115 protein-coding genes (2 of these 115 running past the window's edge) are annotated in these 115,343 nt (G+C 41.9%); 81 read left to right on the top strand and 34 right to left on the bottom strand.

Going from position 1 to position 115,343, the window contains the following annotated elements; genetic code table 11:
• The 4 genes from POV27_RS06165 to POV27_RS06150 all read left to right on the top strand — a co-directional run.
• On the top strand, nt 1–368 hold the final stretch of the coding sequence (locus POV27_RS06165) for an ABC transporter permease (protein WP_272861869.1). 1,459 nt of this gene lie to the left of the window's left edge; only the last 368 of its 1,827 coding nucleotides appear in the window; its start codon lies beyond the left edge, outside the window; its stop codon occupies nt 366–368.
• An 8-nt stretch (nt 369–376) separates the two neighbouring features.
• The gene (locus POV27_RS06160; protein ID WP_272862651.1) at nt 377–2,002 is read left to right on the top strand and encodes an ABC transporter substrate-binding protein; all 1,626 of its coding nucleotides are present in this window, start codon (nt 377–379) and stop codon (nt 2,000–2,002) included.
• 108 nt (nt 2,003–2,110) lie between these two features.
• Nucleotides 2,111–2,419 (top strand): hypothetical protein, encoded by a 309-nt coding sequence (locus tag POV27_RS06155; protein ID WP_272861868.1) that lies wholly within the window; start codon nt 2,111–2,113, stop codon nt 2,417–2,419.
• Nucleotides 2,420–2,442: 23 nt separating this feature from the next.
• Nucleotides 2,443–2,724, top strand: coding sequence for a hypothetical protein (locus POV27_RS06150; protein WP_272861867.1), 282 nt, complete (start codon nt 2,443–2,445; stop codon nt 2,722–2,724).
• Nucleotides 2,725–2,772: 48 nt separating this feature from the next.
• On the opposite strand, the gene POV27_RS06145 is transcribed toward POV27_RS06150, so the two are convergent.
• The 3 genes from POV27_RS06145 to POV27_RS06135 form a co-directional block, all read right to left on the bottom strand.
• The gene (locus POV27_RS06145) at nt 2,773–3,456 is read right to left on the bottom strand and encodes a LipL32 family surface lipoprotein (protein WP_272861866.1); all 684 of its coding nucleotides are present in this window, start codon (nt 3,454–3,456) and stop codon (nt 2,773–2,775) included.
• Nucleotides 3,457–3,542: 86 nt separating this feature from the next.
• Nucleotides 3,543–4,718 carry a GlmU family protein gene (locus tag POV27_RS06140; protein WP_272861865.1) on the bottom strand — a complete coding sequence of 392 codons (1,176 nt, stop codon included), beginning with the start codon at nt 4,716–4,718 and terminating at the stop codon, nt 3,543–3,545.
• Nucleotides 4,719–4,811: 93 nt separating this feature from the next.
• On the bottom strand, nt 4,812–5,063 hold the full coding sequence (locus POV27_RS06135) for a type B 50S ribosomal protein L31 (protein ID WP_272861864.1): 252 nt from the start codon (nt 5,061–5,063) through the stop codon (nt 4,812–4,814).
• Between the two features lie 159 nt (nt 5,064–5,222).
• On the opposite strand from POV27_RS06135, the gene POV27_RS06130 reads away from it, so the two are divergent.
• The 7 genes from POV27_RS06130 (at nt 5,223) to POV27_RS06100 (ending at nt 12,338) form a co-directional block, all read left to right on the top strand.
• A complete protein-coding gene (locus POV27_RS06130) occupies nt 5,223–5,744 on the top strand; it encodes a DUF4199 domain-containing protein (protein WP_272861863.1) in 522 nt (173 codons plus the stop codon).
• 5 nt (nt 5,745–5,749) lie between these two features.
• Nucleotides 5,750–6,703 carry a glycosyltransferase family 2 protein gene (locus POV27_RS06125; protein WP_272861862.1) on the top strand — a complete coding sequence of 318 codons (954 nt, stop codon included), beginning with the start codon at nt 5,750–5,752 and terminating at the stop codon, nt 6,701–6,703.
• A 53-nt stretch (nt 6,704–6,756) separates the two neighbouring features.
• Entirely contained in the window at nt 6,757–8,460 is a 1,704-nt protein-coding gene (locus POV27_RS06120) for a phospho-sugar mutase (RefSeq protein ID WP_272861861.1), read from the top strand.
• Nucleotides 8,460–10,286 (top strand): ABC transporter ATP-binding protein, encoded by a 1,827-nt coding sequence (locus POV27_RS06115; protein ID WP_272861860.1) that lies wholly within the window; start codon nt 8,460–8,462, stop codon nt 10,284–10,286. The genes POV27_RS06120 and POV27_RS06115 overlap by 1 nt, the downstream gene beginning before the upstream one ends.
• 488 nt (nt 10,287–10,774) lie before the next feature.
• A complete protein-coding gene (locus tag POV27_RS06110; RefSeq protein ID WP_272861859.1) occupies nt 10,775–11,329 on the top strand; it encodes an RNA polymerase sigma factor in 555 nt (184 codons plus the stop codon).
• A gap of 48 nt (nt 11,330–11,377) precedes the next feature.
• Nucleotides 11,378–11,887: a hypothetical protein gene (locus POV27_RS06105; protein ID WP_272861858.1), complete on the top strand. Its 510-nt coding sequence runs from the start codon at nt 11,378–11,380 to the stop codon at nt 11,885–11,887.
• 10 nt (nt 11,888–11,897) lie between these two features.
• Nucleotides 11,898–12,338, top strand: a complete 441-nt coding sequence (locus POV27_RS06100) for a hypothetical protein (RefSeq protein WP_272861857.1) — start codon at nt 11,898–11,900, stop codon at nt 12,336–12,338.
• A 41-nt stretch (nt 12,339–12,379) separates the two neighbouring features.
• Here the strand turns inward: POV27_RS06100 and POV27_RS06095 are convergent, their stop codons facing one another.
• Nucleotides 12,380–13,417: a WD40/YVTN/BNR-like repeat-containing protein gene (locus POV27_RS06095; RefSeq protein ID WP_272861856.1), complete on the bottom strand. Its 1,038-nt coding sequence runs from the start codon at nt 13,415–13,417 to the stop codon at nt 12,380–12,382.
• 69 nt (nt 13,418–13,486) lie between these two features.
• On the opposite strand from POV27_RS06095, the gene POV27_RS06090 reads away from it, so the two are divergent.
• The 8 genes from POV27_RS06090 to POV27_RS06055 all read left to right on the top strand — a co-directional run bounded on the left by POV27_RS06090 (nt 13,487) and on the right by POV27_RS06055 (nt 25,113).
• The gene (locus tag POV27_RS06090; RefSeq protein WP_272861855.1) at nt 13,487–14,698 is read left to right on the top strand and encodes an RsmB/NOP family class I SAM-dependent RNA methyltransferase; all 1,212 of its coding nucleotides are present in this window, start codon (nt 13,487–13,489) and stop codon (nt 14,696–14,698) included.
• 2 nt (nt 14,699–14,700) lie between these two features.
• Nucleotides 14,701–15,741 (top strand): endonuclease, encoded by a 1,041-nt coding sequence (locus POV27_RS06085; RefSeq protein ID WP_272861854.1) that lies wholly within the window; start codon nt 14,701–14,703, stop codon nt 15,739–15,741.
• A gap of 417 nt (nt 15,742–16,158) precedes the next feature.
• Nucleotides 16,159–16,617, top strand: a complete 459-nt coding sequence (locus tag POV27_RS06080; RefSeq protein ID WP_272861853.1) for a hypothetical protein — start codon at nt 16,159–16,161, stop codon at nt 16,615–16,617.
• Between the two features lie 47 nt (nt 16,618–16,664).
• Entirely contained in the window at nt 16,665–17,345 is a 681-nt protein-coding gene (locus POV27_RS06075; RefSeq protein ID WP_272861852.1) for a hypothetical protein, read from the top strand.
• Nucleotides 17,297–18,130, top strand: a complete 834-nt coding sequence (locus POV27_RS06070; RefSeq protein ID WP_272861851.1) for a sensor histidine kinase — start codon at nt 17,297–17,299, stop codon at nt 18,128–18,130. The genes POV27_RS06075 and POV27_RS06070 overlap by 49 nt, the downstream gene beginning before the upstream one ends.
• Nucleotide 18,131: 1 nt before the next feature.
• Nucleotides 18,132–18,797 carry a response regulator transcription factor gene (locus tag POV27_RS06065; RefSeq protein ID WP_272861850.1) on the top strand — a complete coding sequence of 222 codons (666 nt, stop codon included), beginning with the start codon at nt 18,132–18,134 and terminating at the stop codon, nt 18,795–18,797.
• A 122-nt stretch (nt 18,798–18,919) separates the two neighbouring features.
• Nucleotides 18,920–22,594 carry a phosphoribosylformylglycinamidine synthase gene (purL, locus tag POV27_RS06060; RefSeq protein ID WP_272861849.1) on the top strand — a complete coding sequence of 1,225 codons (3,675 nt, stop codon included), beginning with the start codon at nt 18,920–18,922 and terminating at the stop codon, nt 22,592–22,594.
• A 116-nt stretch (nt 22,595–22,710) separates the two neighbouring features.
• Nucleotides 22,711–25,113: a M14 family metallopeptidase gene (locus POV27_RS06055; RefSeq protein WP_272861848.1), complete on the top strand. Its 2,403-nt coding sequence runs from the start codon at nt 22,711–22,713 to the stop codon at nt 25,111–25,113.
• Between the two features lie 60 nt (nt 25,114–25,173).
• Here the strand turns inward: POV27_RS06055 and POV27_RS06050 are convergent, their stop codons facing one another.
• Together POV27_RS06050 and POV27_RS06045 are read right to left on the bottom strand one after the other, a co-directional pair.
• A complete protein-coding gene (locus tag POV27_RS06050; protein ID WP_272861847.1) occupies nt 25,174–25,875 on the bottom strand; it encodes a suppressor of fused domain protein in 702 nt (233 codons plus the stop codon).
• Between the two features lie 17 nt (nt 25,876–25,892).
• Nucleotides 25,893–26,435, bottom strand: a complete 543-nt coding sequence (locus POV27_RS06045) for a 2OG-Fe(II) oxygenase (RefSeq protein WP_272862650.1) — start codon at nt 26,433–26,435, stop codon at nt 25,893–25,895.
• Nucleotides 26,436–26,567: 132 nt separating this feature from the next.
• Here POV27_RS06045 and POV27_RS06040 point away from each other — a divergent pair, with 132 nt between their 5' ends.
• The 22 genes from POV27_RS06040 (at nt 26,568) to speB (ending at nt 52,947) form a co-directional block, all read left to right on the top strand.
• On the top strand, nt 26,568–28,946 hold the full coding sequence (locus tag POV27_RS06040) for a M14 family metallopeptidase (RefSeq protein ID WP_272861846.1): 2,379 nt from the start codon (nt 26,568–26,570) through the stop codon (nt 28,944–28,946).
• A 117-nt stretch (nt 28,947–29,063) separates the two neighbouring features.
• On the top strand, nt 29,064–30,842 hold the full coding sequence (locus tag POV27_RS06035) for an AMP-dependent synthetase/ligase (protein WP_272861845.1): 1,779 nt from the start codon (nt 29,064–29,066) through the stop codon (nt 30,840–30,842).
• Nucleotides 30,843–31,043: 201 nt separating this feature from the next.
• The gene (locus tag POV27_RS06030; protein ID WP_272861844.1) at nt 31,044–31,529 is read left to right on the top strand and encodes a hypothetical protein; all 486 of its coding nucleotides are present in this window, start codon (nt 31,044–31,046) and stop codon (nt 31,527–31,529) included.
• 14 nt (nt 31,530–31,543) lie between these two features.
• Nucleotides 31,544–32,563 carry a LuxR C-terminal-related transcriptional regulator gene (locus POV27_RS06025; protein ID WP_272861843.1) on the top strand — a complete coding sequence of 340 codons (1,020 nt, stop codon included), beginning with the start codon at nt 31,544–31,546 and terminating at the stop codon, nt 32,561–32,563.
• A gap of 72 nt (nt 32,564–32,635) precedes the next feature.
• Complete coding sequence (locus tag POV27_RS06020; protein ID WP_272861842.1) at nt 32,636–33,604, top strand: VPGUxxT family thioredoxin-like (seleno)protein, type 2; 969 nt, start codon at nt 32,636–32,638, stop codon at nt 33,602–33,604.
• Between the two features lie 114 nt (nt 33,605–33,718).
• Nucleotides 33,719–34,171, top strand: a complete 453-nt coding sequence (locus POV27_RS06015; RefSeq protein WP_272861841.1) for a MarR family winged helix-turn-helix transcriptional regulator — start codon at nt 33,719–33,721, stop codon at nt 34,169–34,171.
• The gene (locus tag POV27_RS06010; RefSeq protein ID WP_272861840.1) at nt 34,171–36,579 is read left to right on the top strand and encodes a 3-hydroxyacyl-CoA dehydrogenase/enoyl-CoA hydratase family protein; all 2,409 of its coding nucleotides are present in this window, start codon (nt 34,171–34,173) and stop codon (nt 36,577–36,579) included. The genes POV27_RS06015 and POV27_RS06010 overlap by 1 nt, the downstream gene beginning before the upstream one ends.
• Nucleotides 36,580–36,670: 91 nt before the next feature.
• Nucleotides 36,671–37,861 carry an acetyl-CoA C-acyltransferase gene (locus tag POV27_RS06005; protein WP_272861839.1) on the top strand — a complete coding sequence of 397 codons (1,191 nt, stop codon included), beginning with the start codon at nt 36,671–36,673 and terminating at the stop codon, nt 37,859–37,861.
• A 39-nt stretch (nt 37,862–37,900) separates the two neighbouring features.
• Complete coding sequence (locus POV27_RS06000) at nt 37,901–39,712, top strand: acyl-CoA dehydrogenase family protein (RefSeq protein WP_272861838.1); 1,812 nt, start codon at nt 37,901–37,903, stop codon at nt 39,710–39,712.
• A 259-nt stretch (nt 39,713–39,971) separates the two neighbouring features.
• Nucleotides 39,972–41,702, top strand: coding sequence for an FG-GAP-like repeat-containing protein (locus POV27_RS05995; RefSeq protein ID WP_272861837.1), 1,731 nt, complete (start codon nt 39,972–39,974; stop codon nt 41,700–41,702).
• An 18-nt stretch (nt 41,703–41,720) separates the two neighbouring features.
• Nucleotides 41,721–43,247: a nuclear transport factor 2 family protein gene (locus POV27_RS05990; protein ID WP_272861836.1), complete on the top strand. Its 1,527-nt coding sequence runs from the start codon at nt 41,721–41,723 to the stop codon at nt 43,245–43,247.
• A gap of 1 nt (nt 43,248) precedes the next feature.
• Complete coding sequence (locus POV27_RS05985) at nt 43,249–43,695, top strand: hypothetical protein (RefSeq protein WP_272861835.1); 447 nt, start codon at nt 43,249–43,251, stop codon at nt 43,693–43,695.
• 44 nt (nt 43,696–43,739) lie between these two features.
• Nucleotides 43,740–45,074: a M28 family metallopeptidase gene (locus tag POV27_RS05980; protein ID WP_272861834.1), complete on the top strand. Its 1,335-nt coding sequence runs from the start codon at nt 43,740–43,742 to the stop codon at nt 45,072–45,074.
• 13 nt (nt 45,075–45,087) lie between these two features.
• Nucleotides 45,088–46,707, top strand: a complete 1,620-nt coding sequence (locus POV27_RS05975) for a M1 family metallopeptidase (protein ID WP_272861833.1) — start codon at nt 45,088–45,090, stop codon at nt 46,705–46,707.
• Entirely contained in the window at nt 46,707–47,279 is a 573-nt protein-coding gene (locus tag POV27_RS05970) for a YdeI/OmpD-associated family protein (RefSeq protein ID WP_272861832.1), read from the top strand. The genes POV27_RS05975 and POV27_RS05970 overlap by 1 nt, the downstream gene beginning before the upstream one ends.
• 252 nt (nt 47,280–47,531) lie before the next feature.
• Nucleotides 47,532–47,963 carry a DUF3291 domain-containing protein gene (locus tag POV27_RS05965; protein WP_272861831.1) on the top strand — a complete coding sequence of 144 codons (432 nt, stop codon included), beginning with the start codon at nt 47,532–47,534 and terminating at the stop codon, nt 47,961–47,963.
• A 2-nt stretch (nt 47,964–47,965) separates the two neighbouring features.
• Nucleotides 47,966–48,736 (top strand): HEAT repeat domain-containing protein, encoded by a 771-nt coding sequence (locus tag POV27_RS05960; RefSeq protein WP_272861830.1) that lies wholly within the window; start codon nt 47,966–47,968, stop codon nt 48,734–48,736.
• Between the two features lie 3 nt (nt 48,737–48,739).
• A complete protein-coding gene (locus tag POV27_RS05955) occupies nt 48,740–49,807 on the top strand; it encodes a proline iminopeptidase-family hydrolase (RefSeq protein WP_272861829.1) in 1,068 nt (355 codons plus the stop codon).
• A gap of 120 nt (nt 49,808–49,927) precedes the next feature.
• A complete protein-coding gene (locus POV27_RS05950) occupies nt 49,928–50,305 on the top strand; it encodes a LysM peptidoglycan-binding domain-containing protein (protein WP_272861828.1) in 378 nt (125 codons plus the stop codon).
• Nucleotides 50,306–50,701: 396 nt separating this feature from the next.
• Nucleotides 50,702–51,631: a sulfite exporter TauE/SafE family protein gene (locus tag POV27_RS05945; RefSeq protein WP_272861827.1), complete on the top strand. Its 930-nt coding sequence runs from the start codon at nt 50,702–50,704 to the stop codon at nt 51,629–51,631.
• A 45-nt stretch (nt 51,632–51,676) separates the two neighbouring features.
• The gene (locus POV27_RS05940; protein WP_272861826.1) at nt 51,677–52,171 is read left to right on the top strand and encodes an OmpH/Skp family outer membrane protein; all 495 of its coding nucleotides are present in this window, start codon (nt 51,677–51,679) and stop codon (nt 52,169–52,171) included.
• On the top strand, nt 52,171–52,947 hold the full coding sequence (gene speB, locus POV27_RS05935; RefSeq protein WP_272861825.1) for an agmatinase: 777 nt from the start codon (nt 52,171–52,173) through the stop codon (nt 52,945–52,947). The genes POV27_RS05940 and speB overlap by 1 nt, the downstream gene beginning before the upstream one ends.
• Before the next feature lie 10 nt (nt 52,948–52,957).
• On the opposite strand, the gene POV27_RS05930 is transcribed toward speB, so the two are convergent.
• Both POV27_RS05930 and POV27_RS05925 read right to left on the bottom strand, forming a co-directional pair.
• A complete protein-coding gene (locus POV27_RS05930) occupies nt 52,958–53,686 on the bottom strand; it encodes a LytR/AlgR family response regulator transcription factor (RefSeq protein ID WP_272861824.1) in 729 nt (242 codons plus the stop codon).
• Nucleotides 53,686–54,756, bottom strand: a complete 1,071-nt coding sequence (locus tag POV27_RS05925; protein WP_272861823.1) for a sensor histidine kinase — start codon at nt 54,754–54,756, stop codon at nt 53,686–53,688. The genes POV27_RS05930 and POV27_RS05925 overlap by 1 nt, the downstream gene beginning before the upstream one ends.
• Before the next feature lie 248 nt (nt 54,757–55,004).
• Between POV27_RS05925 and POV27_RS05920 the strand changes: the two genes are divergently transcribed.
• Nucleotides 55,005–57,419, top strand: a complete 2,415-nt coding sequence (locus POV27_RS05920; protein WP_272861822.1) for an outer membrane beta-barrel family protein — start codon at nt 55,005–55,007, stop codon at nt 57,417–57,419.
• 10 nt (nt 57,420–57,429) lie between these two features.
• Nucleotides 57,430–58,008, top strand: coding sequence for a hypothetical protein (locus POV27_RS05915; RefSeq protein WP_272861821.1), 579 nt, complete (start codon nt 57,430–57,432; stop codon nt 58,006–58,008).
• 3 nt (nt 58,009–58,011) lie between these two features.
• On the opposite strand, the gene POV27_RS05910 is transcribed toward POV27_RS05915, so the two are convergent.
• The gene (locus tag POV27_RS05910; protein WP_272861820.1) at nt 58,012–59,475 is read right to left on the bottom strand and encodes a magnesium chelatase; all 1,464 of its coding nucleotides are present in this window, start codon (nt 59,473–59,475) and stop codon (nt 58,012–58,014) included.
• 45 nt (nt 59,476–59,520) lie between these two features.
• Complete coding sequence (locus POV27_RS05905) at nt 59,521–60,681, bottom strand: vWA domain-containing protein (RefSeq protein ID WP_272861819.1); 1,161 nt, start codon at nt 60,679–60,681, stop codon at nt 59,521–59,523.
• 133 nt (nt 60,682–60,814) lie between these two features.
• Here POV27_RS05905 and POV27_RS05900 point away from each other — a divergent pair, with 133 nt between their 5' ends.
• The 6 genes from POV27_RS05900 to POV27_RS05875 all read left to right on the top strand — a co-directional run bounded on the left by POV27_RS05900 (nt 60,815) and on the right by POV27_RS05875 (nt 67,553).
• Entirely contained in the window at nt 60,815–64,024 is a 3,210-nt protein-coding gene (locus POV27_RS05900) for a VPS10 domain-containing protein (protein WP_272861818.1), read from the top strand.
• Between the two features lie 4 nt (nt 64,025–64,028).
• Complete coding sequence (locus POV27_RS05895; RefSeq protein WP_272861817.1) at nt 64,029–64,727, top strand: DUF2490 domain-containing protein; 699 nt, start codon at nt 64,029–64,031, stop codon at nt 64,725–64,727.
• A 12-nt stretch (nt 64,728–64,739) separates the two neighbouring features.
• Nucleotides 64,740–65,957 carry a bifunctional alpha/beta hydrolase/OsmC family protein gene (locus POV27_RS05890; RefSeq protein ID WP_272861816.1) on the top strand — a complete coding sequence of 406 codons (1,218 nt, stop codon included), beginning with the start codon at nt 64,740–64,742 and terminating at the stop codon, nt 65,955–65,957.
• A complete protein-coding gene (locus POV27_RS05885; RefSeq protein WP_272861815.1) occupies nt 65,957–66,445 on the top strand; it encodes a YdeI/OmpD-associated family protein in 489 nt (162 codons plus the stop codon). The genes POV27_RS05890 and POV27_RS05885 overlap by 1 nt, the downstream gene beginning before the upstream one ends.
• 68 nt (nt 66,446–66,513) lie before the next feature.
• On the top strand, nt 66,514–67,098 hold the full coding sequence (locus tag POV27_RS05880; protein ID WP_272861814.1) for a superoxide dismutase family protein: 585 nt from the start codon (nt 66,514–66,516) through the stop codon (nt 67,096–67,098).
• 89 nt (nt 67,099–67,187) lie between these two features.
• Nucleotides 67,188–67,553 (top strand): VOC family protein, encoded by a 366-nt coding sequence (locus POV27_RS05875; protein WP_272861813.1) that lies wholly within the window; start codon nt 67,188–67,190, stop codon nt 67,551–67,553.
• A gap of 190 nt (nt 67,554–67,743) precedes the next feature.
• Here POV27_RS05875 and POV27_RS05870 read toward each other — a convergent pair whose 3' ends face one another.
• Nucleotides 67,744–71,004, bottom strand: a complete 3,261-nt coding sequence (locus POV27_RS05870) for a M36 family metallopeptidase (protein WP_272861812.1) — start codon at nt 71,002–71,004, stop codon at nt 67,744–67,746.
• A 373-nt stretch (nt 71,005–71,377) separates the two neighbouring features.
• On the opposite strand from POV27_RS05870, the gene POV27_RS05865 reads away from it, so the two are divergent.
• On the top strand, nt 71,378–71,920 hold the full coding sequence (locus POV27_RS05865) for an RNA polymerase sigma factor (protein ID WP_272861811.1): 543 nt from the start codon (nt 71,378–71,380) through the stop codon (nt 71,918–71,920).
• On the top strand, nt 71,917–72,708 hold the full coding sequence (locus tag POV27_RS05860) for an anti-sigma factor (protein ID WP_272861810.1): 792 nt from the start codon (nt 71,917–71,919) through the stop codon (nt 72,706–72,708). Before POV27_RS05865 ends, POV27_RS05860 begins: the two co-directional genes overlap by 4 nt.
• On the opposite strand, the gene POV27_RS05855 is transcribed toward POV27_RS05860, so the two are convergent.
• The 4 genes from POV27_RS05855 to POV27_RS05840 all read right to left on the bottom strand — a co-directional run bounded on the left by POV27_RS05855 (nt 72,705) and on the right by POV27_RS05840 (nt 78,252).
• Nucleotides 72,705–75,341, bottom strand: a complete 2,637-nt coding sequence (locus POV27_RS05855) for a M36 family metallopeptidase (RefSeq protein ID WP_272861809.1) — start codon at nt 75,339–75,341, stop codon at nt 72,705–72,707. The two genes, POV27_RS05860 and POV27_RS05855, sit on opposite strands and share 4 nt — an antisense overlap.
• An 89-nt stretch (nt 75,342–75,430) precedes the next feature.
• A complete protein-coding gene (locus POV27_RS05850; protein WP_272861808.1) occupies nt 75,431–76,720 on the bottom strand; it encodes a tetratricopeptide repeat protein in 1,290 nt (429 codons plus the stop codon).
• Between the two features lie 92 nt (nt 76,721–76,812).
• Complete coding sequence (locus POV27_RS05845; protein WP_272861807.1) at nt 76,813–77,517, bottom strand: DUF4331 family protein; 705 nt, start codon at nt 77,515–77,517, stop codon at nt 76,813–76,815.
• Nucleotides 77,518–77,535: 18 nt separating this feature from the next.
• Nucleotides 77,536–78,252 (bottom strand): DUF4331 family protein, encoded by a 717-nt coding sequence (locus tag POV27_RS05840; protein WP_272861806.1) that lies wholly within the window; start codon nt 78,250–78,252, stop codon nt 77,536–77,538.
• Between the two features lie 128 nt (nt 78,253–78,380).
• On the opposite strand from POV27_RS05840, the gene POV27_RS05835 reads away from it, so the two are divergent.
• From POV27_RS05835 to POV27_RS05800, 8 genes are all read left to right on the top strand, one after another.
• Nucleotides 78,381–79,568 carry an LETM1-related biofilm-associated protein gene (locus POV27_RS05835; RefSeq protein ID WP_272861805.1) on the top strand — a complete coding sequence of 396 codons (1,188 nt, stop codon included), beginning with the start codon at nt 78,381–78,383 and terminating at the stop codon, nt 79,566–79,568.
• Nucleotides 79,569–79,631: 63 nt separating this feature from the next.
• On the top strand, nt 79,632–80,198 hold the full coding sequence (locus tag POV27_RS05830) for an HXXEE domain-containing protein (protein ID WP_272861804.1): 567 nt from the start codon (nt 79,632–79,634) through the stop codon (nt 80,196–80,198).
• 114 nt (nt 80,199–80,312) lie between these two features.
• Nucleotides 80,313–80,786 carry a VOC family protein gene (locus POV27_RS05825; RefSeq protein ID WP_272861803.1) on the top strand — a complete coding sequence of 158 codons (474 nt, stop codon included), beginning with the start codon at nt 80,313–80,315 and terminating at the stop codon, nt 80,784–80,786.
• Nucleotides 80,787–81,557, top strand: a complete 771-nt coding sequence (locus POV27_RS05820; RefSeq protein WP_272861802.1) for a hypothetical protein — start codon at nt 80,787–80,789, stop codon at nt 81,555–81,557.
• 49 nt (nt 81,558–81,606) lie between these two features.
• Nucleotides 81,607–81,999 (top strand): lipocalin-like domain-containing protein, encoded by a 393-nt coding sequence (locus POV27_RS05815; protein ID WP_272861801.1) that lies wholly within the window; start codon nt 81,607–81,609, stop codon nt 81,997–81,999.
• A 51-nt stretch (nt 82,000–82,050) separates the two neighbouring features.
• Entirely contained in the window at nt 82,051–82,593 is a 543-nt protein-coding gene (locus POV27_RS05810) for a DUF6934 family protein (RefSeq protein ID WP_272861800.1), read from the top strand.
• A gap of 14 nt (nt 82,594–82,607) precedes the next feature.
• A complete protein-coding gene (locus POV27_RS05805; protein WP_272861799.1) occupies nt 82,608–82,778 on the top strand; it encodes a hypothetical protein in 171 nt (56 codons plus the stop codon).
• A gap of 139 nt (nt 82,779–82,917) precedes the next feature.
• Nucleotides 82,918–83,796, top strand: coding sequence for a hypothetical protein (locus POV27_RS05800; protein WP_272861798.1), 879 nt, complete (start codon nt 82,918–82,920; stop codon nt 83,794–83,796).
• Nucleotides 83,797–83,814: 18 nt separating this feature from the next.
• Here the strand turns inward: POV27_RS05800 and POV27_RS05795 are convergent, their stop codons facing one another.
• The 9 genes from POV27_RS05795 to POV27_RS05755 form a co-directional block, all read right to left on the bottom strand.
• A complete protein-coding gene (locus POV27_RS05795) occupies nt 83,815–84,570 on the bottom strand; it encodes a LytR/AlgR family response regulator transcription factor (RefSeq protein ID WP_272861797.1) in 756 nt (251 codons plus the stop codon).
• Nucleotides 84,571–84,600: 30 nt separating this feature from the next.
• Nucleotides 84,601–84,933, bottom strand: a complete 333-nt coding sequence (locus POV27_RS05790; RefSeq protein WP_272861796.1) for a 2TM domain-containing protein — start codon at nt 84,931–84,933, stop codon at nt 84,601–84,603.
• Nucleotides 84,934–84,944: 11 nt separating this feature from the next.
• Complete coding sequence (locus POV27_RS05785) at nt 84,945–85,286, bottom strand: 2TM domain-containing protein (protein ID WP_272861795.1); 342 nt, start codon at nt 85,284–85,286, stop codon at nt 84,945–84,947.
• An 11-nt stretch (nt 85,287–85,297) separates the two neighbouring features.
• A complete protein-coding gene (locus POV27_RS05780) occupies nt 85,298–85,648 on the bottom strand; it encodes a 2TM domain-containing protein (RefSeq protein ID WP_272861794.1) in 351 nt (116 codons plus the stop codon).
• A complete protein-coding gene (locus POV27_RS05775) occupies nt 85,642–85,941 on the bottom strand; it encodes a 2TM domain-containing protein (protein ID WP_272861793.1) in 300 nt (99 codons plus the stop codon). The genes POV27_RS05780 and POV27_RS05775 overlap by 7 nt, the downstream gene beginning before the upstream one ends.
• 107 nt (nt 85,942–86,048) lie before the next feature.
• Nucleotides 86,049–87,374, bottom strand: coding sequence for a 2TM domain-containing protein (locus tag POV27_RS05770; RefSeq protein WP_272861792.1), 1,326 nt, complete (start codon nt 87,372–87,374; stop codon nt 86,049–86,051).
• 9 nt (nt 87,375–87,383) lie between these two features.
• Nucleotides 87,384–88,013 carry a hypothetical protein gene (locus POV27_RS05765; RefSeq protein WP_272861791.1) on the bottom strand — a complete coding sequence of 210 codons (630 nt, stop codon included), beginning with the start codon at nt 88,011–88,013 and terminating at the stop codon, nt 87,384–87,386.
• Between the two features lie 168 nt (nt 88,014–88,181).
• Nucleotides 88,182–88,595, bottom strand: coding sequence for a DUF2141 domain-containing protein (locus POV27_RS05760; protein WP_272861790.1), 414 nt, complete (start codon nt 88,593–88,595; stop codon nt 88,182–88,184).
• A 101-nt stretch (nt 88,596–88,696) separates the two neighbouring features.
• A complete protein-coding gene (locus tag POV27_RS05755) occupies nt 88,697–90,871 on the bottom strand; it encodes a TonB-dependent receptor (RefSeq protein ID WP_272861789.1) in 2,175 nt (724 codons plus the stop codon).
• A gap of 271 nt (nt 90,872–91,142) precedes the next feature.
• Here POV27_RS05755 and POV27_RS05750 point away from each other — a divergent pair, with 271 nt between their 5' ends.
• The 5 genes from POV27_RS05750 to POV27_RS05730 all read left to right on the top strand — a co-directional run bounded on the left by POV27_RS05750 (nt 91,143) and on the right by POV27_RS05730 (nt 94,385).
• Complete coding sequence (locus POV27_RS05750; RefSeq protein ID WP_272861788.1) at nt 91,143–91,640, top strand: hypothetical protein; 498 nt, start codon at nt 91,143–91,145, stop codon at nt 91,638–91,640.
• Between the two features lie 176 nt (nt 91,641–91,816).
• Complete coding sequence (locus POV27_RS05745) at nt 91,817–92,413, top strand: YdeI/OmpD-associated family protein (RefSeq protein ID WP_272861787.1); 597 nt, start codon at nt 91,817–91,819, stop codon at nt 92,411–92,413.
• 6 nt (nt 92,414–92,419) lie between these two features.
• Nucleotides 92,420–93,520: an adenylate/guanylate cyclase domain-containing protein gene (locus tag POV27_RS05740; protein WP_272861786.1), complete on the top strand. Its 1,101-nt coding sequence runs from the start codon at nt 92,420–92,422 to the stop codon at nt 93,518–93,520.
• 32 nt (nt 93,521–93,552) lie between these two features.
• A complete protein-coding gene (locus tag POV27_RS05735) occupies nt 93,553–93,897 on the top strand; it encodes a hypothetical protein (protein ID WP_272861785.1) in 345 nt (114 codons plus the stop codon).
• A 20-nt stretch (nt 93,898–93,917) separates the two neighbouring features.
• Entirely contained in the window at nt 93,918–94,385 is a 468-nt protein-coding gene (locus tag POV27_RS05730; RefSeq protein ID WP_272861784.1) for a hypothetical protein, read from the top strand.
• A 73-nt stretch (nt 94,386–94,458) separates the two neighbouring features.
• Here the strand turns inward: POV27_RS05730 and POV27_RS05725 are convergent, their stop codons facing one another.
• Entirely contained in the window at nt 94,459–95,736 is a 1,278-nt protein-coding gene (locus POV27_RS05725; RefSeq protein ID WP_272861783.1) for an NAD(P)/FAD-dependent oxidoreductase, read from the bottom strand.
• A 127-nt stretch (nt 95,737–95,863) separates the two neighbouring features.
• On the opposite strand from POV27_RS05725, the gene POV27_RS05720 reads away from it, so the two are divergent.
• Nucleotides 95,864–96,358: an RNA polymerase sigma factor gene (locus tag POV27_RS05720; protein WP_272861782.1), complete on the top strand. Its 495-nt coding sequence runs from the start codon at nt 95,864–95,866 to the stop codon at nt 96,356–96,358.
• A gap of 4 nt (nt 96,359–96,362) precedes the next feature.
• Nucleotides 96,363–97,004: a hypothetical protein gene (locus tag POV27_RS05715; protein ID WP_272861781.1), complete on the top strand. Its 642-nt coding sequence runs from the start codon at nt 96,363–96,365 to the stop codon at nt 97,002–97,004.
• On the opposite strand, the gene POV27_RS05710 is transcribed toward POV27_RS05715, so the two are convergent.
• Nucleotides 97,001–97,804 carry a lysophospholipid acyltransferase family protein gene (locus POV27_RS05710; protein WP_272861780.1) on the bottom strand — a complete coding sequence of 268 codons (804 nt, stop codon included), beginning with the start codon at nt 97,802–97,804 and terminating at the stop codon, nt 97,001–97,003. The genes POV27_RS05715 and POV27_RS05710 overlap by 4 nt on opposite strands.
• 82 nt (nt 97,805–97,886) lie before the next feature.
• Nucleotides 97,887–98,528 (bottom strand): NUDIX hydrolase, encoded by a 642-nt coding sequence (locus tag POV27_RS05705; RefSeq protein ID WP_272861779.1) that lies wholly within the window; start codon nt 98,526–98,528, stop codon nt 97,887–97,889.
• Nucleotides 98,529–98,530: 2 nt separating this feature from the next.
• On the opposite strand from POV27_RS05705, the gene POV27_RS05700 reads away from it, so the two are divergent.
• Nucleotides 98,531–99,262, top strand: a complete 732-nt coding sequence (locus POV27_RS05700; RefSeq protein ID WP_272861778.1) for a peptidylprolyl isomerase — start codon at nt 98,531–98,533, stop codon at nt 99,260–99,262.
• On the opposite strand, the gene POV27_RS05695 is transcribed toward POV27_RS05700, so the two are convergent.
• Nucleotides 99,263–99,877 (bottom strand): trimeric intracellular cation channel family protein, encoded by a 615-nt coding sequence (locus POV27_RS05695; protein WP_272861777.1) that lies wholly within the window; start codon nt 99,875–99,877, stop codon nt 99,263–99,265. It abuts the gene before it with no gap.
• Complete coding sequence (locus POV27_RS05690; protein ID WP_272861776.1) at nt 99,874–100,593, bottom strand: RDD family protein; 720 nt, start codon at nt 100,591–100,593, stop codon at nt 99,874–99,876. The genes POV27_RS05695 and POV27_RS05690 overlap by 4 nt, the downstream gene beginning before the upstream one ends.
• A gap of 24 nt (nt 100,594–100,617) precedes the next feature.
• On the opposite strand from POV27_RS05690, the gene POV27_RS05685 reads away from it, so the two are divergent.
• The 9 genes from POV27_RS05685 to POV27_RS05645 all read left to right on the top strand — a co-directional run bounded on the left by POV27_RS05685 (nt 100,618) and on the right by POV27_RS05645 (nt 108,945).
• Nucleotides 100,618–101,604, top strand: a complete 987-nt coding sequence (locus POV27_RS05685) for a stage II sporulation protein M (protein WP_272861775.1) — start codon at nt 100,618–100,620, stop codon at nt 101,602–101,604.
• On the top strand, nt 101,601–102,344 hold the full coding sequence (locus POV27_RS05680) for a hypothetical protein (protein WP_272861774.1): 744 nt from the start codon (nt 101,601–101,603) through the stop codon (nt 102,342–102,344). Before POV27_RS05685 ends, POV27_RS05680 begins: the two co-directional genes overlap by 4 nt.
• A complete protein-coding gene (locus tag POV27_RS05675) occupies nt 102,344–103,555 on the top strand; it encodes a DUF4350 domain-containing protein (RefSeq protein WP_272861773.1) in 1,212 nt (403 codons plus the stop codon). The genes POV27_RS05680 and POV27_RS05675 overlap by 1 nt, the downstream gene beginning before the upstream one ends.
• A 2-nt stretch (nt 103,556–103,557) precedes the next feature.
• Complete coding sequence (locus POV27_RS05670) at nt 103,558–104,691, top strand: AAA family ATPase (RefSeq protein ID WP_272861772.1); 1,134 nt, start codon at nt 103,558–103,560, stop codon at nt 104,689–104,691.
• Between the two features lie 12 nt (nt 104,692–104,703).
• The gene (locus POV27_RS05665) at nt 104,704–106,035 is read left to right on the top strand and encodes a DUF58 domain-containing protein (RefSeq protein ID WP_272861771.1); all 1,332 of its coding nucleotides are present in this window, start codon (nt 104,704–104,706) and stop codon (nt 106,033–106,035) included.
• 16 nt (nt 106,036–106,051) lie between these two features.
• Complete coding sequence (locus tag POV27_RS05660; RefSeq protein WP_272861770.1) at nt 106,052–106,816, top strand: arylamine N-acetyltransferase family protein; 765 nt, start codon at nt 106,052–106,054, stop codon at nt 106,814–106,816.
• 73 nt (nt 106,817–106,889) lie between these two features.
• On the top strand, nt 106,890–107,318 hold the full coding sequence (locus tag POV27_RS05655) for a hypothetical protein (protein WP_272861769.1): 429 nt from the start codon (nt 106,890–106,892) through the stop codon (nt 107,316–107,318).
• 112 nt (nt 107,319–107,430) lie between these two features.
• Nucleotides 107,431–107,871, top strand: a complete 441-nt coding sequence (locus POV27_RS05650) for a DUF2141 domain-containing protein (protein ID WP_272861768.1) — start codon at nt 107,431–107,433, stop codon at nt 107,869–107,871.
• 138 nt (nt 107,872–108,009) lie between these two features.
• Nucleotides 108,010–108,945: a hydrogen peroxide-inducible genes activator gene (locus tag POV27_RS05645; RefSeq protein WP_272861767.1), complete on the top strand. Its 936-nt coding sequence runs from the start codon at nt 108,010–108,012 to the stop codon at nt 108,943–108,945.
• 28 nt (nt 108,946–108,973) lie between these two features.
• On the opposite strand, the gene POV27_RS05640 is transcribed toward POV27_RS05645, so the two are convergent.
• From POV27_RS05640 to POV27_RS05620, 5 genes are all read right to left on the bottom strand, one after another.
• On the bottom strand, nt 108,974–109,171 hold the full coding sequence (locus tag POV27_RS05640) for a hypothetical protein (RefSeq protein WP_272861766.1): 198 nt from the start codon (nt 109,169–109,171) through the stop codon (nt 108,974–108,976).
• Between the two features lie 129 nt (nt 109,172–109,300).
• Nucleotides 109,301–110,098: a TIGR00266 family protein gene (locus POV27_RS05635; RefSeq protein ID WP_272861765.1), complete on the bottom strand. Its 798-nt coding sequence runs from the start codon at nt 110,096–110,098 to the stop codon at nt 109,301–109,303.
• 93 nt (nt 110,099–110,191) lie between these two features.
• Nucleotides 110,192–110,578: a hypothetical protein gene (locus tag POV27_RS05630; RefSeq protein WP_272861764.1), complete on the bottom strand. Its 387-nt coding sequence runs from the start codon at nt 110,576–110,578 to the stop codon at nt 110,192–110,194.
• Between the two features lie 77 nt (nt 110,579–110,655).
• Entirely contained in the window at nt 110,656–111,132 is a 477-nt protein-coding gene (locus tag POV27_RS05625) for a hypothetical protein (RefSeq protein ID WP_272861763.1), read from the bottom strand.
• 34 nt (nt 111,133–111,166) lie between these two features.
• On the bottom strand, nt 111,167–111,622 hold the full coding sequence (locus POV27_RS05620; protein ID WP_272861762.1) for a DUF4442 domain-containing protein: 456 nt from the start codon (nt 111,620–111,622) through the stop codon (nt 111,167–111,169).
• Nucleotides 111,623–111,811: 189 nt separating this feature from the next.
• Here POV27_RS05620 and POV27_RS05615 point away from each other — a divergent pair, with 189 nt between their 5' ends.
• The 5 genes in view from POV27_RS05615 to POV27_RS05595 are tightly spaced (at most 12 nt apart) and all read left to right on the top strand, a layout consistent with a single transcriptional unit that may run on beyond the window.
• Nucleotides 111,812–112,348 (top strand): DUF4870 domain-containing protein, encoded by a 537-nt coding sequence (locus tag POV27_RS05615; protein ID WP_272861761.1) that lies wholly within the window; start codon nt 111,812–111,814, stop codon nt 112,346–112,348.
• Nucleotides 112,332–112,511 carry a hypothetical protein gene (locus POV27_RS05610; protein ID WP_272861760.1) on the top strand — a complete coding sequence of 60 codons (180 nt, stop codon included), beginning with the start codon at nt 112,332–112,334 and terminating at the stop codon, nt 112,509–112,511. The genes POV27_RS05615 and POV27_RS05610 overlap by 17 nt, the downstream gene beginning before the upstream one ends.
• Nucleotides 112,512–112,523: 12 nt before the next feature.
• Nucleotides 112,524–112,862 (top strand): PadR family transcriptional regulator, encoded by a 339-nt coding sequence (locus POV27_RS05605; RefSeq protein ID WP_272861759.1) that lies wholly within the window; start codon nt 112,524–112,526, stop codon nt 112,860–112,862.
• Nucleotides 112,859–114,679 carry a PspC domain-containing protein gene (locus POV27_RS05600; protein ID WP_272861758.1) on the top strand — a complete coding sequence of 607 codons (1,821 nt, stop codon included), beginning with the start codon at nt 112,859–112,861 and terminating at the stop codon, nt 114,677–114,679. Before POV27_RS05605 ends, POV27_RS05600 begins: the two co-directional genes overlap by 4 nt.
• 11 nt (nt 114,680–114,690) lie before the next feature.
• On the top strand, nt 114,691–115,343 hold the 5' portion of the coding sequence (locus tag POV27_RS05595; RefSeq protein ID WP_272861757.1) for a head GIN domain-containing protein. 76 nt of this gene lie beyond the right edge of the window; 653 of the gene's 729 nt are visible here — the first part of the coding sequence; its start codon is at nt 114,691–114,693; its stop codon lies off the right edge, out of view.

The following is a 115,343-nucleotide window of genomic DNA, read 5'->3' as shown; positions in this document are numbered from 1 at the left end:
TATCATTTATGGAAAGCAATTTCGAAATATTAGTTCAATACTTCATATTCGTCATTGCTTCTATAATACTAGGACTTTCCTTATTCTTTGTTAACAAGATCTCTAAAGTAGTACAGGCTGTTGCCGTTGTTCTGTCGGTCATAGGGTTTGTGCCTTATGTACTACTCATCATTAGCATCATCTCTACCCATCAAAGGAGGCAATGCTCTGGAGTCTATTACAATATTTTTTATAACGATGAGTATTGTTTTGTGCTCATGAACTATCTTGGTCATTACCTTAGTTTAATATTATTTATCATAGGACTTCTTTTCATTTTCTTTTACTCTGGTCAGATTAAAAAATGGAAAGCCCAAGCAGAAAGTTAATGAAACGTATGATCTCGCGCCCCACATTTAATTTCAGGTATTCGTTGCTTTGTTTTGTGGCAATCCTCATAGCATGTGTTTCCTGTTCGGATTCGTCCAACAGCGACCGCGATCATCTTGTTTTCCGCTATAACGAGCATAGCAACATCAGTTCTTTAGATCCTGCTTTTGCGCGAAATCCGCAAAACATTTGGCCAAGTAATCAATTGTTTAATGGACTGGTGCAATTGGATGACTCCTTGAGTATTCAACCCGACATTGCCAAACGCTGGGAAATCAACGACTCTACATATACCTACACCTTCTTTTTACGGGACGATGTGTATTTTCACAAGCATGATGTTTTTGGGAGTGATAGCACAAGAACAGCTAATGCTTACGATTTTGAATACAGTTTCAATCGACTACTCGATCCCCAAGTGGCTTCCCCTGGGAGTTGGGTGTTGAGCAATGTGGATTATTACAGGGCTGAAAATGATACGACCTTTACCATTCAGCTGAAGCAACCTTTTCCAGCCTTCTTAGGGCTGCTTTCAATGCGTTATTGTTCTGTTGTTCCAGAAGAAGTAGTGGAGCATTATGGAAGTGACTTTAGAAGCCATCCTGTAGGTACAGGACCGTTTCAATTCAAATTGTGGGAAGAAAACGTGAAGCTGGTCTTTCGAAAAAATCCCTTGTATTTTGAAAAAGATGAAACGGGAGCTTCCCTCCCCTATTTGGAGGCTGTTGCAATCACCTTCCTTCCCGATAAGCAAAGCGAGTTCCTTCAATTTGCCCAAGGAAAAATAGATTTCATCTCTGGACTGGACAACTCCTACAAGGACGAAATACTTACCACAACGGGAGAGCTTCAGGAAAAATACAAGGATCGGGTTAACTTAATTACAACCCCTTATCTAAATACGGAATACCTCGGATTCTTCATGGGGGCCGACACGCCGGAAATCAAGTCACGTTATCTCCGACAAGCCGTAAACTATGGCTTCGATCGACAAAAGATGATTACCTATCTAAGAAATGGTATGGGCATCCCGGCAGAGCATGGATTCATCCCTATGGGACTTCCCGGTTTCGACTATATTGAAGGGTATACCTATAAGCCCGAAAAAGCACGACAATTGGTAAAGCAGTACATTCAGGAAACTGGGGATACAGAACCGGAGATCGTGATTGGCACCAACAGTCAGTACTTGGATATTTGTGAATACGTACAGCGCGAACTGGAAAAAATTGGGATTAAAGTTACAGTCGACGTCATGCCGCCTTCTACCCTACGCCAAATGAAAAGCAGTGGCGAGTTGGATGTCTTCCGCGCCAGTTGGGTGGCCGATTATCCCGATGCCGAAAACTACCTTTCCTTACTCTACAGCCCTAATTTTACACCCAACGGCCCTAATTATATGCATTTTTATAATGAGACCATGGACAGTCTCTATCTAAAGGCTCTTTCTGTTACCGATATTGAACAAAGAAAGCTGCTGTATACCCAAATGGATTCTCTCATCATTGCAGAGGCTCCGATCGTCCCCTTGTACTACGATAAAGCCATACGCTTTGTGAACCACAAAGTGACCGGATTGGGCATCAATCCACAAAATTTCCTCTTTCTAAAAAGAGTAAAAAAGGAACGGTAAAATCCTAAAGATTAGATCCTTACAAAACCTCCCAAAATCGTTGGGTAAGTAAACCTGTAACATTTCTTTAACATTTCGCGACTCATATAATAAACGCTCACAAAGTTCATGGGAACTCAGCAGTCATACGGAATTTACAGGTTTAATCGCCAGCAGAAGAGTGAGCGCAAGCGGCTGCATGAGTTAGATCTTTCGACCACTAAAGGAGGGTACAGTGAGTTGGAGGATCACAGACAAATGAACCTGCTGGCATTTGCCGAATTTCAGAAGGAGCAGTTCGCTCAAAAAAGACTCGAACGGAAAAAGATTATTCGGGTTTGGATCGTTGTGAGTATTCTCACTATCTTGATCATAGTTACGTTTCTGTTGTTACGGAAACCCATAATTGAGCAACTGTTTTCGCCTTCTTATTGGTAATATTTATTTCTAAAAAACAAATTATGAGCTTTGGTGCCGGACATATTATGGACATGATCCAGACGCTTAAGAACAATAAGCGAACTAGGAAAACCCGATTCGATAAAGATGCTGAAAAGCTTGGGGAAACCTATGGAGAATTTGTGGATCATAAAAAAATGACCCCAGAAGAGTTTGCAGCGTTTCAGGTTCGGTTTAAGGAACAAAAACGCAAGGAACGAAAGCGATTCTTATGGGTATTCGGGAGCATTATGTTGGTGATTATCATTGTGCTTTATTACCTTCTTTTCGTGTATAATTGGTAACAAAAAAAGCCCATCTTCGATGGGCTTTCATTTATTGTATACTGTGTATTAGTTCAATTGTGCTAAGATCTCCTCTACGGTTCTTCCCATAAGTACTCCAGGAATTTTAATAGGTGCGGCAACTTGTGCCAAGAACGTTCCATTAACTTCCCCTTTCTTAAATGATGTAAACCCGATACGGTACAATCCACGCGTTAAAGCACCTTCTGGATCTCCTGTCTTGCTCACATAACGCAATAGGGAGTTGTACTTTCTTCCGCTCGGCTGCTTTGGCATATCGCCACTATCATCGTTTTTGGCCAACGTCCACCATTTGGCGGCATCCATATTACCCATACCGTCTTTGGTAACGACATCTGATCGTTCTAAAGTGATGTAGGTATCGAAATAGTCTTTACCACCTGCATTATCTTCGTAGCCCGCTCCCATGATAGGATTTTTCACCTTGGTTTTCTTACCCACGGGAGACATCATGCGTACTCCCAATTCTGGAGCTACGGCAGGGATCCATACATAGATATAGTAGAATTTCTTACCGTCTACCACTTCATCTTCGGTATCTGGGGCCGCATATCCCAAATAGCTGTTTACATCAGTATAAGGAACCCTTTTGGTTATGGGGCCCGCTTTTACTTCTTTAGAGCTTCCGAAGGCTTTTAATTTTTGAGCTTGAACTTGGGTAAAACAAAAGGCAGCGAGTGCCAAGAATAAGTAGGATTTTAAATACTTCATTAGTTTGGTGTTATGGTTAATGGCCACCAAAAATAAAAGAATTATGGAGAAGTGAAAGTTTTTTCGTACAAATTGTATGAAGGGTATTAATTCCTACGCCATTGTGCCGTTTCCTCAAATACGTGTTCAAGGATTTTGGCATCGGTTTCGGTAAACTCCATGCCTCTTCGTTCCATCACTACTTTTGCGGTTTCGAATGCCTTATTGGTTTTGTAGGTTGTCATTCCTGACGCGCCACCCCAACTGAAACTGGGAACAAAATTACGGGGGAAACCACCTCCGTAGATGTTGGCGCTTACCCCAATTACAGTTCCGGTGTTGAACATGGTATTGATACCGCACTTGCTGTGATCGCCCATCATAAGTCCGCAAAACTGCAATCCTGTTTTTGCGAATCCTTCCGTTTCGTAATCCCAAAGACGAACAGGCGCATAATTGTTTTTAAGATTACTATTATTGGTATCCGCTCCCCAATTGCACCATTCGCCCAGTACACTGTTCCCCATAAACCCATCGTGCCCCTTGTTGGAGTATCCGAACAAGACTGAGTTATTAATCTCGCCTCCTGCCTTGCTAAAAGGGCCAATAGTAGTACCGGTGTAGATTTTGGCACCCATCTTTATCGTAGCGCCTTCGCATAGGGCAAAAGGGCCGCGAATTAAAGAACCTTCCATGATCTCTGCATCCTTGCCAATATAAATAGGGCCTTGGGAGGCGTTTAAGGAACAATGATGTACTTGCGCACCTTCTTCAATAAAGATGTGCTCCTCGTTGATGGCAGTAACACCCTTCGGAATAGGTTGCGATGTCCTTCCTTGGGTAAGCCAGGCAAAATCACGCTCAATAGCCTCATGATTTTTACTGAAAATATCCCAGGTATGCTCCACCCGCATAAGATCCTCATAGGTGTACTGAATGATCTCATAATCGTCGAATACCACTTCCTGCCCTTCCAATGCATGAAAAGCAATGGGCTCATCTTCATGAAAAATGGCTTGCTTTTCCGTTAGTCCCTTCACCATTTGGGCTAAGTTGTCTGAAGGAAGACAAGAACCATTGATCAAGATGTTCTGTTCCATTTCCACCATTGGGAACTTTTCCGAAAGATAATCCTCAGTAACGGTAGTCGTGGTATACCCTAGCACATGTTCCCATTTCTCACGAATGGTTAAGATTCCGATACGGATATCGGCCACGGGTCGGGTAAAGGTAAAGGGTAACAATTGGTTGCGTACGCTGCCGTCGAAGAGAATATAATTCATGGATGAAAATTATGCCTCAAAGCTACATAAAAAAAGCCCTCGATAAATCGAAGGCTCTTACATATTGTGAAAAATAAGTTTCTTTTTCGCAGCTTATTTTTTGAATTTCGCGTACTTGTTCTTGAACTTGTCAATACGTCCAGCAGTATCGATAAGTTTGGACTTTCCAGTATAGAAAGGGTGAGAAGTTCTTGAGATTTCCAATTTAACCAAAGGATACTCAACACCGTCTACCTCGATTGTCTCTTTTGTGTTGGCTGTAGATTTGGTAATGAACACATCATCGTTGGACATGTCTTTGAATGCTACCAATCTGTAATTTTCTGGGTGTATTCCTTTTCTCATCGTCTTTTAAGTTTTAACTCCTCGAATTTTGAGTGTGCAAATTTAAGCATTATTTACAAACGAACAATAGTTTCTTTAAAATTTTCATCTAAAAGTGTCTCCTCGTAACAATTTCTTACTTTTGTTTACTAACCTAACGAACCAAAAAACAAACAGACTATGGACAATTCTCCTGTTTCTATTAAAAAAACAGCCATTAATTCTGGGCTGATCATTGGAGGTATTTTACTTCTAATCGTTGCCGTAATGTACGCAACCGGAATGCTTATTGAAGGCGTTCAATGGCCTATGTATCTATTTTATGTACTGTTCCCACTTCTTATTGGGTATACCGTTTTTAGCTACAGAAAGGCTAACGGCGGTTTCCTTACCTTGGGACAAGCACTAAAAGTTGGGGTAACAGCTGCGGTAATCAGCGCGCTTATGTATGCTGTTTACAACATTATCTTCGTTAACTTCATCGATCCAGAATTTACCAAGGATATGATCGAGGTGACAAAGAACAAAATGATCGAACAGAACCCGAACATGACCGATGAACAATTGGAATCTACCATGGGCTTCATAGAAAAATTCAGTAACCCCTTCTTGGGAGGAGCTTTCTGGATTGTTATGAGCGCCTTCTTCGGATTCATTTACTCACTTATATCGGGGCTAATATTCAAAAAGGAAAGAGTATAGTATAAATGAACCTATCCATCGTTATTCCCCTTCTTAACGAAGAAGAATCCTTAAAAGAATTACACCATTGGATTGCACAAGTGATGCAATCCAATGGTTTTTTATATGAAATTCTGTTCATCGACGATGGAAGTACGGACCAGTCTTGGGACGTCATCCAACAGCTTTCCCAAGAAGATGCCAATGTAAAAGGAATCCGATTCCTGAAAAACTTCGGAAAATCACAAGCATTACATGCAGGCTTCGCTAGGGCAAAAGGCGAAGTGGTCATCACCATGGACGCGGACCTACAAGACAACCCAGAGGAAATCCCCGAACTGTACCGTATGGTAACCGAAGAGGGTTACGAACTGGTTTCTGGATGGAAAAAGAAACGCTACGATCCCGTTTTGGGCAAAAACCTGCCTTCCAAACTTTTCAATTTCGCCGCACGAAAAACATCAAAAGTAAAATTGCACGACTTCAATTGCGGGCTTAAGGCCTATAAAAATGAAGTAATCAAAACCATAGAGGTAACTGGCGAGATGCATCGCTACATTCCCGTATTGGCAAAAAGCGCCGGTTTTGATAAGATCGGTGAAAAAGTAGTACAACATCAAGCACGGAAATACGGCAAAACCAAATTTGGAATGGAGCGCTTCGTACGCGGATTTTTAGACCTTATTACCATTTCCTTCCTCTCCCGTTTTGGGAAGCGCCCCATGCACTTTTTTGGGGCTTGGGGTGCCATTATGCTGTTCGTGGGCTTCTGCTTTGCCTTGTATTTGGGGATCGACAAGCTGTTTATCAACCCAGGTGGAAGGCTAATTACAGACCGCCCTCAATTCTACATTGCCTTGACAGCTATGATTATAGGAAGCCAATTCTTTGTGGCAGGTTTCTTGGGCGAATTGATCCTGCGTACCAAAAAAAGCGGGAGCAATTATATTATTAAAGAAGTGCTAAACGCGGAAGAATAATTTCAATTATCCGTAATTTTGCGCCCAGCAACCTACAGGACCTAAAAAAACCTATGAGATACATCGATCCTGAACTTTTGGAAAAGGCCAATAAATGGCTCACTCCTTTTTTCGATTCAGACACCCAGCATACTATTAAAGAACTCATCGCTTACGATAGCGAAACCCTTGAAGACAGCTTTTACAAGAGCTTAGAATTCGGAACAGGGGGAATGCGCGGTGTAATGGGCGTGGGAGACAATAGAATAAATAAATACACCTTGGGGAAAAACACCCAAGGGATCTCACAATACCTTAAGAAGCAATTCCCAGGAGAAGACTTAAAAGTAGTCATTGCCTACGATTGCAGACACAATAGTGACACCTTGGCGAAGGTCGTGGCCGATGTCTTTTCGGCCAATGGAATACAGGTCTACTTATTTTCAGAATTAAGGCCCACTCCAGAACTCTCCTTTGCCGTGCGACACTTAGATTGTCATTGTGGCATTGTCCTTACAGCTTCCCATAATCCACCAGAATACAACGGATACAAGGTATATTGGCAGGATGGCGGACAATTGGTGCCGCCACAGGATGCGGAGATCATTCAGGAGATTAATGACCTAGATTATACCGACATTGATTTTGAAGCCAATGAGGCACTTATACAATGGATCGATCAAGAAGTAGATGACGTATTTGCTTCTGCCTCTGTGGCCAATGGAAGCTTTAACACCGATCAAGCTGCCAAGGATGGGATAAAGATTGTATTCACCCCATTGCACGGGACTTCGGTTACCATGATCCCCAGAGTATTGAAAGAGGCGGGCTATAATAACGTAACCGTCGTAGAAGCTCAGGCCAAACCTGATGGCGATTTCCCAACGGTGGAATCTCCCAATCCGGAAGAACCGGAAGCATTGGAAATGGCCATGCAAATCGCCGAAAAAGAAGGAGCCGATATTGTGATTGGCACCGATCCAGATAGCGACCGATTGGGCATTGCGGTTCGAAATACCGAAGGACAAATGACCTTACTTAACGGAAATCAAGCCATGGTGGTGAAGTCGCATTTCCTTTTGGACCAATGGAAAAAGCAAGGGAAACTGGACGAAAATACCTTTATGGCTTCTACCATCGTATCTACACCTATGCTGAAAAAGATAGCAGAAGACTTTAATGTAAGGTACCGCGAAGGGCTTACCGGCTTTAAGTGGATTGCAAAAATGGTAAAGGACTTTCCTGAAGAAAATTTTGTGGGTGGTGGAGAAGAGAGTTTTGGTTTCATGGTAGGTGATTTTGTGCGTGACAAAGATGCCGTTACCTCTACCCTACTGGCCTGTGAATTGACAGCACAGAAGAAAGCCGCAGGAAGTAGCGTATTCGAATACCTCCACGAACTATACAACCAATATGGTCATTTTCAGGAACACTTGGTTTCTTTGGTGAAAAAAGGAAAGAAAGGTGCCGAAGAAATTGCCAATACCCTAAAAGGACTACGAGAAAATCCACCTATGGAACTAGGAGGTGAAAAAGTGATCTGTTTTGAAGACTACCAGCATAGCATCCGCAAGGATATTACAGCTGGAACCGAAACACCCATTGACATCCCGAAGTCCAACGTACTTATATATTATACCGATGGAGGTAGCAAAGTGGCAGCCCGACCCAGTGGGACAGAGCCTAAAATTAAGTTCTATATGAGCGTTCAGGGGCCCAATGCGGAGCAACTTCCTGGAAAAATTGAATCTATCTTAGCGGATCTAAATCTTAATTAGTGACCTATTTCAAAAAAATAATTCGGTTTGCCCTGCCTTATAAGAAGTTCGGGATACTGAATATTATCTGTAATATTTTTTATGCGCTATTTAGTGCATTGTCCTTTGTGGCGTTGATCCCAATGCTGGATGTCCTTTTCCCAAAAGAGAAGAGTGTCATTGTAGAGGAGCCTATCTATGGAGGGTTATCTACGTTAAAGGATTATTTCAAGGATTATTTGGCTTGGCGCATTCAGGAGTATTCCTTAGACGATCCGTCTAAAGCCCTTATCATTGTGATTTCGTTGGTAATTATCCTGTTTTTATTGAAGAATGTATTCCGATATATGGCCAATTTCTTCATTACCTTTTTGAAGAATGGAGTCTTAAAGGATTTACGGAACGAAGTCTACGAGAAAATTGTCGACCTCCCGGTTTCTTTCTTTTCCGAAAAACGAAAAGGGGATGTGATGGCGCGTATAGGAACCGATGTATTAGAAATACAACATTCTTTCCTGTCCATATTGGAATTGATCGTTAGGGAACCCCTTACCATCATCTTCACTATTGCGATGATGCTGTTCATAAGTGCCGAACTCACTTTATTCGTTTTTATATTCATTCCGATCTCCGGATTCATTATCTCCCGTATTGGTAAATCCCTTAAAAAGAAATCAGACAGGGTACAAAAGGAACAGGGGACCTTTTTGTCTATTTTGGAAGAAACCTTGGGCGGACTTAAAATCATAAAAGGATTTAATGCCGAGAAGATTTTTGGGGGTAAATTCAAAAAATCGACCTACTTCTTTTACAAATACTCCAATTCGCTGTACAACCGCCAGAACCTAGCGTCCCCTACCAGTGAGTTTTTAGGGATTGTCGTGATTGCCATTTTACTATGGTATGGCGGAAGAATGGTATTGATAGATGGCACCTTAGATGGTAGTGATTTCATTGCCTATATGGGATTGGCCTATAACATCCTTACTCCTGCTAAGGCAATGAGTAAGGCCAGTTATGGTGTAAAGAAAGGAAATGCTGCAGCCGAAAGGGTATTGGAAATCCTAGAAACAGAATCGACCATACAAGATCTGCCCAATGCCGAAGAAAAAGCGAGTTTCGATAAAAATATCGAAATCAACAATATCTCCTTTAAGTATGAAAATGAATGGGTACTGAAGGACTTCCAGCTGGAAATTCCAAAAGGGCAAACCGTAGCCTTTGTAGGGCCCAGTGGAAGTGGGAAAAGCACCATTGCCAATTTGTTGACCCGTTTCTACGACGTTAATGAAGGAGCCATTAAGATTGACGGCAACGACATTAAAGATATTACATTAGCATCGCTGCGCGGCCTTTTGGGATTGGTAACCCAGGATTCTATCCTATTTAATGACACGGTTCGTGGTAATCTACATGTGGCTAAAGAGTCAGCTACAGATGAAGAGATGATCGCGGCACTGAAAGTAGCCAATGCTTGGGAATTCGTGAAAGAATTGGAGCATGGCTTGGACACCAATATTGGCGATAGTGGTAGTAAATTGAGTGGTGGTCAAAAACAGCGATTGAGCATTGCGCGTGCCGTATTAAAGAACCCACCTATCATGATTTTGGATGAGGCTACCTCTGCTTTGGATACCGAAAGTGAGCGTTTGGTACAGGATGCATTGGAAAAAATGATGCAAAATAGGACTTCTGTGGTCATTGCCCACCGTCTTTCTACTATTCAGAATGCCGATAATATCGTGGTACTCTCCAAAGGGAAAATTGTGGAACAAGGAAAACACGAGGAACTATTGGCCCAGAAAGGGGTATACCATAGTTTGGTCGAAATGCAATCCTTGGATTAAACAAAAAAAGAAGCGGTTGGGGCTCCGCTCCTTTTTGCCAGATTATTACAATTGGGGCTCATAACAACCTGATTGTTACATAAGTAGGGTTCAAATATAGGTTATTTTTCCATAAATCCAAACTTAAATTTGCATTTAAACTTGATAAAATGCATTTAATCGATTATTTGATTCAAAAATGAATCTTTTTCCTACAATTTTACAGTGATTTTGGTGAAAAATTAGGGCATAAAAAAAACGGGCCAGCCCCCGCTTAGGCCCGTTTAATGCTGTTCTCATTACAGTTGGGGCTATAATTAAGAACCTATACATAAGAAGTATGAGCTAAAATTAGTAAATATTTTCCTACAATCAAACATTTTTTGCATTTTATCGAAAAACTTTATCCGTTCGTCGATATATCGGTCAGGGTACCCTTCAAATTGAAAAAAGTGAACTCTCAATTAAACCTTTTATCTTTAGACAAGTCTTAGTACCAAAACCACCCAATGTTGATAGAAGAGCAATCCTTGGTATCGGCCTTACAGTCCCCTTCCCAAAAGGAAGAAGCTTTCCGCGTTTTGGTTTCCCAATACAAGGAACGTTTGTACTGGCACATCCGTAAGATCGTAATAGATCATGATGATACAGACGATGTCCTTCAGAACACCTTTATTAAGATTTTCAGAAGCATCGATAATTTTAAGGCTGAGAGCAAATTGTACACTTGGATGTACCGTATTGCTACGAATGAATCGATTACCTTTATCAACAAGAAAGCAAAACGGGCACAGATCTCTTCAGAAGAAATAAAAGAAGAAATGATCTCTAGACTGGAAAGCGATGTCTATTTTGAAGGGAACGAAGCACAATTAAAGCTGCAGAAGGCCATCGCCACCCTACCGCAGAAACAACAACTCATTTTCAATATGAAGTATTTCGAGGATCATACCTACGAACAACTTTCGGAAATATTGGAAACATCTGTGGGAGGATTAAAAAGTAGTTACCATATTGCAGTAAAGAAAATAACCGCTTACATAAAGGGGAGCGAAACAGGATAGTCAATATAGAATGAAACCTTTGGTTAAAAATAGAGTCTAACGAGTGTAATGGAAGACAACAAAGAAAAATACGAACACGGTTTTAAGGTCCCAGAAGGCTACTTCGATAAAATGGAGGACAGTCTTTTTGATGCTTTGGAACTAGAAAAGCTTCCCAAGGAAACGGGGTTCGATGTGCCCAAGGGCTACTTCGACACCCTAGAGGATGAGATCTTACAAAAGATCAAGGAAGAGGAGCAGGAAACAAAGGTCGTTCCGCTGTATCGCAGGAAAGTATTTTGGTATTCGGCTTCCATTGCCGCCACTGTAGCCCTATTGGCAACCCTATTTTTCGGTTCTGATGGAAATGGTGCCATGCTACCCCCAGACCCTACCCTAGCTGAAATTGAAGCCTATTTGAACGAAGACATCGCTTCTTTTGATAGTTATGAACTGGCACAGGTTTTGACCGATGAAGACCTAGATGCCTTAGAAATGGAAAACGAAATTTTATCGGACGAAAGTTTAGAAGAATATCTATTGGATAACATAGATGACCCCACAATATTTATAGAATAACACTTAAAAAATGAAAAAAATAGTATTTGCACTCTTATTGTTCAGTTCTGTTGGAATCTTGGCACAGGGAGGGGAACGGATTAAAGCCTTGAAAAGGGCCCATATCACCGATGCCCTAGACCTCACATCCGCCGAAGCCGAGAAATTCTGGCCCATCTATAATGCCCATGAAGATAAGATGGAAGACATTCGCAAACAGGAGCGAAGGGCTTTTATGGATTTACGGGTGAACGGAATTGAAAACCTCACCGACGATCAGGCCAATACCATTATAGACAACGGCTTAAAGTTTAAAGCCCAAGAATTGGAATATTTAAAACAGCTGATTGAAAAATTGCGATCGGTACTGCCCCCTAAAAAAATAGTACGGCTTCACAGGGCCGAAGAACAGTTTAAAAGAAGAATGCTTCAGATGATGAAGGATAAAAAAGGACGTAGAGGTAACCGTTAAGTATTCTTTTCCCTAGCAAAAGCATCCTTCCGGATGCTTTTTTATTGAAACAATAATTTAGAAATCTTATTCCTTCCACTGGCAAAGGCTACACTGTCATTCACGAATTCCAAGGCATAAAACCCTTCATCCGAAAGTTCTACCCAAGTATCGCCTTGATCACTGCTATAGGATATTCCGGGTGATCCCACAGCTACCAAGCCTTTTCCTTCCGTACCGGGCACAAAAGACACTCGGGAACGGTACCCAGGACCTTCTCCATTACTAAGTAATTTCCATGTTTTGCCACCATCGCGGGTTATGGCTTTATTCCCTTCATTAAAATCCTTCCTTTCCCAATTTCCCCCAAAAATCACTCCCGTTTGTTCGTCGAAAAAGTCAATGCTGTAGATCCCTGTCATTGTTCCTCCTTGTAGCATAGGGGTTTCAAAAATCTCCCAAGCCATTCCCTTATTATAAGAGTGCAATACCCTTGCTTTCTTTCCACCAGTTGCGATCCAAACATGATTGCCTACCAAAGCAATATTACTGTTACTAGCAGCAAAAGCTGCTTCTCCATTGGCTGCTTCCGGAAGAATGTCGCAAGGAACCTTGTCCCAAGTATTTCCGCCATCGCGAGTGATGATAATGGAAATGCAATCCTCGGTAGGATCACCCATGGCAATACCTTCTTTATCATTCCAAAAGGCCATGGCGTCGTAAAAGACCTTCTCCCCTTTCTCTACATATACCTCTTCTATATTGGTGGCTTCTTCTCCATTGTGTCCAATTTTGTAAAGTACTCCAGGATTCGCGATGCTCAATACGAATACGGCCTCTTTGGTAGCGGCAATGGAGCGGAAATGAAGTAAGGAATCTTCATAGCGAATGGCTGCCAATTTAGGTGTCTCCCCATCTACAAGGCCTACCATACCGTTATTAGCTGCAAACCATACACGGTTTTCATCCAAAGGATCGATGGCCCGAATACTCAAACTGTCTTCAAAAACACGTTCTATATTCACTTGGGTAAAGGTCTTTGTGTCAGTGCCACAGGAAATTAAGATGGCGACCAAGAGTAAGCTTAAGAGGTATCGCATGAAAATAATTTTGACAAATGTAACAAAAGCGGTCTGGAGAATTGTACCTTTGCAGCCAATTTTTAAGGTATGCGATTACACCGTAATTTGGTATTTGCCACCATCGATTCCCTCAACCTCATTTTCAATAAAGGAAAGCAGGCCGATAAGGTATTAAAGAACACATTGAAAAGGGACAAGCGCTGGGGTTCACGCGATAGGGCGTTCATTGCCGAAACCACCTACGATATTGTTCGTTGGAAACGGTTGTATGCAGAAATTGCCGAGGTAAAGGAACCCTTCGACCGTACCAATCTCTTCCGATTGTTTACCGTTTGGGCTACTCTACGTGGGATTCGCCTTCCCGATTGGCCACAATTTGAAGGCACCCCTACCCGAAAGATCAAAGGACGGTTCGACGAGCTATCCAGCAACCGAAGGTTCCGCGAATCCATCCCAGATTGGTTGGACAAACTAGGGCAAGACGAACTAGGAAAAAAATGGGATGCCGAAATAGGCGCCTTGAATGAACTGGCCAAAGTGATTTTGCGTGTGAATCCTTTGAAAGCGGATGTAAAAACGGTTCAGAAAGCTTTAAAAGAGAATGGCATCGATACGCACCCTATTAAGGGACTTCCATATGCTTTGGAATTGTTTGAACGTACCAATGTATTTGTAACAGATGCTTTCAAAAATGGATGGTTCGAGGTACAGGACGCTTCTTCCCAAAAGGTAGCTGCCCTACTCGACCCACAACCGGGAATGCGTATTGCAGATGCCTGTGCCGGTGCTGGTGGAAAAGCCCTTCACATCGCTTCCCTTATGGAAAACAAAGGGCAAGTGATCGCTTTGGATATTTACGACAACAAATTGGCCGAATTGAAGAAGCGAGCCAAGCGTAATGGTATCCATAATATCGAAACGCGGTTGATAGAGTCGACCAAAAGCATTAAAAAGCTCTTTGGTAAGATTGATAAGGTATTAATCGATGCACCCTGTTCTGGATTGGGTGTGCTACGACGAAATCCTGATACCAAATGGAAATTACAACCTGAATTTCTTAAGGAAATACGACAAACCCAAAGCGATATTTTGGACAGCTATTCCCGTATGGTAAAACCCGGAGGCCAGTTGGTATACGCCACCTGTTCCATTTTGCCATCCGAAAACCAAGAACAAATTAAAAGTTTCTTAACCCGGGAAACCGGAAAAGAGTTTATATTAGAGAAAGAAGAAACGTTGTGGCCCAGTAAAACCGGATACGATGGCTTTTACATGGCGCTGCTGACGAAAAAGAGCTAAACATGAAATTTTACCCCCTCCTCCTCTGCCTACTGGGAACTGCTTCCCTGTTTGCACAACAACCCTATTACAACGATGTGGATCTAAGTTTAACAGGTCAGGACCTCTACTTAGAATTACAACAAAAAATCTCCATAGCCAGCAGCACATACACTTATGGTGATATAAGGGATGATGTGAAGATTACGGACGAAGATCCAGCCAATACTAACAACGTATTATTGGTGTATGGTTACAACGACAGTGATGGAAATTGCTTGACGGATAGAACCCGTGACAAGGATGATTTTGGAGGTACCAGTTGCGAATACAACCGCGAGCACGTTTTTGCTAGGTCCAACGCGAATCCTCCTATGGGAAGTGCCGATAATGGGACTACGGGCATTGCAGCCGATCCGCATAACGTTCGTCCTGCCGATCAGGCGATGAATGGATTAAAAAGTAACAAGAAATTCGCTTCGGGTTCTGGAAATGCTGGGGATGTAAGCAGTGGTAATTGGTATCCAGGCGATGAATGGAAAGGGGATGTAGCCCGTATGATGATGTATATGTACACCCGTTACGGGGATCGTTGCCTGCCATCCTTGCAAGGAGTGGGCTCCACTCAAGGAAGTACCGATATGTTGGTTCTTTACTTGCAATGGAATGCAGATGATCCTGTAAATGAATTCGAGGACCAACGCAATCCACATTTGGAAAATGTATATGGCAATCGGAATCCCTTTATAGACAATCCCTATTTAGCCACCCTAATCTGGGGAGGACCTATAGCTGAAGATCGTTGGGGATTGGCATCTACCGAAGATTTTGACGCTTGGGAACTTACCTTGGCTCCTAACCCTACCTCGGAAGTTGTTGAAGTCACTTCTGAATGGCCTTTAGACAGCTATTCTATTTACACCATAACAGGACAGCAGATAACACCCTCTATTCCTGTGAACGGTGCTACTACAATCAACGTAAGTTCACTTGCGGATGGGATGTATTTCATATCCTTTGAAGCCAATGGCCAAAGACAGGTGGAACGTTTGCTGGTAGAATAAGCAAGATAACATCTCTCCAAAAAATAAAGTAGCCTCCACAATACAATCAATTAAAAAGTATTGAAGAGGCTACACACTTGTGTTATTCCCGCAAATGAATATCACGTCCCTCTATGGAGGGCTTTAATTCCCCGATCACGTTCCGATAGCAAGGGTTGAGACCTTTCCATCGAAATAGTGATTTTTAAATACGATACAAATATCTAATTGCTAGGCCCTGTACGAAAGTGCTGAAATGCTTCTTTTGTGAAATCGGGTACTATTGCCTGTTCTATGGTATAAATCACCTATATATCTAAGCATATTTACGGGAATGAACAGGTAATTCAACCTGTTTTTAACTGCGTATTTTAACTAGAAATGGATTATTGAGTACTTTCAGGAAAATTAAATCAGTAACCATTTAAACCAAAAATCATGAAATCAACAATCTTTTACGCAGTCATCTGTTGTCTTTTTATTGTAGCCTTTTCGTCTTGTAATGAAGATGCCAAGGACGATAAAAATTGCCCTAAATCAACTAAGACGTATCAAATACCAGATAGTACGGGTATTAATTCTATCAACAACTATGAAACCTATATCAATGCTGTAAAAAAAGACCTAGTAAAGCACGACACCATACCAACAGCTAACGTTGACGAAAGGCTTATCTACGGAGCAAAAGTAGAGTTGGCCGAATTACGTGAGATTCTAACAATGGCAGATTGTAACACGGACGAGCTCTATGCCATGTTGGCCATTATGCCTAATGATAGCACTGAGATCGTTTTTGCTTTAAAGTCAACTACGGTTATGGATAGTGACCCTGCGACTCCATGGCTCTTTTTCGACTTTACGCATCCTTGTCCTACAGCCTGCCCACCGTCATTTTAAGTGCTAGTTAAATTCAATGTAACTTAGGGCTCCCAAAAATTGCACTCATGGATTTCAGCTCAACGATCAATGCTATACACATCTATGCAGCGCACTTGGCTACCTGCCTTGTGGCTATAAATTGTATCCTATGTATCGTTGCTTATAAGAAGATGAGTATACCCTTTAAGAGGCTTACCTACTTCCTATTATGGAACCTTCTTATTGAAATCCTTGCAATCACATTTATGGAGCTAGGACGAAACAATCTCCCCCTTTTGCACATATATACCCTGGGGGAGTTTTTATTGTTTTCGTACTTCTATAAGAGCGTGCTTCATAAGCCTAAGATTTTCCAGAGTCATTATATGTATTTCATATTGGGTGTTTCTATTCTGATCATCCTGAATTCTGCCTTTATCCAGAACATCTTTAATTTCAATACCATAGCCAAGACCCTTGTACAGGTAATCATCATATCGTACTCTGTATTCTACTTCTATAATCTCGTAGAAAACCAACGCTCATCCGATCGTATGGCCAAAAGCTTACGACTTATCAACTCGGCTATTATGATCTACTATTCGGGAAGTTTGTTTATCTTTATGTGCAGTAAAATTTCTTTCGAAAATACTGATACTTACATCGTTTTTTGGGCCTTTAACGCCATTTTAAATGTCATTTTTCATTTGCTTATTCTATGGGGAGTTTGGATAGCTTTTTTCAGGAAAAATCGTTCGTCACATTGATTGCCATTGGTATCCTCATAATGCTCGCTTTTGCGTTGGCGTTCATTCTGTATGCCAACCATTCCCAAAAAAAGATTCTGAAGCAACAGATGCACCATCAGGAATTGGCCTATCAACATCAAGAGGATCTACTTCATAGTACGATCTTGACCCAAGAGAGCGAACGCAAGCGCATAGCACGCGATCTGCACGACGAGATTGGATCCAAACTCAATGTCATATTCCTGAATATATGCCGCTTACGGGAACACAACATCAGTGATGATGAGATGGGTACTATTACAGATGAAGTAGAATCGGTGATTAATACTACGATCGATTCTATTCGGCTCATTTCGCACGAGCTTTTGCCTCCTACGTTGGAAGAATTTGGCTTGGTAGAGGCCATTCGTGAACTGCAATATGGTTTCAACAAAATGGATGGAGTATATATTCACTTTGCCCCTACGGTAACGGAAAACCTTATAGAAGATAAAATCATAGAGCTTAATCTTTTTAGGGTGCTTCAAGAGCTCATAAACAATTCCATCCGTCATGGAAAGGCTTCGGAAATAACCATTCAGCTTTCACCCGACCCAGCCATTATAAAATTGGAATATCGCGACAATGGAGAAGGGTTTGAGATGGACAAATTTGAACATAAGAAGGGATTAGGAATGAAGAACATAGAAAGCCGACTCCATATGATTCATGCCCAGTATAAGATCGATTCTTTGCTAGGGCAAGGAGTTACCATGGAGATTGAAGTACCGAATACCCCGAACGAAAACATGAAATTTAGCTAGTATGGAAAACATCCGTATCGCCATAGCAGATGATGAGGCCCTTTTCCGAAAGGGTATGAAACTTATTTTGAATGGTTATCCAGGGATGCAAGTAGATATTGAAGCCGAAAATGGAGTCGATCTCCTACATAAGCTAAAGCTTGCCGCCATGCTTCCTGATATCCTTTTGCTCGATCTTAAAATGCCGGAGATGAACGGGATCGAAGTCGCCAAAGTTATCCGTACGGAATATCCCTCGGTAAAAATAATTGTGCTGTCCACTCATTTTAGCCGTGCATTCATCATTAATATGATCGAGTTGTCCGCAGTGGCTTACCTCCCAAAAAATTCACAACCACAGGAGGTGGCGGAGACCATTGAACAGGTACACTCAAAAGGATTTCACTACAACAATGAAGTAATGGCCATCATTCGGCAAAATATCATCTCCAAACAAAAACCAAAGGCTCATTTTTCGTTCGATTTAACCCCAAGGGAAGTAGAAATACTACAATTGATCTGTGAGCAGTATACTGCACCCGAAATTGCCGAAAAGCTATTTATTAGTCCAAGAACTGTGGATGGGCATCGTAATAACCTGCTTTCAAAACTGAATTGCAAGAACGTAGCCGGCTTGGTTGTTTTTGCCTTGCAAAATGAAATCGTAAAGATTTCGAAGATTTATTAGGACGCAAAGCAGCTCTATAACACCTGCACTTTTCAACAGCATTTTGTAAACAAAATTGTAGTAGCGACCACCTCAACGTCTCCCCAAATTTCTGTACCTTTGCGTTTTCAAAATCACACCCAATGATTCACTTTTTTGGAGACGCACAAAATAAAGTGTTTGCAGTCCAAACCTCTGGAGAAATCACTAACGAAAACAAGCAAAAATTGACATGGTTGTTCGGCAACCAACCTCAAATAGATCAATCCGCAATCGCGGATTTTTTTATTGGACCTCGCGCCGCCATGATCACCCCTTGGAGTACCAATGCCGTAGAAATTACCCAGAACATGGGGATTACAGGTATCATACGTATTGAGGAGTTTCAAAACGTTTCCGAAGACTTCAGTGATTTCGACCCTATGTTGTCGCAGAAGTATTCTGCATTGGATCAGGATATCTATACCATCAATATTGAACCGGAAGCCATTCAGGATATTGATGATATTGCCGGTTATAATATGCAAGAAGGTTTGGCATTGAGCGATGATGAAATTGAATACCTAGAGCAACTTTCAGAAAAACTGGGAAGAAAACTTACCGATAGCGAAGTATTTGGTTTCAGTCAGGTGAACAGTGAACATTGCCGTCATAAAATTTTCAACGGGACTTTTGTGATCGACGGAGAAGAAATGCCTTCTTCCTTATTCAAACTAATCAAAAAAACATCGAAGGAACATCCCAATACCATTGTTTCTGCCTATAAAGACAACGTGGCCTTTGTAAAAGGACCCAAAGCCACACAATTTGCACCCAAAAGTGCTGACAAACCTGATTTTTACGAAAAGAAAGAATACGATAGTGTCCTGTCACTTAAAGCCGAAACCCACAATTTCCCAACGACCGTAGAACCCTTTAATGGAGCGGCTACTGGAAGTGGTGGGGAAATCCGAGACCGTTTGGCCGGTGGAAAAGGATCACTTCCCTTAGCCGGGACTGCTGTTTATATGACATCTTATTCCCGCTTGGAAGAAAATCGTCCTTGGGAACAAGCCATGAAGGAACGTGAATGGTTGTACCAAACCCCTATCGACATTCTTATTAAAGCAAGTAATGGGGCTTCGGACTTTGGGAATAAATTTGGGCAACCATTGATCGCGGGATCTGTACTTACCTTCGAACATGAAGAGGATGCCCGTAAACTTGGTTTCGATAAGGTAATTATGCTGGCTGGTGGAATTGGCTACGGAAAGGAAAATCAAGCGTTAAAGGACACTCCAGAAACAGGAGACAAAGTAGTTATCCTAGGAGGAGAAAACTATAGAATTGGAATGGGAGGTGCTGCGGTTTCCAGTGCCGATACGGGTGAATTCTCCAGCGGAATTGAATTGAATGCCATACAACGTTCCAATCCCGAAATGCAGAAGAGAGCCGCCAATACCGTTCGAGCGTTGGTGGAAAGCGAAGAAAACCCGATCGTTTCCATTCACGACCATGGAGCGGGTGGACACCTTAACTGTTTAAGTGAATTAGTAGAAGAAACCGGAGGACACATCAACCTTGACAAATTACCTGTGGGAGATCCTACACTTTCGGCCAAAGAACTTATCGGTAACGAGTCCCAAGAGCGTATGGGATTGGTCATTGGCCAAAAAGATATCGATTTATTGCAACGCGTGGCCGATCGGGAACGATCGCCTATGTACGAGGTAGGAGACGTAACTGGAGATGGTCGTTTCTGTTTCGAAAGTGAAAAAACGGGTGACAAACCCATGGATTTTGCTTTGGAGGATATGTTTGGGAGTTCTCCCAAAACCATCATGAACGATACCACTATCGTTCGAAACTACAAGAACCCAGAGTATACTTCAGAAAATATAAAGGCCCATTTGGATCAGGTGCTTCAATTGGAAGCTGTGGCCTGTAAAGATTGGCTTACTAACAAAGTAGACCGTTGCGTGGGTGGTTTGGTAGCCAAACAGCAGTGTACGGGACCATTACAACTTCCGTTGAACAACTGTGGGGTTATGGCGTTAGATTATGATAATCACCAAGGAATTGCTACTGCTATCGGACATTCCCCAGTTTCAGGATTGTTGGATCCTGTTGCAGGTTCCAGAAACTCGATTACGGAGGCGTTGACGAATATGGTTTGGGCGCCGTTGGAAGATGGAATTAAGAGCGTATCCCTTTCGGCCAACTGGATGTGGCCCTGTAACAATCCTGGAGAAGACGCTCGACTGTACAAAGCTGTAGAAGCGATAAGTGAGTTTGCTATTGGATTGGGAATCAATGTCCCTACTGGAAAGGACTCCCTTTCCATGAAGCAGAAGTACAAGAATGATGAAGTGATCGCACCGGGAACCGTTATTATTTCGGGAGCAGGTCATTGTAATGATATTAGAAAGGTTGTAGAGCCTGTCTTGCAGAAAAATGCAGGTAGCATTTACTATATCAATGTTTCACAGGATGCCTATAAATTGGGCGGTTCCTCTTTCGCACAAATCTGCAATGCTATTGGGAACGAAGCGCCTTCAGTAAAAGATGCAAGTTACGTAGCGAAGGTGTTCAACACCCTTCAGCAATTGATTCAGGATGGAAAAATCTCTGCAGGACATGATGTAGCTTCCGGCGGACTTATTACTACCTTATTGGAAATGTGTTATGCAGATGTGGATCTGGGAGCCCAATTGAATCTAACTGGACTGGGAGAGACCGACAGCACAAAAGTGTTGTTTGCAGAAAACTGCGGAGTCGTTTTTCAAGCTTCGGAAGATACTTCTGTAGAACAATTGCTTTCTGAAAATGGAATTACCTTCCACAATATTGGTTCGGTGATTGAAGGTAATACAATGACCATTGCCAATCATGGGGAAAATTTACAATTCTCTGTTTCCGAAACCAGGGATACTTGGTACAAGACTTCTTATTTATTGGATAAGAAGCAAACGGCAGGAAACCTTCCTAAGGAACGCTATGACAATTACAAACATCAACCCCTGACCTATAACTTTCCAGCTCATTTTGATGGTAAATTACCAGCATCTGCAGAATGGTCTTCTTCCGAAAGAAAGATTAAGGCAGCTATTATCCGAGAAAAAGGAAGTAATAGCGAACGTGAAATGGCACATGCCATGTACCTCGCTGGGTTTGATGTAAAAGACGTACACATGACCGACTTAATCTCTGGTCGTGAAACCTTAGAGGATATTCAATTTATAGGAGCTGTGGGTGGATTCTCCAACAGTGATGTATTAGGATCGGCCAAGGGTTGGGCAGGTGCTTTCCTTTATAATGAGAAAGCCAATACAGCATTAAAGAACTTCTTTAATCGTGAGGATACCCTTTCGGTAGGAATCTGTAACGGATGCCAATTGTTTTTGGAATTGGATCTTATTAATCCAGATCACGAGAAATTGGCAAAGATGCATCACAACGATTCCCAAAAACACGAGAGTGCATTTACCAGTGTGACTATTAAAGAAAACAATAGTGTGATGCTAGGTTCTCTTGCAGGAAGCACGTTGGGAATTTGGATCAGTCATGGAGAAGGAAAATTCAATCTCCCAATGCCCGAAAACCATTATAATATCGTCGCTAAGTATGGGTATGAGGGATATCCTTCCAATCCGAATGGCAGTGACTACAATACGGCGATGATTTGCGATCCTAGCGGGCGTCATTTGGCTACCATGCCACACTTTGAACGTTCTATGTTCCAGTGGAATTGGGCGAACTATCCGCAAGGAAGAAAAGACGAAGTTTCTCCTTGGTTGGAGGCTTTCGTAAATGCCAGAAAGTGGTTAGAAAGCAAGTAATTTCTATGAGATTGGGGTCATAAAAATCTCACATTGGTCTTTTTCTTATAATATGTAAGTTATATTTACGTTGTGAGACCAAATACACTTAAACCTAAATAACGATTGACCCCAAAATGAAAAAACTTTTACTTACCACCTTATTACTAATTTCTGCTCTTGGATTTTCGCAAGATGTACGCGAAATCTATCAGCGCGCAAAGATCTCATTCAATCAACCTGATGACCTAAGCCGATTGGCTGCTTTGGACATTCCCGTAGAACATGGAATTCACAAAAAGGGACATTTTGTGATTAATGAATTTTCCGTTTCCGAATTGGACCGTGCACGTGCCAATGGATTTCAGGTTGAGGTTTTGATTGAAGATGCCACAGCTCATTTTCTGAAGCAAAACGAAACCTTAGGAATGGCTCCTCGTTCCAGCAACCCAAGTTGTGACGACGCAGCCGGTGATTATCAGACTCCTGCAAATTTCCACCAAGGAACCATGGGTGGATATTTTACCTACCAGGAAATGCTGAACGAATTGGACGAAATGCGTGCCGCCTACCCTAACCTCATCACGGCCAAAGAAAACATCCATAACTTCTTAACCGAAGGTCAGCCGGATCCTTCCACCACTCCACCTATTGGAGGAAATGGAATTAAATGGGTTCGTATTAGCGACAATGCCGATACTTCTAACGAAGGCGAGCCAAAAATCCTATATACTGCGATTCACCACGCAAGGGAACCCGCTTCCCTATCGCAACTTATTTTCTACATGTGGTATTTGTTGGAAAACTACGATAGCGATCCCGAAATACAAAGCATTGTAGACAACACAGAATTGTATTTTGTACCTGTGGTAAATCCCGATGGGTATCTCTACAACCAGAAAACCGATCCTAATGGTGGTGGTTTCTGGCGTAAGAATCGTAAAGGTGGTCATGGGGTCGACAACAACCGTAATTACGACTATTATATAGATGGAAATCCAAGTAATGGAGTTTGGGGTGGAGAAGGAACTTCCAGCGATCCGAATAGTGATGTATACCACGGAGCTGCGCCTTTCTCTGAAGTAGAAAACCAGGCCATGCGATGGATGGTAGAAAACCATGACTTTGTAATGGCTTTCAATAACCACACCTCTGGAAACTTATTATTATATCCTTACGGTTATACCGACAATGTACCCACTCCCGAAGACGCTTTGTTCCAGGGGGTTTCTGCAGAACTTGTTTCCCGTAATGGATTTGCCAATATGATCTCTGCCGATCTATATCCTGCCGCTGGAGATAGTGATGACTTTATGTACGGTACGGTAGGAACGCACAACAGTGTGTATGCCTTTACTCCTGAAATTGGACCTTCCTTTTGGCCAGCTGCCAGTCAGATAGAAAGTATCTGCAAGAGCATGATGTACCTAAACCTTACCTCGGCCAAAATGGTAAACAATTATGCAGCCGTAACCGATACAGGATCGCAATACATAGGAGACAATACCAATGTAGATGCTACATTCGATATTCATCGTTTGGGTCTTTCTGGATCTGGAGACTTCACAGTAAGTCTAAATCCAGTATCTGCCAATATTACTTCGGCTGGATCCCCTGTGAACTTTACAGGAATGCAAACCCTAGACACAGATAACGGAAGTATTTCATACACCTTGGATGCCAGTACTCAATCTGGTGATGACGTAGTATATGAGTTGGTGGTGAATAACGGAGCTTACGACAACATCATTACCGTGAGCAAAAAGTTTGGTTCTTTGGTAGCTATTTTCCAAGATCCAGGAGACAGTACTACCGATAATTTCGACAACAACGGATGGAGTACAACTACTACGACCTATGTTTCCCCTACAAGTTCCATTACGGAATCTCCTAGTGGAAACTATCAAAACAACGCAAACGAAACCATTACGTTAAGTGACCCCATAGACCTTACCAATGCGGCCGGCGCTAACGTAACGTTCTATGCACGATGGGATATTGAAAACAACTGGGATTATGCGCAGTTCGAGGTATCTACCGATGGTGGTAGTACTTGGGAACCACAATGCGGAAAGTTTACCAATGCAGGTAGCGACAACGGATTCCAACCAGAAGGAGAGCCATTGTACGACGGAACTCAAATTCCATGGGTATTCGAAGAGATCGATTTAAGTGACTACCTAGGTGAAAACATCCTTGTACGTTTCGAATTTAGATCGGATGGTGGTGTTCGTGACGATGGATTCTATTTCGATGACCTTCAGATCAACGTAATCGATGATGGGACATTGGCCATAGGAGATAATACCACGAGTGCTTTCAGTATTTACCCGAATCCAGTAGAAGATATTTTGAGCATTACCACTCCCCTGCAGAACTATACGGTTGAAATCTTCAACCTACAGGGACAATTGGTAAGCCGTGAAAAAAACAACAACGGTTCTAAAGTATTGGACTATAGCAACTACGCAACTGGCGTTTATCTTTTGAAGTTATCTTCCGAAGATACCGTACAAACCTTTAAGATTGTTCGCCTGTAAAGGCACACCTAAATAATAGATTTTTTAAGGCTCCCAATTGGGGGCCTTTTTTTAATGCCACTACTTTCTCAGGAATCTATCCCAAAGGGATTTCTTCGAAATGAGATTTTCTCTATTAAGATCAAGAATTTCAGGACCATTCCACTTTTTCAATAAATCTACGAAAGCATTGTAGCCTTTTTCAATCTTGAATTCGAGTTCATTCATATACAAAGGAAGTATACAGTAAATGTTGATTTTCCTTCCATCCCTGCGAATTTCCGTGAAATTACGATCAAAAGTGAGCGAAGGAAGAATGATTCCAGCCACATAATCGGTATCATGTCCATAAGGGGACAAATCTGCTTCTGCTTGAATGGTATGTCCTACCCCTATCCAAGTATTATAGAAATGTGGGAATTTCGCCGTTCTTTTCAGAATTGTCAATATCCAATCGTTCACATTTTCTCCTGTATACACTTGCCCAAATTCGATATTTTTTGGAATCAAAAGCATCAATTCCGCAAACGCCAATTCCTCAGGATTTTCGATTCCTTCATCAACTTCCATTTCCAAAGTGCTCATCCCTGATGTTAAAAGTATATTGAATGGTGCATTCTCTGGTCTGATGAGATGCACATCTACCCGTAAATCCAGAACAGGTATCTCAGTAAAAACAGAAGCTGGGCTCTCACCAAAGTATTGTGAAATGTGCTCTGCTATCCACTCTGTGTGTTCATAATAATGCTTCCTTTCTAAAAATGGATTCTGATACCCTTCCATTTGCTTTCTAGTTTCAATTAGTCATTTGGCAGCCTAAACATAATATCGGTCCGTAGCACATATTTTACACCCTCTTCCACAGGATTTCCGGCATGTTCCAAGTCATGACGAAATATCAAGGCCATTCCTTTTTCGGGTACAATTTTCAGGTCATTGAATTCAGTTGTTCCTCCCGTAAAACCATCATTCAGGTAAATCATAAAAGTGTAAAAACTGGCTTCGGATGCATTTCTAATAAAGCTCTGATCCCGATGCTTTTTAAATTCCTGAAGCGAACCATATTTATAAAACCGGAAACGTTCGTTTAATCCGATAGCGGTACTTTTTCCATAAGCATTCGGTACGTGATCTTTTACAGCTTCCCAAATCCCCAGCGCTAAATCTTCATTGGTATACTGCACCCTTTTATTGTTTCGTATATGATCCACCCTTCTCTGCCCAAAATCGGTTTGCACGGTCGCTGCTTCATACCCATAAGCCTCACTTATTCTGATATACTTATCGCATTCTTCGGGGTTCCAAAAACCCTTCATGGTGATGATATGATCGGTATGCTGCACTAGTTCCAACGCCTAATTATTTAAGATTAACGACATATTAAGCCACAAATATAATCCAATCAATCTCTTGGAAGGTGGAAGCTTAGCAATTATGCCGTACCTTAGCAACACTTCACCTATTCGGAAAAGAAAATGAAACGATTTATCTTATCAACACTCTTGCTGTTTAGCCTTACGGGTTTTGCGCAAGAAGTTCAGGAAATCCATCAACGCGCTAAAATCCATTTCAACGATCCCAGCGATATCAACACATTATTAAACCTTGGAATCGCAGTAGACCATGGAATCAACTTAAGAGAGAACTTTGTGCTCAGTGACTTTTCGGTTTCCGAAGTGCAAAAAGCCATGCAAGCGGGTTTTAAAGTGGATGTTTTAATTGAAGATTCCAAAGCCTATTTTCTTCAAAACAATAAAAAGGTAACCATAAACAGGGAAGCCGCTGTTTGCGGAAATGCCTACGAAGTACCCGATAATTGGAATTTCGGAAGCATGGGTGGATACTATACCTATCAAGAATTTTTGGATGAATTGGACGATATGGTGGCCCTTTATCCCGATCTCATTTCGGCTCCAGCCAATATCGGCACCTTCCTCACCGAAGGTCAACCCGACAACTCAACAACGCCCCCAATTGGAGGCAATCCCATTAAGTGGGTGAAGATTAGTGACAACCCCAATAGCAGTGCAGAGGGTGAACCCAAGATTCTTTACAACTCCATTACCCACGCGCGAGAACCCACTTCCTTATCGCAAAACCTGTTTTTTATGTGGTACCTGTTGGAGAACTACGAAACCAATCAGGAAGTCAAAGAGATTGTAGACAACACCGAATTGTACTTCGTACCCGTTATTAATCCCGATGGATATCTATACAACGAACTCACCGATCCTAACGGTGGAGGATTTTGGCGTAAAAACCGAAAAGATGGGCATGGTATAGACAATAACCGAAACTACGACTACTATATTGGCGGGGATCCGGCAAACAATACCTGGGGTGGTGAAGGTACTTCTAGCGATCCCAACAGTCAGGTATACCATGGGCCCGCTCCTTTTTCGGAAGTGGAAAATCAAGCCATGCGTTGGTTTTGCGAACAACATGATTTTGTCATGGCCTTAAACAATCACAGTCACGGAGACGGTATCTTCTTTCCCTTTGGTTATACCAGTTCCGCATTTACGCCAGAACACGATTTGTATTTGGACTTCCTCGGGGAAATGACCTCCAGAAACGATTACTTTTTTGTGAAAACCAACGGGATTTCTGGTGCTGTAAACGATTTTATGTACGGCACCGTGGGAACGCATAACAAAATCTACTCTTTCCTTCCAGAAATAGGAAACCAATTCTGGTTACCTATGGACCGTATTATTCCTTCCTGTTTGGATATGATGTACATTAATATTGCTTCCGCGAAAATGACGAACAACGGTGTGAACATTTTCGATAGATCCGGCACCTACACTGGAGACCAAGCTGTGGTAGACCAAGAATTCGAATTTAAACGTCTGGGATTGAGCGAAAGCCATGATTATACCTTAAGTCTTGTTCCTGTATCTGCCAATATTGCCTCTGTGGGTAGCCCACAATCTTTTAATGGATTAGCTCCTATGGAAGTAGTTACAGGAAGTATACAATACACCTTAGAAGCAGGAACTCAAGCAGGAGATCTAATCGTTTTTGAGTTGGTAGTGAATAATGGAACCTATGATAATCGATTGTTGGTTGAAAAACGCTTCGGATTGGAAGTTCCCATATTCTATGATCCCGGAAACAGCACCACCGACAATTACGACACCAATGATTGGGGGATTAACGACGTTATCTTTGTAAGTGCGCCGAGCTCCATTGCAGATTCCCCTTTCACCCAATACGCTAACAATGTAGATACCGCTATCACCATATCAGATCCTATAGATTTGAGTGACGCCATGGGCGCGAGTGCTTCTTTTTTCGCCCGCTGGGATATAGAGAACAATGAAGACTACGCCCAATTCGAAGTCTCTATTGACAATGGAACCACTTGGATTCCTCAATGCGGAATCTATACCAACGCGGGTCAACCACAGGGTATTCAGCCAGAGGGAGAGCCTGTTTACGATGGCACTCAATTGGATTGGGTATTGGAAAAAATAGATCTTAGTGATTATATAGGCGAGAACATTTTGGTACGGTTTCAATTGGCCTCGGGTCCTTCAGGAATACGAGATGGGCTTTATTTCGACAACCTAACCATTAATATTGTGAACGAAGATGTGTTGAATACTTCAGAATTTGCTACATCAGCCTTTGGTATTTATCCAAATCCTGTGGAAGATGTGTTGAGCATTACTACCTCGGTTCAGAATTATTCCATAGAGATATACAACCTGCAAGGACAGCTAATTCGAAGTGAATTAAACAATAGCGGATCCAAAGAAATGGATTACAGTAATTTGGCCAGTGGAGTATATCTATTAAAACTCTTTAACCAAGAAACCACACAGACTTTTAAGATCGTTCGCTTATAAGTTTTTCATACTAAAACACATACATAATTATGGGATTCTTAAAAGGATCCCATTTTTTTATGGATATCATAAAACTGGATAATTTTCGCTATTTTGCATTCCTACAAATATGAGACTATGACCGACGTAAAACGACTGTTCGACTTCCCCTATTATCAACTAGCACAATACCCTCAAGAAGGGGCACTTGTTAGCAAAGTAAATGGGGAATGGATAAAAACCTCTACACAAGAGTACATTGATAAGGCCAATGCCATTAGCCGTGGATTGATTAAACTTGGGGTACAACCCAATGACAAAGTCGCTATTATTTCCATGACCAACCGCACAGAATGGAATATCTGCGATATTGGAATCCTACAAACTGGAGCCCAAGATGTGCCTATCTATCCTACTATTTCTGAAGAGGAATACGAATATGTCTTGAATCATAGTGAATCACAGTATTGCTTTGTTTCCTGTACCGAGGTATTGGAGAAAATCAACAAAATTAAAGGGAATGTGCCCACATTGAAGGGCGTATATTCCTTCGATGAAATTGGTAGTTGCGATAATTGGTCCGAAGTGTTGAAACTTGGGGACGAAAATCTGGATTTGCAGGAAGAAGTTGAAAAGCGAAAAGCAGCAGTACATGAGGATGACCTGGCTACATTAATCTACACCTCTGGTACGACCGGAAAGCCGAAAGGGGTTATGCTTTCGCACAAGAACATTGCCAGTAATGCTAAGCACAGTAGAGGACGACTGCCTATTGAAATGGGAAATTCTAAAGCCTTGAGTTTCCTTCCCGTTTGCCATATCTACGAGCGCATGCTATTGTACATGTACCAGTATTGTGGGGTGAGCATTCACTTCGCCGAAAGTTTAGAAACCATTAGCGATAACCTAAAGGAAGTGAAGCCCGAGGTAATGACGGCCGTACCACGACTTTTAGAGAAAGTATACGATAAGATTATTGCCAAGGGAACCGATCTTACAGGTATTAAGAAAAAACTATTCTTCTGGGCTGTTGGCTTAGGATTGAAATGGGAACCCTATGGCCAGAACGGTGGATGGTACGAATTTAAATTAAAGATTGCCCGAAAACTTATCTTCAGTAAATGGCAAGAAGCCTTGGGTGGAAACCTAAAGGCCATTGCCTCTGGTAGTGCTGCCTTGCAACCGAGATTGGCCCGTGTATTCAATGCGGCCGACTGTCCCGTAATGGAAGGGTACGGTCTTACCGAAACCTCACCTGTGGTATCGGTTAATGATATGCGTAATGGTGGATTCAGAATTGGAACGGTAGGAAAGGCACTTCCCGATACAGAAGTAAAGATAGCCGAAGATGGGGAAATCCTTATCAAAGGGCCTCAAGTAATGCAAGGGTATTACAAGGACCCGGAAAAATCTGCCGAGGTATTGAAAGATGGATTCTTTCATACGGGAGATATCGGAATCATTGATGAAGATGGCTTCCTTAAAATCACCGACCGTAAGAAATCCATGTTCAAAACCAGTGGTGGAAAATATGTGGCTCCACAGCTTATAGAAAATGCCATGAAACAATCGCGCTTCATTGAGCAGATTCTTGTGGTGGGAGAAGGCGAGAAAATGCCGGCGGCTCTTATTCAGCCCAACTGGGAATTTGTGGCGGACTGGTCCGAAAGAAAGGAAAAGAACATCCCAACCGATCCCAAAGAAGCCTATACCAACGAAGTGTTGATTAAGCGGATTAATAAAGAAGTGGAAAAATTCAATGAGCGCTTCGGGAAATGGGAAAAGATCAAGAAATTCGAATTAACGCCAGACATCTGGAGTATTGAAGATGGTCACCTTACCCCTACCATGAAAATGAAACGAAAGGTGATTAAACAGAAGTACATGGATCTGTACAACAAAATCTACGAGAAATAATCGTAAGCAATAGATAATAGATAAAGGAAAGGGCGGTGAATTCACTGCCCTTTTTTATTGATCGAAGAAAAATATCCTTATTTTAGAAGGGCTAAGACGTTTTTAGCACTTTTTTCGTTCTTTTTTCAGCCTCTTTTCACTTGGCAAATGCCCTCGCTGAAAATAGATTTGTGTTATCAGAATTCATAAAAATTGAAAGTCATGAAAACATCAATCAAAATTATCGTACTCGTTATGTTCCTTTTGGGAAGCGGTCCTACCCTATTTGCTCAGCGTGGAAGCAACAGCAATAGTAACCACAACAGCAATCACAACAACAACCACAATTGTTCCAGTAGCTCTACCACTAAATCCATCAGTTTAGAGGATAGTTCGAAAAATGAATCTGTCACCATTTCCGTGACCGACGAAGTGAAGTGTCTTAACATTGGGGTGTCCAGTAATATTTCTTCTGGTGCGCTGACTATGGAAATTTACAATCCCGAGGGAGACAAGCAAGGAAACTTTTCAGTAGAGAGTGAACTTAATTCTAGTTCTTCCAACACGGGAAAAAGCTCGGAAACGGTTTGTGGCCAGCTCAACAAAACCTTTAAAGAACCTATGAAGGGAGACTGGGTCATAAAACTGAAACCTAAGAAAGTAACCGGTAAAGTTCAAATTCATTCGCACCAAGCAAGCAGTAACTAAGCGTTTGCTTCCACATGAAAAACGAGACTAACCTACCATACCGATCCCTCCTCTCCTTTGGGGCGTTCCTAATCCTATTTCAGTTAGCCATAGGACAGTCCCAAGGGGAACACACACCTGGTATTAGAGGTAAATTACAACTGGATTCCATTTGGGATCCAGTGGTTTACCTCTCGCACATCCCTACCCTAAACGACATGTATCATATGTCTACAGGAATGATCATTTCTGAAGCATCCTTGGACAGCTTGGGAAATTTTTCGTTTGCCACCGATTATCTTTCCGAGGATGACCAACTGTACCGAATTCACATTTCTAAAAAAGGAGCTCCCATGGGCTCCCTCATTATTGGAGGGGATGAAGAAAATCATATGTTCGTTGTTGGTAACAAGTACTCATCCATCGTGCTCGAAAACATACCGGGCAATCCCCCGTTCACTCCTGTCGAGATCCAAGGCTATCGTCCTGCACAGGAATTACGGGAAGTAGATCGGATCTATACCTATGTGGACAGTACGCATTTTAAAGGTTCTTCGGTAAAGGGAGAATTTGTAACCAAGGCGATTTATGAAAAACTACGCTTTGTGGCCGATACCAGTTCCCATTCTTTGGTTTCCCTATACGCTTTGCATAGAAGTAAGTTTGAAACGAACTACCCTATCAACAAGTCATTTTATGAAGGATATCTAAAAAAATGGAAAGGCGAGAAATCAAATTATTTTAAAACATTTCGATCCCAATTGCCCCAAGAATCGAGTAAGGACTATACTGCCTATATCCTTATCGGATTGGCCTTTTTTATTCTAGGTTTTGTTTTGAATCATTTCCTAAAACGGAAAAAGAAAAAAGGTCCTAATCCCATTCAGAAATTGAGCGTCCAAGAAAGGAAGATCTTGGAAGAAATAAAGCAAGGACGGTCCAACAAGGAAATTTCAGAAACCTTCAATATTGGATTGAGCACCGTGAAGTCGCATGTAAGCAGTATATACACCAAACTGAACATAAAATCCCGAAAGGAAGCGATGGATTTTTAGCAAAATTGGGAGGCATGTGTAAGTGTCCGGCTGGATTTGAGACTTACCCAAGGTAATTGTAAAACTTTGCACATGCGTCTACCCAGTTTCCTTCCCATTGTTGTTTTATTTTTTGCACTCACCACCATAACCGCCCAAGAACGAACCAAAACCTATGATCAGGATGAGGAATTGGGAAAGGTAAGTTGGTACCGCGACTATGATACAGCCTTGGACCTTGCCAAAAAGGAAGGAAAGCCCGTGCTCATATTATTTCAGGAAGTGCCTGGATGTGCTACCTGCCGGAACTACGGTCACAATGTACTCTCCCACCCTTTAATGACGGAAGCCATAGAAAACGAATTCATCCCATTGGCTATTTTTAATAATAAAGGAGGGAAGGACAGACAAATCCTGAAGAAGTACAAAGAGCCCAGTTGGAATAACCCCGTAGTTCGTATTGTGAACGACAAGGGTGAGAACCTAGTGAGAAGGGTGGCCAGCGATTATTCGGCAAAAGGATTATACAACGCAATGATCAATGCGTTGGAAGCGTATGGCAATCCTATTCCAGAGTATGTAAAGATTTTGGGAAAGGAACTAACAACAACGACCGATCATAACCTTCAGGAAAAACATTTTAAGATGTATTGCTTCTGGACGGGAGAGAAAAAGCTGGGCTCACAAGATGGTGTTCTTGCCACCCAAGCAGGTTTTATGAATCGTTCGGAAGTGGTTCGGGTTATTTATGATGCCGATGAAATCTCCGAGCAAGAGCTTTCGGACTATGCTCAAGCCAATTCCATGATCCCCGTTGCCAAGACCCAGTTTCAATGGTCACCAAGGGATGAGGATTATTTCATTCAGCACAGCCGATTTAAACATGTCCCACTCACCGAAGTTCAAAAAACCAAGATAAACAGTGCGTTAGGATTAAAACAGAACCCCCAGAAATATTTGAGTCCGAAGCAATTGGAATGGTTTAAGCACCCCAAAACCAAGGAATCCATTTTCGATCAGGATTTCTTCGAATCTTGGGATAAATTGTCCATGCTCAACTAAAACCCCTCTTTTACAGACCACTTTGCAAAAACTTAACACAAAAAATAACTATTTGCTATGCATGCATAATATTTTTTTCTATCTTTGAAGGAATAATTTCAAACAAGATTCCCCTTGAAAGAAAAAACCATAGACTACATACTTCGGGCCACTTGGATGGCGGTACAGAAAATGTACAACGAAGAAGCCGGAAAAAAGGAAAGTACCATGGCCACTGGATTTGCTTTAATCAGCATCGATCCTGAGGAAGGTACCCCTTCTACGGCCTTAGGGCCAAAAATGGGAATGGAGGCTACGAGCCTTTCCCGAACATTAAAAAACATGGAGGACAAAGGACTTATCGTCCGAAAGCCCAATCCTGCCGATGGACGCGGGGTGCTTATTCACCTTACCCCTTTTGGCGTAGAGATGCGCGAGTTCTCCAAGCAGGTGGTACTTCGCTTCGACGAAGCGGTGCGGGAGCAGGTTTCCGAAAAGGACCTGGACACCTTTAAAACGGTAGCCAATACCATATTAGATTTGATTCAATCCAAAAAAATATACACGACAAAAAAACAAACCGTATAATGCCAAAAAGAAGAATAGAAAAAGTAGCAGTGATCGGCTCCGGGATCATGGGAAGCGGAATTGCTTGTCATTTCGCTAATATTGGAGTGGAAGTCCTGCTATTGGATATTGTTCCTAGGGAACTGAACGACAAAGAGAAAGCCAAAGGCCTTTCCCTAGAAGATAAAGTAGTGCGTAATCGTCTGGTAAATGATGCACTGGCCAACTCCATTAAATCCAAACCGGCCCCACTCTACCATAAGAAATTTGCCAGTCGAATTACGACAGGGAATTTGGAAGATGATATTGCCAAAGTAGCTGATGTCGATTGGATTATTGAGGTGGTAGTAGAGCGCTTAGACATTAAGCAACAGGTTTTCGAGAACCTTGAAAAACATAGAACTCCCGGGACTTTGATTACTTCAAACACATCGGGGATTCCGATCAAATTTATGAACGAAGGGCGCAGTGAAGACTTCAGAAAACACTTCTGTGGGACACACTTCTTTAACCCCCCACGATATTTGAAATTATTCGAAATCATTCCAGGACCAGACACTTCGCAAGAAGTACTTGATTTCCTGAATGGATACGGAGAGCAGTTCCTTGGTAAGACTTCGGTTATCGCCAAAGATACCCCAGCCTTTATCGGAAACCGTATTGGTATTTTCGGAATCCAAAGCCTTTTCCACCAGGTAAAGGAAATGGGATTGACTATAGAGGAGGTGGACAAGTTAACGGGGCCTGTGATTGGCCGCCCCAAATCGGCAACCTTCCGTACTGTAGATGTGGTAGGATTGGATACCTTGGTACATGTTGCAAATGGAATTCACCAAAACTGCCCGGATGATGAGGAACACGACTTGTTCCAATTGCCAGGTTTCATCGACAAAATGATGGAAAACAAGTGGCTGGGAAGCAAGACCGGACAGGGATTTTATAAAAAAGTAAAAGGGGATGATGGTAAATCAGAAATCCTTTCTTTGGATCTGGACACCTTAGCCTATAGAGGTAAAAAGAAAGCCAACTTTGCTACTTTAGAAATGACCAAGAGCATCGATAAGGTAATCGATCGTTTTAAGGTATTGGCTGGAGGAAAAGACAAGGCAGGCGAATTTTACCGCAAGAACTTCGGAGCCATGTTTGCCTATGTTTCGAAAAGAATTCCAGAAATCACAGACGAACTCTATAAAATAGACGATGCCATGAAGGCCGGTTTCGGTTGGGAACACGGTCCTTTCGAAATTTGGGATGCCATAGGTGTTGATAAAGGAATTGAACTCATAAAGGCATTGGACAAAGAACCCGCTGCTTGGGTAACCGAAATGATGGCCGAAGGAAAAGACAGCTTCTACACCGTAAAAGACGGAGCTTCTTATTTCTATGACATTCCGAAGAAATCGCACGAAAAAATCCCTGGACAGGATGCCTTCATCATTTTGGATAACATCAGAAAATCCAACGAGGTATTCAAGAACAGTGGCGTGGTCGTAGAAGATTTGGGAGACGGAATCTTGAATTGCGAATTCCAAAGCAAAATGAACAGCATTGGCGGTGACGTTCTTGCTGGATTGAACAAAGCCCTAGACCTAGCAGAAGCAGATTTCGACGGATTGGTGATTGGAAACCAAGGAGCGAATTTCTCTGTGGGAGCCAATATCGGAATGATATTCATGATGGCCGTTGAACAGGAATATGATGAGTTGAATATGGCCATAAAATACTTCCAGGACAGTGTAATGCGATTGCGTTACTCCTCTATCCCAACGGTAGTAGCTCCGCACGGAATGACCTTGGGTGGTGGATGCGAAATGACCTTACATGCTGATCGTATAGTGGCGGCTGCCGAAAGCTACATCGGATTGGTAGAATTTGGTGTTGGGGTGATCCCTGGCGGAGGTGGATCTAAAGAAATGGCGATGCGCGCCAGTGATTCCTTCCAGAAGAACGATGTTGAACTCAATAGACTACAGGAGTACTTCTTGACCATAGGAATGGCCAAAGTATCTACTTCGGCTTACGAAGCCTATGACTTGGATATCCTAAAGCCTGGAAAGGACATTGTGGTAGTGAACAAAGACCGTCAGATCGCGACAGCCAAGGCCGTTGCACGTCATATGGCCGATATGGGTTATACGAAGCCTATTAGAAGAAAGGACGTAAAGGTACTTGGAAAGCAGGCACTAGGAATGTTCTTGGTAGGAACCGATAGTATGGAAGCCAGTAACTACATAAGTGAGCATGACAAGAAGATTGCCAACAAACTGGCTTACGTAATGGCTGGTGGAGATCTTTCTGAACCGACGATGGTAACCGAGCAATACCTATTGGATTTAGAACGTGAGGCTTTCTTAAGCCTTTGTGGTGAGCGCAAGACCCTAGAGCGATTGCAGCATATGATCCAGAGAGGAAAACCTTTGAGAAATTAGAGGTGAAAAGTGAGATGTGACAACCTTTCAACTTAAAACTCAACACTTAAAACTTAATATTTAAAACTTAAAACTCAACACTGTTTACAACATGAAAACAGCATATATAGTAAAAGCATATAGAACCGCGGTTGGGAAAGCCCCAAGAGGAGTGTTCCGTTTTAAAAGAGCCGACGAATTGGCCGCCGAAACCATCGAGCACATGATGAAGGAACTCCCCCAATTGGACAAAAAACGCATAGACGATGTGATCGTTGGAAATGCTATGCCCGAAGGATCCCAAGGATTGAACATGGCCCGTCTTATTTCCTTAATGGGATTGGACATCGTAGACGTTCCCGGAGTAACCGTAAATAGATTCTGCTCTTCAGGAGTGGAAACCATCGGGATCGCTACCGCCAAGATTCAAGCAGGAATGGCAGACTGTATCATCGCCGGAGGATCGGAAAGTATGAGCTCTGTTCCTATGACTGGATTCAAGCCCGAATTGAATTACGACCTCATTAAATCTGGACACGAAGATTACTATTGGGGAATGGGAAATACGGCAGAAGCCGTGGCTAATCAGTTCAATGTTTCCCGAGAGGATCAAGATGAGTTCGCCTACAATAGTCATATGAAAGCGTTGAAGGCGCAAGCAGAAGATCGTTTTCAAGATCAAATTGTTCCTATAGAAGTAGAACAAACCTATATAGACGAAAACGGTAAGAAAGCCACTAAAAGTTATACGGTAACCAAAGATGAAGGGCCCCGAAAAGGAACGAATATGGAAGCATTGGGCAAGCTACGCCCTGTGTTTGCTCAAGGTGGAAGTGTGACTGCCGGTAACTCTTCGCAAATGAGCGACGGTGCTGCCTTTGTTATGGTAATGAGTGAAGACATGGTGAAAGAATTAAACTTGGAGCCCATTGCACGAATGGTGAATTACGCCGCTGCTGGAGTGGAACCAAGAATCATGGGAATTGGCCCTGTAAAGGCTATTCCTAAGGCATTGAATCAGGCAGGACTGAAACAAGATGACATCAACCTCATTGAATTGAACGAAGCTTTTGCTTCCCAAAGTCTGGCCGTGATTCGCGAGTTGGGCTTAAACCCAGACATCGTGAACGTAAATGGTGGTGCTATTGCACTGGGGCACCCACTGGGATGTACGGGAGCCAAACTATCCGTTCAGTTGTTTGACGAAATGCGCAAACGCAACATGCAAGGGCAGTACGGAATGGTAACCATGTGCGTGGGAACCGGACAAGGTGCAGCAGGAATATTCGAATTTTTAAACTAATACAAACCCCAACCCGCAAGGGTTAAAGCATATATAATCATGGAAACGATAGACAATATAAAAGAGAACATTCTTCGCGGAGGACAATTCTTGGTAAAGGAAACCCCTTGTGAAGATGTATTTACGCCGGAGGATTTTTCTGAAGAGCAGAAAATGATGAAAGAATCGGTTAAGGAATTCGTAGATCGCGAAATCTGGCCGTTGAAGGAGCGATTCGAAAAGAAGGACTATGCCCTTACCGAAGAGATCATGCGCAAAGCAGGAGAAATGGGGCTTTTGGGGATTGCCGTTCCTGAAGCTTACGGCGGATTGGGAATGGGATTCGTTACCACCATGTTGGTGTGCGACTATATTTCTGGAGCTACGGGATCTATCGCTACCGCCTTTGGAGCACACACGGGAATCGGTACCATGCCAATTACCCTTTATGGAACCGAAGAGCAACGTCAAAAATACGTACCTAAGTTGGCCAGTGGAGAGTGGTTCGGAGCCTACTGTTTAACAGAGCCCGGAGCAGGAAGTGATGCCAATAGCGGAAAGACCAAAGCCGTCCTTTCGGAGGATGGTACTTACTACAGCATTAGCGGACAGAAAATGTGGATCTCAAATGCTGGTTTCTGTAATGTATTCATCGTTTTTGCCCGTATTGAGGACGACAAAAATATTACAGGATTCATTGTAGAAAATGATCCCGAAAATGGAATTTCCCTAGGAGAAGAAGAGCATAAATTGGGGATTCACTCCTCCTCTACCCGTCAGGTGTTCTTTAACGAAACCAAAGTACCTGTAGAGAATATGCTTTCGGAAAGAGGAAACGGTTTCAAGATTGCAATGAACGCGTTGAACGTAGGACGTATTAAATTAGCGGCCGCTTGTCTGGATGCACAAAGAAGAGTGATCGACGGATCGGTAAAGTATGCCAACGAGCGTATTCAGTTTAAAACCCCTATTGCCAAGTTTGGTGCTATTAAAGCAAAGATTGCTGAAATGGCTACAAGTATGTATGTGGGAGAAAGCGCTTGTTATCGTGCTGCAAAAAACATTGAGGATCGTATCAACATCCGAATGAGCGAAGGGAATACCCATCAGGAAGCAGAACTGAAAGGTGTAGAGGAATACGCCATTGAATGTTCCATTTTGAAAGTAGCTGTTTCTGAAGATATTCAAAACTGTTCCGATGAAGGGATCCAGATTTTTGGTGGAATGGGCTTTAGTGCCGATACCCCTATGGAGTCGGCTTGGAGAGACGCACGTATTTCCAGAATTTACGAAGGAACGAACGAGATCAACAGAATGCTTGCCGTAGGAATGTTGGTGAAGAAAGCGATGAAAGGACATGTACAACTTTTGGAACCTGCCATGGCAGTAGCCAACGAATTGACCTCTATTCCTTCTTTCGACACTCCAGACTATTCTGAAGCATTATCCGAGGAAAAAGCCATCCTAGCAAAATTGAAAAAGGTATTCCTTATGGTAGCCGGAAGTGCTGTTCAGAAATACGGACCTGCCCTTGAGGAGCACCAACAACTTTTAATGGCCGCAAGTGACATCTTGATAGAGATTTATATGGCGGAAAGTGCTATCTTGCGTACTGAGAAGAATATCAAGCGTTTTGGTGAAGAAGCTCAAAAAGAGCAGTTGGCCATGACGCAATTGTACTTATACAACGCGGTAGATACCATTACCAAAAAAGCGAAGGAAGGTATTGTTTCTTTTGCCGAAGGTGACGAGCAACGCATGATGCTTATGGGATTGAAACGCTTTACCAAGTACCAGAACATGCCCAATGTGGTAGCGCTTCGTAATTTGATAGCAGAAAAAGTTACAGCGGAGAATACCTATCCGTTTTAAAGAAAAGATTCAATTATCTTCCATTTTTGAATCTTGGTTAGTTAGTTGAATACCGCCTTCAGAAATGAGGGCGGTTTTTTTTATGATTTTCGTGTTAAATTTTATTAAATCGTAAGGAAATTGTCATCATAAAGACTAATAACTACTAAATCGATAGACTTTTAGGAATTAAAACCCTAGTATTTACTGGGGTTTAGAGCTCATTCTTAAATGCACTTTTAACCACTTTTTTTTGTAAATTGCTGAAAAAATTATCCCTATGAAGTTTTTTACTAGCACCCTAACCCTCTGTCTGTTAGCTTCTTTAGGTTTTGCCCAATCACCCGTTGTGCAAAATACAACCCCAAATAGACAATCAATGGCCTCAGAACCAGGGGCTCCCATTACGATTTCTTTCGATCAAGCTTTGAACCCTGCAACGGTAACTGCAGATTCTTTTATGGTATTTGGACGTTGGTCCGGACCTATGGATGGATCCATTAGCTTAGATGCAGGTAATACCGAAGTTACTTTTACCCCTCAACGTAATTTCTTTTACGGGGAATGGATAACTGTTCGTCTTACCACGGCCATAGAAAATGACAGTGGTGATGCCTTAGAAAATGGATATGCCTACAATTATTGGATCAAGACCCTTACGGGGACTTTGAATCAAACGTTGGTAGATCAGTTTTCAGCTAGGGAAGCAGGAGAGACCTTTATTCAGTGTTATGGTGCCTATGCAGGCGATGTAAACCACGACGAATATTCGGATTTGGTGGTTATTAACGAAGACTCCGAAGATATCCGTGTTTTCTTGAACAATGGATCGGGTGGCTACGATGATTTCACCGTATTCGATATGCCCAATGCTAGTAAACCAAGTACTAACGAAGGAGCCGATTTTGATCATGATGGTATGATCGATATTGCTATTGGAAGCATTCAGAACAATAATGTAAGTGTGTTTATGGGTGATAATGCAACCATTTTCGATCCGGAATTAGGGTATTCGGCAGACAATGGAGTGCGTGGTGTTGCAGTAATCGATGTAAATGGAGACGGATGGGATGATTTGGCAACTGCCAACAGAACTGCTAGTACCTACTCCATTCTTATAAACGATGGTACTGGAAGCTTCAATGCTCCTATCACGACAAATGCGAGTATCGCAGGAGAAACTTCTATAGTAGCTGTAGATCTAAACAATGACGGAATCCAAGACTTAGTGATTGGAGGATTTAATAGTAGCAATGTCCTTACCTTGTTAAATGACGGGCAGGGGAATTTCACCGAAACAGATACGGTTTCCATTTCTGGATCTCCTTGGATGTTAGCAGCCGGAGATATGGATAATGATGGAAATATTGATGTTGTGTCGGTCAACTCTTCTTCAGGAGAAGTAAGTATCCTTTTGGGAGACGGTGCTGGAAACCTTTCCTTAAATAACGAATACAGTGTTGGAAGCTTTTCTTTGGCCATAGATGTTGGAGATATTGATGGAGACCAAGATTTAGATTTCATTGCGAGCAATTTCTCGTCAGGTGATTTCACCTTATATGAAAACGTAGGGGGTGGTACTTTTGCCAACCCTATTACATATGATGCTGTTCAGGCAGGTTCTTGCGCTATTTTACATGATAGAAACAATGACGGTGCTATGGACATCACCTTAATAGATGAGTTGGAAGATGTAGTCATCCTATATGAAAATGAGCCTATCCTTAATAATGTAGATCATGAGAATGACGAGCTCATCATCTACCCTAATCCTTTTAAAGATGCTATTTCTATTCAAGGACTCCCTGGAGGAACCAGTGGTAGAATCGTTATTTATGATCTTCAAGGAAGGGTTATTCACAACGTAAATTTCTTGACTTCCGCTTCAGGAACGACTATGGTAAGACTTGGGGATGTTGTATTATCCGAAGGCTTCTATATCTTGGAAGTTGAAGAAGATGGACTACGCAAAAAGAAAAGAAGAAAAATTATTCGTAAGAAGCGAAAATAAAAACCGTTTAGAGATCCGTTGAAACACCTTTTTTCCATTTTCTGCTGTCTTAGCACGCTTGTCGCGATAAGTCAAACGAATACGGAAGTGTTTTTAGCGGATCTTTCTTTTACGGAAGATCGAGAATTCAAAGTCTCCAATTTTCAGAATATCTCTTACAATGAAGGGTATGACAATCAACCTTCATTTACCCAAGATGGCCTTCTTCTCTACGCCAAAACCCAAAATGAACAGACAGATATAGCAGTATTCGATCCTGCCTTCTGGTCAACGCAATGGTTGTTCGAAGGAACTCCCGGAGGCGAATATTCCCCGCAAAGAATAGGTTCGACTCAAGACTTCACCGCGGTTCGTTTGGATCCCGATGGGAAACAACGACTCTACCGCTATCGTTCGGGAGAAGCACCTGTAGCATACATCAAGGACCTTAGGGTAGCTTATTATGCGCACTACGATGAGAACACTTTATTGAGCTCCGTTTTGTCTGGAAATCAATTGGACTTGGTCATCAGCGATATTGCCTCCCAAAAGAGTGATACCCTGTTAGATCGATCGGGTCGCTCCATTCATAAAGTTCCCGCTACAGATGCCATGAGTTACACCGCCGTTAACGAGGAAGGCAATTGGGATGTGTATCAGTTAGATACAAAAACAAAGGAAAGCTTTTTCGTGGCACAATTACCCATAGGCATTCAGGATCATGTTTGGTTAGATGGTTCTAAAATGTTGATTGGTAGTGGTAATAAATTGTATCTATACGATTTATTCGGAGACGGCGAATGGCAATTGTTCGCAGATCTTTCGGCCTACAAAATAGAGAACATTACACGTATGGCCGTTAGTCCGGATCGCAAGCGATTGGCCATAGTAGCCGAGGCACTTTCACCTTCAGAAATCGTACAAGCCCATATAGCACCTTACAACGAAGGACGATTGGATGATTTTGCCAACGCCTTTTCAGAGAATGTAGTAGTGCGTAATTTTCCCGCAGACACCACTTCTATGGGAAGAGCGGAAATGCGTGCGGGTTATGAACGCTTCATGAAGAACAATTCCAATTTAACGGTCAAAGTAGAAAACAGGATCGCCTACAAGAATGTCGTAGTAGACGAAGAAACTGGCACCGTAAACAATGACACTTTTCATCAAGCCACTATATACGAGACAGGACTAGGGAGTATTCAGTCCATGACCTTTATTCACAATAAAAAAACCTCCAAAGACCCCACGATCATCGTAGACAAACAGCTAGAAGCCTATAATGCTAGGAACATTGATGAATTCATGGCCACCTATGCAGACGATATTAAGCTCTATTCCTTTCCTCATCGATTTATGTCCGAAGGACAAGCTTCCATGAAGACAAACTACGCATCCTTTTTTGAAGCAACGCCCGACCTTAACTGCACGATTAAAAACAGAATTGTCGTTGGTAACAAGGTAATCGATGAAGAGTTTTTGACCATTAATGGAAAGAACTACTCCGCCATAGCCATTTATGAAGTAGAAAATGGATTGATCTCCAAAGTGACGTTTATACAATAACATGAGGCTCATTTCCTATACCTTCTTTGTATTCGTATCCTTCTTGTTGCTTCTTAGCTGTGAAGGGGAGGAAGACAGATCTCCCAATTGTACTACGGTTACATGTCCTCCAAATTCGTTTTTAATCAACATTCAGGACACAGACGGCAACCCGCTCATAAATTCCGTTTTCGTGGGGGATTCCTTCAAATTTTATACCCCCACCACTACCCTATATGTAAAGACCTTTCAGCAACAGAACGATGTATTACATATCCGCTATCCGGAAATCGAAACAGGAACTACCTATTTCTTGGAATTGGATGAAACGGAAGTGGATACATTAACCGTTAACTTCACTGTTACCGAACAAACCTGCTGCATCTCTTACAACTTAGATTCCCTCCGCTATAATGGAGTCAACGCTCCCATAAATTCTCAAGAGCTTATTGTTTTAACGAGGCAATAATTTGGCGCTATAATTTTTACTAATTTTAGTGAATTACATAAGCCATGAAAAAAAATCTACTCCTCTTATTTATTCTGAATGCGTTTTTACTGAATGCACAGACAGACCCTAAGATGTACGATATCATTGCCGGGGTTTCTGCAGATCGCCTAGAAAAGGACATTGCCACCTTAGCCAATTTCGGAACGCGCCATACCTTAAGCGATACGGTGTCGGACACACGAGGAATTGGAGCCGCACGACGCTGGATCAAGGCAGAATTCGATAAGGTCTCCCAAGAATGCAATGGATGCTTGGACGTATTCTACCAAAAGGACTTGGTAAAGGAAGGTACCAATGGAAGGATTACCAAAGACGTTTGGGTGGTGAATGTAGCCGCCGTTCAAAAAGGCACCAAATACCCCAATCGATATATCATTATGAGCGGGGATATCGACTCCCGCGTAAGCGATCCCAATAATTATACCGATGACTCCCCTGGAGCTAACGACAATGCCAGTGGAATGGCCGGAGCTATAGAAGCAGCCCGTATATTGAGTAAGTATTCTTTCGAAAGCAGCATTGTTTATTTGGGATTGAGTGGTGAGGAGCAGGGGCTTTTTGGCGGAAAGGGATTTGCCAATTACGCTAAGGAAAATGGATGGGAGATTATTGGAGTACTCAATAATGATATGATCGGAAACATTACTGGAGTAGATGGGGTGATTAGCAATCGTGATTTCCGAATTTTTAGTGAACCCGTTCCTCCTACAGAGTCCGAAGACAGCAGAAAACGAAGACGATATACCGGTGGCGAAGTAGATGGTATTTCGCGTCAGTTGGCACGCTATGTCCATAAAACTACTCAAACTTATATGCCAGAAATGAATCCTATGCTTGTTTATCGCTTGGATCGTTTCGGACGAGGCGGACATCATCGCCCGTTCTGCGATGTGGGCTTTCCGGGTATTCGAATCATGGAAGCACACGAAAACTATACGCAGCAGCATCAAGACATCCGTAATGAAAATGGAATAGAATACGGTGATAAACTGAAATTTGTCAACTTCGACTATGCAGCTAAACTTACTGGGGTTAATGCGATAACTATGGCGAGTCTGGCATCTGCCCCACCCGCTCCAAATAACGTAAAGATTGGTGGCATTGTAGAACCTTCGACCAAGTTAAAATGGGATAAGGTTGAAGGTACCGTGGGATATAAAATTTACTGGAGGGACACCACCTCCCCTACTTGGGATTACAGTAGATTTGTAGGCGATGTCTTAGCCTATACCTTGGAAGGCATTGTTATTGATAATTACCTTTTCGGAGTTGCCGCTGTGGGTAAAGATGGCCACGAAAGTGTGGTGGCTTTCCCAGAAGGTACTTTTAGGAATTAATTTAAACCGATTTATGAAATTGATACGATTATGGGTTTTATTGCTCACAATTACTGCAGGAGCGCAAACCTTTAGCGAACAGGATCGCCTTATGGGCTCCATCACCCCAGAAAGGGCCTGGTGGGACCTTCAGCATTACGATCTTTCCGTGGAGGTATTTCCTTCCACAAAATCTATAAAAGGCACCAATACCATTACCTATACGGTTTTGGAAAGCAAGAGAGTGATGCAGATAGAACTCCAAAACCCTATGAAAATTGATAAAGCCGTGCAAAACGGAAAGGAACTATCTATAAAGAAGGAAGGAGCCGTTCATTATATCAAACTAAAAAAGCAAAAAGAAGGACAAGTAAATAAAATTACCCTTCACTTTTCCGGCGCTCCAAAAGTTGCTGTACGTGCTCCTTGGGATGGTGGATTTACCTGGGACAAGGATAGCGCGGGCAATGATTTTATTGCTACTGCCAATCAGGGTATTGGAGCTAGCATTTGGTGGCCCAATAAGGATCATCCAGAAGATGAACCCGACAAAGGCTTGGATCTAGCCATTACAGCACCATCACATTTGGTTGCAGTAGGCAACGGAAGGCTTCAAAAAACCGACGATCATGGAACAACCAAGACTTGGCATTGGAAGGTAGTAAACCCTATCAATAATTACGGCGTGAATGTGAATATTGGGGATTATGTGAACTTTTCGGAAAAGCACGAAGGCATAAAAGGCATGCTGGATCTAGATTATTGGGTATTGCGTGAAAACTTAGAGAAGGCTGAGGTTCAATTCGAACAAGTTCCTATGATGATGAATGCGTTCGAATACTGGTTTGGCCCCTACCCTTTTTACGAAGATAGCTTTAAGCTGGTAGAAGTACCTTACTTGGGTATGGAGCACCAAAGTAGTGTTACCTACGGAAACAAATATGAGAATGGATATTTAGGTAGTGACCTTAGCGGAAGTGGCTGGGGCCTGCGCTTCGATTTTATCATCATTCACGAGGCAGGTCACGAGTGGTTTGCTAACAATATTACCAATAAGGATGTCGCCGATATGTGGATACACGAGGGCTTTACAGCCTATAGTGAGAATCTCTATTTAGATTATCATTTCGGGCCAGTAGCTTCCAGTGAATATGTGACGGGGACCCGTAGGGGTATTCAGAATGATCGACCCCTTATAGGTACCTACGGGGTGAGAAATGAAGGTAGTGGTGACATGTATTATAAAGGCGCCAATATCCTGCATACATTAAGACAACTTTTGGAAGACGATAAGAAATGGCGGAATATCCTCAGAAAAATGAATGAGGTGTTCTATCATAAAACAGTTTCCTCTAAAGAAGTGGAAGCATTCCTAAGCAAGGAAACAGGCATTGACCTCACCGAATTCTGGGAGCAGTATCTAAGAACTACCATGGTTCCGAAGGTAGAATATGAAATAGACGGTAAAAACCTCAAATATCGCTACACAAACATCATTGACAAGTTCGATATGCCAGTGATCATGCTGATAAATGGAAAGGAAGAATGGATGTATCCCAAAGCCGAATGGAATACTAAAGAATTTGGATCGACTATTAAAGAAGCTTCCATTAAGATCGACTTTTACGTAGATGCTGCACGAATAAACCCATAATGGAAGAAAGACCCGAACTGTATTTTCCCAGGGATGTAGAATGGCATGAGTGGCTATTGCTCAACCACGACCGCTATCCTAAGGGGATATACCTTATTTTCTATAAACTGGAAACGGGCATCCCTACCATGCGGTGGGAAGAAGCCGTTAAGGTCGCCTTGTGTTTTGGTTGGATAGATAGTACCGTAAAGAGTTTGGGAGGCGGAAAACGAAGGCAATACTTCTGTCCGCGTAACCCTAAGAGCACATGGAGCAAGCTAAATAAATCCTACATCGAAATCCTTGAAATGGAAGGACTTATTCACGAAAGTGGATGGAAAATGATAGAATTGGCCAAGGAAACCGGTACTTGGAGCGCCATGGACGATGTAGAAAACGGAGTGATTCCAGAAGATTTACGAAAGGCCTTCGATGCATCCCCTCAGGCTTTTGAAAACTATCAAAACTTCGCTTTTGGGTATAGAAAAAGCTATCTAAGCTGGCTTTATGGTGCGAAGCGGGAAGAAACCCGACAAAAGCGGATTTCTGAGATTATTCGGCTTTGCAAAGCCAATATAAAATCGAGAATGTAGCTTAATTTAAAAGGAATTATGGTTAAATAAATAGCTGTAATTTTTAGTTTCGATTCGTTTCGTTTATATTTGGGTTCAACTTTACGAAAATTAGTTTAGCGACTATACAGTATCGGCACCAAGATTATGGTTTTGGTCATCTCCCCAGACGGAAATGTAAGGTTTGCGTCAACCAGAACTGCTCTAATTGAGGTGCCTTTTTTTATTTCCCTAGTTTTTCTCCTTTAAGTATCTTTCTGAAAAATTCATTCAATGCCCTTAGCTCAATTCAATATAGCCGAAGCGCTGGCCCCTATGGATAGCCCTGTCATGGCCGATTTTGTAAACAACATAGATCGCCTCAATGCCCTTGCCGATGATCACAAAGGCTTTATATGGCGGTTGAAGAGCGATGATGCAGATCATGCCTATGACATTCAGGCATATGAAAATGAATCCATGATCGTAAACATGAGCGTTTGGGAAGACAAACAAAGCCTTTTCGAATTTGTTTACCAATCTGGACATGTTGAAATCTTCAAAAGGAAAAGGGAATGGTTTTCCAAAATGGCCAAAATACACATGGTGCTTTGGTACGTGGATGACGGACATATCCCTACCATAACCGAGGGAAAAGAGCGACTGGAACATCTTTGGGAGCATGGAGAAAGCAAATACGCCTTTACTTTTAAAAGCGATTACTAGCCGTGGGATTTTATGACCTAACCAAAGAAGAACGAGCTAAAAAGGTAGCCGACATTCAGTATGAAATGCAGCAAGCGCTCCAATCGGGAGAAAACACCCCTATGCTGGAATACTTTAACTATGAGGACACCTACATTCGCAAAGCTGCTTATTTGGGCATGGGTCGTATTTACAATCAGCAAGCCAGTTTGCGGACTCATGTACTGCAATGCCTTACTCAACTTAAAAACAACGAAAGTGAGTTTATACGCCAAACCGTGATTAATGCTGCTGGTGAAATTGGCACGTTTCAGTTTGAGAAGGTCGTCCATTTTTTCGATGAAGCCTTGTTCGATGCTCACCATCGCGTTCGAAATGCCGTGATCGGTTCCCTAAAGAAAATGGGGCAAAAGAATCCTAAACCTACGCTTTCATGGGCGAAAGGATATTTACATCATCCAGATAAAGAAGTACGCAGGGAAATCTGCCACGGTATCGAACTTCGGGGACGTACCCATCCCGAAGACATACTTCCCCTTTTGGAAACCCTTCAGCACGATGAAACACGAAGGGTTCGGGATACCTTGGTACATGTTATTGGGCAAATTAGCTACAAGAAAGGATGCCTTCCGAAAGTGGTTTCAGCTTTGAATGATTGGGAAAACGAGGCCCTTGTTAAAGACGCAATAGATGAGATTATCGATGTGCATAGCCCCAAGCGCTATGAAAAGTTTTCTGCCCTATCTCAGGAGGAAGTTGTAACTTACCTATCGGAAAACTTCAAAAACACATAGATTATGAGACTTATCTTCTCCCTCATGGTAGTGGTTGCCATGGGTATGTCCTGTAATACGAGTACGGAAACTTCAGAAAAAGAAACCCAAACCCAAGAAACGGTCGATTATTGGTCCTTCGAGGGACGTGACGATCAGTTTAGCGGTGGAATAAAAATGATTCCCATAGAGACTCCAAAAGGGAATTTCAAGGTCTGGACCAAACGTGTAGGGAACAACCCGAAAATAAAAGTATTGTTGCTTCATGGAGGTCCCGGCATGACCCATGAAATCTATGAGAGTTTTGATGGCTTTTTCCCACAGGAAGGCATTGAGTATTACTACTATGATCAGTTGGGAAGTTACTATAGCGATCAGCCGAAAGACCTCAGCCTTTGGGAGACTTCCCGTTTTGTGGAAGAGGTGGAACAGGTTCGAAAAGCCTTGGGGCTTACCTCGGACAATTTCTATCTTTTTGGGCAGTCGTGGGGCGGTATTCTGGCAATGGAATATGCGTTGAAATATCAGAAGAACCTGAAAGGACTTATCATTTCCAATATGGTACCCTCTATCCCCGATTATATGAAATACAACGAAGAGGTGTTGGCACCCCAGCTTCCCGAAGAGGTATTGGCGACCATTATGAAATATGAAGAGGCAGAAGATTATGGCAATGAAGAATATTTGGGGCTTATTGTAGAACACTACTACCCAAAACACGTTATCCGAATGCCCGTAGAAGAATGGCCCAATTCCATCAATCGAGGGTTTAACCATCTAAATCCCGATGTCTATGTCACTATGCAAGGGCCTAGTGAATTCGGGGTAAAAGGAGATGCCACCTTAAAATACTGGGATGTAAAGGATCGCTTAAAGGAAATTTCGACCCCTACCCTATCCATCGGCGCCCAATACGACACCATGGATCCCAAGCAAATGGAATGGGTGGCCAATGAGGTACAAAATGGACGTTATCTGCATTGCCCCAACGGAAGTCACTTGTCGCAATATGACGATCAGGAACACTTCTTCCCTGGGCTTATTACGTTCATAAAAGATGTAGCGGAAGGAAGGTTTCCCAGTACGCAATAAACGGTAAAACCCTGCGGGTTGGCGAAAACCAATCTTTACAATTTATTAAAGCGTAAAATGGGAATGCATTTTGATTGAAATTTGTAAATTTAACATTATAATTATTTAAAAACCGACAACATGGTAAAAGCAAAATATCAAGGTGTTTTGGATCTAGGGGAGCAACTTAAGATCCAAGACGGAGATGTAAAAGAAGAAAACGGGGTACTTCACATTAGTGGTACTGCTGCCAATCAATACGAAAAGAATCTTTTATGGGATGCCATTAAAGCAGCTGGTGGAGAAAGCCCAGCGGATATCGTAGCAGACATTAAAGTAGCCGATGCTTCTCATTATGCGCGTCATACTGTGGCTAGTGGAGAGTCTTTGAGCAAAATTGCAAAGCACTACTACAAAGATCCTATGAAGTACACTGCTATCTTTGAAGCCAACAGACACATCTTGGACAATCCAGACATGATTCATCCAGGACAGGAATTAACGATCCCGAATCTTTAATTCGCTACAACATATTTAAGAGTTGCCCTCGCCATTGTGCGGGGGTTTTTGTTTTTAGGGAACAAGTTCCAAGTTTTAAATTTTAAGTGTTGGGTGCTAAGTTCTAAGTGTTGGGTGTTAAATGTTGAATTGTTTAGTTGTTTATTCGATTAAACGGCTAAATCAAAAAATGACACCTCGATACATTTCTCATTTCACTCGAAACACTCGGTGTCCAGAATACGCCCAACTAGAACTGTACATTGAAAATGTAAAACTGCAAACTGCGACTGGCAACTGAAAACCGAAAAAGAAAGGTCGATTCAACAACTAAACAGTTAAACGCCTCAACTAAAAAATGACACCTCGATACATTTCTCATTTCACTCGAAAAACTCGGCGTCCAGTTCCTCAACTTTGAATCTTGAACTAGGAACCAACAAACCGACTCCTCTATACAACCCTCCCTCTGGTCGTCCCGCTCGGAGTCCAAAGAACCCACAACCCATCAACTGCACACTGTTACTGCCAACTGAAAACTGCTACTGCCAACTGAAAACAATTATCTTTACTCCAGTATTGGAAACGTTCACCGAAATACCTTTTCTTTATTTTTTCCTATTGTTTCTTTTAGGAGCCTGTACTTTTACCCTATCTACCATTAGCGGGGGTGGCGGGGCCATGATGCAAATCCCTGTATTGAACTTTCTTATCGGAGCTTCACAAACGGCACCAGTCATCAATCTTGGAGCTTTCATTAGCCGCCCAACGCGTATCCTTATCTTTTGGAAATACATCGTCTGGAAGGTCTTTTGGTATTTTGTTCCTGCCGCTATGACCGGGGCTGTGCTCGCTGCTTGGCTCTTTTCGGAAGTGGAAATCTATTGGGTTCAATTGTTGGTAGGCCTGTTCTTAGTGAGTACCATCTTTCAGTATCGATTTGGGAAAAAGGACCGTTCCTTCCCTGTGAAACTGTGGTATTTTATTCCGCTAGGGTTTCTTATTTCTATCATCGGGACCTTTACGGGAGGCATGGGACCTATTCTCAACCCATTTTTAATCAATGCGGGAATCGACAAAGAGTATCTGGTAGGGACCAAGGCTGCTCAATCCTTCTTTTTAGGACTGGCTCAGGTAGGTGGTTACGTTTTCTTTGGGATGATGTCGCCCAAACTCTGGGCCTATGGCACTGCCCTTGGATTGGGGGCTATCGTAGGCAATCTTATCGGTAAATGGCTATTGTTTAGAATGAGTAAATTGGCTTTTCGACGATGGCTTATTGCCATAATGGTAATAGCCGGTGTTTTACTTATCGTAAAAGCGATTCCTGAGTTATTCTTTTCTTAAAATTGTTTACTTTTTTCAATTATCTGCCTAGTTTCATGGTGTAATATGGATACTTTGAAGACCATGGGCCTGCATATACTATTGTTTCTCGTTGTCGGAACTTTCACCTGTATTGCACAAGAACACTATGGATTTTATGATCACAATTTGGTGTTTGAATCTTCGCATTGGGCTCAAAAGAGGAAGATTGCTTTGGAACAGCGAATGGATTCGGCTGAATCTAAATTAAGAAAGCTCTTACTCGATTTAGAAAGAAATGTGCCCGGTTGTAATACGCCAAAGGAAACAGACAAAAGGATTAAGCAAGTATACGCATTGCAAAATAAAATCGAAACTTTTAGAAAAAGAGCATTACAGGAAATTGACAGCATTCGTACTATAGATTCTATCTATGTGAATAATAAAATATACATAGCACTGGAAAATTTTAAGGAAGAAACCAATATCAATCATTTGTATCCAGAAAAAGTTGTCCTTTATTGTGAAAGCTGCACCGACTTCAGCAACGAATTAATTCAATACATAAAATCAACTCAGTAATGTCCAAAATCAGTATACAAGGAATACAGTTCGATGAGAAATCATCCTATCAAAGAGGACCTAGTCTGGCACCTCCTTTAATTCGGAAAGCTTTGCACAGCGGTTCCTATAATTACTTTGCTGAAAATGGAATCTCTGTAGATAACCCCAATATTCAGGATAAAGGTGATTTTGAAATATCCGAGTATTTCGACATTGAAACCATCACGAAAAAGCACTTGAACGAAGACGTTAAGGTCCTTACCCTTGGTGGGGATCATTCCATTACTTTCCCTATTATAAAAGCCTATCATACAAAGTATCCTAAGTTGGATATCCTTCAGATCGATGCCCATTCGGATTTATATGATGATTTTGAAGGCGATCCCTATTCCCATGCCTGTCCATTTGCAAGAATCATGGAAAATAAATTAGCCGTACGATTAGTGCAAGTAGGTATTCGGGCATTGACCCCTCATCAACAGGAACAGGCCGAAAAATTTGGCGTGGAAATCCACGAGATGAAGGATTTGGACCTTTCAAAAATCTCCAAATTCGAAAATCCGCTGTACATTTCCATAGATCTCGACGGAATCGATCCGGCATATGCCCCGGGCGTCTCCCACCACGAACCGGGCGGATTGACTTCCAGACAGGTCATTAATATGCTTCACAATATCGATGCGGAAATCGTGGGTGCCGATATTGTGGAATACAATCCTACCAAAGATTTTCAGGATATGACGGCTTTTTTGGCAGCTAAGCTGATGAAGGAATTGTTGGGGAAAATGCTATAAACGTAGTTGACTAAAATATAAGTTTCTTCACGGCGTCCATATATCCGCGACTCACACGTACGACATCTCCATTCTTTAGGGTCACATCATAGGATTTGGCATATTTATCCAATTGCTCAATCCCATTGATATTGATAATAGAAGAGCGATGTACCCGTAAGAACAATTTGGGATCCAGTTTTTCCTCCAATTGGGAAATTCCAAAGTTGCTCACATAGGTTTCGGCGGTTGTATGAAGTTTAGAATAATCCCCAAATGCTTCAATCCAAAGAATATCGGTAGTAGCAATGGTAATAAGCTTTTTCTGAAAGGAGACCAAAATCCGTTCGGGATAGGAAGAGCTTTTTAGCATTAAATCGGCCGCAAGTGGCCCAATGCTTTTTTGATTCTCTGTAACATCCAGTTTTTCAATTGCTTTACTGAAACGTTCCTTGGTGTATGGTTTCAGTAAATAATCTACCGCATGTACATCGAACGCCTTTAGGGCATATTTGTCGTAGGCCGTAGAAAAGATAATTTGGGGAAGTTCTTCCAAATGATTCAATACCTCGAACCCAGTAAGCCCAGGCATTTGAATATCCAAAAACACCAAATCGGGTTTAAACCTATTGATTTCCTTTACGGCATCTACTCCATTATTCGCTTGGGCAATGACAACGAGCTCTGGATAATCTTCCAAATATTGCGTAATTAATTTCCTTCCGGAAGCCTCGTCATCTACGATAATCACTTTCTGCATTAAATACTGAATTTAATTTTAAGTCCCTGCGGATGGTTATCGATTACCTCCAAATTGGTTTTGTACATTTTCTGAAGGCGCATCCGTGTATTGGTAAGCCCTACCCCCTTTTCGAAAAGTTTGGACTTATCCTTGGCTCCCACACCCGTATCGGCAATCTCGAAGCGTAATTTATCCCCATCCTTAAAAATGGTAATGCTAATGGTGCCTCCATCAATTAAAGAGGATAGTCCATGTTTCACCGAATTTTCCACCAAAGGTTGTAGGATCATTGGGGGTATTTTTTCAGAATAGAGATTCTTGTCCACATTCAACTCAATTTGCAATCGATCTCCAAATCGTTCTTTTTCTAAAGCCAGGTATTTCTGAACGAAATTTAGTTCCTCCTCCAAGGTAACTACTTCTTCTTGGGAAGCTTGTAACTGATAGCGAAACAGATCTGAAAGTTCCGCTATGAGATGTCGGGTCTTCTCATTCTCTGCAGGAACAGAAGCATTGATGGTGTTGAACACATTGTATAGAAAATGTGGATTGAGCTGGGCCTTAATGGCCGAAAGCTCGCTCTTTAAGGCTGCATTTCGCAATTCACCTTCCAATTTCAATTTCTTCTGATTTTCCGTGAAGTATTGATAAGCATGGAAAAGACCAAATTGAAAACAGTAGAACAATCCAGGAATATAAATATCCCAAACCTGTCCGCTCCCCTGCAAGTGCCAATAGCCCATAGCTTCTGCATACGCATAGTACAAGCGTTGGGAAACAAATACAAAAACGGGAAGGGTAACAAGGTGCAACAACAATTTGTATAGTAAAGGCCAGTTTTTTAACCATCTAAAGTTGAGAAACCAGAGAGGAATGGTTAGCAGAAAAAATATTACATACTGCATCCCCTTGCACAATACGAAATATTCCATATCGAAGAGATGATCGTCCGGGTCCTTATAGCCCATACGATTTACCCATAAGGTAACATGGTATAGGAATGCAAACACAGTATAAATAACTAGTGTAATAAGGATTTCCCTAGCACGTATCCCAAAAAATCGACGATTCAAAAATTCCTTCAACATATCCATAAATGTATAAAACCATTTGGGTCTAACCCAAGAAATCTTCTTATGAGCGGTTATTTCCCTATTTTAAATGGAACTCAAAACTAAGGGAATGACAGTAGCTTAAATAGCTATTTCCGACGAATGGACCTATGCGCGGCTGAATGGTCCATGCATTTTCATCGGACTATAGGACCACTCAGCGGAAACTACTTCCATCCTATTAAGAGGATTTTCATTTTTGCTTCGTAACCGTGATTAATAACATGAGAGCACATACCCTTTTTGTCCTTTTCGTCCTGCTATTTGGAACCGTTTCCGCTCAGGAATATTCCGTTTCTGGCGAACTCAAGGATACCGACCAAGAACCCTTATCTTTTGTAACGACATTACTACTCAAAGCGAATGATAGTAGTTTGGTAAAAGCTACTATTAGTAATGAATACGGCTATTTTAACTTCAACTCGGTGTTGGAGGAAATCTATGTGCTAAAATTCACAAGTGTCGGGTATCGCACCTACATAACCGATCCCATTACCGTGAATGGTGATGACGTAGATGTGGGAACCATTCAACTTTCTGAATCCACGGAATCCTTGGAGGAGGTAAATATTGTGGTTGAAAAACCCATCGTCGAAGTACAGGCGGATAAAACGGTTTTCAATGTAGATAAAACCATCAATGCCACAGGAAACAATGGTTTCGAATTGCTTCGGAAAGCCCCAGGTGTTATTATCGATAACAACAACAATATTATCGTAGAAGGAAAAACGGGGGTTCAGATTTATATCGATGGTCGCCCCTCCATACTTCGGGGTCAAGACCTAACCAATTATTTGGAAACCCTTCAGTCTACGGATATAGATGCCATCGAGATCATTACCCAACCGTCTTCAAAATATGAAGCCGCAGGGAATGCGGGAATCATAAATATTAAACTGAAACGGGATAAAAGTCTTGGAACCAATGGAAGTGTTACCACAGGATTCATTCAGGGAAGGTTTCCCAGAGCAAATAGTTCCCTAACGCTAAACAACCGTGGTAAGAAAACCAATGTATACGGTACCTATAGCAATCGGTTTGGGGATAGTTACGGTTTCATTAATCTAGATCGCCGACAATCGGGAACGAGGTTCGATGCCCAAACCACTTCCAGAGGGGATAACAATAGCCACAATATTAAAACGGGATTCGATTTTTATGCCAATTCCAAAAACACTTTTGGAGTCATTGTTACGGCAAATTTCAATAATTCCATCGGAAATAGCAGTAGCCGAACCCCTATCATCCCTTTAGAAACGGGAATCCCTGAGGAAGTGCTGTTGGCCGAAAGCAACAGCGACAATGTTTCTTCGAATTTCAATGGAAACTTCAACTACAAATTCGCCGATACGCTGGGACACGAATTAAACGTAGATCTTGATTATGGAAGGTATAGTAGCGATCGTGCCAATTTTCAACCCAACATTTACGTCAACGGAATGGAAACCGATACGTTGCGAAGTTCAATTGCTCGCTTTATCACTCCTATCGATATAGATATTTTGGCTGCCCAAGCAGATTATGAACAGAATTTCTTGAAAGGCAAGCTCGGAATGGGTGGACGGGTTTCATACGTGCAAACGGAAAACACCTTCGACTTTTTCGATGTTCTTAACGGGGTAGATATTTTTAACGAAGATCAGAGCAACATCTTCAATTATACAGAACAAATAAATGCGGCCTATTTCAATTATAATCGTAAATGGACGAAGATTACCTTTCAATTTGGGCTACGGGTAGAACAAACCATTTCGGAAGGGGATCTTATCAGTACTCAAGAAAACAACAACGAGGTAGTGAAAAGAGACTATACGAATTTCTTTCCTAGTGGAGGAATCACCTATAACGTGAATCGCAAAAACAGTCTTGCCCTTACTTACAGTCGGAGGATTCAGAGGCCTTCTTATCAATCCTTAAATCCATTTCAGTACAAAATAGATGAACTTTCTTTCCGCCAAGGGAATCCATTTTTGCAACCCCAATACACCAACAATATTCGTTTGGCACACACCTACAATTATCGATTAACCACTTCCGTTACCTATAGTTATATTTCCGACTACTTCGCTCAAGTAACAGAGGCAGCGGGCGAAAACCAGAACTTTATCATCACCCGAAATGTGGCGAACCAACGGGTCTACAATATCGGGGTGTCGTATCCAGGTAAAATAAATGAGTGGTGGAGTGTTTATGTAAGTTTGAATGCTTTTAGAAGCGAATTTGAAGCTACCAGTCCGGATTTTATTCCCTTAAATAGAAATACGCTTAGTTTTTATGGGCAAAACACATTTTCACTTCCCGCCAAGATACGAATGGAGGTTTCGGGTTGGTTCAACTCGCCAAGTATTTGGGGTGGAACCTATGAAACCGAAAGCTTGGGGTCTTTGGATATTGCCTTTCAGAAAAAATTCATGGAAGATAAAATGACGTTCAGGGTAGCCTTTAGCGATGTGTTGTACACCATTCCTTGGCGCGGTGAAACACAGTTTGGAGACCTTAGCATAAATGGAGACGGCGGTAGCGATAGCCGGCAGGTACGATTTAGCCTAAATTATAGTTTTGGTAGAAACGAAATAAAAAAGGCCCGAAAACGCAGTACTGGGATCGAAGATGAGCAAAATAGAATTAACAATAACTAAATTTGTAGATATGAAGACTATTTTAACCTTGGCTTTTATATTGGGTTATGCCATGATGTTTGGGCAAAACACCTATTTAAAGATATATAAGGACGAATCGCGTAGTGATCAAACCGCATATCCGCCGGGAACCCGTTTCGAGGTTAGGGATGCAGACAACAATTTGCTTTTCGATCAAGATACTGCCCAAAAGACCTTCAAGGTAGAACGCCCTGTAACCCTAGTAGTATACCCTAATTACAAGGAATCGCAAGATATTTTCCCTTTATCTGAAGGTATTATCGAGCAAGCATTGACCTCCGATTTCTTTCCAACACAAAATAAAGACACAAGCTATGGTTCGCATGGAGTGACTGTGCGTAAGGAGCTTACGGACTCGAAGAAAAAACCAGGTTCCAAAAATCTAAAACTCACCCTTAGCAACGGTATTATTTTTCAATACCAAGACGGAACTGCTTTCGCTGAGTTGAATGGAAAGGAATTAACCATTAAGAACAAATACATCATTTATAGTGACCTCGGCATCCTTAAGCTTAGCTTTGGGCCTAAATCGGGCACTGTGTGGTGGGTTTTTGAACCTAAAGGTTAGGATCTACAGTCCGCTAATGTAGCCTCCGTAGACATCCTTAAAGCGTAGCCCATTGCTCATATAGTATTTGCTGAGCTTCTTATTCTCGGCCAACGCCCATAATACAAACTCCTTGAAGAACGCTCGGTCCTCGGGAGCCAGATCTGGCACATACTTGGCCAATAAACGCTCTAAAGGTGCAATACTGTTCAGTTTCTCTTTGTATTCTTCGTCGGTCAGGGAGTCCAACAATTCGAATCCACTTTGTTCGAAGAACCAAGAAACCAATTCGTCATAAGGATCTACATCGCTTTCCTTTTGCAGTTTTTCAATCTTTGGGAAATACCCTAAGAATTCCGTTCCTACCGCATCGGCTATAAGTCGCTGTGCCACTTCGGCTGCGCCTTCCTGTTCCCCTTCATACACCAATTCTACTTTACCGGTAATGGCTGGGATAATTCCCATGAAGTCACCCAAACGAACCGTTGTTTGGGCATCACCGTTCTGTAAAGCTCTGCGTTCTGCGGTACTCAATAGGTTTTCGAAAGCAGTAATACTCAATCGGGCACTTACGCCACTTTTTACATCGATGAATTCACTTTCCCGTGCCTCGAAACTGATCTGTTCCAAAATATCCTTGGCCAACTCGGGAACATAAATATGTTCCTTATCCGAAATTGCCGCCGCAGTTTCCTGTTCCGTAATGGTGCGTGCAATCTCCAGACTTTCCGGATAATGGGTAAGGATTTGCGAACCGATTCTATCTTTTAGAGGCGTAACGATACTTCCACGGTTGGTATAGTCTTCTGGATTGGCAGTAAACACAAATTGAATATCCAACGGCAATCGTAGTTTAAACCCGCGAATCTGAATATCTCCTTCCTGAAGTATATTGAAAAGTGCCACCTGAATACGGGCTTGTAGATCGGGTAATTCGTTGATCACAAAAATGCAGCGATTCGCTCTCGGAATCATTCCGAAGTGAATTACACGATCGTCCGCATAGGTCAATTTTAAATTAGCTGCCTTAATAGGATCTACATCCCCAATTAAATCGGCCACAGTCACATCTGGAGTGGCTAGTTTCTCGGCAAAGCGATCTTCCCTGTGTAGCCAAGATATAGGAGTGTCGTCCCCTTTTTCAGCCAAGAGCATTCGGGCATAGCGCGAAATGGGTTGAAAAGGATCGTCATTAATTTCACTTCCTGCTACCACGGGAATGTACTCATCCAATAAGTTCACCATCTGGCGAGCCAATCGGGTCTTGGCCTGGCCGCGTAACCCCAATAAATTGATATTATGTTTGGAAAGAATGGCACGTTCCAACTCGGGAATCACAGTATATTCATAACCGTGAATGCCTTCGAAGGTGGTTTCTTTTCGCATCAACTTCTGAAGCAGATTGCGACGCAATTCTTCCTTAATAGTTTTGGGTTCGTAACCGGCCGCTTTTAACCGGCCGAAGGTTTTAATCTCATTTGTGTTCATAAGTAACTTGTAAAAGGACCTCTCGACTGCGCTCGAGGTGACCGACTATCGTAATCTCTTTCGTCTATTGTTTTCGTAATCCGTAAAAATCATTTCCCCCAATCCCTTCAAACCAGTATAGAATGCCTTTCCTTGATTGGCCTCGGTAAAGTGATCCACAAACTGTTGCAAATATGGATCGCTGGCAATCATAAAAGTCGTAATAGGAATATGAAGCTTTCTTGCTTGCCGTGCCATGGTGTAGCATTTGCTTACGATATGCGGATCGAGTCCAGCACTGTTTTTATAATACCTTCCGTCTGGCAATTGCATACAACTGGGTTTCCCATCGGTAATCATAAAAATCTGTTTGTTGGTATTCCGTTTTCTACGAAGCATATCCATGGCCAGTTGTAGGCCAGCTACTGTATTGGTATGATAAGGCCCTACATTGAGATAGGGTAAATCTTTAATATTTATGGGCCATGCGTCGTTCCCAAATACCAAAATATCTAAGGTATCCTTGGGATAACGCGTCGTGATTAATTCTGAAAGGGCCATGGCCACTTTTTTAGCTGGGGTAATGCGATCTTCACCATAGAGAATCATAGAATGGCTTATATCGATCATAAGCACTGTGCTCATCTGGGCTTTGAACATGGTTTCTTCAACTACCAGGTCATTTTCCGTTAGGTGAAAGTCTCCTACACCATGATTGATTTGAGCATTCTTTAAACTTTCGGTCATGGAAATACGCTCTAAGGCATCTCCAAACTGATAATTTCGGTATTCACCGCATTGTTCATCCCCTCTACCAGTGTATTTGGTTTTATGATTTCCTCCCGCATTTCGTTTCAGTTTTCCGAAGATCTGTTCCAATGCCCGTTTCCGAAGAGTTCGCTCCAACTTTTCAGACATTTTAAGGCTGCCTTTTCCGTCACCACTCCCACTGCCATCGGGTCTTATTTCTTCGCGAATGTATCCCTTAGCCTTCAAATCTTCAATAAAATCATCGATGGTATAATCCTCTGTGGTAAGCTCGTATTCTTCATCCAATTGACGGAGCCAATCGATGGCTTCATCGAAATCCCCAGAAGTATGCGTAATGAGTTCCTGAAAGATCTCGAACAAACGATCGAATGGAGACTGTTCCTTGGGTGTATGCTTGGTAAAAACGAATCCCGTAGGTCTTTTGGATAAATCGCGTTCGGGGGTTTTCTTTTTCATATATATAAAAATACTACAAAACTTAGAGACGCTAACCGCATTAACACCTATTTAAGAAAAGGGAGACCGCATTTTGCTAACTTTATGAATTGAAATAAAATTCAACCAAAAACACCGCAAAGCGGGCTTATTTATGAAAAAATTACTCCTCGGTATGCTTGTATGCATCGCTTCCGCCCTATCCGCACAACAACTCTCAATGGACATTCTAAAAGACATGAAACCCAGGAATATTGGGCCTGGAGGTATGTCTGGACGTGTCACCGCCATCGATGTAGTCCTTTCTAACCCGGATGTTATGTACGTCGGTACTGCCTCAGGAGGTTTATGGAAATCGACCAGTGGAGGAATTAAATGGTATCCCATTTTCGATGATCAACCCACCGCTTCTATTGGTGCTGTTGCCATTCAGCAAAGCAATCCTTCGGTAATTTGGGTAGGTACCGGGGAAGGAAACCCAAGAAACAGCTTAAATGGTGGTTTTGGAGTCTATAAATCCCTGGACGGCGGAAAGACTTGGAAGTCGATGGGACTGGAAAATACCCGTCACATCCATAGAGTCATTATAGACCCTACCAATCCCGATGTGGTGTATGTAGGTGCTATAGGTTCGCCTTGGGGTGTGCATGCAGAACGGGGTGTTTATAAGACGACAGATGGCGGAAAAACCTGGAATAAGATTCTTTTCAATAATAATAAAACCGGAGTTGGCGATATGGTCATGGACCCAGCCAACCCAAACAAACTTATCGTTGCCATGTGGGAACACAAGCGCGATCCTTGGTTCTTTAAAAGTGGTGGCGAAGGTTCTGGATTGTATATTACCCATGATGGTGGAGATACTTGGGAAGAGCGTACGGATGCCGATGGATTGCCAAAAGGCGAGCTGGGAAGAATGGGAATTGCCATTGCCCGAAATAAGCCAAATATCATATATGCCCTGATTGAAGCCAAGAAGAATGCACTCTATAAAAGTACCGATGGCGGGGCCAACTGGAAAAAGGTAAATGACAACGATGATATTGGAAATCGTCCTTTTTACTATTCTGAAATTTATGTGGATCCGCAAAACGAGAACAGGGTCTATTCCATCTTCACCTATGTGAATGTTTCTGAAGACGGTGGAAAGAAATTCACTCAACTCATGCCCGCCTACGGTGTGGACAATGGAGTACACCCCGATCACCATGCTTGGTGGATACATCCTGAAAATGGAGATTTCATGATCGATGGAAACGATGGAGGAATGAACATTACCAAAGATGGTGGAAAAACATGGCGCTTCATCGGAAACCTTCCTGTCGCACAGTTCTACCATATTAGTGTTGACAATGAATTCCCTTACAATGTATATGGCGGAATGCAGGACAACGGAAGCTGGCGCGGACCTGCTTACGTTTGGAGGGCACAGGGAATTAGGAATGCCTACTGGCAGGAAATTAGTTTTGGAGACGGTTTCGATGTCGTGCCCGACCGCGATGACAGTCGTTATGGATGGAGTATGAGTCAGCAGGGATTCGTAAGTCGTTACGATTGGATGACTGGAAACAACTACACGGTACGTCCTACGCATCCCGACCCAGAGATGAGACTCCGATTTAATTGGAACAGCGCCATTAATATCGATCCTTTCGACAATAGCACCATTTACTTTGGAAGTCAGTTCGTGCATAAAAGTACCGATAAAGGACTCACTTGGGAATTGATCTCGGACGACCTCACTACCAATGACCCTGAAAAACAAAAACAAAGTGAAAGTGGCGGACTTACCATGGATGCGACCGGTGCGGAAAATCATACCACGATCCTCGTAATAGAGCCTTCGCCTTTAGAGCGAAATATGCTTTGGGCAGGAACCGACGACGGAAAGGTGCACTACACACAAAATGGAGGACAAAGCTGGACCGAAGTAACCAACAACATTCCCGGATTGCCCAAGGGAAGCTGGATCGTACAAATAAAAGCGAGTAACAAAACCATGGGGGAAGCTCTTTTGGTAGCTAATGACTACAGACGTTTTAATTATACGCCTTATGCCTACAGAACTACCAATTACGGACAAACTTGGACTAGAATTGTCGATGCGAACGATGTCATAAGCTATACCTTAAGCATTGTAGAAGATCCTGTTGAGAAAAATCTATTATTCTTGGGAACGGACGATGGGCTGTATGTTTCTGTGGATGCGGGTACCAACTGGCAAAAATGGACCCATGGCTTCCCAACGACTTCAGTAAAGGACTTGGTAATTCAGGAACGCGAGCATGACTTGGTCATTGGAACCTTCGGTCGTGCTGCTTGGGTACTGGATGACATCCGTCCCCTTCGGGAGATCGCTAAAAACAATTCCGTATTGAATTCGGACATCAAATTATTCGATCCCCCTACTGCCTATCAAGCAGCTTATCAACAGCCCACGGGAAGTCGCTTTGGAGGCGATGCGCTTTACAATGGTGAGAATCGCGAATACGGGGCACATTTCAGTTATTATTTCAAAAAGAAGAAAGCCGAAGAGGCTGTTGAAAAGAATAAGGATGAAGAGGAAAAAGAGGAAAACGGGGAAGAAAAGCCCAAAGGACCTTCCAAGGATTCCTTGTATCTGAAAATTTATGACGGCGAGCGGTTGATTAGAAGTCTAAAGGATAAAATTCCCGATAGTACCGGAATCTACAAATGGACTTGGTATATGAACGAAGCCGGAGTAGACCGCCCTTCCCGTAAGATTCGTGAGCGTAAAAACGAACCAGGAGGTGTAGAGGTGAAACCAGGTACGTATCGTGCAGAATTGAGCTATATGGAGCAGACTTCGACCACCAACATTAAAGTGGAAAGCGATCCAAGATTAAAAGTCACCCAAAAAGCCATAGACGATCGTTATGCTTACCAAAAAGAAGTAGAGGAAATGACGCAAACCGCTGCTGATGCGGTGAAGCAATTGGTAGAAAGCAAAAATGTGGCCCAAGAGTTCAAAAAACGAATGAAGAAAGACGATGACAAGAAATACAAAGAAGAAATAAAGCTCACTGGCGAGGTAGTTAAGAAAATTGATTCTATTATTGCAATCTATTTGGGCAAAGAAGACAAACGACAGGGGATTACCCGTAATCCTGAGGTTAATGTTATGCAACGTGTTAGAGGGGTTAATTGGTACAGCGGAAGCCGTCCCGAAGGAATGACAGCCACCGAAGACCGTTTAATGAAACAAGCCAAGGATGCATTGAATAACGCCTTGTCTAAAACCAATGCCTTCTTTAACAAGGAATGGCCCGAATACAAAGAGAAAATCGAAAAAGTTGAACTATCACCCTTTAAGGAAACTAAAATTTTCAAATTAGATGAATAATAGAATGAACCGACTATTAACGTTACTGGCCGTTGTTTGTATTTTTAATTTTAATGGAATAAGTCAAGAAACCGGAGAAGATGATCTCGGGGCTTGGTACATGCTTTTTACCACCAATAAAGTGAGCGAAAAGCTAAGCATTCATGCAGAAGTACAGGCCCGTTATTATGAAACCTTCGGAAATTTTAATCAGTTGTTGTTACGCGGTGGATTAAACTATCATATTTCGGACAATGCAATGGCAACACTGGGATATGGTAATATTACTACCGATACCAATTTTGGCGATGTTGATGGCGAGGAGAATATTGCTGAAAATCGAATTTACCAACAGTTCGTACTTCGTAACTCGGTTGGGAAGTTTAAGTTCAGTCATCGATACCGAATTGAGCAGCGTTTTATAGATCATCCTATTACTGGAAACGATACCCAACACAGGGCCCGTTATTTCTTGCGAGTTACTTACCCTATTAACGACGACTGGTTCTTAACGGCTTATGATGAGGTGTTCATCAATCTTCAGGAACCCATTTTCGGGCAGAATCGTTTGTATGCGGCCCTTGGATATAACGTATCGAGTAACCTAGCGATACAGGCAGGTTATCTTAAAAATCATTTTACGGGGCGTAATTTTGACCGATTGCAGTTAGGAGTTTTCCTTAAAACCGACCTAAGGAAAAAGACCGATTCTTCGGATTGGTAAAAACACGTAACTATGAAATCCAGTAAAATCAACTTCACCAACAAACACGGGGAAGTCCTTTCGGGTAGATTGGACCTTCCCGCCGATCAGCATCCGCACAATTTTGCCATTTTTGCCCATTGTTTTACCTGTAGCAAGGATTTCTCTGCGGTACGGAACATTAGCAAGGCATTGGCTTCTGAAGGTTTTGGGGTGCTTCGATTCGATTTTACGGGATTAGGAGATAGTCATGGAGACTTTGCCGACACTAACTTTTCCAGCAATATTTCGGACCTGCTCTGTGCGGCCGATTTTCTAGCCAAAGAATACAAAGCCCCTTCCCTATTGGTTGGGCATTCTTTGGGTGGTGCTGCCGCGATTTTTGCGGGCGCTGAGATTGATAGTATTCAGGCGGTAGCCACCATTGGTGCTCCCAGCAACCCTGTTCATGTACAAAAACAGTTGGGAGAAAAGATCGTTGAGATTGCAAGCGAAGGGGAAGCTATTGTGACCCTAGCAGGTAGGGATTTCACCTTCAAGAAGCAGTTTATAGACGATTTGGAATCCTGTTCCTGTGTGGAGGCCGCAAAGAAGTTGAGAAAGGCGTTGCTTATTATGCATTCCCCTCAAGATGCGACTGTTTCGGTAAAAAATGCAGAGGAAATCTATCATGCTGCTCATCATCCTAAGAGTTTTGTTACCCTCGATGGGTCCGAACATTTGCTCATGGATAGGAAAAATGCGGCCTATGTAGGAAAGGTAATTGCCGGATGGGCCACGCGTTATATTCCGGTTCCCGAAGAAGAGGAAGTGCGTACCACACATGATGTAGTAGCCAGTTTGGATGATGAAGACGATTTCACTACCCAACTCAAACTGGGCAACCATTATTTTAAAGCCGATGAACCCCTTCGTGTAGGTGGCCATGATTTTGGACCTACACCTTACGAATTATTGGCGGGAAGTCTCTCGGCTTGCACAGCCATGACCCTTCAAATGTATGCCCGTAGAAAAGGATGGCTTATTGAAAACGTGGAAGTACATGTGAGTTATTCGAAAGACTACGCGGTAGATTGTGCCTCCTGCGAGGACGATCCCAATGCTAAAATTGACACCTTCCACAAGGAAATAAAATTTACTGGAGATTTAGACGATAAACAAATAGCCCGTTTGCTTCAAATAGCGGATAAATGTCCCGTTCACAAAACCTTGCATAATGAGGTGCAAGTCATTACCAAAGCCATTGACTAATGCTTACTTCAGAAAAATTTGAAGTTACTGTAGAAGGTTACCACAGTGTCTACATTCCCGATATTATTGCTGAACCTTTTGCCAACGCTGGTCATAAGCGAGTACTCGTTAAGGCCTCCTTACGGGATAAATCGCATGAATTTCATGGGGCCCTTCAGAAAATAAAAGGGCAATACCAGATTATGTTCGGTAAGAATAATCAGAAGGCCATCGATTTAGAACCCTATGAATCCTTTTACATACAGCTTGTAGAGGATACTTCTAAATATGGCGTAGAAATGCCCGAAGAGTTTCAAGCGGTATTGGATAGCGATCCGGAAGCCTACGAATTATTTGAAGCATTAACCGATGGAAAAAAGCGTGGGCTCATCTATACCATTCTTCGCTACAAAAACTCTCAAACGCGCATAGACAAAGCTTTGATCCTTACTGAAAATTTGAAATTGGGCATTACCGATATGAAAGAAATAATGAAGGACCGCAGATAAGGCTTGGCTTTTATACAGAAAGCTAGTACCTTTAAAAACCATTTAGACGAACCCTAATACAAATCGACATGAAAAAAGTACAGTTGTCCTTGCTAAGTTTAGCCCTTCTTGCCTTTGTAGGTTGCAAGAATGAAACCAAAAAAGCGGAAGAAGAAGCAAAAGAGGTGGTTGAAGAAGTAGTCGAGGAAGTCAAGAAAGAAGTAAAGACCGTTACCATTCCATTGGAAGCGAAAAGCGAATCTTCCGTAACAGGAAACGTAAGTTTTTCTGAAAAGGAAGGTGTAGTACATATGGTAGCCAAAATGAGCGGACTAACTGCCGGAACACATGCCATTCACTTACATGAAAAAGCAGATTGTAGCTCTGCGGACGCCAAATCCTCTGGCGGACATTGGAACCCTACATTTAAGGATCATGGTGCTTGGGGAGCTGAAACAGGATATCACAAAGGAGACATCGGAAATTTTGAAGTTGGAGAAGATGGCACTGGAAGAGTTGAATTTTCGACCAACGAATGGTGTATTGGCTGTGGCGATAATAATAAAGACATCATGGGAAAAGCTGTCGTAGTACACCAAGGAGCCGATGATTTTACTTCGCAGCCTAGTGGCGCTGCAGGAGCCCGTGTAAGCTGTGCAGGAATTATAGAGTAACTATAACCACACTTCATATAGTGAAAGGCGTTTATTACCTTTAGGGAAATAAACGCTTTTTTTGGCTATCTATCTAAATGAACTCTCTTATGGAAACTAAGCTATTGGGTATTGTCCCTGTCCTTCCTACCGAAGACATGCAACGCGATCTCGACTTTTATCAGAACAAAGTGGGTTTCCAAGTACTTCATTCCGATGATTATTATGCCGTATTAAAACGGGAGCATCTATTCATTCATCTGCAATGGCATGCCAATACGGAAGACGATCCTTTATTGGGCGGTTCTGTGGTTCGATTGTTTGTGGATAAGATTCAGCCCATCTTCGAAGAATTTGTAGAGCGTGGTACCGTTAACAAGGAAAAGTTACGAATGAACACGCCTTGGAACACCCATGAATTTGGTTTCTACGATCCCAATAACAACGCCATTTTTATAGCGGAGTCATTACCGTAAAAAGAAAAAACCTTTCCAGAAAACTGGAAAGGCTTTTACCTCATAACAAATGTTTCTTTTTAGGGACGCCTAAGCGTTTACTTTATGTTTCATCTGCACAGTAGGTTGTACTTTATTTAGAGCAAAAAAAATGCCAAAATTAAATGAAAAGAAAAGGCCTCACTGTAGTGAAGCCTTTCCTTTTTCATTGCTATTGTTTAACAATTCGCTTAACGGTGCTGGAATCTTCTGTGTTGATTTGTACGAAGTACAATCCAGAAGCTAACTTCTCTAGAGAGATGTTAGTGTTGGTTCCTGCCTCGGAAAGATCGATTTGCTGAATGATTCTTCCGTTTACATCGGTAATGGTAGCCCCTTTCAAGTTCAAGTTGCTGTTGTTAACCAATGTTACTTGTCCAGTAGTTGGGTTCGGGAACAATCCAACTTGCTGATCTAGGATATTGTCGTTTACACCGGCAATACATACGTTCAACGGATCTGTAACAGTTACCGTCGCATCACAAGTAGCAGTGTTTCCATTAGCATCGGTCATAGTTACCGTTACAGTTACATCTCCTAGGTCCGTACAATCAAAGTCGGACTGGCTCAATGTAATGTTTGTAGCTACACCACAATTTTCTGGAGGTGTTGGGTTTGCATAGAAGAAACGTACGTAGTCGTCTGTAGCAGACCATACTTCAGAGTTTCTTCCTGGAGTAGCAATACCTTCACTTCCATCTGCATTCTCAACCCCTTGGGTTGTATTACCATTGGCTGGAACGTTTGTACTATGAACTTCAATGATTCCAGAATCTTCGAATAGGTGAACTTGTGTAGTTACCGCGTCAGAAGTTCCGAAGAAAGGTACATTGTCAAACTCCATTACCAACTTACGGTCTGGAGCTGTTCCTACAGTTTCGTAACGGATAGTTCCACCAGCAGATGGGTTAATGTCTTCCCATACAAAAGCGATGATGTTGTTGATACCGTCACCTCCGTTAGGAATGGTTCCACCAGTACAACATCCATCATCGGTTCCTGCGTCGAAGAATAAGAATCCGTTAGACGAAATATAGAAATCTGAATATGTGTTTTCGAAGAATTGGAAGTCGAATCCTACAGGCAATGCCGCAGAAGTTGCATCATCACCTAGGGATACTGTTGTTCCAGTAGCTGTAATGTCGATAGGAGCGAAAGTTCCTGTCTGATCTACAGCGATTCCACCTGGGATAAGGTTAGCAACTACATCTTGAATTTCCAATGTAGCCATTCCACTAGCATCCAATTCTAGCGTGTGATCTTGACAAACTATTTCAGGAATATCGTCAGTTACTTCGATAGTATCGGTAGCAGCTCCACTAGCACACTGAGTAGTTACGTCGTAAGAGATTGTGTGTGTTCCGATTCCAGCAGCAGCAGGATCGAAAGTATAGGTAAGTCCGTCACCGTTATCGGTTACACCAGGACCACTATATACACCACCTGTTGGAGTACCTCCACCGTATGTTTGAACTCCTTGACCAACACATACTTCTTCTGCAGTGCTAATAGCAGGTACTGGAGAGTCGAACGCCTCAGTACCATCGGTAGTACTTCCCGAAGATCCTTGATCTGCACTAAATCCTAATCCACGCTTAGCGAACGCATCCCAAAGAAGACATTCGTTAGCTCCACCATATAGAGCAACATCGGCAGCGAAGATAGCATCACGTCCATCTACGAATCCTGGGTTACAAACCTGTAGTTTCATTGCCTCAGTTACCAAAGCCATAGCTTGTACGTTACCAGCATCTTGGGTAACATCTCCTGTGAAGTTAAAGAAGTCTACGTCGAAACCGTGCTCGTCGATCAACGCCCAAGTTACTTCCCATAGCGTAGTACACCAAACAGAACCTACACCGTGAGGAATGGATAGTCCTCCAATATCACCATACGTCTGTGGGTTGGTAGCTAAGTCTGTGCTATAAGGGAATGGACGGATTCCAGGTCCACCAGCTCCTTGATCAAAAAGGTAAGTTCCTACCCCTCTAGAGTCGGTTCCTGCATCACCAGCTTCGATAGTCATTACTACACCATACCAGTCACTCCATCCTTCTCCCATCTGCTCACTGTTAAATAGACAGTTTACGTTAGAAGGACCACCCGTAAGACGGTTAGAAGTACCGTGGGTATATTCGTGTACGATTACAAGGTTGTCGAAACTACCATCTTTGTCACCACAAACGAACATAGACATATCAGGTCTAGATCCATCTGGAGGAGTTCCCATAGTCGCATTACAGGTTCCAGCACCATCTTGACATTCTGCGTTTACTGGGTCATTTCCAAGACCACCGTTTCCATAGTTATTTACCTGGAAGTTACCAGATACTTCGTCGAAACCATAGATGTACTTTAAGTCATGACAAATATTCGTCCAGTAGAAAAGGTTCGTTAAGGAAGCATCTTCATATTGAGTGGAAGTAGAATAATCCATATCGAATGGGTATCCTACGAAGTCCAAAGTAGCTCCACCGTCTACTTGGTATCCTGTGTTGTCACCATTTTCGAACGTATCTGTGTTGTTTCCTTCAGTAACTGTAAACTCAGGTCCGGCAACACCATCCGTATCATGCCATCCGAATGGAGAAGCCACTGGGTGGGCAGGATCGGTTACAATAGTTCTGGTTCCCTGAGGTGTCGTGTAGTAAGGGCTTTCCACTGGCATTGGGAATACCTCATAAGTGTTAGCCGCAACGGGAGCCGCAGGAGCAGCAACCTCCTCACCATAGTGAGGCATATCGTAAAGGTTGGCGTGGTAGTTAAGTGGGTGCTCACCGTGATCGTGATCGAAGCTACAGCTAGTCATCCAACTTACTTGATTTTGAATTGCTCCAGATTGTGCATCTACGAAAACATTCCACCAGTCTTGTCCGTTTATTGCTTTAATAGCGATATCCCAAGTAAGACGAAGCTGCTTATTTTCATCTAACTGATATACCAAACGTGCAGGAATGTCTTCAAGTGAAATTCCACCATCAGAAAGTACCGTTTCGCGCGCTGTGTTGTTAAGGCTAGAAACTTCAGTAATAGCTTCGGTAATTGTGTAATTGAAGTGATTCGCTGCACTTTGAACAGCTTGTGCTGGTGTAAGTGAAGGAGTCGCAGAAGCAATTCCCTTCAATTTTCCAGAGTTCATGAACTGAGTATTGGCTTTAAGAACATCGCCATTGGATAACAAGTGTACGCTGGACTCGCTACCTACTACTTCAATTCCATTAATAACTTGACGAAAGTATACGTGATGAACCCCACTGGTTCTACTCGTATGCTGGTCTTTAATTACCCATTCAGAATCTTCGGGGGTAATTTTGTTTTGCAGAAGCAGTTCGTTCACCTGATTGGAAACTGCCTGCTGAGCATTCTGTGCAAATGTAGTCGCACACATGCATAGCATAAGTGCAAAGAATACTCTTGCGGTAACTTTTCTCATAGTTAGAATTTTAGATTAATAATTTACTGTTTAAAGGGGTTTCAGCTTCGCGCAAAGCTACCATTTTTGAAGGCACGTAACAAGCAAAATTCGCATTTTCAACTCCTATTTTTCTCATTATTCTCACATATTAACCTGTTAAATGTTAGAATTTTGCATGAAAAGTGAGGTTTTACCTCAAATAACTCAATATACCATACTAAAGCGATAGGATAACCCTAAAATGAAGATTGAATAGGTCCAAAATCTGGAATTTTTAACATTTAACACGTACTTTTTTCGTCGATTGTTGAAACGCTATCCTAAAAATTCGATAATACAAGCCACTCGATTTTTTTTAATTATCTTGTACTACCCTAAGCAATTTGTTTTCATGACCCAACCTAACCATTTGATCGAAGCAATGCAGCAAGGAAATGAAAAGGCATTTTCTTCCATTTATCAAATGTATTCGGGTGCCATCCAAGGAGTCATTTATACAATACTTAAGGACACAGATCTTACCCAGGAAGTCTTGCAGGATGTTTTTGTGAAAGTTTGGAACAACTCACAGTCCTATACTATAGGTAAAGGTCGTTTTTATACCTGGTTATTGAATATTGCCAGAAATGCGGCCATCGATAAGACACGATCCAAAGATTATAAGAACCACAGTAAAAACCTAAGTACCGAAAATTTCGTAGATATATTATCGGGGCATGATAATTTATCGCGAAGAATGGATGCCCTGGGTATTAAAAAATTTGTTGAAGCCCTGAAACCTATTTGTGTTCAGATTATAGACCTACTTTACTTTAAAGGGTTTACACAATCTGAAGCCGCTAAAGAATTGAATAGTCCGTTAGGAACCATAAAAACAAGAGCACGCAATTGCATTAGTGAACTGCGATCTCAAGTATTGGAAAATACTGTATGACAAAAGAGGAAATCATAGCATCCGGATTATTGGAACTATATGTAACTGGTTCCCTTCCCCAAGAAGATATTGCCTTGGTGGAAGCGGCCATTACCTCACATCCTGATCTTGTTTCCGAAATTGAGCAAATAGAAAAAGCACTCATGGAACTTTCGGAAGCTACTGGAGGGCAGGTATCCGATACGGTTTGGACCGAAATACAAAACCGTACCGAAGGCGTTCGTACACTATCCCAAACCCCACCGAAAAGAAATTGGAGTTCCCTTTCCGGTTGGGCCGCTGCCATTCTTTGTTTCCTTGGATTATTCTGGATGATGAAAAACAATAACGACCTAAAAGAACAATTGCGTTATAGCGATGCGCAAAACAGGTCGCTAAAGGAGCAAGTGGATATTCAAGGTGTTGAGCTGGCCGAAACTACCGAATTATTGGAAATGGTACGTTCTAGGGATTTTAAAGCGGTAACGCTTCCTGGTAATGTTGCGGTATCCCCAGAATCCTATGTTACCGTCTATTATAATGAGACACAGGACATTGCCTATATCGATGCCAAAGGTTTGCCTACGCCCCCAGAAGGGAAGGTATATCAAGTTTGGTCCTTAAAAATGGAACCCCTAACACCAAGTAGCATTGGTCTCCTTTCCGATTTTGAAGGAACCGACAGCAAATTCTTTAAAGTAGAAAACATTCCAACTCCCGAAGCTTTCGGAATTACTTTAGAACCGGAAGGAGGAAGTGAGAGCCCTACCTTGGATCAATTGTACGCGCTGGGTACTGTAGCTCCTTAATTCTTAATGATTCTGAAGGTCTCTTGCTTACCCCGAAAATCTACGGATAAGAAATACATTCCCGCTTGCAAACTTTCAATAGAAATTGGGATGGAAGGATTTTCGGCGTTCACTCCTGCCGATACTATTTGTTTGCCCAACAGATCCCAAATGTAATACCGCTCAACGAGCAACTCAAAAGGATTTTCGAGAACGATTTCTGAGGTAGCCGGAACAGGGACTATTTTGAAACTCTTACCATCTAAGTCGAAGTTTTCCACTAAAGTGAGAGTAAAGCTGCAATTGGAAACATTTCCTGCAAGATCCTCGACCTCTAGGTTAATATCGACCGTACCCTGCGTTAACCATGTACCAGGAGCTGGTGTTTGAGCAGTTCGGGCAAAGTTGAAGTTAGAGCATGCATCCTTCATAAATACCTCCTGGGTATAATCTGGCAACTCGAAGCCCAAGCGTGTAGCATAAGCTTGTGTGTTGTCTTCAATACACCGAATGACGGGAGGCTCGGTATCTGCACTAATTTCCACCAAAACGGTCATTTGCGAAGCTGGGAAGCAGGGTGATTCTGCCAAACTATAGGATATTTCATGTATCCCAACTCCAGCAAGGGCCGGATCCAAAGAGAAATGAACTCCGTTACCATTATCCCGCACCCCAGGGCCCGAATAAACTCCACCAGCAGGAAATCCCCCTGTAATGAAACCCATTTCTTCGGTGGTATTACATATCCCCTCCAAATCCAAGCGAAATTGCGGTTCCAATACCTCAAAATCATACGAAGAAACTTCGTCACCCAACACAATGGAGCTTCCAGAGTTTGCATGAAGTCCCAACCCTCTTTTTGTAAAAGCTTCCCATATGAGACATTGTATCCCAGGTCCATAAATGGTTTGGGCCGCTACCAAAATTCCATCCCGGGCTTGCACCAATCCAGAGAGCGAGGTAGCATACCGAAGTCCTTCCACAACAATCGCCATTGCAATTACATTGCCCGCATCCTGGTTTAAATCGCCCGTGAAATTGTAGATATCTGGATCGAAACCGAAAGTATCGATTAAAACCCATGTAAGTTCCCATAACATAGTAGCCCAAATAGTTCCTACAGTATGTATGGACATCCCTTCTTCCAGATCATCGAAAACCAAAGGATTTACAGCCATGTCGGTTGTATAGGGGTACCTTCTTATTCCTGGACCATCGGGAGATTGTCCCCTTAAATAAGTGGCAATCGTTCTATGGGTCAAGGCAGTATCCGCCTCTGTCATCGTCAACATAAGGCCAAACCAATCACTCCAACCCTCGGACGGACTTTCCTTATAATTTAGGTTTCCATCCCCTAATGTCATTCGTGAAGAAACACCATGGGCGTATTCATGGATAATCACTAAATTATCATAAGCTCCATCCCTATTATTACACGTATTCATAACCAGTGTAGGACTTCTTCCGTCCCTTGGGGTTACCATAAATGCATTGCAGGGTCTTGTTTCGCTCTGTACATGAGCTAATAACCCGTCCTCATCTTCTCCCTGTTCTGAATAATTATAATTTTGAAAGTTCCCGGAACCTTCATCGAAACCATAGGTATGAAAAATGTCGTGTGCGATGTTACTGGTATAGAAAACGTTGGTAATGGCAGCATCTTCAAATTGATTTTCTTCAGAATATTCCATACTGAATGGGAAACCGCTAAAATCGAGGGAATTACCTCCAGATGCCTGATACCCATAATGATCGCCTGCTTCGAAAGCAAATACATTATTTCCATTGGTAGCCAAAGATTCTGGCCCATCCATGCCATCGGTATCGTGCCAACCATAGGGAGACGCCTCTATTCTATGTGGTTCTTCTATGACCGATCTATTTCCATGCAGAGGGCTCTCGGTAGGCAACATAAAGACCTCATAACAATTTTCACAGGAAACAGCAGTATCGCTTTCCGAAATTGCTTCATTGGTCTTGTTATACAAGTTATCATTATAATTGAAATGGGGTTCAGCACTTTCGAAGTCGCAATGCGTAGCCAAATCTTCCACCTTTAAGAGTTTCCCCTCAATAGCATGGTACCATGCCTCCCAATAATGTACATAGTCCCTTTCAAAAAATTGGGCCTTCCAAATAGGCACTATTTGGTCTTCCCACTCCACGTAGTTTAGATACAGACTCACCTCCCTTTCAAAAAGTGAAGGGTATAAATAATGTATTTCATAAGGTGTTTCTGTAGTCTTTTCGATTTCCGAAAACGATTCTAAGGAAACATACCCCATCTGCCTCACAATTCCCTCCAAAGCGTTTTCAGGAGGCAAGACCTTTTTTAAAGCCTTGGGCGTGGCACTTGCTATGTTTTTCAGAAAATTATCGGTAGATGCAATCAATTTTCCATCGTTCGAAAAATGAAGGCTCGACTGGGTGCTTAAAATGGGAACCCCTCCGAGCGTTTGTTGAAAATAAATATGCCTTACATTACTGGTTTTACTTACCACATCCCGAAGCAGCGTGTATTCTTGGGCGCTCTTCTTGGAATTTGATTCATCAAAAAACTGGGAAATAAGTTTTTGGGCATTTTGTGCCTGAATAAAGCAACAAAATAACCCAAACAATAAAGTACATAATATGCGTTTTTCTGGTCGATACATTAATATGGGTTTTCCATAAATGTATTCGATCTGAATAAGGAATGCTATTTATGACTGTCTTCCTTCATAAATGAGAGGATTTGCAAAAATTACAAATCCTCTATTTTCTTTATTAATTCAGGTCCAAGTTCGAATTCGGCCTCCAAAAGTTCCGCTTTTAGATCCTTCATTTCATCGCTTTTCGCATTGGCTTTGTACACCAAGGCACTGTGATAGGCCGCCATGGGTTCGTACGTCTTATTTTCCACACGGCTTTCTATGGTTTGAAGTGCCCCCTGTGTATCGCCATTCCTTAATTTTGCCAGAGCCAGGAGGTGATAGGCCTCTGGCGTAGGTCTATTTTCAACCTCTTTTTTTGCTAAATCAAGGGCTTTATCAGGTTGAGAATCCGCCCACAGTTCAATACGGTAGGCATTGTACATATCGCCATAATTTCCCTTTTCAATTTCCGAAAGGAATTGATTTTCATACTGCTCCGCATTGGTTTCGTCATTTTCATAGGCATACAGTTCAGATTTGAACAAATGATAATCCGGAATAGCATGCCCTATCATGATCGAATCTAAAATCCTATGTGCTTCTTGAGTATCCTTTGCATGGGAATAGGCGATCCAAGCCAGACCTTTTTTAACATAGGCATTGTCGGGTTGTAGTTCTAATGTTTTTACATAGTGTTCATAGGCGTCTTTTATACGTCCAGCATGGCCATAATAATCGCCCAAATTACTATAGGTCCAAATCTTAAGGGGTTTGCTGTCCCGGGATTCTGCCACTGCCTTGGCGTCTTCCATAAATTTAATGGCATTATCCAAATCTCCGCGATAATCACTCCATTTGGACAATCGGATGAGATAATTATAGTCACTCAGGTTTTTTACCGAGTTCAAATAGGCGTAGGCTCCATCGTAATCCCCTACTTCCATAGCAGCATCGAAGAGCATCAATCGTGTCTGATGTTTATTGGAAGGACCTTCTAGGGTCTCTTTCAGCACAGCATAGGCTTCTTTAAATCGGTGCTGCGAAATAAGGTTATGTGCCAATCCTCTTGCGAAGGCATCTTTATCATTTGCAGAAACTTCCATTCCCTTCCGGTACAATTTTTCGGCAGCATATAAGTGATCTGCCTTTCCCGTGGTTTCGAACAAAAGCTCATACGCTCCTGCCAAAGGGGCCAAATCCCCTACTCCAGTACTATCGGGTCGCATTCTTTTGGACCAGAACTCTTTTTGGGCTATCGCTTCTTGATAGCTTTCATTGTGGGTTGTGGCCAAATATGTATTGTAATCTGCTGGATTTATGGCAAATGTATCTTTTGGTTCTTCCTTACAGGAAAGCATGACGATAAGCCCCAAACACACTAGGAATCCAAACTTTTTCATCTGTTTCTATTTTAGGTTGGAAGGAACGCAATGGTTCTTCCGTGAAGTAAAAAGAAAGAGCAACAATTTGTTGCTCTTTCCTATATGTTAATTTAGTTATTCGCTTCTAAGGCGGACTCCATATATGGAAATCCTAGGGTAAAGTCCCTATCGCCTGCATCTACCCCATCACTGGTTAATTGAGGGGTTCCATTGTTTCCATCGAAACGGGTTCCTGTGGTTCCACCGAACATCAATGTTAATGATATGTCGATTACATCATCCCCTAAATTTCTACCGGTAAGAACATTGGTACCATCGAAATAGGTTGTTGGAGCATTAGGAGCTACCTGTAGCGCATCGAACTGTGCCAATACGGTGGTAAAGGTAGCAGCATCCAATCCTAATATATTGGTCTCATAGTCCAAATCCTCGGTAGGAATTCCTAGGGAAGTCGCATACACATCGTGATAAAGCTCCAAGGTCGCTTGGAAGGTAGGCTGAAAGCTAGCCCTATCGGTTACCAAAGAAGTATTGAAGTTGTTTTTAACATCGTTACTTCCACTAAACACTGTATTTACTCCGGGACGTCCCATGATATCTTCCTGGGTGTACGTTCCGCTAAAGTCAACATTACTTACGCAGGGAGCACAAGCAGTCCCTCCACAGTCTACTCCTTCTTCGTCTCCATTCTGGATACCATCGGTACAAGAGACCTGTTCTATTACGTTTCCGTTATCGTCATCGTCTGCACACTGTACAAAAAGGAAGGAAGTACAAAGTGCCAGTATTGCAAATTTTATATTGAATCTTTTCATCGTTTTCATCTTTAACTATTATTGTTTTCTTTTGGCCGACACCCATACGTTATACGCATTGGGCAATCCGTTAATCCCTACGGCTCCTCCAACATGCTCGGGAGCAGCTCCCAACATGCTATTAGGCACCTCTACCACTATGGAAAGTACATTGAGGGCTTCGAAAAAGTCCTCTGCCTGTCCTGGGGGTAAGAATCCTTCTGGGGCTACGTTTCCAGCAATAACATCGTTAAATCGATTGAAATCGAAATAGAAATAATCTCTTCTTGGGCCAGCAAAAAAGCTCATCCCATTGTTGGAAGCGGTGAAGGTATCACCCACTCCCGAAATCTGTACCTGACCTGCCATCTGATCGCTATAGATCGTACTGGAAGCTCCGGCATCGGCCGCATCTACCATAGCTGGGCCAAAGAAATACATAGTGTCTGCCCTCTTAATTGCTTGAATCACCAAGTCTTCTACAAAATCCCCTGTATTGTCGATATTGAATTCGATCAATACATCTTCATCGAAAGAAGCATTTTCGGTCACCCCGCCAGGATTAAGTGGTCCTTGTAATGTAGCCACAAAAACGGTATTGTCGGGATTGTTCCCTTCAAAAGCATAGAGATCGGCTATGTCTACCGTAGTGTTCGCTACCGAAGGTGAGTCGATGTGATCCGCAGCAATTAGGAAGATGGAAATCCCTGCAAGGGCTAGTCCACCAAGGGCTGCAAAAAATTTTGTTTTTTTCATCATTAGAATGTTATAATGGTTAATTTTACTTTCCACTATGTACGTACGAAAGTATGGCTATGGTTTTGGGAATAATGTTAATTTTTTGTTAACGAAAATTTTGCTTCCTTATTCAACAAAAGTAAACAATGAACCCCTCATCTTCTGGCTGGATCCATAAATTTATTAACGAGTTTCCCAAAAACCGTTTATTGGATAACTTTACTTCGCCCTCTGTATTTTACGACGGACTAAAAAAAGCTGGGTTTATCTATGGGGTTTCGGTTTCCACCTTGTTGGATGAACCGGTAAGCCACTTAAAGCTTACTAAAGAGGAATATTCTAAAATAAATCTCTTTCACGCTTTACTGCACACTTACTTTTCGAAACATCCTACTGCCAATCACGAAGCAGCCATAGAATCTATTATCTCATTTTATAAGGAAATTGAACGCGGAAAGCAAAAATGGTTGCAACGGCTCAGTTTTTCGCAAAAACCTTCAGAAGATCTGGAAAAAATTCTTTCGGCTCGACTTCAAGAAAGCAATACCTTATTGAAAACGGATGCAGCTTCCCTCCTTACCTACGCCCTTTTATATGTAGATGTATTGGGGTATACATATTACTTAGAGCAGCCCGAAGGATTGAAAGCCTATCTAGAGGCTTTGGAATATACCATATTGGAATATAGTTTGCTGGCACTTCAATCTAAAGAAGAAAAGAATAAATACGACCAATTGGTGATCGATATGGTGGCTTCCTCTGCGCAATTTTTGGAAGGATTCCCAGCCGATGCCCCTAAGCCATCCACTACACTAAAGGTTTTGGAAAAGCGATTCCTATTGGACATTTGTTGTTTGGCCGTTTGGGACGATCGGGAAATGGATACCAGTGAATTGGCTTTCCTTAAGAAGCTAAGTACTACATTAGGACATACGCAAAGCCAATTGGACGCCTGTATACGATCCCTAACAGCGTTCTCCGTACAGAATGCAGAAAAGATCATTTTATTTGAATACACCCACCCCGTAAAACAACTATACAAGCAATCTACCGAAACGGTAAAACGACTTATCCTGCGCAATAAAAACCGCTTGCTTAAGGAACTGAACGAAAGTGGTGAATTATTGGTGCTGATCAGTCAATCCACACAACGAGACCTAACAAAAGAAGAGAAAACCAAAATGAAGGGACAGTTATTGGACATCTTTAAAAGTATTCCTTCGTTGGCCATTTTCATGCTTCCCGGAGGTGCCATACTGCTTCCTTTGTTCGTAAAGTTGATTCCCAAATTGCTTCCTTCTGCCTTTCATGAGAACCGTGTTGAGGAAGATTGACCAAAGCCTTCATAAATCACGACCTCTTTTTCCGCTTAAATTCGGTATCTTAGGATAGCAGTGATGAAATGGATCCTTACATATTGGGCAAAAATCGGTGGGCTTGGTGCTATTGCCATTGTAATCGCATGTCTTTTTATGGATTTCACAGAAATTCAATTGTTGTTATGGTTGCATTTCGCGCTATTATTACTACATCAGTTTGAAGAGTATGCCTATCCGGGCGGATTCAAACGGTTCTACAACGAAAACATTTGGAATAAAAGCTTCCTTACCCAAAATCCGTTAAGCAATGCTGGGATTATTCTTGTCAATATTGGTTTGGCCTGGACCGTTTACCTGTATTCTGCCATAACTCACGAAGCACAACTAGCGCTTGCGATGGGCTTATTAGGTGTCTCTTTGTTGAATGGATTATTGCATTCCTTTCTCTGGATCTCCCTGAAAATGTATAACCCAGGAGCCGTTACGGGATTGTTTCTTTTCATCCCCTTTAGCATCTATGCACTGATGCGAATTGGCACATTGGCCCCTACCGAAGATATTCGCGCGGGCATCACGGTATTTGCCATGGGTGTTATTTTGGTTCCCACATTTGTCTTCGCAGCCTATCACCTAAAAAACACATGACCTTTAAAAGCTTACACGTTGCTAATTTCATTAACACAAAATTATAAAGAGGCAATGATGTAATTCGTATTTTTAGTTGCTACACAACCATTGACGCGACCGTAAGCCAGTATTATGAAAAAACATCTATTCTTCCTTTTCGTTTGTGCGTCCCTACTTGGGTTCTCTCAAGAAACCAAACTCTCTCCTCCCGAAGCCTCTTTTTCGGCCATTATCGTTACAGATATGGAGGTAGCTGCCCGATGGTACACAGATGTATTGGGATTCAAAATTTTGAATGAAACCCAAAATGTGGACATGGGTTTTCAACAAAAAAATCTAAAGCATGGGGGCGTTCATATAGAACTCATTGAAATAAAAGGGACCCTTAGCCCAGAAACCTTGTTGGAAGGCCATCCTAAAAGGAGTAGGATTAGTGGATTCTTTAAATTTGGGATGAAGGTTTCCGATTTGGATGCTTGGGTAAAGCACTTAGAGGCAAAGGAGGCCAATATTCATGGAAATGTAGTAACCGATCCCGTTTCAGGCAAGCAAATGGTCATTGTAAAGGATCCCGATGGTAACCGAATTCAATTGTTCGAAAAATAGATGCACTCCCTTAAATACATAAGCTCCATTATTATTGCATTCTCCTTACTTTCCTGTAAGGCGCAGGAACCTTCATCAGAAATTGTAGTGCAGATTCCTTCCATAGAACAGGAAGCCACTTCTATTTGGAGAACCATTAACGACATTGCTTTTTTTGAGCAACAGGGGTACAATATTCAATTGCCCAACGATCCTGTAATCGATTCCCTAATTGCAAAATCGAAAGCCAAAACCTTCGGAAATGAAGATTATCCAACCATTTTCAATCTTTTGGAATCGAAGGTATATCAAGAAAGTGACTATGAAAAGGCTTTTAAAAAGGTAAAAACACAAGCTCCTGCCATTCAAAAGATGCTACGGCAGCTTTCTACGGAACAACATAAGTGGAATTGGGATTTCAAAATGTATCCCACCTACACCGTGGTATTCACGCTTTATGGTACTGGCGGAAGTTATGATCCAGACACGGGAACCATTACACTATTTACCAATACGGAAGGAGGATTTATGAATTACGAAAATCCTGCAAATACGATCATACATGAAATCGTCCATATTGGTGTTGAGGAATCGATCGTACAAACCTATCAACTTTCGCATGGACTGAAAGAACGGTTAATAGATAATGTTGTAACTGCATTATTCAAGGATCAACTTCCCAATTATCGTATTCAAAATATGGGAGATAGGAAAATGGATGGGCTTATAAATGCCCAAGAAGATCTGCACAATTTAGATCAAACAATCTCTGAGTTCTTGAAAAAATCATAAAAGTTCTAGGCTAGAAATCCTATCTTTAACCTAACAAACCTAATTACAAATGAAAAAAGCCTGCCTACTCGTCTTGGCCATGGCATTTTTTGTCGCATGCAAGACCTCCCAAAATGATAATGCCTTGATTGGCAAATGGAAGCTTACCGAAGTATTGGTAGATATTGGTGATGGTTCTGGCACCTATTACAAAGCCGAAGAAGAGAAATACATCACCTTTTATGAAGATGGTAGTGTAACCACCACTGGGTCTTTCTGTGCTATGGGGACTGGTGACCCAAAAGCTACAAAAGGCACTTATTCCGTCAAGGACGGCATCATTGAGAGTGATCGTTGCATTAACCAAGTAATGAAAACAAGATATTCCCTAACCGATGGGGTTTTGGAGGTGCTTTACCCCTGTATTGAGGCCTGTTCGGAAAAATATATAAAAGCAAACTAGCAATACGACCTTCCCCGATCGTTGCTGAAACCATGATAAAAACCTACATTTTTGAATAACATACCTGCCTATAAAACCGAATCCCTTAACACAAGGACCAAGAAGGTACAATACCTGTTCGAGAGTACAGGAAACCGTTCTATCATCAAAGTGATTGAGTATACCCCAGTCGCCCGAAGGGATGGCCGGACCATATATAATCTAGGTTTTGGGGATTATGACGAGGAAACTGGCACTTTCCTTGATGACGTAAATAGCAATAACGGAGATATGTGGAAGGTCTTTAGCACGGTATTGAATACAGTACCTGTGTTCTTCCGTGAAAATAAAAAAGCAGCTATTTGGGTGCAGGGAAGTGACAGTGCAGAAGATTATAAAGTCCTATGCGAACCTACCTGTAATAAGAAGTGCAATGAAACCTGCCGTAACTTTAACCGAAGAATAAAGACCTATAGATACTATGTAAATAAGCATTTCGTTGATTTAAGTAAAGAATACGTATTCTTTGGGCTCACGGGTGGGGATTTCCCCGATTTTGTGCAATATGTACCTGGAAATGAATATATTGGTATTTTGATATTTAGAAAAAAATAATCTAATTTTGTAGTATGAAACGGAAAAAGCAGTTGTTAAAGGCCAAAAAAGTACTCTCCATGTCCAAATCGACAAAGGGGCGTATCGCTACTGTGGCCAAAGAGATTAAGGGAAAGGAGCTGTTTGCAGACAAGGTAGATTTGGCTAAGAAGTCGCTGAGCAACCTGAAATCCCTTCCTATTTAGAAAAAACGAATCACAACGATATACGGAAACGCAAGTCGAAAGGCTTGCGTTTTTTTGTTTTCTACACTGCTACTAAATTTTCAATGGTTCGCTACTATTTCAAAAAAAGTAGCGTTGTACTAAGAACTAACTTCATATTATGTGGAAATTATCAATAGTCCTATTTCTCCTCACCACACATTCCATCTCCCAAACCAAACAGGAACTTATCGACTCCATCATTAAGGTAAACATAGTAGAATCGGACTGCATAGGATATGGTTGCATGCCATCTAAGCAATACAATAACTTTCAAACTCTAAAGAGCTTACTTTCCGAACAGGAATTAAACACACTTTCAAAGCACGAAAATCCAACACTCAGGACATATGCCCTAAACGAATTGGTACAATCTGGAAAAGGTGATTTGGTGCAACTCCTAGCCCAGGAATTACGAAAGAACGAAAGGGTCCGAACTTTTGAGGGATGCCTTATGGATTTCGATCCAATCTCTTCCATCCTCTATCACGAGTATTGGAATAAAATACGAATAGAAGCCAGAAATAAGGCCAGAGATGGGCTCTATGAAGAAGAGCAGGCCATGAAAAGAGCACTTGAAACCGATGTTATGATGGAGCGATTGGACAGTGTTGTAATTCACAATAGACACGTGGCGTATTGGCTACTTTATCGCAGGGTATTTAAAAACAGAAAACACAAAGAGAGTTACCTTTCTAGAATCGAGGACTTAGCTTTCAAACAAAATAACTCTTATGCCTTCGAGTATTTGAGGAAAAATTATTCCAGTCGATATGATGAGCGAATGGAAAAATATTTTACGATAGACTTTCCTAGAGCAAGATTCAAAACAGAAAGTGAGATTATTTATTTGAATTCACTCATTGAAACCCTACTGGAAAGTGAACGGAAGGATTATCGCGACATCGTTATTGCTAAACTGAAACAGGATGATTCCTGGAGAAAACACTCAGGTTGGATTAAAAATACCTTGAAAAATTATGGAATAAATGAGTTGTGATATGAAAATGGCCGAAGACTACTCCAACCACAGCTTAAAATCCTTCACCTTCTCCCGAGCTACAATAACATCCTGCTCTTTATAAGAATTCAGTTTTAATTGCAGTCGGCTGTTGGTATAGCTAATGATATCCCGAATGGCGTTGATATTCACATAGAACTTACGATTGATCCTAAAAAACACCTCGGGAGAGATTTCCCCTTCCAAGTTCTCTAGGGTCGTATCCAGCAGATAGTCCCTACCATCGACCGTATGGGCATAGGTGCCCTTGTTTTCGGAATAAAAACATTCGATCTCGTCTACAGGGATCATCTTAATGTGTTGCCCGATCTTGGTGGTAAAGCGCTTCTTGTATTCACGCTCCACTGGATTGGTGAGTAGTTTCTTAATGTCATCGAAATTTAACTGAACGTTCTGTTGTTGAGGCGCACGGGCCTTGTATTTTTCAACTGCAGCCTCCAGTTCCTCTTCATCTATGGGTTTCAGTAAATAATCGATACTGTTCAGTTTAAAGGCCTGTAGGGCGTACTCATCGAAGGCCGTCGTAAATATAATAGCACTGCTTACCTCCACCTCATCGAAAATCTCAAAAGAAAGGCCATCGCTTAATTGGATGTCCAAAAAAATAAGATCCGGGTGTGGATTATTAGCAAACCACTCCACCGATTCGCCTACACTATGCAGCATGGTATCCACATCCACATTTTGGCGTTCTAACATACGCTGCAATCTTCTTGCAGAGGGTTTTTCGTCTTCTATAATGAGTACGTTCATCTAAGGTGCTTTTTCAGGTAAAATTATACATTAATCCCAACGGGATGTCTTTTTAAATTCTTCTTCCTCTTCATCCATGTATTCTTGGATCTTTCGCTCTTCCCAATCTTTAAAGAACTTGAATTTGTCCTGGAATACATACAGTCCATGGCCTACCAATCCTATTCCCCAGAAAAAGGGTGTTGAAAAAACAGCCCATCCGGGAAATTCAATTCCCATCCAACCTTTGGTAAAAATTCCTAGGTTTACTAAAAATAGGGCCACATTAATGACTATGTAAACTACCAGGTGCGTATAGAAGCCCTTGATCTCTTCCATGCGCTTCTTAGCGCGTTCGTATTTATCTTTATCAAAATATTCCATGTTGTTGTTTATTATTTCCATCTTCGTGTTTCCTTGTCTTCTTCGTCCATAAATTCTTTAATCTTGCGGTCTTCCCATTTTTTAATGTTGACAAACTTGTGTCGGTAGGTCCAAATGCCATGGATAGCGATCCCTACCGCCCAAAAAAGTGGTAAGAGATATGTATTCCAGTTCAACCAATTTTGAAAGCCTTCATCGTCACTTATAACACCCCACTTGGGCAATAAATAAAACCGTAAGACATAGATGCATGTGTTTATGATAAAGAAGATTATGATATGACTGTAAAATCCTCTTATCTCCTTTACTCTATTTTTGGCTCTTTCGTATTTCTCGTAGCTGTTGGGTTCCATAGTATTGTTTATTAACTCCATCGGTCTCTTCTTTCTTTTTCTTCTTCTTTATCCATGAACTCACGGATCTTGCGCTCTTCCCAGTCCTTATTCATGAAAGGAGTCCATCTGAAGGCTTTTAGTGCTTGAAATACCAAGCCTATTCCCCATCCTAAGGCAGCCCAAAGGAACCACATATACCTCCATTGATTGGAATAGTAATTTAGGTAAGCAAGAAACCCGATAAATACCACATAGAACATCAAGCTGGTATAAAACTTCTTGATCTCCGCTACTTGCTCCTTGGCACGTAGGTATTTGTTCTGCTTGTTCTCTTTGCTATCCAGTTCCATGACGAAGTTGTTTTTTAATTGATCTACCATTTCATTGAAGACTTTTCCTTCTCCATGATCTCCTTGATCTTTCTTTGCTCCCAGTCCCTTCCTAAAAATGGAAAGAAGTTAAAGGTATGAGCAGCATGGCCCAATATCCCCAATCCCCAACCTGTAATTGGGAAAATGGCCCAAGGAAATGAAGTGGTTCTCACGTTTATCCAAATAAAGATAAACACAAAAATGAGGTAAATGGTAAGATGCATATAAAAGCCTTTCATTTCTTCTACCTGTTTCTTGGCTCGGAGGTAACGTTCTTGTTCGCTATTTTCTAAAAGTTTCATGATTAATAGTGTTTAATAATTACACTATAAAAGTAGTCTGAAAGGTGGTTTCGTAACAATGAATTGGACCCAACTGTAGAATGTTTGGGATGAATCGTATAAACGGATTACCGATCCTTATCCATGAGCTCCTTAATCTTACGTTCCTCCCAGTTTTTCCCAAGGAGTGGGTTGTAACCAAAGACCTCCATTGCATGGCCTCCTACCCCAGCACCCCATCCAATAATAGGAAATAGCGCCCAAGGGAAACCTGTGCTTATCACATTAAGATATATGAATACCGGAACCATAATGCAGTAAATTCCGAAGTGGATATAGAACCCTTTTAGTTCTTCCACCTTCTTCTTGGCCCGATCGTATTTCTTTGCTGAAATGTAAGTATCCTGAGTCTCTTTAGCTCTTGAAACATTTTGGGTGAGCAAGGGAATGGCCACCGAAAACTGCCGCCCGTCGTCTTTAATATCTACCGGGCGATCTGTGATCAGATAATAACGCTGTCGAATGTTCTGAAGTCCCACTCCACTGCTTTCTTTCACTACTTTCTTGGGCTGAACGTTATTCCTCACCACCAAATTGCCGTTCTCTTCAACAATGGAAATGTGTAGTTTTCGCGAAGGGGTTACCATATTGTGTTTCACCGCATTTTCCAGCAACAACTGAAGCGAAAGTGGCACCACTTTCGCTTCAGGGTTGTTTATATTTTCGGGAATGGTAAAGACAATGCTGTCTTCGAATCGCATCTTAATCAACGACATATAGATTTTGGCAAATTTCAGCTCCTCCTCTACCGTCACAAGCTCCTTGTTCTTCTGCTCCAGCACGTAGCGGTACACTTTAGAAAGGGAAGTGGTGAACTTCGTTGCCGCCACCGGATTCTCTTCAATAAGACTTGTAAGCACATTGAGACTATTGAATAGAAAATGCGGATCTAATTGATTCTTTAAGGCGTCGAACTGGGCAGAAGCCGTTTTCGCAATGATCTTTTGCTCCTTTACCTTATGTTCCTGCTTATGGCGGTAATAGAATACCGTATAAAATATGGCAGTAATTACCATAGATATGGTAAAGCCAGGATAGTAGGACTGAACACTCTGGTGCTCTATGAAGCTTGACAATGTATGCCCTTCGATAAGAATGGAGGTTACAATCTCAAGAAAGACCAAAGCCACTATAGTGACTAGCGATACCCCAAATGCGCCCCTAACAAATATTCTTCGTGTAAATAAACGAGGCCCGTATCTTTTCCATAAAAACTGAAAGAAGTAGATATTGACCATATAAAGCACTACGGAATACAATTGATTGTACACAAAGTACTTTAACAAGCGGTCCTTCTCTATCACATTACCATTCAAATATTGGATGAGCCCTATGACTAAAAAGACAAGGACACCAATGGAAAAGGCTTTGCCAAATTCTTTCAGAAATTTCATCTGCTTAATTTATTCTTTTTTACAATTCTGTTCTAGCGATTGCTTGGCATAATCGCCTCCACCCCTTGGATGAAACTCTCCTTTGGGCTCGTAGGTTTCGAACAAAGCAACAGCAGACGCTAAATCTTCACAGAAGGTAGATGTATCCTGACCGAAGAATCGGGCTGTTCCCAAATCCCATTCCACCTTACCGAAGGCAACACGTGGGTTCCCCGGCTCTAATTTATAGGCTTCCTCATACAGTTGAGCGATCTTAGGCGCGTAGGTCATTCCGAAACGTTGTCCATCGAAAGCCACCCAAGCCGTATACAATTGTGCTTGTGCAACCAAAATCTCTGGATTGTCCTTAGAAATGGCCTTGGCATCGTTCAGGAAGTCTTGTGCTTTCTTTAATTGAGCTGTTAGTACTTCCTCATCCTTTTCGTTGAAACTATTGAAGATATTCACTTGGGCCACGTAAAAAGGCGGCAACCAGTTATCCTGCTCTGCTTGTGCAATTCTTTCGAACAAATTAGAGGCTTCCGAAGACTTTCCGTTTTTCCAAAGATCGAAAGCCTTCATCATTCCTTTTTCGTATTTGCCTTGCCCGAAAGCATTAATGGACAATAGTGCAACGGTAATAAGAAGTAATTTTTTCATGATGACAATTTAAGTTATTTAGCGTTTATATAGTAATTAAGACAAAAAGACTTGTATTCCTATGCCCATTATCAACAGTGTTGTAAATACCAGTGTAAGCACTTTAATGGACTTGTTTCTCCCCAATAATCGTAAAATAATCCCTAACATGATTTCTAGATGTTGCGGTTATAATCGTATATCGAGTTTACGGGTTTCCTGATCATTTACCTCAAAATGGGCATCCTCCCATGTGGGCGGACCGAAAAATCCACGAGCTCCGTTGGAACAGCCATAAGGTTCTGATGGAAAAGTCCCCATGAACATATTCAGTTGGCCATTATCATCTTTATCGTGGTAACAGGAAATAGCGTAGACACCATCGGGCACATCGGTAAAGATTACGGTGGCTTCTTGGTTCTCAATGGTTGAGGAAAGCGATTTGTAGGTATTATCCAACCATTTTCCCTTATCATCGTAAAGACCTACCCTTACGCTTCCATCGTTGTTTTTAAACTTGGTTATGGTCACTTCTATCGTATTCTGTGCTTGTGCCACCATCCCGGCGATCAGTAAAGCTAGAAAAGTTAGTACGGTATGCATTGTGTTGTTCTTTTGAGTTAGTGATTCAAAATTCTACTGAAATGGGCAATCTTTGAAAAGAATCCTACCGAACTGTAGAAAATCGAGACTGAATTGTAATCCTATAGATTATCCAGCTGATTGTCGGTTCCATCTTCACTTATCGTCATGAAGAATCCGACGAAGAAAAACTGATCTGCTGCCGGCAACAACGCTCTTCTGTTGAAGTTTCCATTCACATCGGCAGTACTTGCATATTGATATCCGTTAATGTTGTTGAATCCGAATACATTGTTCACAGAGAAGTACAAGATCTTCTGTTGCGAAATAAGGTAGGCCCAGTTTACACTCGTACTATTGTAGTCACGGGTCTGCTCTTGCAAAAATCCTGGGATATTGGGATTGGTATAGGAACGACCACTTCCGTATTGATGGCTAAACCCTATCTGACTCTTCCAATCGCTAATGAACCATTTGGCCACTACCGAAAGATTATGCGTATTGGCAAAGGGAGGTCGGGTTCTTTCCGGATAGTTGTTGAACTTTCGCTCACTATCCAAAAACGAGTAGCTTATCCAGTAATCCACGTTCTTGATGGAATTGTTATCCCTCCAGAAAACATCGATTCCCTGTGCATATCCGTCACCACCATTTCCGTAATTACTGTCGAAGGTGGGATCTTGCGTATCATAGGTAATGAGACTACTATATTCTTTTCGATAGGCTTCTGCACGGAATATGCGGTTTTTGGCTGAGTACTGATAGTTTAGGATATAATGCTGTGTCTTTTGCGATTCTAAATCCTGTTGAAATTTTAGGATATCATTAAAGGGTTGCTGATAGAAATCCCCATAGGCCAAAGATATCTGGCTGGACTTCCCTGTCTTGTAGGCAATAGAAGCTCTTGGAGAAATCGTTGCATCATCGAATAAAGCACTGTACTCCCCACGAACCCCAAGCTTCATGGCAAATTTCTTGGAGAAAATGATATCCCCCTCTGCAAATACAGCTGAAATATCATTATTAAATCCGTAGTTGGCCTGTGCAAAAGGATTTTGAAAATCCTCATCGAAGTCCGTGAAGAACTGCTCAGCACCTACGCTCAATTTGAATCGATTGCTAAAACGCTTGCGCAATTTCAGTTTTAAGTGAAACGACTTTTCGGTATTGTCGATATCGCTATCTATAATTCCGATATCATTTTTGCTGTAGGTAAAGCTTCCTCCTCCACGAATTTTCCAGCTTTCCCCTAAATCACCACTGTAACTGGCATTGGTGTAGAAGTTGTTGTTGTTCAGTTTGAAATTAAGTCCGTCCTCTAAATTGATATCTTCTTGGGTCAATTCAAAGTTGGTGCCATCGAAAGCGGCATACCACTTCAATAATCCCTTATCAAATTTTCTTCGAAACACGGTCTCCCCGGCATACCCTTCAAAAGGTTTCTCCCAGTCGTTTCTATCGGGAAAGGCAGCAATGTAAGGTGCCAAGTTGATATAGGTCCCATTAAAACTCAAAGAACTTTTCTCCCATTTTTGGGTATTTCCTAAAGAAGCTCCTACACTCATCGCACCAATATCTGTCTTTTCCTGGTCGGGTTCGTCTATGGTATTCAATAATAATACGGAAGAAAGTGCTTGTCCATACTCGGCAGAGTATCCTCCTGTAGAGAAGGTAATTCCATCGAATAGGAATGGGCTATATCTTCCTCGCGTCGGTATATTATTGGTGGTGGGTGTATAGGGTGTAAATACTCGAATCCCATCGATAAAGATTTGGGTTTCCCCAGCATCTCCACCACGTACAAAAAGACGTCCATCTTCAGCTACCGTTGTAGTTCCTGGTAGCGTCTGCAAAGCACCTACAAAATCCCCCAGAGCACTGGCCGTGGTAACCACATCTAAAGGCTTCAACACAGATACTTTACTATTGTCACCCGCTTCAAAGGTACCAGCAGAGATCACAACGGTATCCAAGGAATTCACATCTTCCTTAAGGGTAATGGACACGTTCTTAAGCTGACTCACATCGGCAGCCATCATAAAGGTTTCGTAGGTAACATAGGAGATGACCAAGGTCTGCACCCCAGTTTCCTCGGTTGTGAACGAAAATTTTCCATTGGCATCGGTGGAGGCTCCATCGTAGGTTCCATCAAGGTATACATTGGCTCCCAGAACGGGGGTTCCATTTTTCTGAAGTACGGTCCCCGAGATTTCAGATTGGGCATACACCCCAAAAGAAAAGGTGGACAATAATAAAAATAGTAAGAAGGTAATGGTTGTTTTTTTGGCGGGTTTCATTTTTCGAGCTATTTGTTTCATAGGTCAAAGATGCAATGGTTCCGTTACATCCATTATATGAATCTTGCTGAATTGTAGTTTTCCATGGATGAATTGTAAAAACCAAGATAAGGTATCCCATTTTAAATAATCCATTAGGCTCGAACTGCCCATGTATCGCTACTTTTCCTACTGTTTAATTGTTCTTTATTTCTGGTCAAACCTCAATCTTTATTAGCTAAGAATCAATAACTTCATACTATTATTAACCCTACAAAAAATTTTATCCATCATGAAAAAATTCATTTATTTATTTGCCGTCTGTTTACTTGCCTTAACCATTGTAAGTTTCTCGATCGACAATCGCAATGACTTCGAAATCCCAGAAGATCCGGCCACCGAGTATGTAAGCGTTTTCGCAAAAGATTTTCTATGCTCACTTAACAATGACGCTTTGGAGAATCGGTTCGAAACGCAATTTCATACATTCCTAGCCGATGTCATGAAAGTAGATGTTCATTTTAATGACACAAACGGTTATTACTATGCCGTTCACGGAATCAACCCCAATGGAGATACCGTAGTTGAGTACTTTAAGACTACGGCCGAAGAAGTGTCTAACAATGAGTACAACTACATTGAAATGAATGCCGACACTATGGAAGCCATTAGCAAAGGAGCTCAAGCGTGCAGGGAAGGTACTTTCCCTTTCCCTAACGGTTTCTGCAGTCAGTTCAATTCTGGAGTAATTTGCGGTATCGTAATCAATGGGTACTGTCGCTATTATTAGTGGTAAGAACTTTTAAACAAACCTTCATGCTCCCGCTTCGGCGGGAGTTTTTAGTTTACATACTTCTTTGGGTGAAATGTTTAAAGTATTTTTAACCCAGGACCCTATTCCTTTTTAATAGAACCCAATGTAAATAGTTATATTTAGCTTTTATAAAACACCTATACCCTACAACCATGCAGTATTCAAAAACCATTGAAGAATATATATCGAAACATCCCGATTGGAATTCGGAAATCCAAGAATTGCGGGATTTGCTTGCCAAGACAGAACTCAATGAAGAAATTAAATGGGGCGCACCTACCTATACCTTAAATGGAAAGAATGTAGTGGGTATTGGCGCTTTTAAGAATCACTTAGGGGTTTGGTTTCACCAAGGGGTGTTTTTAAAAGACCTTAAGAAGAAATTGGTCAATGCCCAAGAAGGTAAAACCAAAGGCTTACGACAATGGCGTATGGAAAAAGGGGAAGCCATAGAGGGTGATGTCTTACTGGATTACGTACAAGAAGCCATAGAGAATTGTCTGGCCGGAAAAGAAATTAAACCCGAACGTAAAAAAGGAGTGACCATTCCACCAGAATTGGAAGCAGCATTCGGAAAAAATACATCCTTTAAAACCGCTTTTGGCAACCTCACCCCAGGAAAGCAGCGAGAATATGCCGAATACATTTCCGAAGCCAAACGGGAGGCCACCAAAATGAGTCGCCTAGAGAAAATCACCCCGATGGTTTTGGACGGTATTGGTCTAAACGACAAATACAGAAACTGCTAATCCTGAATGGGTTTCTTCAGTAATAGAAGGGTTCGGTTCTATGCCAACAGGGCATTTTGGATCTTGATCGCATGGGTGCTTATTGCCAACCTTATCTTTTTCTATGATTTTATTTCACTTTCCAATGCCGGAGCGCTGAGTAGTGATTACGATTTTACCTCGGCCTTCTTTGCCAATTTGGTCGTGGCCATATCTGCCGGCGTGATCGGAGGACTACTTACCGTAAACCTCATGGAATATTGGTTACGGAAGTACGCTTTCTGGAAAGCTTTGGTGCTTATCGTATTCATTTACTGTGCAACTTCCATCGTCATTAGTCTTATAGGTGCGGCCTACTTGGCCAGTGTCGATTTTCAACTTCCCATGTGGAACGAAGAAGTCATTGAGGAAGCAGGCTTTATCTTTGGTGATTGGCGCTTTCTAAAGAACTTTATCATTTGGTTGTTCATTGTCCTCTGTACGCTCATTGTATTAATGATCAATGACAAGTACGGCCCCGGTGTGTTTCGCGATTATCTCTTGGGAAGGTATTTTCAGCCCAAACGCGAGCGGCGCATCTTTATGTTTGCCGATATTAAAAACGCCACGGGAATCGCAGAAACCTTGGGCGAAGAGAAGTACTTTCATCTGCTAAAGGATTTCTTTAAGGATATTGGTCCTGCTATAGTACGAACCCGTGGGGAAATCTACCAATATGTAGGCGACGAGGTGGTCATCACCTGGAAAATGAAGCAAGGATTAAAAGACGCTAATGCATTGAGTTGTTTTTACATCATGCAATCGCTTATCGCCAAAAAAGCGGATCGGTATATGAAAAAGTACAATGTGGTTCCTGAGTTTAAGGTTGGGTATCACTTCGGATCGGTCATGGTAGGCGAATTGGGGCAGATAAAACGAGACATTGCATTTTCTGGAGATGTTCTCAATACTGCTGCCCGTATACAGGCCAAATGCAACGAATTGGGAGTTTCCATTCTTTCTTCAGAAGATTTTTCGAATGTACTCCCAAGCCTTCCAGAGGGCATTGTTAGAGAACCCTTAGGCAAGCAAAAACTAAAGGGCAAGGCTTCCGAAATTGGTTTAGTGACCTTTCGGAACGAAAATTGATGCCCTAATTCCATCACATAAAATTCTTCAACATGAAAACAGATCTTTACACTAAGACGTTATTAACTATTATTGCCGCATGTTTAACCTTCAACGTAGCCAAAGACCTAGAGTTGGTACCGAAAGCCTATGCTGCCGAAAACAATGTGGAAACGAACAATCTCTCTGCTCCAGTAGAAACTATCGACGTTCGAATTGTAGATATTAACACCTACGACGAATTGAACGTAAACATAAAAAGTGTGGATACCTACGATGAAATGAAGGTGAATATAAAGAGCATCGACACCAGCGACGAATTGGATGTAAACATCGACGAGATTGGTGGAAGTTGGATTACCAATGGAAACCCTATCCCAGTGACTATAAGGCAATAAGGCAATAAGCCATTATACATTTGAAAAGATTATTTTACCTCGGGATTTTGGTACTCGCCTGCTGTTCTGAATCGCAAAGAAAAGACTTTGTTGAAAAAGAGCATAGAGACTTAATAGTCTATGATTATGATAAGTTAATTCGCGAAAATCAATGTGAGTTGACCAGAATTGAAAAGGATAGTATCATTCTCTTTAAGTATAAAAACTTAGTTGACTCTACAAAGAATATGGTATTTAGCTTCCTAAAATATAAAGACCTACTATATTTTGGGCCTAATGAATTTACTTTAAAGGAAAGGAAATATCTAGTAAAGGAAGTAGCATTCGATAAATACGAGACGGAACCGATTGTAGATGGTATGGGTCCAATCCTTTTCAACGCTAAATATGGAATTTTGGTTATGGAAAATGGATGGGGAAAACAATTTCATTATCTAAAGGAGAATGGCCCATGGAATCTCGAACTGCCAATACTGTATGATTTCTAAGAAATAGGGAAATAAGATGTATTACCAATAATGTTAGTTCATTGTGGTATCAACAAAACTGGAGTTGAAACATTCAATTTTTCGGTCTAAAAGGCCTTATAATGAGTCGTGCCGCTCGATCGTAGTTAATGTAGTTATAGGTCCAATTGAAAAAGGTGACCACCCTATTACGGAAGCCCACCAAGAACCAAAGGTGTACAAACATCCATAGGAACCAGGCGAAGGCACCGCCAAAGGAACGATTGCCGATATCACATACCGCCTTGTTCCTCCCAATGGTTGCCATGGTCCCTTTATCGAAATACACAAAGGGTTTCATGGCCCTTCCCTTCCACGAGGCTTTTAGGTTTTTCGCCAAATGTTTCCCCTGCTGAATCGCTGGCTGTGCCACCTGTGGATGTCCTTTGGGGTAGACCTCGGTTTCCATATAGGCAATATCGCCCAAGGCAAAGATGTTTTCATACCCATCTACCTGACTGAATCTATTTACCTTATATCTATTGGCTCGATCCAACAAGGCATCCCCTTCTATTCCATTAACCGGTGCCCCAGTAACCCCAGCAGCCCAGATAAAGGTTTTCGTTTCGAAGGTTTTACCATCTTGTGTTGTGACGGTCGTACCGTCATAATCTTTTACAAAGGTGTTAAGATGTACATGTACTCCCAACTTCTCCAAAGAACGATCGGCGTTTTTTGAGGATTTTGGTTGCATGGGTGCCAATACGCGATCCGATCCTTCTACCAAATGCACCTCCATATCCTCCTTTTTCAACCAAGGATAATCGTTATGCAAAATTCCTTTTCTGAATTCGGCAATGGCTCCGGCCAATTCCACTCCTGTAGGTCCTGCACCCGCAATAACAAAATTTAAGTATCGTTTTTTCTCCTCTAGGGTTTCAGAAATGTCTGCTTTTTCAATATTCTGAAGGATCAGACTTCGAATATTCAGTGCTTGGGGAACACTTTTCATGGGCATACTATGGGCCTGGATGCTCTCATTTCCGAAGAAATTCGTCCTCGTACCCGTTGCGATGACCAGATAATCAAATGACAGGTTTCCAATGGGAGTTTGCACCTCTTTCTTTTGAAGGTCGACAAAGTCCACCCCTGCCATCCTGAAGTGAAAATTGGAATGTTTCCTGAAAATTTTGCGCAGCGGATAAGCAATGGAATCGGGTTCCAATCCAGCGGTAGATACCTGATACAAAAGGGGTTGAAAAGTATGGTAGTTTCGGCGATCGAACAATACGATCTGAGCTTGGGCATTTCGTAGATTTTTAATGAACGAAATACCCGCAAATCCTCCCCCTATCACGACGATTCGGGGTAATGAGGTTTCGGGAATATTCATATGGGTAAGTTGTACTACAAATTTACGATCCGATGGCCTAAAATGATATTTTTTAATGCTATTTTTATCTTAATTTGTAACAATTAATGGCAACCCTCCACTAATTAGACAAGCTAACAAAATAACATTGACCAAAGAACTAGAACATAGTTTTGTGAGCCAGTTAGAGCAAAACCAAAACATTGTGCACAAGATATGCCGTTTGTATACCCACGACAGTGAGTCGCACAATGATTTATTTCAGGAAATAACCATCCAGCTCTGGCGTGCTTATCCAAAATTTAGGGGTGATTCCAAGTTTAGTACTTGGATGTACCGTGTGGCGTTAAATACCGCTATTACGCTGTATCGTAAGAATAAGCGCAAGGTACAGACCCAAGATTTTGAAGGTATCAGCTTTAAGATGACTTCGGAAGAGTATGACAGTACGGTCGAAGATCAGTTAAAATTAATGTACGACGCTGTAAAGACGTTGAACGATATCGACAAAGCCCTTGTATTCCTTTATTTAGAGAATAAGAATTACAGGGAAATTGCGGGCACTTTGGGTATAACCGAAGTGAATGCAAGAGTTAAAATGAACCGAATAAAAGAAAAGTTAAGAACTATATTGAACCCTTAATACCATGGATCAACTAGAAGCATTAAAAAAGGAATGGCAGTCCAGGGAGCAGGTGTTTCCAAAATTCACGGCCGAGCAGATCTACCCCATGCTCTTGAAAAAATCCTCGTCCATCGTTAAATGGATCGTCATCATAAGCATATGCGAGATCGCCTTCTGGACTTTATTGACCTTTTTAATTCCCGATTCCATTAATGAGTTCAACAACGAAATGGGATTAAAAACCATTTATACTGTACTCAATATCATAAGCTATACGGTAGTAGCCGTTTTCATATATCTCTTCTATAGAAATTATGTAAAAATTCAGGTTACCAGTACTGTTAAGGAATTGATGGGGAATATCTTGAGAACTCGTAAGACGGTCCGTTACTTTGTGTATTACAATATAGGTATGGCGGCTTTACTTATGATAGGGATCAATATCTACTACTACTTCAACAAGGAAAAATTATACGAACTCTTCGCCCAAGATGAGCTTCCGGGAGTTCCACCTGAAGCCTTCTTTTCTTCTTTCTTTATAGGACAATTCGTGGCTGGAGTAATATGCCTAGGATTGCTAATGCTATTCTACTGGCTCCTATATGGACTATTGATGAAAAGGCTAAAAAGGAATTACAACGAATTGAAAAAAATTGAGGTTTAATACCTCCACTGGCGGGTTTTATTAAGCTCTTCCTCTTTCTTCAACTCTTCCTGTGAAATCACTTTAAGGAAAGATGGATGCTGCTCTATGGCATACTCCAATTGCTCTACGATTTTCTCGATGGAATCGTTTTCATAATCGATTTCCAAAGGCTGTTTGATTTCCATAGATTGGAGAATTCCGCGCTTCTTGATTCGGATTCCCTTTCTATCGAATGAGCGCCTAAATCCATCGATTACAATGGGAACAACAATAGGCTTGTTCCTTTTAATGATATGGGCAGTTCCTCTGCGAATGGGTTTCCAAGGTTTGGTGGTCCCCTGTGGAAAGGTGATCACCCAACCATCTTGCAAGGCCTTGGCAATGTTGCTCACATCGCTCATCTTCACTTGCCGATTTACCTCTTTACCTTCGGACCTCCAAGTTCTTTCAATACTCACAGATCCGGCATAAGCCAATACTTTGGGTAGCAATCCAGCTTTCATGGTTTCTTTGGCGGCTACAAAATATACGTTGAGTTTGGGCCTCCATAAATAACCTATGTTTTTAATACTGTCTACCCTACCGCTTAAGCTCGCATTGAACACATGGAACATGGCCACCACATCTGCAAAATAGGTCTGGTGATTGGAAACGAAAAGCACATTGTTTTCTGGAAGGTTCTTGATAATTTCACTGCCTTCAATCTGCAATTGATTAAAGCCCTTAAAGCGTCTGTGCGTCATGGCTCCCAATATGCGGATTAGCCACAGTTTCAGGAAAAGTATATGTCCAAAAGGGTTTTTTTTGAATAGCCCCATACGATCGATCTATTTGGATTCTGTCGTCCTGCCTAAGCAAAAGATTACAAAATCGGGCGGTAAAGATACTAAAAAAGCATACTTAGGCCAGTATTTTCAGTATTTCACGTACCTCATTGAGCATCATGGCCGTAGCTCCCCACACAATATGTCCCTGTAATTTGAAAGCAGGGACTTCAATATCTATTGCATAACTGGTTGATACTGTTTTGGTCACCTTAGCAGCCTCAGCCGTAAACTCACTCAGTGGAACTTCTATTAAAGCTTCCACCTCATCTTCTTGAGCCACAAAATGCGGCGTAGTCTCTGAAATTCCCATGAAAGGTTGCACAAAAAAATTGCTGGGCGGAATGTAAACTTCAGTGAGCTGCTTTAATACGGTGACATCCTTCATAGGAACACCCACTTCTTCTTCGGTTTCACGCAGTGCCGTTTGTTCCATAGAGGTATCTTCTTCTTCAATCTTACCCCCTGGAAATCCCACTTGGGCAGAATGCACCCCCTTATAGGTTTTCCTGAGAATTAGAATGAAATAGGTCTCTCCCTCTTCATTAGGGTAAAACAAACACAGTACCGCTGCCTTCTTTGCAGTTTCCATCTCTTTTGCCTTTCGCTTCAACTCCAGCAAACGTTGTATGGGAGCCATTCGCAGGTGATATTCCTCCCCGGGAAGCTCCATTTTTTTTACATTTACAATCTGTTGTAGAAATTCTGAAAATTGCATTTATGAAACTATGGTTTTCCTTGTTCTGTATCCTGTGTATGCTTTTTGCAAGTTGTGAAGATAACAAAAAGCAATCCCAAGAAAAAGCACCTGTCGTAAAAGAAGTAAAGGAAGAAAAGCCAAAGGACTCGGTTCCAGCAGAGAAGAAAAAAGAAAGTTTGGTTACCGATCCTTCCTATCCTAAAATCACCAACGAAAATGCGGTGGAATTCTTCACAGCATACGGAAAGGAAAACCCAGAAACTAAAGTACGCGTCTCCACCTCCTATGGGGATATTGACATAGAACTCTACGAAGACACTCCCCTACACCGTGCCAACTTCATCTATCTGGTAAAACAGAATTATTTTGAAAACACGTTCTTCCATAGAATTGTTCCTAACTTCATCATACAAGGAGGAAATAGCGATTTAAGAACCACGCCGCGAAAGCGTCATATATTGGGGAAAGATTATCTCCTTCCTGCCGAATTGGGCAATGGGCGAAAGCACAAATACGGAACTGTATCGGGTTCTAAAGAATATCGGGAAAATCCAGACAATCGGACCGCCCCCTATGAGTTCTTCATCTTCTTAGGACCACAATCTTCTACAGGGCACCTCAATGATAAATATACCATCTTCGGCAGGGTTACCAGTGGAATGAAAGCGGTAGAAACTATTGCCAACCTTCCACATGACGAAGGCGATTGGCCGTTGCAAAATGTGTATATCTCAGTAAAGATTATAGAGTAATCAGTCTTTCTCTGCACTGTAAATACTCGGCAACGAAAGATTGAACAGTACCGCCAACAAGCGAATAGCAATCACAATACCCCCCGAAATAAATACAATGAAGTCCTGCGACAAACTGGTTTCCAACAACAGAAAGTAAACAGTTCCTCCCAAGATACAGGCCGTGGCATAGATCTCCTTTCGGAAGATGATCGGGATTTCATTACATAGAATATCACGTATCACCCCACCAAAACAAGCGGACATGGTCCCCAAAGCGATACAAACCAAGGGTGGTAGATCGGCCGCGATTCCCTTTTCCACGCCAATGACGGTATACAGGGCAATTCCAATGGTATCGAACAGAAAAAGGGATCTGCGTACGTAATTCAGTTTTCTTCTAAAAATAATAGCCACTATGGTGGCTCCTACGATTACATAGACAAAAGTGAGATCACGCATCCAAGTAACGGGTGCGTCTATTAAGATATCCCGTAAGGTTCCTCCACCCAAAGCGGTTACAAAGGCAATGATGAAGATACCGAAGAGATCAAGTCGCTTCTTCATAGCGACCAAAGCCCCAGAAACCGCGAAGGCAATGGTTCCCAATATGTCTATGAGAAGGAAAAGGCTCACATCGCTTGGGTATAGTAGTTGTAATCCTTTAAAATGGTATCGATGAACTCGATATCGTTGCTATGCTTGCGTTCCTTGATTTCGGCCACTTCCATGATTTTATTCCGTAGCTTGATAAGCGTTGGATAATCCTTGGCATCCCTTGCATTGGTAAACGTTTCTTTAATGATTCTCGCATCATTATCGGAAAGCTTAATAACAGTAGGATAGGTAGGCTTAAATCCTTCCTTCAAATTTTCAAGTATGGTATGACTAATATTCACCCGATCCCTAAGTGAAATTACCGAAGTCCCTGTGGCCATATCCCCTATTCGTTGGCACTGTTTGGTAAAGGCAATGAAGAAGAAACCAATTCCGAAGATATACACATCTACGATACGGAAAAACCAACGCACCACATAATCGGTCAAGGTCGCTTGATAGCCATCAATCTTAACCACCCGTATTTTCATGGCCTTCTTACCCAGGGTTTGTCCTCCCAACAGCAATTCGAGCACCAGTGTATAGAAAATAGCAGGTAAACTTAAAATTGAATTAATGGCTATCTGGGACCATTCGTCCATGTTTTCGAAGGCACCAAAAAGATTCCCAACAAGGATTAAATACCCCCATTTTATAGCAACATCTATGATATACGCCAACAAACGTTCCCCCGCTCCCGCTGCTGTGTAATTTATTTTCACATTTTGGGTGGTGTTAATTTGTATCTCTGCCATATTCTTTCTTAATTTAACTCGCTTATGAGGGAGGTTGCATTTATCAAGCAAAATAAAGAAAAATGGCTCAGCTTTGAAAAGGCGATTTTTAATAATGATTTCGAGGATTCGGATCAGTTAGCCTCGCAATATGTCCAGATAATCAACGACTTATCTTACGCCCAGACCTACTATCCCAAAAGTAAGGTGGTCATCTACCTTAACCAACTTGCTGCAAAAGCCTTCCAAAACATCTATAAAACCAAGCGGGAAGACTCCAATCGTTTTATTCATTTTTGGAAAACCGAAGTTCCGTTATTGACGTATCAGTACCGAAAATACATTTACATAGCCTTTATCATTTTTTCCCTTTTTACGGCCATTGGAGTAATTTCTGCAGCCAATGACGGAGAATTTGTACGCTCTATTCTGGGTGATTCATACGTAGACATGACCTTAGAAAACATCGAAGCTGGAGACCCCGTTGCGGTGTATAAAAGTGGAAGCAACTGGGGAAGCTTTATTGGCATTACCCTAAACAACCTGAAAGTTGGCCTAATTGCCTTTATCCTAGGGGTATTTGGTGGAATAGGAACTCTTTGGGTACTCTTCCGAAATTGCGTTATGTTGGGCTCCTTCCAATACTTCTTTTACGATAAAGGAGTGCTTTGGGAAAGTGTTCGGGGGATTTGGATTCATGGTTCTATGGAAATCTTTGCCATTGTCATTGAAGCTGCTGCTGGATTGATCCTAGGAGCGAGTATTCTCTTTCCGGGAACTTATTCGAGGATGGAATCCTTTAAAAACGGTGTGAAAGTGGGGGTTAAGATTCTTATTAGCACCTTTCCCTTTACATTTTCTGCTGGCTTTTTAGAAGGTTTCGTAACCCGATATTCCAACGTCATGCCTAATTGGCTTTCGGTAGGAATCATCCTCACTACCTTGGGTATAATCAGCTATTATTATCTGGTCTATCCCTTCAAAGTGCATCGACAAACACAGAACGAAATGCTTAGTGCGGATATGTTATGAAACGGAACCTATTTTTCATACTTGTCCTAATAGCAACCTTATTTTATACGGCATCCCCTTCTTATGCTCAAAATACAGGGGATACTTCCATTGATACCGAACGCAAGTTCGATGACGATTTTAAAGAACGGTATTCTAACAATCGTTTTAATTATGAGGGAAAAGAAGTAGTTCGTAATTCGAGAAATGGCAGTGGACGTTTTGCAGAATTCGATCCAGAGGACAAGCCCAAACTCGAAGAACAGAACAATGAGACTGTAATAGAAGTCGACTCTCCGTTTTCAGGAAATATCATACAGTGGTTACTTATTATAGTTCTGGTCATTGCAGTACTCTATCTCATCTTTGTTTTATTGAACGATGGAGGCCAAGGCCTTTTTTCTTCCAAACGTGATCGCAAAATAAATGGTGAAGAGGAACTTACCGTCGAAAATATTGGGCAAATCGATATCCGGTCCCTCATTCAAAAGGCAGAACAAGATGGAGATTATCGCTTGGCCATTCGGTATTACTACATTCTCGTACTTAAAACCTTGAGCATAAACAATTTTATTAAGCTCGAAGATGATAAAACAAACGAAGAGTACTACGACGAAATAAAATCGCAACCCTTCAGCAAAGGCTTTTCCTATACCTCATACTTGTACAATTACATTTGGTATGGTGAATTTCCCATTAACGAGTCGCAATACGGAAAGGCGAAGGGTAATTTCGACAATCTCATAAAGAAAGTGGCCTAATGAAGAAAACCTACATTATCATAGGGATCATTGTGGCGCTTATCGTGGTGTTGGCTTCGCGCATGGATATTGGCCTAACGCGAACCGTAGATTGGGAAGAGTCCTTCGATGAACGCTCCAACAAACCTTATGGTGTACGGGTGTTCTACCGAGAACTGGACCGCCTTTTCGAAGGAAATAAGATTCGTACCATCTATCACCAACCTTCCAGTTATTTTTATGCCAATTCGGAAGATGGCTATGGTGACCACGTGGCCAAAGGCACCTATATGATTATAGGCAACAGTATGTATTTAAGTTTCGAATCGGTAGACGAATTGCTAACGTTTGCTTCTGAAGGAAATACACTCTTCATTTCAGATTATTACCTTCCTGGGAACTTGGCCGATACCCTAGGGTTGGACGTAGATTATGCCATTAATGAAAAGGATAGTATTTCAAAACTTAGTTTCGAGAATCGCTCCCTTCAATCGAGTAATACCATTATTGATAAAAACGAGGGTGACTTTTTCTTTGCTGAAATAGATAGCACCAGCCATACCGTATTGGGCTATACCGACAATAAAAAGAAAAGGATCAATTTTATAAAGGCTCCTTTTGATGAAGGGAACATATTCATTCACCTTCAACCCAAAATATTCACCAATTATAACTTGCTCAAGGAAGACCGTTTTACGTATTCCGAAGGAGTACTGTCCTACCTTCCAGACGAAGACATCTATTTCGATTCCTTTATTAAGTACGAAACCCCATATGGTGGCGAAGTAGAACAGGATTCGGAACTGAGTTGGTTTTTGGAACAAAGAGCATTCCGTTGGGCTTGGTATTTTGCCTTGCTCTTGGCATTATTGTTTGTCATCTTCAATGCAAAACGAAGACAACGGATTGTAGAAGTGGTCAAACCTTTACAAAACACCACAGTTTCCTTTGTAAAGACCATTTCGAACCTATACTTCGAAACGAAGGACCATGAAAACTTGATACTGAAGAAAATGGCCTACTTCTTAGAACGCATAAGAACCGAATACAATTTGGATACCGAAGTGCTGGACGAGGAATTTATGGAAAAACTCTCCCTAAAATCCGGAGTGAAGAAAGAGAAAGTGAGCCAGGTTATTAAGTATATTAGTTGGTTGCAAACAAAACGACAGTTTTTTGAAAGCAATCTCATTACACTCAACAAGTACATAGAAGATTTTTATTCGAGATAATTATGGAAGAACACAAAGAACCCACACCGCAGAACGAATCGGTACAACCATCACAGACTCCCCAAGAGTCGGCGCAAGAAGTTACAGGGGCCGAACAAGCCACTCCGGTTCCCGATATCCCTTCTGCTCCAGAAGTTCCCGCTCCAGCCGCGAACGTGGGTGCCGATTTGGAGTTTAAAAGCCGATTGGATTTAACCGAGCTAAGAAGCAATGTACAGCGTATTCGCGACGAAATAGGAAAAGTGATTGTAGGTCAAAACGATATGATCGATATGCTCATTGCTTCCCTATTGGCCAAAGGACATTCCCTTATTGAAGGGGTTCCGGGTATTGCGAAGACAGTATCTGCCAAACTATTGGCCAAAACGGCTTCCGTTGGATTCAGTAGAATTCAGTTTACGCCAGATTTAATGCCCAGTGATATCTTAGGAACTTCGGTTTTCAACCTTAAGAATTCTGAATTCGAATTCAAGAAAGGACCTATTTTCTCGAATATGATTCTTATCGATGAGATTAACCGTGCTCCTGCCAAAACCCAAGCGGCCCTTTTTGAAGTGATGGAAGAACGGCAAATCACCATGGACGGAGAGCAATACGACCTAGATCCACCTTTCATGGTATTGGCTACCCAAAACCCCGTGGAACAGGAAGGAACCTATCGTCTACCGGAGGCACAATTAGACCGTTTCCTATTCAAGATTAATGTCTCCTATCCCAACCTGGAAGAGGAAATAGAGATATTGAATCGTGAGCATAGTTTGGAAGGTGGCGCTAAGACCGAATCGATCAATTCCTTTTTAACCGCCGATCAGATCGCAAGGTATCAAGAACTGGTTTCTAAAATTTATATTGAAAAGAACCTGCTTTCGTACATCGCGCAAATCATTGTAGCAACACGTAACAATCAGTTTCTATATCTAGGAGCTTCGCCTAGGGCTTCCATTGCGATTCTTAAGTCAAGTAAGGCATTCGCCGCTATGAACGGAAGGGATTTCGTAACCCCAGAAGACATTAAAAAAGCCGCCGTACCGGTATTACATCACCGTGTGATTGTTACGCCGGAACGTGAAATGGAAGGATTAACCAGCGATAACATCATAAAACAAATTATCGAAGTCACCGAAATACCAAGATAAAAGCATACCAGATTGAATTTCTTTAAATCACTCTACATACGACCTATATTTTTCTTCGCCAATGCTGGCGTGGTCGTGCTTTTTATACTCAGTTATTTCGTCCCCATTCTTTTTGGAATCGCGCAACTTACCATTTTGGCCTTGCTGCTTGTTTTCTTTATCGACATGCTCTTTATCTTTGTAGGGAAAAATAGAATCGAGGCTTCCCGCGTGCTGCCCGAGAAGTTCTCCAACGGAGATCCTAATACCATTTCTATTGAGCTTCAGAATAATTATCCTTCGCGGATTTTTTGCGAGATTATTGACGAGGTCCCTATACAGTTTCAGAAGCGGGATTTCAACATGAAAACGAGCATTGCCCCTAGGGATACCATGACGCTCCAATACAGCCTTACCCCAAATGATCGTGGGGAATATCATTTTGGTGCCTTGAATGTCTATGCGATCTCGAGACTGGGCTTTGTAGCCAAAAGATTTCGGTTCGATGCCAACGCCATGGTTAAAACCTATCCTAGTTTTAAGCAATTGAAGCGCTTCGAACTCATCAATGTGAATCGGAATTCCCATGAAATCGGACTTAAAAAAGTACGACGGGTAGGCCACAGCATGGAATTTGAGCAAATCAAGGATTATGTAATCGGGGACGATCTTAGAACCATTAACTGGAAAGCCACAGCCAAGAAAAACAGTCTGATGGTAAATATGTTCCAGGACGAGAAATCACAACCCATTTACTGCCTTATCGACAAAGGTCGATCCATGAAAATGCCCTTTAATGGTCTAAGTTTATTGGATTATGCGATTAACTCTTCTCTAGTGATTAGCAATATTGTACTGCGGAAACACGATAAAGCAGGGATGCTTTCTTTTTCCAAAAAGGTAGAGAATGTAGTGGTGTCCGATAGACGAAGCCATCAGATGCAGATGATCTTGGAATCGCTTTACAATGTGAAAACCGATTTTTTTGAAACTGATTTTGGTCGTCTCTACACCCACATCAAACAACATATTACCCACAGAAGTCTGTTGCTGTTATATACCAATTTTGAAACCATGGACGGATTGGAAAGACAGCTACCCTACCTAAAGGCACTGGCCAAAAACCATTTGCTCGTGGTTATTTTCTTTAAGAATACAGAGCTTACCAAATTGGTAGAACAACCAGCTGAAACACTACGACAAGTGTATGATAAGGTGATTGCCGAAAAATTCGCCTTTGAGAAACGACTAATCGTGAACCAATTGAAAAAATACGGGATCTATTCCATTCTTACTTCTCCAGAAGACCTGACTGTAAATACCATTAATAAATACTTGGAGATAAAAGCAAGAGGTTTATTATAAAGACCTCCATACCAAAATGAACATCGAAAACTACGTAAAGCGTTTTAATTACGAAGGTGACATTGCACCCACCTTAGATGTTCTTACCCATCTACAGGAGACTCATCTTCTAAATGTTCCCTTTGAGAATCTGGATATACACTATAAGACCCCTATCCTTCTGGATTTAGATAGGATATATCGAAAAATAGTGGAAAGACGACGAGGTGGCTTTTGTTATGAACTGAATGGCCTGTTTTACCGTTTACTGCGCGCCATAGGATTTGAAGCGAAAATGATTTCCGCACGTGTATACAGTGACAAAAAAGAGGACTTCGGTGCAGAATACGATCATTTGGCGATAATCGTAACCATAGATGAAATAGAGTATCTAGTCGATGTAGGATTCGGAGAGTTCGCCTTTCGACCCTTGAAGTTTGAAATGAACAAAGTTCAATCTGATTCCAGGGGAGATTTCATCTTCGAAAATCACGAAAATGGGTATATAAAGGTTTCGAAAATAACGGGAGAAACAAAATCTGCTGAATATATCTTCACCAAGCAAGAAAGGTCATTTCAGGAATTTGGAGGAATGTGTCACTACCAACAAACCAGCCCGGATTCGCATTTCACACAAAAAAAACTCATTACCCGCCCAACACCAAAAGGACGTATCACCCTTTCGGGAACTATATTGAAAATAACGGAAGACGGAGTAACGATGAAGGAACAGACTTTCGATGAGACGGAATTCGGAATGTATCTAAGGGAATGGTTCGACATGGATGAGTCTTCCCTTTAGGAGAGTGACTAATTTCAGAAGTTCATTATGGACGTTACATTTTGGCTTCTAATTCGTTGAATAAACAATGGGAATGTTGCAATTCATAGACCGCATTAAAGCCAATAGACTTTTTGTATTCCTCTATTGGGCGACCAAAATCTCCTTGGGATTAGGGTTTGTGCTTTCGGGCATTCGCAAGTTACCTGGAGTTAAGTTTACCGCTATAGGTACAGACAATCCCATTGGTCTCTTTTTCGAAGGCATGTACCAAACGGGTTTTTATTGGAACTTCATTGGGTACTATCAAATAGCTATTGGGTTTCTCCTCATCACACCATGGCTAAAGAAACTATCTCCCATACTGGCCTTTCCTGTTACCTTCAACATATTCTTGGTTTCGGCCTCCTTACACATGCGAGGAACTCCTGTTATTACAAGTGCGATGGTATTGGGCAATCTGTTTTTAATGCTTTGGCACAGTAGAAGTTACCTTCCCTTATTTCAGAAAAGCACTCCATAATTACAATTGGGAATCTAAAATTGACAGTTCGGTTATTTTTTATTTCCTAAGGTGGTAAATCTTTTCACTTTTGAAGTGTAAAACTCAAAACAAACACTTTAAAAACGACAATATGAAAACGATTTTGACCACATTCGCCCTTATCATTTCAAGTTTATTTGTAAATGCACAATCCGACGCCGTTGCAGAAAACACAGATGGAAATGGAACCTCTATTACCGTAAATGTTCCTGTACCCAGTACCGGTGGAAAAGTAATCTTTGGACTTTACGATGAGGACACCTTTATGAAAGCAGCACCTTTGCAAGGATTGGAGAGTGACATCGTAGACGGTAAGGCCACGATAACTTTTACAAACGTGGTACCGGGAATTTACGCCATCACATTATTTCATGATAAAAACGACAACAAACAGATGGACTTTGAACCAAACGGAATGCCTAAGGAAATGTACGGTGTTTCCAATAACGTTATGAACTTTGGTCCTCCACAATGGAGCGACGCTAAATTCGAAGTAGCCGATGCTCCCCTAACCTTAGAAATAAGAATGTAAGTCTTTGCATCCCTCCTGCTCTTAAACGACCCTGCTTAGTTCAGGGTTGTTTTTTGTTATAGACATATCTTAAATCGTTATGGCTCTCTATAGATTTCATCGATAACTCTTTGCTATCTTTGTAGAAACCGAACAACCATGACCATAACGCAACTTAAATATGTGTTGGCTGTAGCCGAACACAAGAATTTCACCAAGGCTGCGCAAAAGACCTTTGTTACGCAGCCCACATTGAGCATGCAGATACAGAAATTGGAGGAAGAGCTGGATATTCTCATCTTCGATCGCAGCAAAAAACCCATAGAATTAACCGCTGTGGGGCAGAAGATCGTAAGTCAGGCCAAAAGCATCGTGAATGAAGCAGAACGCATGCAAGATGTCGTAGACCAAGAAAAGGGGTTTATTGGCGGGGAATTTAAACTGGGCATCATTCCCACCATTATGCCTACCCTACTTCCCATGTTTTTAAAGACCTTTACGGTTCGCTATCCCAAAGTGCAATTGAAGATTGAGGAATTGGCTACCGATGAGATCATCGCCAAACTCCTCGATGGACATTTAGATGCGGCTATTGCCGCCACGCCACTCTATCAGGACAAAATAAAGGAACGTGCCTTGTATTATGAGCCTTTTGTGGGATATATCCCCGAAAGCCATCGATTGTACGGCAAGGATAAGATTGAAAGTACCGATCTGGAAATAGACGATATCCTGTTATTGGAGGATGGCCATTGCTTTAGGGATGGCGTAATTAATCTGTGTAAAGCTTCAAAATTGTCCAAGGACGATAAATTCCAGTTAGAAAGCGGGAGTTTCGAGACTTTGGTAAAGCTTACCCACGAAGGATTGGGGATGACCCTATTGCCGTTCTTGCATACTTTGGATATTTCGGAAGGGCAACAAAAAAACCTAAGATACTTTAAGGAACCTAGCCCGGCTAGGGAAGTAAGCCTTATCTACAATAAAAGCGAATTGAAAATGCAAATTATAAATGCCCTGTATGACGTGGTTTCGGGCATAGTGCGCGGAGCCATTCGTTTTCAGGACGTGAAGATCATAAGTCCTGTAAAATAAAGAAGGCCTCCTGTCGGAGGCCTTTCTTTTATTCTTTTAGGTAAATTAAACATTGATTTAATTGGGGGTTCTGCTGGATGAGGGAGTTAACCCAAATTTTCAACTCCTCAATTTCATGGGGGAGAAGTCGTTTCATCGCTTTTTTCAACTCCTTGCAGAACAGATTTACATCAAAGCTAACTTTTTTGAGGACGGCTTTGGTGTAATCGAACATTGCTCTAGCCATAGTACTTAATTAGAGTTAGGTTACGTAGTTGTTTTAAATAAGCGTGAGATTTAAAATTTGATGTTTAAATATAACTAAAAAAAATCAAACGAATTTCCCACTCTAGAAAATTCCTACGTTAAAGAATGGTTAAAAATTATCCCCGTCCAAGAGATCGCCCAAACCACCTAAGATGCTCCCTTCTCCTTTATCCTTTCCGCCCCCTCTAGGCGCCGCTGCCCACACTCTTTTTGCTAGTCTACTAAATGGTAGCGACTGCACATACACCGTACCAGGCCCGGTTAGTGTGGCAAAGAACAGACCTTCCCCGCCAAAAAGGGTATTTTTAATTCCACCCACGAATTCTATGTCGTAATCTACGGTTTGATCGAACCCTATGATACACCCCGTATCTACCTTCAAGGTTTCTCCTGCAGCCAATTCCTTTACAGCGGTAGTTCCACCAGCATGTACAAAGGCCATTCCGTCCCCTTCCAGCTTCTGCATAATAAAGCCTTCGCCACCAAACAGTCCTCGACCTAGTTTCTTGGAGAATTCAATTCCTACGGACACGCCTTTAGCGGCACATAGGAATGCATCTTTTTGGCAGACAAACTTGCCACCAAATTTAGAAAGGTCTATGGCTATGATCTTACCAGGATAGGGCGAGGCAAAACTTACCCGCTTCTTCCCCATTCCGGTATTGTAAAAGGCCGTCATAAATAGGCTTTCCCCAGTTAACAATCGTTTTCCAGCCCCAAATATCTTGCCCATAAGGCTGGAGTCTTTTTTGGATCCATCTCCAAAGATGGTTTCCATTTGTATGCCGCTATCCATCATCATAAAGCTTCCGGCTTCGGCCACGACCCCTTCGTTGGGATCCAGTTCTATTTCTACATATTGCATTTCTTCGCCATAGATGACGTAGTCTATTTCGTGTGCTGTCATGTTGCTGTGCTATTTTTTAAGATTAGAAACACTTATTGGTAGTATTATCATTCGCTTAGTTACAACTAGGGGCCATATTATTGGATGGGTCATTTATTGTTGAATGGATTTCTTATACATACGCTCATTAACAAAGAATATGACAATGCCGATGGCTATCCAGCCCAATAAGAATTTATTTACCCAGCCCCCGTCATGGTAGAGAAATTCAAAGTAATTCTCCTTTGCTTTTCTGATAAACTCAATCGTTAGGCTAAACCCCGCCAATACCATAAAGATAATAAAAGCAAGGTTGAACAACCTTCTACGAACCATCTCTCTAGTATCCACAAAATAAACAAGGGAAAGAAAAAAGATAACGGCGGCAAAGGGAATTCCTATAAGTTGTCCTCCATGGGAATAAGCAGTTAAGATGTAGCCGAAACGAAAACAATAAGCTATGGCTATGACTGTAATTGCAATAAGTAGTACTTTTCTCATATAAGAAACCGCTTCCCGCTCCTAATAAAGGATATACTATCAAGATAGGAATTCCTAGAATTTATAGGTTGTTGTAATTACTTCAACCCATTAATCAATTTCCTGAAATGTGGGTAATAGATTCTACCCCACATGGGATACTTTTCGAATTCGAAAACCTCTTGGGTTCCAGCATCAACAACTACAGGAATAGAGAATCCCGCCCATTTCTTACCGGATTTTAGCTTTCGGCAATATTCTTTGGCTCCTTCGGTAAGATTACTCGAAATGAGCACGGATATCACCCCTACCCCAGATTGCAGCCCTCTGGGCCAGCCTTTGTAGTTGTTCTTTGCAAAAGCAAAAGATTGGGATAGGTGACTTTCAATGATCGATTCATTTATTTCTTGGCTTCCATAATCGGTGGCGACAATGAAGGTATTTAACTGGGTGGCCATCCAGCTCCATTTGAATTTCTTTTCGTACCCTACAACACTTGGGTTGTTTGCAATTTCTCCCTCGGAATGAAAAATTGAGGAGGCCTGAAGTTTCTCTTTGATGGATTGGATATTCATTTTGCTGTTTTTGAATTGGTTAGCATAGACAAAGTTACGATTTCCGCTTCACGGTCCATTCAAATTCAAACTCGGAAACGATATCACCATCTCGGTCCTTCCCAACGGCTTTCATCCAGCAGGTAACCCCTTCTCCTGTTTCCACGGTTTTTTCGATAGCCTCTTTTATTTTCAGTCCATCTTCGCACAAAAAGGTAATCCGTCCCTTCGCTTTTTTCGAAAAGGTCGCCTTGTTATTGGCCACCAACATAGACACCCGCGCTTTGTTTTCTCGTATATAGGACATGACTAAGGCACCCGTACTTAGTTCGGCCGCCATTCCCTGCACCGCCCAAAACATGGATTTGAATGGATTCTGGTTGATCCACTTATGCTTTACCGAAGTAACACAATGGGCCTCTGAAATCTCCTTGGCCCGAACTCCGGCAAAGTAAGCCGAAGGCAGTTTAAACATGGTGAATTTATTGATCTGTGATGGTTTTAGTGGCATAAACAAAGGCTTTTCACGAAGATATTCCTTTATTCCGTGGAAAGGAAACAAAAATAACTTCCTTATTAACATCCCTTGTTTTTCAAGGGTTTAAGTATTTTAATTTGTTAAAATAATGTTAATATTTAGTACTATGCGTAACATAATACCTGATTTTAGACATATATTTGCATAAGAAAATAATAGACAATGGAAACTACTCCGACCGAAAACGAAAAAAATGTAGCTGCAGCCATGCACCTGTCCACCTTTACCAAATACATATTTCCCTTTGGAAATTTTCTGGCTCCATTATTATTATGGACCACTAATAAGGACAAGCCCTTCGTAAGAGAACATGGAAGGCAGGCCATCAATTTTCAATTAAGTATCCTCCTATATTCTTTGGCTATTGGTATCGTTTGCCTTCCCTTTTTCGTGATTTTCGCGTCGGATTTCACTGGTCTGGTAGAAGTAATAGACGATCACGTTCACGACATTACCATTCGTAATGTAGAGAATTTATCCAGTTACCTCGTATTGTTCCTAGTAGTAGCTGTATTACTGTTCGGAGTATTCGTATTCGAACTGTACTGTGTGATCCAAGGAACGCTCCATGCCAATAAAGGACAATTATATAAGTACCCGTTGAGTATTCAATTCATCAAAATCAACGAAGACGAACAAGAACAAGAAGAAGAATCACAATCATCAATAAATCAATCAGAAAATGAGCACGTTAGTTAAATTAATCATGGCCCTGGTCCTCAACATTGTTTCCCATGGGGAAATAGACCTTACCAAAGATACCGCTTCCCATGGGCAGCAGATCGAGGGCACTTATACTGTGCAACAACTCAACCCTCATTACATTATTACGAGAGACGAAATGTTGTCTCAGTTAAATTAATCTAGAGTACGTATGAAAATCGAAAACACAAAAGCACAAATGCGAAAGGGGGTACTGGAGTACTGCATCCTTTCCATCCTGAAAGATGGGGAGGCCTACACCAGTGACATCCTGGAAACCCTGAAGGACGCAAAAATGCTCGTGGTAGAAGGGACCATATATCCCTTGCTCACCCGCCTAAAGAATGCCGGGTTGCTTAACTACCGCTGGGAAGAGTCCTCCAGTGGCCCACCGCGTAAGTATTATGAACTCACCGAAACAGGGAAATTATTTTTAAAAGAATTAAACACTACTTGGAGTGAATTACAACAAGCAGTAAATCGTGTAACCAGCTCAACCACTATAAAATGAACAAAACAGTTAATATAAACCTTGCAGGTACCTTTTTCCACATCGATGAAGATGCTTTTGGAAAACTACAACGCTATCTGGAGGCCATTCGCAAATCACTAAGTGACCCACAAGGGAGCGATGAGATCATTAAGGACATCGAAGCCCGTATTGCCGAGCTATTTTCAGAAAAGCTGGAAAGAAGCACCCAAGTGGTCACACTAAAAGAACTGGACGAGGTTATTTCCGTGATGGGACAACCCGAAGATTATATGGTGGATGAGGAAATTTTCGAAGACGCACCTCCGCGTTCCCAAAAACGTGCGCAGGCTTCGCACAAGCAACTATTTAGGGACGAAGACAATAAGTTCATTGGAGGGGTTTCTTCCGGATTGAGTCATTACCTAGGCTTGGATGCTGTATGGGTACGACTTATCTGGATCCTACTTACCTTGTTTTCCAGTGGTTTCTTTATCGTGGTATACATCCTATTCTGGATCCTTGTACCTGCGGCCGTTACCACCTCGGAAAAACTTAAAATGACTGGAGAACCCATAAATATCTCCAACATTGAAAAAAAGTTCAAAGAAGGATATGAAAATGTCTCCGAAAAAGTAAAAAACGTAGACTATGACAAATACGGGAATAGAGTTAAAAGCGGGACTTCCGGTTTTTTCGATACGCTCGGTAGTGTCCTTCTTACCCTTTTCAAAATATTTGTCAAGTTCTTTGCAGCGATATTAGTATTTGTAGCTATCGTAACCCTCATCAGTTTGATCATTTCCCTATTCTTTGCAGGATCCATAGACATCTGGGGACACGGAGATTGGGTAGATTTTTATAACGTAGGTTTTGCTTCGGACGGACCATTATGGTTGGTTTCCCTACTTACCTTATTCGCAGTGGGAATTCCATTCTTCGGATTGCTGATCCTAGGGTTGAAATTGCTCATCAACAATTTGAAATCCATAGGAACACCCGCCAAAGTCATCTTGTTTGTGGTATGGTTGGCATCCCTTATAGGATTGGGTATTTTGGGAATTCGCGAAGCTACCGAAAGAGCTTTCGATGGAGAGTTTACGAGTGAATATGCACTTCCCGCAAAAGCAGGTGACACCGTAAAACTGAAAATGGTGTCCAACGAGAACTATGAGTACCAACCCCGTAGAAGAGGAAGATTGACGTTAGAATATGACGAGAATGACGAAAAGATCCTCTACTCTACCGATGTTCGCCTTATCGTAAGATCAACTACCGATTCTGTGGGAAGGCTCATCATAGAGAAGCGCGCGGAAGGTAGTGACTACCTGTCAGCCAAGGAAAGAGCACAGGCCATTGATTACGATTATAACTTCGATGGCGAAACCTTAGCCTTAAATGCCTACCTCACCACCGCTGCCGAGAACAAACTTCGGGATCAGGAAGTAGAAGTTATCGTGTACTTACCTGTAGGAACTATTATCTATGCGGACAATAATACGTATACCTTCCACAGAAACGATTCGTACTACAGGGATATCCTGGACAATGGGGACGAAGAACAATACCTTATGATTGAAGACGGAAAAACCCGTTGTTTGGATTGCCCAGACAAAGATGAGTTCGATTCTTCCAGCAAAGATGATAAGGAAGAATGGGAAGAGGATTGGGACGAAGAATGGGATGAGTCTGGTGGATTCTACATTAAAGACGAAAACGGCGACTTCATTAAGGTGAACCGTAATGGTTTAAAAATAAAGGATAGCGATGGTGACAAGGTAATTATCGACACCACCGATGGAATCCAAATAGAAGCCACAGACGAAACAGATACACTAAAAGTTAATATAGGAAACTAAAAACGAATAAAATGAAATCAATCAAAATCATAGCCCTAGCAGGTATCACACTTCTGGCAACAGCATGTAATTTCGACATCAATTTTGGCCAGACCAACGGAAATGGAAACGTTCAAGTAGAAGAGCGCCCTGTAGATAGCAATTTCGACGAAGTAAAAGGTAGTGCTGGTTTAGACGTATACCTTACCCAAGGCGATGAAGACAAGATCGTCGTAGAGGCAGACGAGAATCTACATGAGCTCATAGAAACCGAAATTGTAAACGGAGAATTAAGAATCGGTGTGGTTTCTGGACAGAACATTGGCCGAGCTAAGGCTAAGAAAGTACATGTTACCTATACCTCTATTAACTCCGTAAGCGCTTCCAGCGGATCCGATGTCATTGGAAACTCCGTGATTAAAAGTGAAAACATGTCACTTAGGAGTAGCAGTGGTGCCGACTTGGAAGTAGAAGTTGTAGCTAAAGAACTTCGCATCGATGTAAGCAGCGGTGCCGATATTAAAGTATCGGGTAGAGCTTCCAACCTAATTGCCGAAGCCTCCAGCGGAAGTGACCTAAAAGCCAAGGATCTTGAAACCAAGACCTGTAGAGCCAATGCTTCCAGTGGAGCCCATATCGTAGTAAATGTGCGCGATGAAATTAACGGACGTGCTTCCAGTGGTGG

The sequence above is a fragment of the Aureisphaera galaxeae genome (assembly GCF_028561275.1).
GTDB lineage: Bacteria > Bacteroidota > Bacteroidia > Flavobacteriales > Flavobacteriaceae > Aureisphaera > Aureisphaera galaxeae.
Note: the sequence above shows the minus strand (reverse complement) of the source record. Positions and strands in the feature narration are given on the sequence as shown.

Bases quoted from the DNA above. Each gene is read 5' to 3' on its own strand.
- POV27_RS05750 (WP_272861788.1), top strand. From the start codon at position 91,143: ATGAAAAAATTCATTTATTTATTTGCCGTCTGTTTACTTGCCTTAACC.
- POV27_RS05940 (WP_272861826.1), top strand. From the start codon at position 51,677: ATGGATACTTTGAAGACCATGGGCCTGCATATACTATTGTTTCTCGTT.
- POV27_RS05850 (WP_272861808.1), bottom strand. From the start codon at position 76,720: ATGAAAAAGTTTGGATTCCTAGTGTGTTTGGGGCTTATCGTCATGCTT.
- POV27_RS06105 (WP_272861858.1), top strand. From the start codon at position 11,378: ATGGAAGACAACAAAGAAAAATACGAACACGGTTTTAAGGTCCCAGAA.
- POV27_RS05600 (WP_272861758.1), top strand. From the start codon at position 112,859: ATGAACAAAACAGTTAATATAAACCTTGCAGGTACCTTTTTCCACATC.
- POV27_RS05830 (WP_272861804.1), top strand. From the start codon at position 79,632: ATGAAATGGATCCTTACATATTGGGCAAAAATCGGTGGGCTTGGTGCT.
- POV27_RS06005 (WP_272861839.1), top strand. From the start codon at position 36,671: ATGAAAACAGCATATATAGTAAAAGCATATAGAACCGCGGTTGGGAAA.
- POV27_RS06025 (WP_272861843.1), top strand. From the start codon at position 31,544: ATGAAAAACGAGACTAACCTACCATACCGATCCCTCCTCTCCTTTGGG.
- POV27_RS05860 (WP_272861810.1), top strand. From the start codon at position 71,917: ATGACAAAAGAGGAAATCATAGCATCCGGATTATTGGAACTATATGTA.
- POV27_RS05685 (WP_272861775.1), top strand. From the start codon at position 100,618: ATGAGGGAGGTTGCATTTATCAAGCAAAATAAAGAAAAATGGCTCAGC.
- POV27_RS05855 (WP_272861809.1), bottom strand. From the start codon at position 75,341: ATGTATCGACCAGAAAAACGCATATTATGTACTTTATTGTTTGGGTTA.
- POV27_RS05610 (WP_272861760.1), top strand. From the start codon at position 112,332: ATGAGCACGTTAGTTAAATTAATCATGGCCCTGGTCCTCAACATTGTT.
- POV27_RS05885 (WP_272861815.1), top strand. From the start codon at position 65,957: ATGCTTACTTCAGAAAAATTTGAAGTTACTGTAGAAGGTTACCACAGT.
- POV27_RS06035 (WP_272861845.1), top strand. From the start codon at position 29,064: ATGACCGACGTAAAACGACTGTTCGACTTCCCCTATTATCAACTAGCA.
- purL (WP_272861849.1), top strand. From the start codon at position 18,920: ATGATTCACTTTTTTGGAGACGCACAAAATAAAGTGTTTGCAGTCCAA.
- POV27_RS05800 (WP_272861798.1), top strand. From the start codon at position 82,918: ATGTGGAAATTATCAATAGTCCTATTTCTCCTCACCACACATTCCATC.
- POV27_RS05785 (WP_272861795.1), bottom strand. From the start codon at position 85,286: ATGGAACCCAACAGCTACGAGAAATACGAAAGAGCCAAAAATAGAGTA.
- POV27_RS05840 (WP_272861806.1), bottom strand. From the start codon at position 78,252: ATGAAAAAAACAAAATTTTTTGCAGCCCTTGGTGGACTAGCCCTTGCA.
- POV27_RS05780 (WP_272861794.1), bottom strand. From the start codon at position 85,648: ATGGTAGATCAATTAAAAAACAACTTCGTCATGGAACTGGATAGCAAA.
- POV27_RS05910 (WP_272861820.1), bottom strand. From the start codon at position 59,475: ATGAACACAAATGAGATTAAAACCTTCGGCCGGTTAAAAGCGGCCGGT.
- POV27_RS06000 (WP_272861838.1), top strand. From the start codon at position 37,901: ATGGAAACGATAGACAATATAAAAGAGAACATTCTTCGCGGAGGACAA.
- POV27_RS05965 (WP_272861831.1), top strand. From the start codon at position 47,532: ATGCCCTTAGCTCAATTCAATATAGCCGAAGCGCTGGCCCCTATGGAT.
- POV27_RS05635 (WP_272861765.1), bottom strand. From the start codon at position 110,098: ATGACAGCACACGAAATAGACTACGTCATCTATGGCGAAGAAATGCAA.
- speB (WP_272861825.1), top strand. From the start codon at position 52,171: ATGTCCAAAATCAGTATACAAGGAATACAGTTCGATGAGAAATCATCC.
- POV27_RS05865 (WP_272861811.1), top strand. From the start codon at position 71,378: ATGACCCAACCTAACCATTTGATCGAAGCAATGCAGCAAGGAAATGAA.
- POV27_RS06070 (WP_272861851.1), top strand. From the start codon at position 17,297: ATGGGGAGTTTGGATAGCTTTTTTCAGGAAAAATCGTTCGTCACATTG.
- POV27_RS05605 (WP_272861759.1), top strand. From the start codon at position 112,524: ATGAAAATCGAAAACACAAAAGCACAAATGCGAAAGGGGGTACTGGAG.
- POV27_RS05980 (WP_272861834.1), top strand. From the start codon at position 43,740: ATGAAAAAAAATCTACTCCTCTTATTTATTCTGAATGCGTTTTTACTG.
- POV27_RS05680 (WP_272861774.1), top strand. From the start codon at position 101,601: ATGAAACGGAACCTATTTTTCATACTTGTCCTAATAGCAACCTTATTT.
- POV27_RS05620 (WP_272861762.1), bottom strand. From the start codon at position 111,622: ATGCCACTAAAACCATCACAGATCAATAAATTCACCATGTTTAAACTG.
- POV27_RS05815 (WP_272861801.1), top strand. From the start codon at position 81,607: ATGAAAAAAGCCTGCCTACTCGTCTTGGCCATGGCATTTTTTGTCGCA.
- POV27_RS05890 (WP_272861816.1), top strand. From the start codon at position 64,740: ATGAAATCCAGTAAAATCAACTTCACCAACAAACACGGGGAAGTCCTT.
- POV27_RS06135 (WP_272861864.1), bottom strand. From the start codon at position 5,063: ATGAGAAAAGGAATACACCCAGAAAATTACAGATTGGTAGCATTCAAA.
- POV27_RS05650 (WP_272861768.1), top strand. From the start codon at position 107,431: ATGAAAACGATTTTGACCACATTCGCCCTTATCATTTCAAGTTTATTT.
- POV27_RS05670 (WP_272861772.1), top strand. From the start codon at position 103,558: ATGGAAGAACACAAAGAACCCACACCGCAGAACGAATCGGTACAACCA.
- POV27_RS06160 (WP_272862651.1), top strand. From the start codon at position 377: ATGATCTCGCGCCCCACATTTAATTTCAGGTATTCGTTGCTTTGTTTT.
- POV27_RS05805 (WP_272861799.1), top strand. From the start codon at position 82,608: ATGAAACGGAAAAAGCAGTTGTTAAAGGCCAAAAAAGTACTCTCCATG.
- POV27_RS05645 (WP_272861767.1), top strand. From the start codon at position 108,010: ATGACCATAACGCAACTTAAATATGTGTTGGCTGTAGCCGAACACAAG.
- POV27_RS06130 (WP_272861863.1), top strand. From the start codon at position 5,223: ATGGACAATTCTCCTGTTTCTATTAAAAAAACAGCCATTAATTCTGGG.
- POV27_RS06140 (WP_272861865.1), bottom strand. From the start codon at position 4,718: ATGAATTATATTCTCTTCGACGGCAGCGTACGCAACCAATTGTTACCC.
- POV27_RS05735 (WP_272861785.1), top strand. From the start codon at position 93,553: ATGAAAACAGATCTTTACACTAAGACGTTATTAACTATTATTGCCGCA.
- POV27_RS06055 (WP_272861848.1), top strand. From the start codon at position 22,711: ATGAAAAAACTTTTACTTACCACCTTATTACTAATTTCTGCTCTTGGA.
- POV27_RS05895 (WP_272861817.1), top strand. From the start codon at position 64,029: ATGAACCGACTATTAACGTTACTGGCCGTTGTTTGTATTTTTAATTTT.
- POV27_RS06155 (WP_272861868.1), top strand. From the start codon at position 2,111: ATGGGAACTCAGCAGTCATACGGAATTTACAGGTTTAATCGCCAGCAG.
- POV27_RS05740 (WP_272861786.1), top strand. From the start codon at position 92,420: ATGGGTTTCTTCAGTAATAGAAGGGTTCGGTTCTATGCCAACAGGGCA.
- POV27_RS05710 (WP_272861780.1), bottom strand. From the start codon at position 97,804: ATGGGGCTATTCAAAAAAAACCCTTTTGGACATATACTTTTCCTGAAA.
- POV27_RS05755 (WP_272861789.1), bottom strand. From the start codon at position 90,871: ATGAAACCCGCCAAAAAAACAACCATTACCTTCTTACTATTTTTATTA.
- POV27_RS05775 (WP_272861793.1), bottom strand. From the start codon at position 85,941: ATGAAACTTTTAGAAAATAGCGAACAAGAACGTTACCTCCGAGCCAAG.
- POV27_RS06050 (WP_272861847.1), bottom strand. From the start codon at position 25,875: ATGGAAGGGTATCAGAATCCATTTTTAGAAAGGAAGCATTATTATGAA.
- POV27_RS05640 (WP_272861766.1), bottom strand. From the start codon at position 109,171: ATGGCTAGAGCAATGTTCGATTACACCAAAGCCGTCCTCAAAAAAGTT.
- POV27_RS06100 (WP_272861857.1), top strand. From the start codon at position 11,898: ATGAAAAAAATAGTATTTGCACTCTTATTGTTCAGTTCTGTTGGAATC.
- POV27_RS06020 (WP_272861842.1), top strand. From the start codon at position 32,636: ATGCGTCTACCCAGTTTCCTTCCCATTGTTGTTTTATTTTTTGCACTC.
- POV27_RS05905 (WP_272861819.1), bottom strand. From the start codon at position 60,681: ATGAAAAAGAAAACCCCCGAACGCGATTTATCCAAAAGACCTACGGGA.
- POV27_RS05825 (WP_272861803.1), top strand. From the start codon at position 80,313: ATGAAAAAACATCTATTCTTCCTTTTCGTTTGTGCGTCCCTACTTGGG.
- POV27_RS05700 (WP_272861778.1), top strand. From the start codon at position 98,531: ATGAAACTATGGTTTTCCTTGTTCTGTATCCTGTGTATGCTTTTTGCA.
- POV27_RS05760 (WP_272861790.1), bottom strand. From the start codon at position 88,595: ATGCATACCGTACTAACTTTTCTAGCTTTACTGATCGCCGGGATGGTG.
- POV27_RS05790 (WP_272861796.1), bottom strand. From the start codon at position 84,933: ATGGAATATTTTGATAAAGATAAATACGAACGCGCTAAGAAGCGCATG.
- POV27_RS05880 (WP_272861814.1), top strand. From the start codon at position 66,514: ATGAAAAAAGTACAGTTGTCCTTGCTAAGTTTAGCCCTTCTTGCCTTT.
- POV27_RS06120 (WP_272861861.1), top strand. From the start codon at position 6,757: ATGAGATACATCGATCCTGAACTTTTGGAAAAGGCCAATAAATGGCTC.
- POV27_RS05920 (WP_272861822.1), top strand. From the start codon at position 55,005: ATGAGAGCACATACCCTTTTTGTCCTTTTCGTCCTGCTATTTGGAACC.
- POV27_RS06010 (WP_272861840.1), top strand. From the start codon at position 34,171: ATGCCAAAAAGAAGAATAGAAAAAGTAGCAGTGATCGGCTCCGGGATC.
- POV27_RS05970 (WP_272861832.1), top strand. From the start codon at position 46,707: ATGGAAGAAAGACCCGAACTGTATTTTCCCAGGGATGTAGAATGGCAT.
- POV27_RS05745 (WP_272861787.1), top strand. From the start codon at position 91,817: ATGCAGTATTCAAAAACCATTGAAGAATATATATCGAAACATCCCGAT.
- POV27_RS05925 (WP_272861823.1), bottom strand. From the start codon at position 54,756: ATGTTGAAGGAATTTTTGAATCGTCGATTTTTTGGGATACGTGCTAGG.
- POV27_RS05770 (WP_272861792.1), bottom strand. From the start codon at position 87,374: ATGAAATTTCTGAAAGAATTTGGCAAAGCCTTTTCCATTGGTGTCCTT.
- POV27_RS05975 (WP_272861833.1), top strand. From the start codon at position 45,088: ATGAAATTGATACGATTATGGGTTTTATTGCTCACAATTACTGCAGGA.
- POV27_RS05995 (WP_272861837.1), top strand. From the start codon at position 39,972: ATGAAGTTTTTTACTAGCACCCTAACCCTCTGTCTGTTAGCTTCTTTA.
- POV27_RS06075 (WP_272861852.1), top strand. From the start codon at position 16,665: ATGGATTTCAGCTCAACGATCAATGCTATACACATCTATGCAGCGCAC.
- POV27_RS05615 (WP_272861761.1), top strand. From the start codon at position 111,812: ATGGAAACTACTCCGACCGAAAACGAAAAAAATGTAGCTGCAGCCATG.
- POV27_RS06080 (WP_272861853.1), top strand. From the start codon at position 16,159: ATGAAATCAACAATCTTTTACGCAGTCATCTGTTGTCTTTTTATTGTA.
- POV27_RS05625 (WP_272861763.1), bottom strand. From the start codon at position 111,132: ATGAATATCCAATCCATCAAAGAGAAACTTCAGGCCTCCTCAATTTTT.
- POV27_RS06030 (WP_272861844.1), top strand. From the start codon at position 31,044: ATGAAAACATCAATCAAAATTATCGTACTCGTTATGTTCCTTTTGGGA.
- POV27_RS05900 (WP_272861818.1), top strand. From the start codon at position 60,815: ATGAAAAAATTACTCCTCGGTATGCTTGTATGCATCGCTTCCGCCCTA.
- POV27_RS05930 (WP_272861824.1), bottom strand. From the start codon at position 53,686: ATGCAGAAAGTGATTATCGTAGATGACGAGGCTTCCGGAAGGAAATTA.
- POV27_RS05630 (WP_272861764.1), bottom strand. From the start codon at position 110,578: ATGAGAAAAGTACTACTTATTGCAATTACAGTCATAGCCATAGCTTAT.
- POV27_RS06065 (WP_272861850.1), top strand. From the start codon at position 18,132: ATGGAAAACATCCGTATCGCCATAGCAGATGATGAGGCCCTTTTCCGA.
- POV27_RS05715 (WP_272861781.1), top strand. From the start codon at position 96,363: ATGGATCAACTAGAAGCATTAAAAAAGGAATGGCAGTCCAGGGAGCAG.
- POV27_RS05765 (WP_272861791.1), bottom strand. From the start codon at position 88,013: ATGAAAAAATTACTTCTTATTACCGTTGCACTATTGTCCATTAATGCT.
- POV27_RS05795 (WP_272861797.1), bottom strand. From the start codon at position 84,570: ATGAACGTACTCATTATAGAAGACGAAAAACCCTCTGCAAGAAGATTG.
- POV27_RS06145 (WP_272861866.1), bottom strand. From the start codon at position 3,456: ATGAAGTATTTAAAATCCTACTTATTCTTGGCACTCGCTGCCTTTTGT.
- POV27_RS06150 (WP_272861867.1), top strand. From the start codon at position 2,443: ATGAGCTTTGGTGCCGGACATATTATGGACATGATCCAGACGCTTAAG.
- POV27_RS06040 (WP_272861846.1), top strand. From the start codon at position 26,568: ATGAAACGATTTATCTTATCAACACTCTTGCTGTTTAGCCTTACGGGT.
- POV27_RS05870 (WP_272861812.1), bottom strand. From the start codon at position 71,004: ATGAGAAAAGTTACCGCAAGAGTATTCTTTGCACTTATGCTATGCATG.
- POV27_RS06125 (WP_272861862.1), top strand. From the start codon at position 5,750: ATGAACCTATCCATCGTTATTCCCCTTCTTAACGAAGAAGAATCCTTA.
- POV27_RS06085 (WP_272861854.1), top strand. From the start codon at position 14,701: ATGAAATTTTACCCCCTCCTCCTCTGCCTACTGGGAACTGCTTCCCTG.
- POV27_RS05725 (WP_272861783.1), bottom strand. From the start codon at position 95,736: ATGAATATTCCCGAAACCTCATTACCCCGAATCGTCGTGATAGGGGGA.
- POV27_RS05835 (WP_272861805.1), top strand. From the start codon at position 78,381: ATGAACCCCTCATCTTCTGGCTGGATCCATAAATTTATTAACGAGTTT.
- POV27_RS05955 (WP_272861829.1), top strand. From the start codon at position 48,740: ATGAGACTTATCTTCTCCCTCATGGTAGTGGTTGCCATGGGTATGTCC.
- POV27_RS05655 (WP_272861769.1), top strand. From the start codon at position 106,890: ATGTTGCAATTCATAGACCGCATTAAAGCCAATAGACTTTTTGTATTC.
- POV27_RS05845 (WP_272861807.1), bottom strand. From the start codon at position 77,517: ATGAAAAGATTCAATATAAAATTTGCAATACTGGCACTTTGTACTTCC.
- POV27_RS05950 (WP_272861828.1), top strand. From the start codon at position 49,928: ATGGTAAAAGCAAAATATCAAGGTGTTTTGGATCTAGGGGAGCAACTT.
- POV27_RS05915 (WP_272861821.1), top strand. From the start codon at position 57,430: ATGAAGACTATTTTAACCTTGGCTTTTATATTGGGTTATGCCATGATG.
- POV27_RS05985 (WP_272861835.1), top strand. From the start codon at position 43,249: ATGAGGCTCATTTCCTATACCTTCTTTGTATTCGTATCCTTCTTGTTG.
- POV27_RS06090 (WP_272861855.1), top strand. From the start codon at position 13,487: ATGCGATTACACCGTAATTTGGTATTTGCCACCATCGATTCCCTCAAC.
- POV27_RS06110 (WP_272861859.1), top strand. From the start codon at position 10,775: ATGTTGATAGAAGAGCAATCCTTGGTATCGGCCTTACAGTCCCCTTCC.
- POV27_RS05660 (WP_272861770.1), top strand. From the start codon at position 106,052: ATGAACATCGAAAACTACGTAAAGCGTTTTAATTACGAAGGTGACATT.
- POV27_RS05675 (WP_272861773.1), top strand. From the start codon at position 102,344: ATGAAGAAAACCTACATTATCATAGGGATCATTGTGGCGCTTATCGTG.
- POV27_RS05820 (WP_272861802.1), top strand. From the start codon at position 80,787: ATGCACTCCCTTAAATACATAAGCTCCATTATTATTGCATTCTCCTTA.
- POV27_RS05875 (WP_272861813.1), top strand. From the start codon at position 67,188: ATGGAAACTAAGCTATTGGGTATTGTCCCTGTCCTTCCTACCGAAGAC.
- POV27_RS06095 (WP_272861856.1), bottom strand. From the start codon at position 13,417: ATGCGATACCTCTTAAGCTTACTCTTGGTCGCCATCTTAATTTCCTGT.
- POV27_RS05690 (WP_272861776.1), bottom strand. From the start codon at position 100,593: ATGGCAGAGATACAAATTAACACCACCCAAAATGTGAAAATAAATTAC.
- POV27_RS05705 (WP_272861779.1), bottom strand. From the start codon at position 98,528: ATGCAATTTTCAGAATTTCTACAACAGATTGTAAATGTAAAAAAAATG.